Below are 112,871 nucleotides of genomic sequence, written 5' to 3'. Positions count from 1 at the left end.
GGTAGCTGGGCCCCCAGCTGGGGCCGCGCACTTGGTAGTGCAGGTGGATGTCGGCGGCGTTGGCGCTGGCCAAGGTCACGCGCACCATGGCCACTTGCTCAGATTGCACGCTGCCTTGCTCGGCCTGGATGCGCTCCAGCGCCTGTTGGCGCTCTTCTAAGGTGCGCTGGGCGCGGGCCAGTTGGGTGAGGGTATCGACCGCTGAGCGGCGCAGGGCTTGGGCTTGGGCCCCAATCTGGGGCGGCGGTGGCAGCCCTTGGGTGCCTGGGGCTGCGCCAGCTTGGGTGGTTAGCCAGGTGTGGGCCAGCTCCAGCCCTTGGACCTCGGCTTGGGCGCGGGCCACATCGTCCTGGGCGCTGCGTATGCGCTCGGCCACGGCACTGTCGCAGCCGGTGGCAATGCGCCGCTCCAGGGTTTGCACATTCACTTCGCCAATGCGCACGCTGCGGTCGCTGCGCACTTGCAAGCTGCGGGGATCGAGTTGGGCGGGCAGGCAGGCAAAGACGGCTTGCGTGCTGCCCGCAGGCAGGTGCAAGACGCGCTCGACCGAGGCCACGCCAGGGTAGAGCGTGACCGCGCGGATGGTTGAAGCCGGTGTGGCTGGAGTGCCTGCCGCCAAGGCGGTGGAAGTGATGGCCACCAAGGCGGCGGCCCCCCCAGCGTAACGAAAGCAAGACAGCAGCATGGTGAGCCTTTCTTGGAAAGCCGCCATGCTAATCAATTGCGCCGGTTTTGCCTTGGCTTATTACGCTTGGGAACGCGTGCGTTCAGCAGCCGCTGAAGTCGGGGCGGCGTTTCTGCATAAACGCCGAGAACGCTTCTTTGGCCGCTGGGCCGCGCAGCAGTTGGCCAAAGGTGTGGCCCTCTTGCTCGATGCGCTGCAGCGTGGCCGCTTGCTGGCCTTGCTTCATCAGGCGTTTGGTGGCCACCAGCGATGCCAAGGGTTTGGCGGCCAGTTTTTTGGCCTGGGCCTGGGCGTAGGCGTTGCATTCGGTGGGCGGCAGCACGCGATTGACCAAGCCCACCTCGAGTGCGGCCTCGGCCATGAAGGGCTCGCCCAGCAAGAGGGCCTCGGCCGCGCGGTGGTAGCCCAGCATTTGCGGCAGCAGCAGGCTGGAGGCGGCCTCGGGGCACAGGCCCAGGTTCACAAAGGGCAAAGAGAACGCCGCGTTGTCGCCCGCATAGACCAAATCGCAGTGCAGCAGCAGCGTGGTGCCAATGCCCACGGCCGGGCCGCAAACGGCGGCCAGCATGGGCTTGCTAAAGCCCACCAAGGCCCGCAGGAACTGGAAGACCGCTGCCTCTTCGTTCGCCGGTGGGTTGTTTAAAAAATCACCAATATCGTTGCCCGCGCTAAAGACGGTGACATCGCCCTGAAACACCAGCACGCGCGTGGCCGCGTCGGCATCGGCGGCGCTCAGCGCCTGGGTCAGCTGGGCGTACATGGCTTCGGTGAAAGAGTTTTTCTTCTCCACGCGGTTGAAGGTGATGGTGGTGACACCGGCTTCGGTGTGGATGAGCAGGTCTTGGTGCATGGCGCTTTATTCCTTGTAGTAAACGATTTGGTGGCTGGTGGCCAGCAGCTGGCCTTGGGTGTCCCAGAGTTGGGCCGTTTGGTCGAAAAATCCGTTGCGCAGCGCCTGCGCGTCGGCCTGGCCCAGCACGTGGGCACTGCCCTGGGCGGCCAGCTGGGCGCTGTCGGCATGAAAGTACACCGTGAACGACACCGTGCCTACGGGCACGATGCGGGCGCGGCGCAGCCAAACGCGCGGAAAGAAGACATCGCACAGCGCCGCCAGGCTGGCAAAGTCCAGCGGCCGGGGCGGTTCGTCGCGCACCCACAGCTGGCTTTGCGTGGGGTGCAGGCTGTCGTCCCACACGCTGGGCAGGTTGCCGCTGATGGCCCGCCAGTCGTAGCGCTGCAGCCAGGTCATGGCGCGGCGCACGTCCACGCTGGGGCAATCGGCAGCCGCCGGTACGGTGGGGGCCGCCACGGCATCGGCGCTGAAGGTGGCCCGGCGCACGGCGGTGACCACGGTGGCGGTGGTGGTGATTTCCTCTTGCCCGGTGGTGGTATTGGTTTGGCGCAGCTCTACCACCCAATGCTGGGTGGAACGGTTGGTGCGCACGGCGCGGGGCACCAGGTGCATGGCACCGTCTTGCACCGGGCCGGCAAAGTTCACGGTCAGCGACAGCGGCTGGCCCAGGCAATCGGGGTGTTGCAGCACGCTGTGCAGCAGCAAGGCGGCTGTGGCACCGCCGTAAGGGCCCACCATGTTGGCGTAGCCCCCATGGGTGTGGGCGATAAAGCTGCCGTCCGGCTGGGGCTGAAGCTGCAGCATGGCATCCAGGGGATGTGGCTGGGGCATGGCAATTCCTAGGGGTAAAAAACTTTAAACATAGCTGCTACCACTTAAATTTAAAGGGTTTCAGATACAAAAGTATCTTAAATCCAATGGATTCAAGCGGTACAAGCTCTGGTTAAAGCATTGCATCGTCTGTGTAAAAAAACCCGCCCGGGCAAGCCACAGGCGGGTAAAACGCAATGATCATTCAAAAAATACGCCAGATTTTTGGGGTTTACAGCGCTTCAAAAATCCCGGCAGCGCCTTGGCCAGTGCCGATGCACATGGTCACCATGCCGTACTTGCGCTTGTGGCGGCGCAGGGCGTGGATGGTGGTGGCTGCGCGGATGGCCCCGGTCGCGCCCAGCGGGTGGCCCAGAGCGATGGCACCGCCCATGGGGTTTACGTGGGCCGGGTTCAGGCCCAGGGTGTTCACCACCGCCAGCGACTGGGCGGCAAAGGCTTCGTTCAGTTCGTACCAGCCGATGTCGTCCGATTGCAGTCCGGCGTAGCGCAGCGCGGCAGGGATGGCCTCGATGGGGCCAATGCCCATGATCTCGGGCGGCACACCCCGCGCGGCGTAGCTGACAAAACGCGCCAGGGGCGTGAGGCCAAACTGCTTCACCGCCTTTTCGCTGGCCAAAATCAACGCGCCTGCGCCGTCGCTGGTTTGCGAGCTGTTGCCCGCCGTGACGCTGCCGCGTGCGGCAAACACCGGGCGCAGCTTGGCCAGGCCTTCGAGCGAGGTATCCGGGCGCGGGCCTTCGTCCAGGCTGACGGTGCGGCGCTTTTCGATCACTTCGCCGGTGGCCAGATTCGGGCTGCGGTCGATGACTTCAAACGGGGTGATCTCGTCGGCAAACTCACCGGCCTGCTGGGCTTTGATGGCCCGCAGGTGCGATTCCAGCGCGAAGGCATCTTGCGCCTCGCGGCTGACTTTCCATTGCTGGGCGACTTTTTCTGCCGTCAGGCCCATGCCGTAGGCAATGCCCACGTCTTCATCGCGGGCGAAGACGGAGGGGTTGAACGAGGGCTTGTTGCCGCCCATGGGCACCATGCTCATGGATTCGGCCCCCCCGGCGATCAGCACGTCGGCCTCGCCCACGCGGATGCGGTCGGCGGCCATCTGGATGGCGGTGATGCCCGAGGCGCAAAAGCGGTTTACCGTTACGCCGCCCACCGGGTGGGGAAAGGCCAGGCCCATGACGATGCGCGCCATGTTCATGCCCTGTTCGCCCTCGGGGAAGGAGCAGCCGATGATGCTGTCCTCAATCGCCCGGGGATCCAGCGTGGGCACCTGGGCCATGGCCCCGCGCACGGCGGCCAGCAGCAGATCGTCCGGACGGGTGTTTTTGAAATAACCGCGTCCCGAGCGCCCGATGGGGGTGCGCGTGGCGGCAACGATGTAGGCTTCTTGAACTTGTTTCATAGTGATTTCTCTCTTTGCCGCATTAGTTGCGCACCGGCTTGCCGGTGTTGAGCATGCCCAAAATGCGCTCGTGCGTTTTGGGTTGGCCGATCAGGTGGCAGAAGGCTTTGCGCTCCAGCGCCAGCAGGTACTCCTCGGTCACCAGGGTGCCGCCATCCACTTCGCCGCCGCAGACCACTTCGGCAATCATGCGGGCGATCTTGAAGTCGTAAGCGCTGATAAAGCCGCCGTCGCGCATGTTCACCAGCTGCGCCTGGATGGTGGCAATGCCGCTGCGCCCGGCCACGGGGAACAGGCGCTTGACCGGGGCCCGCCAGCCGCTGGCGGCCAGGGCCTTGGCCTCGTTGATGGCGGTAAACAGCACCTCGTCCTTGTGCGGCACGATGATGTCGCTATCGAGCAAATAGCCCAGCTTGCGCGATTCAATGGCGCTGGTGCCCACCTTGGCCATGGCGGCGGCGGTGAAGCCTTCGGTCAGGAAGGGCAGCAGGTCTTTGCTGGTGCTTTGCTGCATTTTTTCGGCGGCGCGGCGGGCGATGTAGGTGAGACCTCCCGCACCGGGGATCAGGCCCACGCCCACTTCCACCAGGCCGATGTAGCTTTCCATGTGCGCCACGCGGCGGGCGCTGTACACCGCCAGCTCGCAGCCACCGCCCAGGGCCATGCCGTGGATGGCGCTGACCACCGGCACCTGGGCGTAGCGCAGGCGCATCATCAGGTTTTGCAGCTCGCCCTCGATGCTGTCGATGGCATCCGCCCCGCCGACGACAAAGGCGGGCATGGTCGCTTCCAGATCAGCGCCAACCGAGAACGGCGCATCGCCCGACCAGATGACCATGCCTTGGTAGTCGTTTTCAGCCAGCTCGACGGCTTCCATCAGGCTTTCCATCACGGCGGGGCTGATGGCGTGCATTTTGTTTTTGATGCTGGCGATCACCACTTGATCGTCCAGCGTCCAGGCACGCAGGGCTTTGTTTTCAAACAGCGTGGTACCGGCGGTTTTCCAGTCGGGCAGGCTGTCTTCGCCCAGCAGTTTTTCAGGGAAAAGCTGCTTTTCATAGACGGGCAGTACGCGGCGTGCTACAAATTTTTTCTCGGCCGCGTTCCACGAACCTTGGGCTGTGTGCACGCCACCGGCCTCGGCCACCGGGCCTTCAAACACCCAGGCGGGCAGGGGCGCGTTGCACAGGGCTTTGCCTGCGTCGATGTCTTCTTGCACCATCTTGGCCACTTGCAGCCAGCCGGCTTCTTGCCACAGCTCAAACGGGCCTTGCTTCATGCCAAAGCCCCAGCGCATGGCCTGGTCCACATCGCGGGCGGATTCGGCAATGTGCTCCAGGTGCAGCGCGGCGTAGTGAAAGCTGTTGCGCAAAATGGCCCACAGGAACTGGCCGGGGGCCCCCTCGGCATTGCGCAGCAGTTGCAGGCGCTCGGCGGCGGGCTTTTTCAGCATGCGGGCGTACACGTCGTCGGCCTTTTGGCCAGCGGGCACGTAGTCTTCGCTCTCCAGCTCAAAGCGCAGGATGTCGCGGCCCACTTTTTTGAAGAAGCCTTTTTTGGTCTTCTGGCCCAGGTGGCCCAGCTCGATCAGCTTGGCCAGCACGGCGGGCGTTTCAAAGCTGCCGTAGAAGGGGTCGGTTTCAAGACTCAGGTTGTCTTGCAGCGTTTTGATGACGTGGGCCATGGTGTCCAGGCCCACCACGTCGGCGGTGCGGAAGGTGCCGCTGCTGGCGCGGCCCAGCTTTTTGCCGGTGAGGTCATCGACCACGTCGTAGGTCAGGCCAAAGTTTTCCACCTCTTTCATGGTGGAGAGCATCCCGGCAATGCCGATGCGGTTGGCGATGAAGTTGGGCGTGTCTTTGGCCCGCACCACGCCTTTGCCCAGGCCGCTGGTGACAAAGGCTTCGAGCTGGTCGAGCACCACGGGCTCTGTGGTGGGCGTGGCAATCAGTTCCACCAGCGGCATGTAGCGCGGCGGGTTGAAGAAGTGGATGCCGCAGAAACGGGGCTTGATCGCCTCGGGCAGCACTTCACTCAGCTTGGTGATCGACAGGCCCGAGGTGTTGCTGGCCACGATGGCGTGCTTGGCGACAAACGGGGCGATCTTGGTGTAGAGGTCCAGCTTCCAGTCCATGCGCTCGGCAATGGCCTCGATCACCAGGTCGCACTCTTTGAGCAGTTTCAGGTGTTCTTCGTAGTTGGCCGCTTGAATCAAATCGGCATCTTCGGCCACGCCAATGGGCGAGGGCTTGAGCTTTTTCAGGTTGGCAATGGCTTTGGTGACGATGCCGTTTTTGTCGCCTTCTTTGGCGGGCAGGTCAAACAGGATGACGGGCACTTTCACGTTCACCAGATGGGCGGCGATCTGCGCCCCCATCACGCCCGCGCCGAGGACGGCGACTTTTTTCACGTTGAATCGGGACATAAAACTTCTTTGCTAAAAATTACTGCACACGCACCCAGGTCTGGGTGCGGCCAAAGGGGCCAATCGAGCCGCGCACTTCCAGCTTCTGGCCGCCGTCGATGGGGGTTAGGCGCAGGGTGTAGAACTTGCCGTTTTCGGGGTCGAGAATCTTGCCGCCCTCCCACACGTCTTTGTCAGCCGCTTTCTTTGCGCCCTGGATGATGGGCAGGCCCACCATGGGCTGGTCTTTGAGCGCATCTTTGCACTCCACGCACAGGGCTTTGGGGTCGGCACCGGGGCGCAGCAATTGCTGCACGCGCCCTTGCAGCACGCCGCCCTGGTCTTCGATGACGATTTCTGACTTGGGCTGGCCGGTTTTCTCGTCCACGCTTTTCCAGGTGCCCACGGGGGTCAGCTGGGCCAGAGCGGGCAGGGCCAGGGCAGATAAAGCAATAGCTGTTAGCGCTTGGTATGTCTTCATTTCAAATAACTTTCTATTTAAAAATAAGGCGTAGCAAGCGCTACGCGCTATTTGTTATGGATTAGGCCAGGGCCGCATCCGTATCCATCAGCACCTTGCTGCCAGCGCGGGCGGTGCGCATCAAGAGCACGGTCTCGGGGAACAGCTTGGCAAAGTAGAAGCGCGCGGTTTGCAGCTTGGCGGTGTAGAACGGGTCGGTGCTGCCGTTGGCAATGGCACGCAGCGACACCTGCGCCATGCGGGCGAACAGGTAGCCAAACACCAGGTGGCCAGCCACGCGCAGGTAATCGACGGCGGCCGCGCCCACTTCGTCGGGGTTTTGCATGCCTTTGAAGCCGATTTCGGTGGTGAATTTGGTCATTTGCTCGCCCAGGATGGCGATGGGGTTGATGAACTCGGCCATCTTCTCGTTCACGCCTTCTTCCTGCACCAGGGCACCGATCAGCTTGCCCAGCTTTTTCAGCGTGGCACCCTGGTTGCCCAGCACCTTGCGGCCCAGCAAATCCAGCGATTGGATGGTGTTGGTGCCTTCGTAGATCATGTTGATGCGGTTGTCGCGCACAAACTGCTCCATGCCCCACTCTTTGATGAAGCCGTGGCCGCCAAACACTTGCATGCAGGCATTGGTGGCGATGTGGCCGTTGTCGGTGACAAAGGCTTTGACGATGGGGGTCAGCAGGGCGACCAGCTCATCGCTGTCGGCACGCACTTTTTCATCGGGGTGGCTGTGCGCCTTGTCCAGCAGCAAGGTGCAAAACACTTGCAGGGCGCGCGCGCCTTCGGCGTAGGCCTTGGCGGTGAGCAGCATCTTGCGCACGTCGGGGTGGACGATGATGGGATCGGCATCCTTGTCCTTGGCCTTGGTGCCGCTCAAGGAGCGCATTTGGATGCGGTCTTTGGCGTAGGCCAGGGCGTTTTGGAAAGCCACTTCGGTCAGGCCCAGCGATTGGTTGCCCACGCCCAGGCGGGCGGCGTTCATCATCACGAACATGGCGGCCAGGCCCTTGTGCGGCTGGCCCACCAGGGTGCCAATCGCGCCGTCGATGCTGATTTGCGCGGTGGAGTTGCCGTGGATGCCCATTTTGTGCTCCAGGCCGGTGCAGAAAATGGGGTTGCGGCTGCCCAGCGAGCCATCGGCATTCACATTGAATTTGGGCACCACAAACAGGCTGATGCCTTTGCTGCCCTTGGGCGCATCGGGCAGGCGGGCCAGCACCAGGTGGACGATGTTTTCCGCCACGTCGTGCTCACCGGCGCTGATGAAGATTTTGTTGCCGGTGATTTTGTAGCTGCCGTCGCCCAGGGGCTCGGCCTTGGTGCGCAGCAGCCCTAAGTCGGTGCCGCAGTGCGGTTCGGTCAGGCACATGGTGCCCGTCCACTGGCCGCTGACCAATTTGGGCAGGTAGGTTTTCTTTTGCTCGTCGGTGCCGTGGGCCAGCAAGGCTTCATAGGCACCGTGCGACAGGCCGGGGTACATCGTCCAGGCCTGGTTGGCGCTGTTGAGCATTTCGTACAGGCACTGGTTGACGGTGTGCGGCAGGCCCTGGCCACCAAACTCTGGCGCGCACGACAGGGCGGGCCAGCCGCCTTCCACGTAGGTGGCGTAGGCTTCTTTGAAGCCCTTGGGCGTGGTCACGCTGTAGTCTTGCTTGTTGTGCGTGCAGCCCTCGGCATCGCCGCTGATGTTCAGCGGAAAAGCCACTTCGGCGGCGAACTTACCGGCTTCTTCCAGCACGGCGTTGATAGTGTCGGCATCGGTATCGGCGTGCGCGGGCATGGCCTTGAATTCGGCTTCGACGTTGAACACTTCATGCAGCACAAATTGCATGTCGCGCAGGGGCGGGTTGTAAGTAGGCATAGGAACTCCTTGGCGAAAAAGGATGAGAGATGAGGGGGAGGGAAGGGAACCGAAAACAGAAGCCAGCAGACGGCGGCGATGGGGTCAGTCCACCTTGGCACCGTTGCGGCGCAAGATGTTTTCAAACCCGGCCAGGGCGCGCGGCACAGAATCCTTGCGCACTAAAAAGCGCACGTCGTAGTGCAGCACCAAAATCAAACCGTGAATTTCAAACAGCAGCTGGTAAGGGTCGGCATCGGCGTGCAAATGGCCGGCGGTCTGTGCTTGCTCAATCGCCCGGCGCAGGGCGGCGTGCCAGGTGTTGAACGAGGCCACCAGGGCATCGCGCACCGCGCCTTCGCGCTCGCTAAATTCGACAGCGCCGCTGATGTAGATGCAGCCCGAGTCCAATTCGATGGTGGTGCGCTGCATCCAGTTGCCGAACATGGCGCGCAGGCGCGGCAGGCCTTTTTCGGCCTGCAAAGCGGGGTAGAACACCTCTTGCTCAAAGCGGTGGTGGTACTCGCGCACCACGGAGATTTGCAGCTCTTCGCGCGAGCCGAAGTGGGCAAACACGCCCGACTTGCTCATGCTGGTGGCTTCGGCCAGGCCGCCGATCGACAGGCTCTCCAGCCCATGGTGGGTGGCAATGTGCAGCGCCGTGTCGATGATGTTGGTTTTTGTCTGCTGCCCCTTGGCCATGGGGCGGGAGCGGCTTGCGCTGGAGGCGCGGGCTAAAGACGGGAGGGTAGGTGTACGTGACATAAGCGATAAACAAAAACGAACGTTCGTTCTATTTATCTTAAGTCACTCCCGCCATTGAAAAGCTAGGGAAAACCCGAAATTGCTTTGTTTTTCTGCGCGCTAAACCAAGATGGCCACGCAGGCATCCCAATGCTCGGTGGGCAAACGCTTAAACCCGGTGCGCACAAAGCGCAGCCAGCGCCCCTGCACAAAGCTCATCAATAAATTGGCCGCCACCTGGGCATCGTGCATGCGGGCCGCTGCATCGGCGGCATCGGCCGCCCCAGCTGCTGGGCGCAGGCATTGGCGCAGGGTGGATTCGACCTTGTCGAGCAACTGGTTCATGCGCGCTTGCAGGCGTTCGTTTTCGCCTTGCAGGGCATCGCCCACCATCATGCGCACCATGCCGGGGTTTTTTTCGGCAAACTGCAACAAAACAGAAGCTATACGCGCAGCACGGGCGCGGCCTTCTTCGAGGGTTAATGTGCCTAATACAGCCTCTTCGCCCGCAATCTGCTGCACTAAACTGAGCACGGTTTGCTCGATAAAGTCCAGCAGCCCCTCAAACATCTGCGCCTTGCTGGCAAAGTGGCGGTACAGCGCGGCCTCGCTGACCTGCAGCCGTTTGGCCAGGGCGGCCGTGGTGATGCGCTCGTTGCCCGGCTCTTGCAGCATGGCGGCCAGGGTTTGCAGAATTTGCGCTCTGCGCTCACCGGGTTTGAGGCGTTTGCGGGTGGGGGTATCTGAAGAGGGCGCGGTCGTCATAAGAGGCGGGTTGTGTTATTGATTGCAGATCATCGTGCCATAGGCTTGATCGGTCAAAATTTCCAACAGCATGGCGTGCGGCACCCGGCCATCGACGATGTGTACCGCGTGCACGCCGGCCTTGGCCGCGTCAATCGCCCCGGCAATTTTGGGCAGCATGCCGCCGGAGATCGTGCCATCGGCCACCAGCTCGTCAATTTGCCGGGCGGTCAAGGTGGGCAGCAACTGCCCGGCCTTGTTTAAAACGCCCGGAATATTGGTCAGCAGCAGCAGTTTTTCGGCGTGCAAGGTGGTGGCCAAACGGCTGGCCACCACGTCGGCATTGATGTTGTAGCTCTCGTTTTCTTCGCCAAAGCCAATGGGGCTGACCACCGGGATGAAGGCATCGTCCTGCAGCGCTTTGACCACGCTGGGGTCAATGGCCACGATGTCGCCCACCTGCCCGACATCGTGCTCCAGGCTGGGGTTTTGCTGGTCCAGCATCTTCAGCTTTTTGGCGCGGATCATGGCGCCATCGCGCCCGGTCAGGCCCACAGCCTTGCCGCCCGCTTGGTTGATCAGGCCGACAATGTCTTGCTGCACTTCACCGGCCAGCACCCATTCGACCACTTCCATGGTCTCGGCATCGGTCACGCGCATGCCTTGGATGAAGTGGCCTTCCTTGCCCAGGCGCTTGAGCGCGGTTTCAATCTGCGGCCCGCCACCGTGTACGACCACGGGGTTGATGCCCACCAGTTTCAGCAGCACCACATCCTCGGCAAACGCGCGTTGCAGCGCCGGATCGGTCATGGCGTTGCCGCCGTATTTGATGACCATGGTTTTGCCATGGAATTTGCGGATGTAGGGCAGGGCCTGGGCCAGGATGTCGGCCTTGGCATGGGGGGGGATGGCAGGGAGCGTCATGGTGGAAAACAACAAGGTTGGCTGAAAACAAACAGATGCGATTGTGGCTCAGGATGCGCCCACAAAAAATGCCGGCGCTGGCCGCCGCGGGCGCAGTTTTTGGGCCATGGGCCACGCCCAATGGGCTGCGTTAAGCGTGCGGGGTCTCCAGGCCCAGCCGCTCGCGCCGGTAGCTGCCATCTTGCACCTGGCGGCACCAGTCCAGGTTGTCCAGGTACCACGCCACGGTTTTGCGCAGGCCGGTATCAAAAGTCTCTTGCGGTACCCAGCCCAATTCGTGCTGGATTTTTTGGGCATCAATCGCATAGCGCAGGTCGTGGCCGGGGCGGTCGGTGACGAAGGTGATTTGGCTGGCGTAGCTTTGGCCGTCGGCGCGCGGCTGCAGCTCGTCGAGCAGGGCGCACAGGCTGCGCACCACGTCGATGTTGCGCTTTTCGTTGTGGCCGCCGATGTTGTAGGTGGCACCGATGTGGCCCTGGGTAATGACGGTGTAGAGCGCCCGGGCGTGGTCTTCGACGTAGAGCCAATCGCGGATTTGCTCGCCTTGGCCGTACACCGGCAGGGGCTTGCCCTCCAGCGCATTGAGGATGACCAGGGGGATGAGTTTTTCTGGAAAGTGGTAGGGCCCGTAGTTGTTCGAGCAGTTGGTCACCAGCGTGGGCAGGCCATAGGTGCGCTGCCAGGCGCGCACCAGGTGGTCGGAGCTGGCTTTGCTGGCGCTGTACGGGCTGCTGGGCGCGTAGGGGGTGGTTTCGGTGAACAGGTCATCGGTGCCATGCAGGTCGCCATACACCTCGTCGGTGCTGATGTGGTGAAAGCGAAAGGCCGATTTTTTGGCGCTGTCCAAGCCCCCCCAGTAGCTGCGGGCCGCTTCCAGCAGGGTGTAGGTGCCGACGATGTTGGTTTCGATGAAGGCCGCTGGCCCGTCGATGGAGCGATCGACGTGGCTTTCGGCGGCCAGGTGCATGACGGCATCGGGCTGGTGCTGGGCAAAGACACGGTCCAGTTCGGCGCGGTGGCAAATATCGACCTGCTCAAATGCGTAGCGCGGGCTGGCGCTGCACTCGGCCAGCGAGGCCAGGTTGCCCGCGTAAGTCAGCTTATCGACATTGACGACGCTGTCGGTCGTGCTGCGAATGATGTGGCGCACCAGGGCGGAGCCAATAAAGCCGGCACCGCCGGTAACGAGAAGTTTCATTGTTTTAATCAAATTAATAGCTGCTAACTTTCTGGGTCAGCGTTAGCAGCCTTTTTTTCTATCAATTTATCAGTGAAGTGTGTAGGGATTGTAAATGCACGGCTGGCCTCAATAGGGCGGTGGATAAAAGCATGTTCGTGCCAATAGTGCGCCTGCCCTTGGCTACACTTGCATGTCGCCCCGCAGGGGCCTTCTTGTTTTAAATCTTCATGTCTATGCACTCTGCTGTTCTCACTGGCACCGGGCTGTACCAGCCGCCGTTCACGATCACCAATGCCGAGTTGGTCCAAGCTTTTAACCGCTATGTGGATTTGCACAATGCCCGCCATGCCGATGCCATTGCGCGGGGCGAGCAGCAGGCCTTGCAGCATTCGAGCGTGGAGTTCATTGAAAAAGCCTCGGGCATTCAGCAGCGCTTTGTGCTGGAGAAAAGCGGCATTCTCGACCCCGAGCGCATGTACCCCCATTACCCGCAGCGTGGCGATGATGAACTGTCGCTGATGGCCGAAATCGCCGTGGCCGCCGCCCAGCAGGCGCTGGCGCAGGCCGGGCGCACCGGGGCCGATGTGGACATGGTGCTGTGCGCCGCCTCGAACATGCAGCGGGCCTACCCGGCGATGGCGGTGGAAATCCAGCAGGCGCTGGGGGCCGGGGGCTATGGTTTTGACATGAACGTGGCGTGTTCCTCGGCCACGTTTGCGCTGGAGCAGGCGGTGAACGCCGTGCGCTCAGGCAGCAGCCGCTGTGTGCTGGTGGTGAACCCGGAGATCACCTCGGCCCACCAGGAATGGCGCGACCGCGACTGCCACTTTATCTTTGGCGATGTGTGTACCGCCATCCTGATCGAACGGGCCGATACGGCGGTGGCTGCCGAGCGCTGGGAGGTGCTGGGCACCCGGCTGGCCACGCAGTTTTCCAACAACATCCGCAACAACTTCGGTTTTATGAACCGCTGCGAGGATGCCGACCCGCAGGCCCGCGATAAAACCTTCCGCCAAGAAGGGCGCAAGGTATTCAAAGAAGTGGTGCCGATTGCCGCCGCCCACATTGAGGGCCACCTGGCCCAGCTGGCCTTGCAGCCCGACCAGGTGCGCCGGTTTTGGCTGCACCAGGCCAACGAGGGCATGAACCAGCTGGTCATCAAAAAGCTGGTCGGCACGGCCACGGCCGACCGCGCCCCGCTGATTTTGGACACCTTTGCCAACACCGCATCGGCCGGCTCCATCATCGCCTTTCACCAGCACCGCAGCGATTTGCAAGCGGGCGATGTGGGGGTGATTTGCTCGTTTGGCGCGGGTTATTCGGTGGGCAGCGTGGCGGTGCGCAAGCTTTAGAACGTGTTCATGATCTCGAATGAAGCCGCGCCCGCACACCCATGAGGAGATCGTGAACACGTTCTTAGGCGGTGGTCACCACCTCGCCGCGCAGGGTGTAGGTCATGGCCTCGGTGATGCGCACGTCGATCAACTGGCCGATCAGGCGCGGGTTACCGGGGAAGTTCACCACGCGGTTGCACTCGGTGCGGCCCATCAGCTCGCCGTTGTCGCGCTTGGAGTAGCCCTCCACCAGCAGGCGCTGGGTGGTGCCCACGCGCTCCAGGCTGATGTCTTTGATGTTTTGGTTGATCACCGCTTGCAGCTCGTGCAAGCGGCGCAGTTTGACCTCGTGCGGGGTGTCGTCGTGCAGATTGGCCGCCGGGGTGCCGGGGCGCGGGCTGAAGATGAAGCTAAAGCTGTTGTCAAAGCGCACGTCATGGATCAGCTTCATCATTTTCTGGAAGTCGTCCTCGGTCTCACCGGGAAAGCCGACGATGAAATCTGAGCTCATGGCCATGTCGGGGCGGATGGCCCGCAGCTTGCGCACCGTGCTCTTGTATTCCATAGCGGTGTAGCCGCGCTTCATGGCCATCAAAATTTTGTCGCTGCCGTGCTGCACGGGCAGGTGCAGGTGGCTGACCAGTTGGGGAATCTTGGCGTAGGCCTCGATCAGGCGTGGCGTGAACTCATTGGGGTGGCTGGTGGTAAAGCGCAGGCGCTCGATGCCGGGAATCTCGGCCACGTATTCCAGCAGCAGGGCAAAGTCGGCCACCTCGGCGCTATCGCCCATGGGGCCACGGTAGGCGTTCACGTTCTGGCCCAGCAGGGTGATTTCTTTCACGCCCTGGTCGGCCAGGCCGGCAATTTCCACCAGCACATCATCGAGCGGGCGGCTCACTTCCTCGCCGCGCGTGTAGGGCACCACGCAGTAGCTACAGTATTTGGAGCAGCCTTCCATTATGGAGACAAAGGCGCTGGCCCCTTCCACCCGCGCCGGGGGCAGGTGGTCGAATTTTTCGATCTCGGGAAAGCTGATGTCCACCTGCGGCTTGCGGGCGCTTTTGCGGGCATTGAGCAGCTCGGGCAGGCGGTGCAGGGTTTGCGGGCCGAACACCACATCGACGAAGGGCGCGCGCTTGATGATCTCTTCCCCCTCTTGGCTGGCCACGCAGCCGCCCACGCCAATGAGCACGCCTTTTTCTTTAAGGTGGCGCACGCGGCCCAGGTCGGAAAAGACTTTTTCTTGCGCCTTTTCGCGCACCGAGCAGGTGTTGAACAGGATCAGGTCGGCTTGCTCGGGGTCGTCGGTGGGTTCGTAGCCTTGGGCCGCGCCCAGCACGTCGGCCATCTTGTCCGAGTCGTACTCGTTCATTTGGCAGCCAAAGGTTTTGATAAAGACTTTTTTAGACATAAATTTTAGATAAAAAGTGGCCTTAACGCTTATTGGGTAAGCGCTGGCAGCTATTAAAAATTACAGCAATTGGATTGTTTCGCCCACAGCGGGCGCACGCCAGAGCAGGCCAAGGTGGTGGTGACAGCGGGCATGGTGTGTATCCAGGGGCTGAAAACGAGGGGGTAAGAGAGAGAAGGCCGCGATTTTAGAACGTGTTGATGGTTTCAGCGCGAAGGGGTGTTGGATGCGGATCGGGATGGGCGATGAGATCGTCAATACGTTTTTAAGCGCTGGCCTGGGGCTGGCCGGGCTGTGCGGGTATGCCGCCAGGGGCAAACAAGGTGGCGCTGGGGCCACGGCACAGGCCCCATAGGCGCAGCTGGGTCAGCTCGGCCATGCGCACCCCCATGGCCGTGGGGGCGGACAAGGTGGCCAGCGCGGCAATGCCCACGCGGGCGCATTTGCGCACCAGCTCGTGGCTGCCCCGGCTGGACAGCAGCACAAAACCCGGGGCGGCCTGCGGCTCGCGTGGGTTCAGCTGGCCTGTTTGGGCCAGGTGGCCAATGAGTTTGTCCAGGGCGTTGTGGCGGCCCACGTCTTCCATCACGTGCAGCACCTGCCCGCTGGCATCGGCCCAGGCGGCAGCGTGCACGGATTGGCTGGCGTGGTGCAAGGGCTGCTGGTGGTACAGGGCCTGCATGGCGGCCAGCACCGTGGGCGCATCCACTTGGGCCAGCCAAGGGGCGGCGGGCACCGGGGGGCAATCGAGGTCCAGGCCGACAAAGCTTTCCACCCCGCAGACACCGCAGCCGGTGCGCCCGCTCATGCTGCGGCGCTTGCCCTGCAGCCGCGCCATGCAGCGGGCGGCAATTTGCAGATCGACCTGCACCGCGTCTATCCCCTCGGGCAGGCCGACGCATTGGGCGCTCAGGGGTTCGATTTGCAGGTCGTAGCAATCGCTGGCCTGGTCAATGATGCCTTCGGTGAGTAAAAAACCCAGCGCCAGCGCGCCCAGGTCGGCGGGGGTGGCCATCAGCACCGCATGGGCAATGCCGTTGATGACCAGGGCCACGGGCACTTCGGTGGCCAGCACCAGGGTGTGCGGGGCCGCTCCTTGGCTGGCATGGAACCGGGTGGTGGCCGCCGTGGTGGTACTGGGCAGCGGCGGCAAGGGGGCTAATGGGGGCAAGGGGGCATCCATCATGGGGCAGATGATAGGGGCAAGCGCTGGGGCCTAGGCTGGGGCGGCCTAGCGCACCAAGGCCACGCCTTTGATGTGGGCGAACACGGCTTGCCCTGGGGCCAGTGCCAGTTGCCGGGCCGAGCGCTGGCTGATGTGGGCGAGCAATTGGCTCTCGCCCACGGCCAAGGCGGCCAGCACCTGGCCTGGGCCATCCTCGCGCAGGCCGGTGATGGTGGCGGGCAGGCTGTTGAGCAGGCTGGTGTGGGCCAGTGGTTGCAGGCTCAGGCTCACATCGCGGGCAGCAATGGTCAGGCGCACGGCGCTGCCCAGGGGGCGGCTGGCCAGGGCGGGCGTGGTTGGCAGCAGCAGCTGGCCCCCGGCAAAGCCCAGTGCGCTCAGGTGGTCTTGCGCATGGTGGGCCAGCAGCTGCCCTTGCAGCACGGCGGTGGCGTTGCCAGCGGCAAAGCCCTGGTCCAGCTGGTTAAAAAGGGTGGCCGCATCGCCTTGGCGCACGACCTGGCCGTGCGCCAACTGCACGATGTGCTGGGCCAGGCGCAGCACTTCTTCTTGGGCGTGGCTGACGTAGAGGATGGGGATGGCCAGCTCGCGCGGCAGGGCCTCCAGGTAGGGCAGCACCTCGGCCTTGCGGGCGGCATCCAGGGCGGACAGGGGCTCGTCCATCAGCAAGAGCTGCGGGCTGGTGGCCAGCGCCCGGGCAATGGCCACGCGCTGGCGCTCGCCGCCGGACAGGGTGGCGCAGGGGCGTTGCAGCAAATGGCCAATGCCCAGCAAATCGACCACCTTGTCCAAGGCCACCTTGCGCCGCGCCACCGGGGTGCGCTGCAGGCCAAAGTGCAAATTGCCCTGCACATTCAAATGGGCAAACAAGCTGGCCTCTTGAAACACATAGCCCAGGGCACGGCGGTGGGTGGGCAGCCATTGGCCCGTGGCATCGTCTTGCCAGACCTGCTCGCCCAGGCGCACCTGGCCTTGGCCGCGCTCCAGCCCGGCAATGCAGCGCAGCAAACTGGTTTTGCCGCAGCCCGAGGGGCCAATCAGGGCGCTGACCCCGCTGGCCGGCAGCTGCAGGGCGACATCCAGCGCAAAGCTGGGGCGCTGGTGCCGGATGCGCAGGTGCAGGGTCATAGCCCCGCTCCTGTCGTCTGCGCCGATTTGGGCTGCAGCCAGTGCAGGGCCAGCAGCACGACAAACGCAAACACCACCATGCCCAACGCCAGCGCGTGGGCTTGGCCGTACTCCATGGCCTCGACGTGGTCGTAAATCTGCACCGACACCACCCGGGTGTGGCCAGGGATGTTGCCGCCCAACATCAGCACCACGCCAAACTCGCCCACGGTGTGGGCAAAGCACAGCACGGCGGCCGTCATAAAGCCTGGGCGGGCCAGGGGCAGGACGACGTTAAAAAAACAATCCCAGCGCCCCGCGCCCAGGGTGGCGGCCACCTCCAGCGGGCGGCGGCCCAGGGCCTCAAAGGCCCGTTGCAGCGGTTGCACGGCAAAGGGCAGCGAATAGACCAGCGAGCCAATCACCAGCCCCGTAAACGTAAACGGCAGGCGCGGCCAGCCAAAAACATCCATGAACTGCCCCAGCGGCCCGTGCGGCCCCATGAACACCAGCAGGTAAAAGCCGATGACGGTGGGTGGCAGCACCAGCGGCAGCGCCACCACCGCCCCCACCGGGGCCCGCCAGCGCGAAGGCGTGTGCGCCAGCCACCAGGCCAGCGGGGTACACAGCACCAGCAGCAGCACGGTGGTGACGCTGGCCAGCTTCAGGGTCAGGGCAATGGCTTGCCAGTCTTGCGCAGAAAACAGCATGGGCAGTGGGGCTTAGAACGTGTTCATGATCTCGAATGAAGGTGTGGGGGATGCGGTTCGGGATGGGTTGCGAGGCGCAAACCACAGCAATAGCTTGGCTATTGCGAGGATTTGCAACGACGCAGACCGCCCGAAGCCGCGCCCGCACACCCATGAGGAGATCGTGAACACGTTCTTACAGCGCAGCGTGCGTGGCGGGGCCGCACACCTTGCACTCCGGGTTTTTGGCGGTGTGCATGCGGCTGTATTCCATGGTGCGGGCATCCAGCAGCAACAGCCGCCCGGCCAGGGATTGGCCGATGCCGGTGATGAGTTTCAGTGCCTCGGCCGCTTGCATGCTGCCGATGATGCCCACCAGCGGTGAGAGCACGCCCAGGGTGGCGCATTGCACCTCTTGAAACTGCGCGTCGGGGTCGAACAGGCAGGCGTAGCAGGGCGCTTCGCTGTGGCGCGGGTCAAACACGGTGATTTGCGCATCGAACTTGATGGCCGCGCCGCTGACCAGCGGGATGCCGTGGCGCACGCAGGCGGCGTTCAGCAGGTGGCGGGTGCGGTAGTTGTCGCAGCAGTCCAGCACCACGGTCATGCCGGGCAGCAGGGCATCGAGCAAGGCGGCATCGGCGCGTTGGGCGATGGGCTGCAGCTGCACTTGGGGGTTGAGATCGGTCACGGCCTGGGCCAGCGAGGCCACTTTGGGCTGGCCCACGCGGGCGGTGGTGTGGGCAATTTGGCGCTGCAGGTTGGTCAGATCGACGGCATCGTCATCCACCACCGTGATCTGGCCCACGCCGCTGGCGGCCAGGTACAGGGCGGCGGGGGCTCCCAGCCCACCGGCCCCCAAAATCAGCACCCGGGCAGCGCAGATGCGCTCTTGCCCTTCAATGCCGATCTCATCGAGCAAAATGTGGCGCGAATAGCGCAGAAGTTGGTCGTCATTCATAAAAGCATAGTTGTTGGCGTTGATAAACAAAGGGTTTCAGATAGAAAACCATCTGAAACCCTTTATTTTTAAGCGGTAAAAGCTATCAACCTAGTGTGTGCAACGGGCTTATTCCTCGCCGTTGCTGGCCTCGTCGTCTTTCTTCTCGGGCGCGCGCTCGGTCAGGGTTTTGCTCACCAGCACCGGCTTGCCTTTGAGCTGGTTGAGCGCTTGCTGCAGCTGGAAGTCTTTCTCCGAGCCAAACTCAGGCAGACGGCGCTCCTCGGGCGGCTTTTTGCTGTCTTCTTCCAGGCGCTTGCGCGCTTCTTCACGGGCTTTTTCGCGGGCACTCAAAGCCACCGATTCGTCGGCCTTATCGACCGACAGGTGCTTGTCCAAATCGGCCTCGCGCATGCGCAGTGCGGCATACACATCGCCTTCGGCGGTTTCATCCACCATCACGTCGGGCACGATGCCCTTGGCCTGGATGGATTTGCCGCTGGGCGTGTAGTACAGCGCTGTGGTCAGCTTCATGCCGGTATCGGGCCCCAGCGGGCGCACGGTTTGCACCGAGCCCTTGCCAAAGGTCTGGCTGCCCATGATGGTGGCGCGCTTGTGGTCTTGCAGGGCCCCGGCGACGATCTCGCTGGCCGAGGCCGAGCCTTCATTGACCAGCACCACCAGCGGCACTTTTTTCAGCGCAGCGGGCAGATCGGCCAGCGGATCACCGCTGCGCCGGGCGTAGAACTGGGGCTCGGCCTTGAAGACGGCCTTGCTTTCTTCGAGCTGGCCATCGGTGCTCACCACCGTCACCCCTTGGGGTAAAAAGGCCGCCGAGATGGCCACGGCCGCATCCAGCAAGCCGCCGGGGTCGTTGCGCAAATCCAGCACCAAGCCTTTGAGTTTGGGGTCTTGCGCGTACAGCTCGGTGACTTTGCGCACAAAGTCCTCCACCGTGCGCTCTTGGAACTGGCTCAGGCGCACCCAGCCATAGCCCGGTTCGATCATTTTGGCTTTGACCGACTGGGTTTTGATTTCTTCGCGCGTGATGGTGACCGGGAAATTGCGCGCCTCGTCACGGCGCAGGATGGTTAGCGTCACCTTGGTGTTGGGCTCGCCGCGCATGCGCTTGACGGCTTCGTTCAGGCTCAGGCTTTTGACGGCGGTGTCGTCAATCTTGGTGATCAGGTCGTTGGTTTTCAGCCCGGCGCGGTCGGCGGGCGAGCCTTCGATGGGCGAGACAATTTTGATCAGCCCATCTTCTTGGGTGATTTCAATGCCCACGCCCACGAATTTGCCGCTGGTGCCTTCGCGAAATTCTTTGAACGACTTTTTGTCGAAATACTGCGAGTGCGGATCCAGGCTGGAGACCATGCCCGAGATGGCATCGGTGATCAGCTTTTTATCGTTCACCGGCTCGACATAGTCGGTCTTGATGATGCCAAACACAGCCGACAGCTGTTGAATCTCTTCCAGTGGCAGCGGGGCGATGCCGCCGCGTGCCACGGTTTGCAGTGATACGGTGGTCAGCGCCCCAGCGAGCACGCCCAGCGAAACCCAGCCGGCGATTTTGAGTTTTTGCCCCATGCGTCTTCCTTTGAACGTTGAGCTTTGAAGGGGGAGATACCAGTGTGGCAGCTTAGGCTTTGCCTTGGGCGGCCACGGCGGCAGCCGCTTTGGCGGCGGCTTCGGCATCGCCCAGGTAGTGGCTGCGGATGGGCTGCAGCTGGGCATCGAGCTCATACACCAGCGGGATGCCGTTGGGGATGTTTACGCCCACGATGGCATCGTCGGCAATGTTGTCCAGGTACTTGACCAAGGCACGAATCGAGTTGCCGTGGGCGGCAATCACAATGCGCTCGCCGCTTTGGATGCGCGGGGCCAGCACCTCTTGCCAAAACGGCACCACGCGGGCCACGGTGTCTTTGAGGCACTCGGTCAGCGGAATCTGCGCCGGCTCCAGCTTGGCATAGCGGCGGTCGCCGCGCTCGCTGCGTGGGTCGCCCGCCTCCAGCGCCGGGGGCGGGGTGTCGTAGCTGCGCCGCCACACCAGCACTTGCTCAGCGCCGTATTGCTGGGCGGTTTCGGCTTTGTTCAGGCCTTGCAGGCCGCCGTAGTGGCGCTCGTTCAAGCGCCAGTCTTTGACCACGGGCAGCCAGGTGCTGTCCATTGCGTCCAGGGCGTACTGCAGGGTGTGGATGGCGCGTTTCAAAACGCTGGTGTAGGCCACATCAAACTCAAAGCCTTCGGCCTTGAGCAGCTGGCCCGCCGAGATGGCTTGCGACACGCCGGTGGGCGTGAGGTCCACATCGGTCCAGCCGGTAAAGCGGTTTTCAAGGTTCCAAGTCGATTCGCCGTGGCGAATAAGCACGAGTTTGTACATGGCAGGGCAAATTTAAAAAAAGAGAGCAGCAGGCAGGCCCGATAGAAGACGATCCGCACGCGCAAATCGGCGCAAAAGTCGCCTATCCGGCAGTAAACAGCACATTCTAGGGCGTTGGCTGGTTGGCTGCGGCTATCGGCACCGGGCAAGCGCCTAAAATCGCTCCTTTTGCTGCAATCGTTTGCACTTTTTTCCGTTTTTCTCTTCCCCCTTTTTTATTTACTTGATTGGCAAGGACTGCTGTGAGCTTTTTGATTGAAAACTGGTATTTGTTGGTGCTGGCCTTGGTCTCTGGCATTGGTTTGGCGCTGCCCGTGCTGCGTGGCGGTGCGGGCCTGGGCTTGCAGCCGCAAGCGGCGGTGCAACGCATTAACCGCGACAAGGCGGTGGTGGTGGATGTGCGCGAGGCCGAGGAATATGCGGCGGGCCACATCACCAACGCAAAACACATCCCCCTGGCACAGATTGAAGAGCGCCTGCCCCAGGTGGTGAAGAACAAAAAACTGCCCGTGATTTTTGTCTGCGCCACCAGTCCACGCTCCACCCGTGCCCAAATGGTGGCAAAAAAACTGGGCTACGAGCAGCCCGAAGTGCTGGCCGGCGGCATGCGTGCCTGGGCAGCGGCCAGCTTGCCGGTTGTAAAAAGCTAAGCGGCCCCCAGCTGAAATACTTCCTCCAGACTTTCCTACCGACTCTGCAGAAAGGCCCCAGCATGCAAGCTGTAAAAATGTTCACCACCGCGGTGTGCCCCTATTGCACCCGCGCCAAGCAGTTGCTCAAAGCCCGGGGGGTGGAGCAGATTGAAGAAATCCGCATCGACCAAGACCCCAGCGCCCGCACCCACATGATGGAAAGCACCGGCCGGCGCACCGTGCCACAAATTTTTATCGGTAGCACCCATGTGGGCGGCTACGATGATTTGGCGGCGCTGGATGCCCAAGGCGGGCTTGTGCCTTTGCTCAATAGTTAAACCACATGGGCTGCTGCCAAGCCCCTGGCGCGGTTTTTCCTGGCGGCATAATGGCCGCTTCTTCTACCCCTCATAGTTAAATTTCTCATGTCCGACGAACAAGCCGTAACCCCCGTCTTTCAAATCCAACGCGTCTATTTGAAAGACTTGTCGCTGGAGCAACCCAACTCCCCCGCCATCTTGCTGGAGCAAGAGCAGCCCAGTCTGGACATCCAATTGGCCGTGGAAGCCACCCCGGTGGCCGATGGCATCTACGAAGTGGCCGTGCAATCGACCGTGCAAACCAAGATTGAAGACAAAACCGTTTTCCTGGTCGAAGCCAAGCAAGCCGGTATCTTTGAAATCCGTGGCATCCCCGAAGAGCAGCTGAACAACGTGATTGGCATCTCCTGCCCGCAAATTCTCTACCCCTACCTGCGCGGCAACGTGGCCGACATCATCAACCGCGCGGGCTTCCCGCCCGTGCACATGGCCGAAATCAACTTCCAGGCCCTGTACGAGCAGCAGCAAGCCGCCGCCCAGGCCCAAGAAGCAGGCCAGCTGCAGTAAACACGCTGCCGCCTTGCCGCCAAGCCCCTTGAATGGGGCTTTTTCGTTTATGCATAAAACAAGCTGTTTGGGTAATGTAGATAAGCGCTAACAGCTATCAACTTTAAGCAATCAAGACCATCAAGGCAAAGGGGACGCAATGCACATCGTCGTTATTGGTGCCGGGGCCTGGGGCACGGCCATGGCTTGCGCGGCCGCCCACCCGGCTGGGGGGCACCGCGTGACCCTCTGGGCCCGCGCGCCCGAGCAGGCGCAGGCCATGCAGAGCACGCGCACCAATCCGCGCTACCTGCCCGATGTGGTGCTGCCCGCTGGGGTCAGCGTGGTCAGTGGCCCCCTGGCGGCAGCGCTGCCTGGGGCCGATTTGCTCATCATTGGCACGCCCATGGCTGGGCTGCGTTCCACACTGCACACCCTGGCCCAGGCCAAGGTCACGGCCCCGGTGGCGTGGCTGTGCAAAGGCTTTGAAGCACCCACCACCGCCGATGCGCTGGGGCTGATGGCGCACGAAGTGGCCGCCCAAGTGGCCCCTGGTCTGCAATGCGGCGCTTTGAGCGGCCCCAGTTTTGCCCTGGAAGTGGCCCGTGCCCAGCCCACCTGCCTGGTGGCGGCCAGTGCGCATGCCGCCGTGCGTGCCGCGTTGCAAGCGGCTTTTCACAGCCCGGCGCTGCGCGTGTATGCCAATGCCGACATCGTGGGCGTGGAAGTGGGCGGTGCGGTGAAAAACGTCATGGCCATTGCCGCTGGCCTGTGCGATGGCCTGGCCCTGGGCCTGAACGCCCGCGCGGCCTTGCTCACCCGGGGGTTGGCCGAAATGACCCGCCTGGGCGTGGCACTGGGGGCCAAGGTCGAAACCTTTATGGGCTTGTCCGGCATGGGCGATTTGCTGCTGACGGCCACCGGCGATTTGTCGCGCAACCGCAAGGTGGGCCTGCTGCTGGCCCAGGGCCTGAGCCAAGAGGCCGCCGTGCAATCGCTGGGCCATGTGGCCGAAGGGGTGTACAGCGCGCGCACGGTGGTGCAACGGGCCCAGGCGCTGGGGGTGGAGATGCCCATTGCCATGGCAGTGGTGCAGTTGCTGGATGGCACGGCCAGCCCCCAGCAGGTGCTGCACGCCCTCATGGGGCGCGACCCGAAGGGGGAGTATGCGTAAAGAAAGAGCAGCTTCCGCTTTTAAATAAACGGATTTTTATAAAAAATCATAAAAATCCTTTGTTAATAAAGCGGTAAAAGCTATTCAATTGATAGCTCTAGCGCCAAGAGCTCTTCCACCGTTTGCCGCCGCCGGATGAGTTGCACGTGTTCGCCATCGACCAGCACCTCGGCGGCCAAGGGGCGGCTGTTGTAGTTGCTGGACATGCTGGCCCCGTAGGCCCCGGTGTTGTGAATCACCAGCAAATCGCCCACCCGGGCGTTGCCCAGGGGGCGTGGCAGGACGATGCCGCCATCGCCCTGGGTAAATACATCGCCCGATTCGCACAGCGGCCCGGCCACCACGCTATCGCGCACGCTGGGCAGGATGCCGTCGCCCGGGCGCTGAATGTGCATGCCGTGCCAGCTGCCGTACATGGAGGGGCGCATGAGCTCGTTAAACCCGGTATCAACCAGCACAAAGTGGTTGTGCCCGGCCTCTTTTACCGCCCGCACCTGGCCCAGCAGCACGCCCGATTCGGCGACTAAAAAGCGCCCCGGCTCCAGCTCCAGGCCCAGGGCGTGGCCGACGATGGTTTGGGCGTGTTGGCGGGCAGCGTCCCACAGGCCAAAGTAGTGGGTGGGGTTGATGCGCTCTTCGCCTTCGCGGTAGGGGATGGATAGGCCGCCGCCCGCGGAAATGGCGTGCAGATCGTGCCCAGCGGCGTGAACGGTGCGCACCAAATCGACCATGGCGCCGCACACCTGCTCGAGGTGGCCGTAATCCACGCCCGAGCCAATGTGCATGTGCAAGCCCACCAGTTGCAGCTTGTTGGCAGTGATCGCTTGCAGCGCGGCGGGCAGTGCGGTGTGCCAGATGCCGTGTTTGCTGTGCTCGCCGCCGGTGTTGGTTTTGTTGCTGTGGCCATGGCCAAAACCGGGGTTGATGCGCAGCCACACCGGATGGCCGGGGCTGCACATGCCCAGTTGGTCAAGCATGTCGATGGAGCCGGCATTGACGGGAATGTGGTGCTCCACCACGGTGGCCAAGGTGCTGGGGTCGAGTACATCGGCAGTAAAAACGATGTCCGAGGGGTGGCCGCCACCGCCTTGGTAGCCCGCGGCCAGCGCCCGCAAAATTTCGCCGCGCGAGACGGCATCCACCTTCACGCCTTGCGCGCGCATCAGGCGCAGGATGTGGATGTTCGAGCAGGCTTTTTGTGCAAAGCGCACGGTGTCAAAAATTTGCAGCTGGGCAATGCGCTCGCGGATGGTGGCCGCGTCGTACACCCACAGTGGGGTGCCATAGTGCGCGGCCAAGTGGTCGAGTTGTTCGGGGGTGAAGGGGATGGTCATAGCGTGAAATAAAAAAACAGCGCCGACAAAAGAAGATTTTGCGGGCGCTGCAGTCTAAAGCTTCGTGCGCATGCGCAGAGCGCATGCACGGGGCAGGGGGTTATTTTTCTAGCACGTATTCGCCCGGTGCGTCCATCAGCACGGGGTAGTCTTTGCTGCCCAGGGTGGGGGGAGTGACGGCCGGGCCGCTGCTGCGCTCTTTGAGCCAGTTGCTCCAAGTGGGCCACCACGAGCCTTCTTCGCGCGGGGCCTGCTGCAGCCAGTCTTCGTGCGACAGGTACTGGCCGCCCACTTCGCGCTTGAGGATTTGGTAGTAGCGGTTTTTGCGCCCGGGTTCGCTGACGATGCCGGCGTTGTGCCCGCCCTTGGTGAGCACAAAGGTCAGCTCGGCGGGGGTCATGTAGTGCAGCTTGTACACCGAGCGCCAGGGCGCCACGTGGTCGGTGTAGGTGGCCACGCAGAAGATGGGGGTGCGCACATCGGCCATCACCACCGGTTTGCCGCGCACCGGGTAGCGGCCGCCGGCCAGGTCGTTGTTCAGGAACAGGCGGCGCAGGTACTGGGCATGCATCAGCGCGGGCATGCGCGTGGCATCGGCATTCCAGGCCATCAGGTCGATCATCTTGCCGCGCTCGCCCAGCAGGTATTCGCTGACCATGCGCGACCACAGCATGTCGTAGGAGTTGAGCAGCTGGAAGGCCCCCACCATCTGCCCGGCCTGCAGGTAGCCGGTTTCGCGCATTTGGGCTTCGAGCATGGCCAGTTGGCTGTCGTCGATGAACAGCGCCAGCTGGCCCGGCTCGGTAAAGTCAGTTTGTGCGGTAAATAGCGTCATCGAGGCCAGGCGGTCTTGCCCATCGCGGGCCATGGCGGCGTTGGCGATCGACAGCAGCGTACCGCCCAGGCAGTAACCGGCAGCGTGGACTTTTTGCTTGGGCACGATGGCGTTGATGGCATCCAGCGCGGCCTCTACGCCCAGGGCCAAGTAGTCGTCCATGCACAGGATGGCCTCGTCCACACCGGGGTTTTTCCACGAGATGCAAAACACCGTGTGGCCCTGGCTGACCATGTATTTGATGAGCGAGTTGTGCTGCGACAAATCCAGGATGTAGTACTTCATGATCCACGCGGGCACGATCAGCACCGGCTCAGGCTGCACCTTGTCGGTGGTGGGGCTGTACTGGATCAGCTCGATCAGGCGGTTGCGGTACACCACTTTGCCGGGGGTGGCGGCAAGGTTTTTGCCCACAACATAATCCTCGGTGCCCGCCGGCGGCAGTCCTTGGCTGGTGCGGCCCAGGTCGTCCAGAAAGTTGAGCATGCCCTGTTGCAAATTGGCACCGCCGGTTTCCATGGTTTTTTGTAGCACCACGGGGTTGGTCAGTGGGTAGTTGCCTGGCGAGAGCATGTCCACCCCTTGCCGGGCCATGAAGGACACCACATCTTCGTGGTGCTTAGAGACACCGGGCAGGTTCTGAGTGGCCGATTTCCACCACGTTTCGGTATTCAAGAAGGCTTGGCTGGTCACGTTGAATGGCCACTGCTGCCAGGCTGGATCGGCAAAACGGCGATCGGGCTTGGCGGCCGGCGCTTGCTGTGCATCGGTGGGCCGGGGCAGGGCGTTTTGCCACAGTTGCTGCATTTGCTCTAGGCCCAGGCTGAACAGCTCCAGGCGCTTGCCAGGGGCAAAAGCCAAGTGGCCGACCCAGTCGATGCCCGCCAGGGACAGCGACATGGGCGACAGGGAGTGGGTCATCTTGGCCAAACCGGCCAGCATCTTGATATCCAGCGGCGTTTTGCGTACCGCAGGATTGGGTGTTTCTGTGGCCGGATCGTTGGCGCAGCTGGTTGTGATCGGGAGTGCTTTGGCGGTGGGGGTTTTTTGAGTTTTCTCAGGCTTGGTGGACACGAAGGCTTCTCCTAGGAATGGTGTCTGCGAGGATGAGGGTCGGGGTAATCGCCCCAGTGTAGCGGCTCCCCAAGAAGAACAACAATAGATTTGCTGCATTGCAGCAAAATGACGGCCAGTGGATGCCAGGGTTTTGCTTGACTGGGCTACCATTTCGGGCTTTTTTGCTGATAAAGATACCCATGGAACCCGTGATGCCGCCTCTGGATGAGGCCGAAATTTTTGCACCCTCTGCGTCGGCCGATATGCCCCACGACCTGGATTTGGCCCAGCTGCGCCTGCCGCAGTTTTCGATGGAATCGGAATCGAGTGTGTTGGGTGGCCTGCTGCTGGACAACAACGCCTGGGACCGCGTGGGCGACCTGCTCACGGAGGGCGATTTTTACCGCCACGAGCACCGCTTGATCTTCATGGCGGTGAGCAAGCTGGTCAATGACAGCAAACCGGCCGATGTGATCACGGTGTTTGAACACCTGCAAGCCCAGGGCAAGGCGCAGGAGGTGGGCGGCATTGTGTACCTCAACCAACTGGCCCAGTACGTACCCAGCGCGACAAACATTCGCCGCTATGCAGAAATCGTGCGCGAGAAGGCGATTTTGCGCAAATTACTCACGGCCAGCGACGAAATCGCCACCCAGGCACAAAACCCCCAGGGCAAGCCGGTAGAGCGCATCCTGGACGAAGCGGAGCAAAAAATCTTTGCCATTGGCGAAGAAGGTTCGCGCATGAAGCAGGGCTTTCAGTCGCTCGATACCTTGGTGGTCGATTTGCTCGATCGGGTGCAGGAAATGGCCGACAACCCCATGGATGTCACCGGCGTGCCCACGGGGTTTGCCGATCTGGATCGCATGACCAGCGGCCTGCAAGCGGGCGACCTGGTGGTGCTGGCCGCGCGGCCGTCGATGGGCAAGACCTCGTTTGCCGTGAACATTGCGGAACACGTGGCACTGCATGAGCAATTGCCCGTGGCCATCTTCTCGATGGAAATGGGCGCGGCGCAGCTGGCGGTGCGTATCGTCGGCTCGATTGGCCGCATCAACCAGGGCAATCTGCGCACCGGCAAATTGACCGATGAGGAATGGTCGCGCCTGTCCGAGGCCATCGAATCATTGCGCCAGGTATCGCTGCACATTGACGAAACCCCGGGCCTGACCCCTTCAGAACTGCGGGCCAACGCCCGCCGCCTGGCGCGCAGCTGCGGCAAGCTGGGGCTGATCGTGGTGGACTACTTGCAGCTCATGAGCGGCTCAGGCAGCGGCACCAGTGGCGACAACCGGGCCACCGAGTTGGGCGAAATCTCGCGCGGCTTGAAGATGCTGGCCAAAGAGCTGCAGTGCCCGGTGATTGCGCTGTCGCAGCTCAACCGCTCGGTCGAGCAGCGCACCGACAAGCGCCCGATGATGAGCGACCTGCGTGAATCCGGCGCCATCGAGCAGGATGCAGACATCATCATGTTCATTTACCGCGATGATTACTACAATAAAGATAGCAAAGAGCCCAACGTGGCCGAAGTCATCATCGGCAAACAGCGCAATGGCCCAACTGGTACCGTCAAGCTGTACTTTCAGAAAAATCAAACACGGTTCGAAAATTTGGCTTTGGGTGCTAGTAATGATGTGTAACTTGATTTACAGTCACGCCTCTATTTAAATCACAATTCCTACAATTTATAAGCGTGGAGTAAGCATGTTTGGCTTTTTTAAAGCTAAGAGTAAGCCTGAGGCGGCCTCTGGAGGGGATGCCGTCGATACCCTTCCTCCTGTAATAGAAGAAGAACCGTCGCTGATTTCAGCGGCTGCGCAAGCAACACCTGGTGGCATTCCTTATTACCCAAATCTTATTGAAGAGCTGGTGCATGACCACCAAATGATGGCGGCACTGAAAAAGAGTATTCGCCGTGCATTTTTACGCAAAGATCTGAAAAAAACAGAAAAGCGATTAGAAGAATTTGCTTCTGTTTTTCGCAGTCATATTCTGAAAGAAAACGTTCGGATGTATGCTTATTTACAGCAGCAATTTACGGACGAAAAAATCAATATAGAGATTGTTAAATATTTTCGTAAAGAAATGAATGGCATTGCGCGGACAGTACTTTCTTTTCTAGAAAAATATGAATCGCTGCAGCAACTTTCAGAAGAGCAATTAAACAACTTTTTAATTGATTTAGAAAATATCAGTAAAGTCATTCACGAGCGCATGCAGCGCGAAGAAGAAAAACTTTACCCTTTGTATTTGCAAATCGCAGCGCCCAACTAGGGATGCTCTGCACACATCGAGCGGAAAGCCTGCGCTGCGGATCGGGATGGGCTGCAAGGCGCAAACCGCAGCGATAGCCGTAGCTATCGCGAGGATTTGCAACGCCGCAGACCGCCCGAGGCCGCAGATGCAGGCGGCGCGGCGATTTGTGCAGAGCATCCCTAGCTGCGGGCACCAAAAATACCGCTGCCTACGCGCACCATGGTGCTGCCGGCCGCGATGGCGCTGGCCAGGTCGGCGGTCATGCCCAGGCTGATGGTGTCCAGCGCGGCCAGGCCCGGCAATTGCTGTAATTGGTGAAACACAGCCACCACCTGCTGGTGCACCGCCAGCATCGCGGCGGCATCGGGTTGCGGGTCGGGGATGCTCATCACGCCGCGCAGTTGTAAACGTGGCAGCTGGGCGATGGCCTGGGCCAATGCTGGGGCCTCGGCGGGGGTGCAGCCCGATTTGGTATCGCCGCCATCTGCATTCACCTGAATGCACACCTGCAGCGCGGGCAAGTGTGCCGGGCGCTGCTCGGACAGGCGCTGGGCGATTTTCAGGCGGTCGATGGTGTGTACCCAATCAAAGTGCTCGGCCACCAAGCGGGTTTTATTGCTTTGAATGGGGCCGATGCAGTGCCAAGTCAAGCACGGCAGATCGGCCATGGCCGACAGAGCGGCGATTTTTTCCACGCCTTCTTGGATGTAGTTTTCGCCAAAGTGGCGCTGCCCGGCCAAAGCCGCCTCACGCACTGCGCTGGCGGGGAAGGTTTTGGAAACCGCCAGCAGCAGCACGCTCTCGGGGCTGCGCCCAGCCTGGGTAGCGGCGCTGGCAATTTGCGCAGTGACTGCGCGAAGTTGGGTGGCAATCGTGGTCATAATCTGCGCGAGCGTACCAAACCTAACCAGGAGAAATCACGTGGACATTACGAGTTTGCTGGCCTTCGGAGTCAAAAACAAAGCTTCGGACTTGCATTTATCCGCTGGCCTGCCCCCCATGATCCGCGTGCATGGCGATGTGCGGCGCATCAATGTCGAGCCACTGGACCACAAAATGGTGCACAGCATGGTGTACGACATCATGAATGACGGTCAGCGCAAGGCCTACGAGGAAGACCTGGAGGTGGACTTCTCCTTCGAGATCGCCGGGTTGGCCCGTTTTCGTGTGAATGCCTTCAACCAGTACCGGGGCGCGGGGGCAGTATTTCGAACCATTCCCAGCAAAATTCTGACCCTGGAAGACTTGAACGCCCCCAAGATTTTTGCCGATCTGGCCCTCAAGCCGCGCGGTATGGTGCTGGTCACCGGCCCGACCGGCTCGGGCAAGTCGACCACGCTGGCGGCCATGGTGGACTACCTCAACAGCAATGAGCAGGGCCACATCCTGACGGTGGAAGACCCCATTGAATTTGTCCACCAGTCGAAAAAATGCCTGGTGAACCAGCGCGAAGTGGGGGCGATGACCAAGTCCTTTTCCGCCGCTTTGCGTTCGGCTCTGCGCGAAGACCCGGACTGCATTCTGGTGGGGGAAATGCGTGACTTGGAAACCATTCGCCTGGCCATGACGGCGGCGGAAACCGGCCACTTGGTATTCGGCACGCTGCACACCTCCAGCGCGGCCAAGACCATTGACCGGGTGATTGATGTCTTTCCGGCCGAAGAAAAAGAAATGGTGCGGGCCATGCTCTCGGAATCGTTGCAGGCGGTAATTTCGCAAACCTTGTGCAAGACCAAGGATGGCAACGGCCGGGTAGCGGCGCACGAAATCATGATTGGCACCAGCGCCATTCGCAACCTGATTCGCGAGGCCAAGGTGGCGCAAATGTATTCGGCCATCCAAACCGGCTCCAACGTGGGCATGCAAACGCTGGATCAAAACCTCACCGATCTGGTGCGCCGCAACATCATCAGCGCCGCCGAAGCCCGCGCCAAGGCCAAAAACCCGGAAAACTTCCCCGGCTAAGCAAAGCGGCCAGACCAACATTTTGTTTTTAAAACGCAAAGGACGCTTCACGTATGGAACGCGATCAGGCCAGTAAATTTATCAACGACCTGCTGCAGCTAATGGTCAATCGCAAGGGCAGTGACTTGTTCTTAACGGCTGAATTTCCGCCCGCGATCAAGGTCGATGGTGCGGTGGCGCGGGTGTCGCCGCAGCCACTGTCGCCCAATCACACCATGGCGCTGGCCCGTTCCATCATGAGCGACCGCCAAATGGCCGAGTTCGAGCGCACCAAGGAATGCAACTTTGCCATCTCCCCGGCCGGGATTGGGCGCTTTCGGGTGAATGCCTTCATTCAGCAAGGGCGCGTGGGCATGGTGCTGCGGACGATTCCGGCCGACATCCCCACCATCGACCAGCTGGGCCTGCCCCAGGTGCTCAAAGACGTGGCCATGACCAAGCGTGGCCTGTGCATTTTTGTGGGCGCGACGGGCTCGGGTAAATCCACCTCGCTGGCGGCCATGGTCGATTGGCGCAACCAGAATTCGTTCGGCCACATCATCACCGTGGAAGACCCGATCGAATTTGTCCATCCGCACAAAAACTGCATCATCACCCAGCGCGAAGTGGGCTTGGATACCGACAGCTGGGAAGCAGCCCTGAAAAACACCCTGCGCCAGGCCCCCGACGTGATTTTGATGGGCGAGATTCGCGACCGCGAAACCATGGAGCACGCCATCGTCTTCTCCGAAACCGGCCACCTGTGCATGGCCACCTTGCACGCCAACAGTGCCAACCAGGCCTTGGACCGCATCGTGAACTTCTTCCCCGAAGAGCGGCGTGAGCAATTGCTGCTGGATTTGTCGCTGAACCTGCGCGGCATGATCTCGCAGCGTTTGATGCCGCGCCAGGGCACCAAGGGCCGCATTGCCGCGCTGGAGGTGCTGCTCAACACCCCGCTGGTTTCCGACCTGATCGCCAAGGGCGACGTGGTGGAGATCAAAGAAATCATGCAAAAAAGCCGTGAGCTGGGCATGCAAACCTTTGACCAGGCGCTGTTTGACCTGTTCGAGGCGGGCTCCATCACCTACGAAGATGCGCTGCGCAACGCCGACTCGGTGAACAACCTGCGTCTGCAAATCAAGCTGCACAGCCAGCGGGCCAAGTCTGACCTGATGGCCGGCACAGAAAATTTCAAAGTGATGTAAATCCCATCCCGAATGCACAGCAAAAACAAGGAGAGAACCCCATGACCGTTGCACAACAAACCAACCCCCGCAGCTACCCGGATGCCACGCCGCGCAAAGTGGCCTTTTTAGGATTGGGCGTAATGGGCTGGCCCATGGCGGGGCATTTGGCGCTGGCCGGGCACACGGTTACGGTGTTCAACCGCACGGCTGCCAAAGCACAAGCCTGGGTGCAAGCCTTTGCGGCCACCGGCCGTGCGCACCATGCCAGCACGCCGCGCGAAGCAGCCCAAGGGGCCGATATCGTCCTCATGTGCGTCGGCAACGATGACGACGTGCGCAGCGTGGTGCTGGGGCCTGAGGGTGCTTTGGCGGGCATGCAATCGGGCAGTATTTTGATTGACCACACCACCGCCTCGGCCCAGCTGGCGCGGGAGCTGTACGCCAGCGCCCAGCAGCAGGGCGTAGCGTTTGTGGATGCCCCGGTCTCTGGCGGGCAAGCCGGGGCGCAAAACGGGCAACTCACCATCATGTGCGGTGGCGACGAGGCCGCCTTTGCCACGGCCGAGCCGGTGATGGCCTGCTTTGGCCGCGCCGTCACCCTGATGGGGCCCAGCGGCAGCGGGCAGCTGACCAAAATGGTCAATCAAATTTGCATTGCCGGGCTGGTGCAAGGCCTGTCCGAGGCGGTGGCCTTTGGCCAAAAAGCCGGTCTGGACATGGACAAAGCCCTGCAAGTGATTGGCAAAGGCGCGGCGCAAAGCTGGCAGCTCGATAACCGGGGCAGCACCATGGTGCGCGATGAATTCAACTTCGGCTTTGCCGTCGATTGGATGCGCAAAGACCTGGGGCTGGTGCTGCAAGAAGCCCAGCGCAACGGTGCCCGCCTGCCCGTAACAGCCCTGGTCGATCAGTTTTACGCCGATGTGCAGGCCCAAGGCGGCGGGCGCTGGGATACCTCCAGCCTGATTGCCCGCCTGCGCTAGCCCGGTAATTTCCCCTTCCTTAGGTCGGCTGCGTGGCCTTGGGCGCTTTCTGGGCGGCTGGGGCCGGGGCGCTGCTGGCCGGGTTGTGCGTTTTGCCGGCGGGCACCTCGCTACCGGCCCGCCAGCGGCGCAGCACGCGCTGAAAGATCAAGGCGTTGGGGATTTGCACCTGTGCCCCGACATTGGCCTCTGATATGTCCTCCAAGGTGGTGTAGAGCAGGTTGATGTCCACCACCTTGCCCAGGGCACCGGGCTTTTCGGCGTTGTCCAGCAGCTCAATCGTGTCGCCCACCACAAACGGGCGGCCGGTAAAGATCAGGAAAGCGCAAAACAGGTTGGACAGCACACTCCAGGCCGCAAAAAACGCCACCGCGCCCACGGTGGCAAAGCCGGTAAATGCCGACCACAGCACCGTGGCCGAAACCCCCAGGCGCTCCAGCGCCAGCAGCACCGCACCGCTGACGATAAGCCAGCGCACCACCACATTGATGGGCATGAGCAGCTCGTGCGGCAGCTGGTAATGCGTGCTGGCACGGCTCAGCACACGGCGCACCAGCCGGTGCAGCAGCCAGGCACAAAAAACAATCAGCACAATTTGCAGCAGCGGCACCATCACGTCCAGCCACTCCTGCAGCCAATCGGGCAAATGGGTATGCCAGTTTTGCCAGCGTTGTAAAGGTTTCATAGCAAAAAAATAAAAAGGGCACTGTGCCAGTGCCCTGAAATGGTCAATGCAGTGGCGTGGGCCGCTGTAAGAACGTGTTCACGTTCTAAGCCGATTTTTACGGCTGTTCGCGGCGCAGGGCGGGGAACAAGATCACATCGCGGATGCTGGCGCTGTCGGTCAGCAGCATCATCAGGCGGTCAATGCCAATGCCGCAGCCGCCGGTGGGCGGCAGGCCGTACTCCAGCGCGCGCACAAAGTCGTGGTCAAAGTACATGGCTTCGTCGTCGCCGCTGTCCTTGGCCTCGACCTGGGCGTTGAAGCGGGCCACCTGGTCTTCGGCATCGTTCAGCTCCGAGAAACCATTGCCAAACTCGCGCCCGGTGATGTACAGCTCAAAACGCTCGGTCACTTCCGGGCGCTCATCGTTGGCGCGCGCCAGTGGGCTGATTTCGGTGGGGTGCTCCATGATGAAGGTGGGGTTCCACAGCTTCTCTTCCACCACCTCTTCAAAGTACAGCACCTGCAGGCTCGCCAGGCTGCGCGTGGACAGCTTGTCTTTGTCCTCGTTCATGCCCAGCTTGCGCAAGGCGTTGGTCAGCCAGTCGCGGTTGGTCACGTTCTCGCCGGCATCGGTGTATTTCACGATGGCCTGCGGAATGCTCAGGCGCTCAAACGGCGCGGCCAAGTCCACCGGCTTGCCGGCATAGGTGCAGTCCAGGGTGCCCACGGCCTTCATGGCCGCATCGCGGATGAGTTGCTCGGTAAAGTCCATCAAATCGCGGTAATTCCACCACGCCGCGTAGAACTCCATCATCGTGAACTCGGGGTTGTGGCGCACGCTGATGCCTTCGTTGCGGAAGTTGCGGTTGATCTCGAATACCCGCTCAAAACCGCCCACCACCAGGCGCTTCAAGTACAGCTCTGGGGCAATGCGCAAATACATCTCTTGGTCCAGCGCATTGTGGTGCGTGACAAACGGCTTGGCATTGGCCCCACCGGGAATGGGGTGCAGCATGGGCGTTTCGACCTCTAAAAAACCGTGCTGCACCATAAAGTCGCGGATGCCGGCCACCGCCTTGCTGCGGGCCACGAAGCGGGCGCGGGTATCCTCGTTCATCATCAGATCGACGTAGCGCTGGCGCACCTTTTGCTCCAGGTCGGCCATGCCGTGGAACTTGTCGGGCATGGGGCGCAGGCTCTTGGTCAGCAGGCGAATCTTGGTGGCCTTGATCGACAGCTCGCCCGTCTTGGTCTTCATCAGCGTGCCCTCGGCACCGATGATGTCGCCCAAATCCCACTTTTTAAAGTCGTCGTACACCGCCTCGCCCACGGTATCGCGGGCGATGTACAGCTGGATGCGCCCGGTGGCATCTTGCACCGTGGCAAAGCTGGCCTTGCCCATCACGCGCTTGAGCATCATGCGCCCGCCCACGCTAACGGTGACGGGGCTGGCCTGCAGCGCTTCGGTGTCCAGCGCGTTGTACTGCGCGGCCAGGGCGGCGGCGCGGTGCTGGGGTTTGAAGTCGTTGGGGAAGGCGGCAACGCCCTGGGCCTGGGCCTGCTCACGGATGGTTTTCAGTTTCTCACGGCGCTCGGCAATGAGTTTGTTTTCATCTTGGGGGGCGGCAGCCGCATCGGCCAGCGGCAAATCAGTGGTGTCAGACATGGGAGCAAAAGGGCCGCGCGGGGCCAAGGGTGAACAGGAAAAAAACGAGCCAAAGCGGGCGATTCTAATTTTTTTGCGCCCGCTGTTGGCTTGCATGGCTTAATCTTGCGTCCAAGCTGGATTTGCCAGGGCTTATCGCCATGGACGCACTGCTGTGTTGGCAGTCCAGCACAGGGTTACTATTTTTACAATAGCTTGTACCGCTGATTGTTAAACGATTTTAAGTAATAAAAACCTTGAATTTGTTTAAATTAAAGCGGCAATAGCTATCGTCTCATTGAGGTTGGTAATGCTCTTGCAAATTGTTGAATTTTTACTGGAGGTGGCCAGCGGCCTGGTCGCCGGCGCGTGCCTGCTGCGCCTGTACATGCAGCTGCTGCGCGTGCCCTTTGGCAACCCCGTGGGGCAACTGGTGTTTGCCTTGTCGGATTGGCTGGTGCTGCCGCTGCGCCGGGTGATTCGCCCCAGTGGCAAGGTCGATCTGTCCTGCCTGCTGGGCGCGGTGCTGGTGCAGCTGCTGCACTATTTGGTTTTGTGGGCGGTTTTGGGGGGCGCAGCCAGCCCGGTACTGATCCCGTTGCTGGCGCTGTTTGGCCTGCTGCGCATGGTCTTGACCGGGTTGATCGGCATTTTGCTCATCCACGCCATATTGTCCTGGGTGCAACCGCACGCCCCCGTGGCCCCCATTTTGGCGCGGCTGTCCGAGCCGGTACTGCGCCCACTGCGGCGCATCATTCCGCTGGTGGGCAATGTTGATTTATCGCCCTTGGTGGCATTGATCGCGCTGCAGGTGCTGCTGATGGTGCTGGCCAATGTGCAGTTCAATTTGCTGCGGATGTAAACAGGCACGCTGAGAATCCCCCGCCGTTTTCAGCTTCTGGGCTCGGCCAGCACCTCTAGGCAAGGGAGGATGATTTCCCAGCGCTCGCACGGCACACCCCGTTCAGCGTCTTCTGGGCTGCGGCGGCGCACCTGGATGGCCGCCACGGTCACTGCCTGCACATGGGGTGGTGGGCTAAAGGCCTTGGCCATGGTGCTGACGGTGATCCCTTGGGCGTTGCGCAGTGTCCAGTGTCTGCTGCCCTGAGGGGGACACAGCGTGAGCGGGTCGCCTACCTGCAAGGCGGCAATGTGGCGGTGAACAGCATGGTGGGCTGGGAATTTGCCAGGCCAAGAGATGTACACCGCTGCGGTTGGTAGCGTTTCATAACGCACGATGGTGTCGTGGGTCAGCACCGGTGGCGCGGGCTGGGTAGCCAGGGCCAAGTCTTGCAAATCCGGGATAAAAGCGTGGCCCAGTGCAGGGCTGTGGCACAGCGTCAGCGTTTGGCGCGCACGCGTCATGGCCACGTAGAACAGGCGGCGCTCGGCATCATCGTTTTGCTGCCAGTTGCCGTTGTCCAAAATCAGAACGTGGTCAAACTCCATGCCCTTAGCGCTGTGGGCGGTCAAGAGCAGCAAGGGTGCATTGGGGCGTGGGGTGCTGCTGGGCAGGGTGTCCAGCTTGAACTCGTACAGCTGCTCAATCACATCACGGACAACGATGCGGTTGTCCCTATCGCCGACTTCCACTTGGGCAATAAATTGCGCCAAAGCTACTTGGTGTAAATGGCCTTGCCCTTCTTGCACCGCAGGTCCATAGGTACGGCGCAGCCAGCGCCGCAAGGTGGCGGCGCGCAGCACCAACCGTGGGGCAAGTTGCTGGCAGCGTTTTTCGCCGCGCAGCAGAGCCAACAGGCCCGCCCCTTCGCGGGCGGTGTGCAGGGTAATGTTGGGGTCGTCTTTATTTTTCGCAATGCGCCGCACGGCAAGGCCACGTTGGCGGGCCAGGTGGTAAATCGCGTCCAGGTCTTTATGCTCGCGCCCCAGCACCGCAAAGTGCCCCCAGCGGCCACCCTCGCGCGTATCTTCGCGCAGGGCGTACAGGCGCTGCAGCTCATTGAGCGCCAGGGCTGCGGCCTGCAGGGGGTGGTTGGGCACCTCCAAGATATGCACGCGGCCCGCCAGTACGGGGTCTTGGCTTTCCCAGGCACCACCTGCCGGAGCATCGTGGCGGGCGTGGTTGATGCGCAGGGTTTGCTCAGCTTTCATGCGCTCCTGGGCTGGGGCAATGACCTGGTTGGCGCAGGCGATGATGTGGCCGCTGGAGCGGTAGTTTTCCAGCAGGTGAAAGCGCCGTGCCTGGTAGTCGGCTTCAAATTGACGGATGTAGCGCACGTTGGTGCCGTCGAATTCGTAGATGTTCTGGTCATCATCGCCCACGGCCATCAGGGCCAGACGATCGTCGCCCGAGGCCAGGGTGCGTCCAGCCAGGGCACTGATCAGGGCGTAGCGGTCGCGGTTGATGTCCTGGTATTCATCCACCAAGATAAAGCGCAGGCCTGCCAGCAACCGGGCACGGGCCAGGCTGCTGGCGCTGTCATCCGTATCCGTATCTGCATCGGTGTTGGTATCTGTGGTCCCCAGGGTGGGCGGCGCAACCGCTTGCAGCAAGTCGGTGGCTTGGCGGATGACGGCGCTGAAATCAATCGCCTCGGAGTGCTCCAAGGCCACGGTGTAGCTGGTGCCGGTTAGGCGCATGGCCAGGCTGTGCAGGGTTTGCACGGCCACGCCAGCCGCGTCGCTGCCAATGAGCTGCCACAGGCGCTGGCGCACTTCATGGGCGGCGCTGCGGTTGTAGGTCAGCACCATGATTTCTTCGGGCTGCACCATCTGCTGGCGCAGCAACCAGGCCACCCGGTGGACGATGACCCGGGTTTTGCCCGAACCGGGGCCAGCCAGCACCAAGAGGCTGTCGTGCGGCGGGGCGGAGACGATCTCCTGCTGTGCGGGATTGGCCAAATCCAGGTAAATGCGCCGGTGTGCGTCTTCGGACGTGGCCAGCTGCAGCACCGCTTCGCGGCCGCTGAAATAACGTTTGGCAAACGCTTGCCACTGCAGGCTGAAGTAGTCCTGCACAAAGCGCAGGGCGGCCTTCATGTTCTCCAGCGCCAGCTTGGCGTATTCGGCCATAACGTGGATTTGCACCGCCTTGTCCCGGTAGTGCAGGCGCAGCAAGGCGTAGTCCATGAAGGCAAACTTGCGCCGACTGGCATGGGCGTGCAGGTGGATGCGCATGGCTGAGCGGAATACGGCTTTGCCCCGCGCCAGGTAGAGCACTTCATTGGCATCCAGGTAGAGCAGGGCTGCACCCAGGGCCACATCCCAGTCTTTAAAGGTGTGCTGGGCCAAAGTGGCATCGGCCTGCAGCAGCGCTGTGAGCGTGCCTTGCTTGCAAGTGACCAGCAGGTTGTTGTGCTTGCGCAAGCTGTGTAAGTGGGTGAGCAGCACCTTGGCCAGTTGCATGCGCCGTTGGCAGGCATCGGCAATGCTGTCCCAGGAGTGCTGGACGTACAGGTAGCGCTGGTCTTGCCCCATGGGGACGATACGAAAAAAACCGCGCGTCTGTTTGCCGCCTTCTTCCGACAAGGGCGCAGCCAGTGCCGTGAGCAGGCGCGAGAGGCGCTGCGGGTCGATGGCCAGCCCGGTGCGTCGGCGCAGCGTGTCGCACAGCACGCGCATGTGCAAATGCTGGGGGCTGTGCGGATGGGCATCGGCATCTGGGGCAGCCTCGCGCATCAGGGTCAGCAGGGCCGTTTCCAGTCGTTCCAGCGCTTGCAAGCGTTCGGCGGTGGGCGGCTGATTGACAAGGAGTACGCCCAGCTCGGTATCGTCAGACAGCAGCTGCCATTGACACAGCTCGCGCAGCATGGCCCGCACGGTGCGAGCATCTTTGCCGGTCAGGCCCATGAGCTCGTCGGTGGACAGACTGTCGTCATCGGCACAGTTCATCAAGGCGGTGACGATGCTCAGATAGTCCGGCAGCAGGGCCGCATCCTTCAGTTTGTGTAGCAAGCGCGTGCGTGCTTCTTCCACGGTGGCCACCAGCAGGCTGGCGGGCAAGACCTGGGTGTGGTTTTCGTGGCGCTCCAGGATTTGCGCCTCTTCCAGCCAGGCAATGGCGGTGCGCACTTTGGTGTCAGCATCGTGGGCCTCGGGGTCGATGCGCTGCTGGTCCGGGAATTGGCGCAAGATTTCCCCGGTTGTGGCGATGATTTCTTCACCAGCACGGTCACGGGTTTTAATGGCCCGCAGGGCCTTGAGGATGGATTGGATGTCGCTCAGTGTCAGGCGGGAGTTTCTTAGCAGCCGAAACTGTACGTCCAGGTCAGCCGGGTCATACAGCAAGACACAACGTGCCGCTTGTTGGTCGCGTCCGGCGCGGCCAGCTTCTTGCAAATAATTTTCCAAGGAGCCGGGCGTGTCCAGGTGAATCACCAAACGTACGTCCGGCTTGTCCACCCCCATACCAAAGGCGTTGGTGGCAACCATTACATCCAGGTGGCCGGCAATGAAGTCTTCCTGCATGCGCCGCTTGTCTTCGGCCAGCATCCCGCCGTGAAAGTGGCCACAGCGTAGCCCCGCTTGCTGCAAAAAATGGGCTACTTCTTCGGTGGTTTTTTGCCGAGAGCAAAACACAATCGCCCCGCCCCTATCGCGTAGCCCCTCTTGCAGCAAGCGCAGTGCAGTCGGTTGCTTGCTGGCCTGGGGGACGGCCAGGACTTCGTAGTCCAGGTTCTCGCGGGCAACGCCGCCTTCCAGGCGGGCCAGCTGTATGCCCAGCAACTGTTGGAAATGGCGGCAAATGTCCTTCACCACATCGGGCTTGGCCGTGGCAGTAAAGCAGAACACGGGGGAAGGCCGCTCTTTTTGTATTTGCCGGATAAAGCGCGAGACGTACAGGTAATCCGGGCGAAAGTCACGCCCCCATTTGGATAGGCAATGCGCCTCGTCAAACACCCAGGCCCGCACTTCGCGGTGCGCCAGTGCTTTGGTAAAGGCCGGGCTGCGAAACTGCTCTGGGGCAACAAAAATCAGCCCTAGATCGCCCAGGCGCAGCTTGTCTAGCATGGCACGGCGCTCCAGCGGGGTGAGCTGGCCGTTGAGGTAGCCCGCGCAGGTCACGCCCTGCTTGTTGTGCAGGTTGTCCACCTGGTCTTTCATGAGCGACTGCAGCGGCGAGACAACGACCGTCAGCACCCCGGTGCGGAAAAAATGCGCCAGCGCTGGTAATTGGTAGCACAGCGACTTGCCCCCGCCGGTGGGCAAAATCGCCAGGGTGGAGGTGCCTGCCATGCCGTTTTCCACTATCGCCTGCTGCAGGCTGCGGCCATCGGGGGTGGCTGGGGTGGGGCGAAACGTAGTGATGCCGGGGAAAAAGCGCGGCAGCAGCACCTGCAGTTGGTGCTGCTCCTGGCACCAGGTGCAGCAGGGTTTGCTGCACGGCACATTGCGCAGCGCATGGATGGCCTGGCGCGTGCGCGGATGGGTCAGCCCCACCCAAGGGGGGAGCACCGAATTGCCCCCGGCCACGCGCAGCCAGGCCAGCACATAGGCCAGGCTGGGATGCCAATCAGAATCGGGTAGCCATTGGTGGGTGGTGCGGGCCAAGGCGGTATGGCAGACCTTGCCCTGGGTGGCGCAGATCCAGGCTTTTTGCGCCTGCAGCAGGCTGGGGCGAGGTGCCTGGCGCCATTGCTGAAAAAGCGCCCCCAGGCCGCTGTCGGGTTGTTCGGCGCGGGTGAGTAAAAAGTGCAGGCATTGCGCCTCGTCCGGGTGCTGGGCAATGCGCTCTTGCAGTGCTTGGCTTTGCTCTTGGAACAATGTCCAGGCCAGCTGGGCATCGCGCACCGGGTCGTTGCGGCTGGTGGTACACAGCTTGTAATCCTTGACCAGGCGGTGGTAGGGGTTTTGTGGGTAGGCGATGGGCGAGAGCGCCAGCGTGTCGATCTGAGGGAGTTGGTGCAGCGCTAGCTCGGGGTGCAAGGCAGCCAGGGCCGGTTGGTCAAAGGCGGTGATGTTGTGCCCCAACAGGGCCTGCGCCCCGGCGGTCAGGGCGTTGAGTTGGGTGGCCCATTTTGGGGCATCGCCCTTCAGGTGTAACTGCGCCCCGGTGTCGCTGCGCCAAGCACCCACCTCGTGCAAGCGCAGGCGGTCGTGCTTGGACGTTTCAATGTCCAGACACAGGCAGGCCGGTGCGGTGGGGTCGGGCGGGAGAGGGCAAGGCGCAGCAGCAGTCACAAGACAATCAACAAGGCACAAAGTGATTAATTAATCAAAGGGCTGAATGTAACCGCCGGTGCATGCTGTTAGACAAAGAGCCGCCAAACCGTGTGCTGGGGCGCTAGGGGCGGGAGCCGCCCCTGCTTTAGACGTTTAGAAAGTTTCCCAATCGTCATCGGCCTTGTGACCGGTGGGTGCCGCAATGCGTGCTGCTGGGGCGGGTGCTGACCGGGGGGCCGCTGCGGGTGGCTTGGCGGCTGTGGCAGCAGGCTTAGCGGCAGGTTTGGCAGCGGCGGTGCTACTGCGTTGGCCCAATTGCGGTGCGGTGGTGGTGGCGTGGGTGACGTTGGCCACAGGGCTTGGGCTGGGCGCGGGGCTGGACACAGGCCGCACTGGCGCTTGCGCGGTGGTGCTGGGGCGGCGCATGGCATTTTCATGGCGGCCCAGTTGGAACACGGCCACGGCCTCTACCAATTGCTGGGCTTGCTGGTTCAGGCTGGAGGCAGCGGCGGCAGACTCTTCCACCAGCGCCGCGTTTTGCTGCGTCATCTGGTCGAGTTGGGCCACGGCCTCGCCCACCTGGCCAATGCCCACGGTTTGCTCGCTGGTGGAAGCGCTGATCTCGCGGATCAGGTCGGTCACGCGCTGCACTTCTTGCACGATGTGCTGCATGGTGCTGCCGGCGGTATCCACCAAACGGCTGCCCGCGTCCACGGTTTCCACGCTGTTGCCAATCAGGGTTTTGATTTCTTTGGCTGCCTCGGCACTGCGTCCGGCCAGGCTGCGCACCTCGGCGGCCACCACGGCAAAGCCCCGGCCTTGCTCGCCGGCACGTGCTGCCTCCACGGCAGCGTTCAGCGCCAAGATATTGGTCTGAAACGCAATGCCATCAATCACGCCGATGATGTCGGAAATCTTGCGCGAAGCGGCGTTGATCTGCTCCATGGTCTGCACCACCTGCTGCATCACCTCGCCACCTTGCGTGGCCGCTTGGCTGGCGCTGGTGGCCAGCTGCGTGGCCTGGCGTGCCGTGTCGGCGCTGGTTTGCACGGTGCTGGAGATCTCTTCCATCGAGGCGGCGGTTTCCTCCAGATTGCTCGCTTGGGTTTCGGTGCGCTGCGACAGGTCGCTGTTGCCCGTAGCGATTTGCTGCGCACCCACCATCTCGCGCTCGTACATCAGGTTGGCCAGGCCGCTGAGTTCGCTGGTTTTGAGTATGCCCAGCACGCCGATGATGGCGCCAATCACGGCGACGGCCAAAAACCCGGCAATGAGCTTGGTGCCCACTTTCATACCGCTTAAATTTCTCCTGTGGTGGTTATTTATGGATGGTGGTTATGGTGTGGATGGCGCTGGGGCGCAGGCCTTGGGGGGCAGCGCGAAGCTAAGTGCTTCACCCGCAGCACCATAGCAGGAGACGGTGAGGCGATAAAAAAAGCGCCGCTCCAGTGACGGAGAACGGCGCTTTTAGCGTAAAAGATGGCGCAATTACAGCGCCGCCACTACGGCATCGCCCATTTGGGCGGTGCTTACTTTGGTGGTGCCTTCGCTGTAGATGTCGGCGGTGCGCAGGCCTTGTGCTAGCACTTTTTGCACGGCCGCTTCGATGCGTTGGGCAGCGGCTTCGTGGCCCAGGCTAAAGCGCAGCATCATCGCGGCCGACAAGATGGTGGCCAGCGGGTTGGCGATGCCTTGGCCGGCGATGTCGGGGGCGCTGCCGTGGCTGGGCTCGTACAGGCCTTGTTTTTTGTCGTTCAGGCTGGCGCTGGGCAGCATGCCAATCGAGCCGGTGAGCATGGAGGCTTCGTCCGAGAGGATGTCGCCAAACATGTTGCCGGTGACCACCACGTCAAAGCGCTTGGGCGCGCGCACCAGTTGCATGGCAGCGTTGTCCACGTACATGTGGTCCAGCTGCACGTCGGGGTACTGCTGGCCCACCTCAGTCATCACGTCCTTCCACAGCTGGAAGGTTTCCAGCACGTTGGCCTTATCGACGCTGGTGACGCGCTTGCTGCGTTTTTGGGCGGCTTGGAAGGCGACGTGGGCGATGCGCTCGATCTCGGGGCGGCTGTAGCGCATGGTGTCAAAGGCTTCCTCGCTGCCGGGGAAGTGGCCGTCTTCGGCAGTGCGCCGACCCCGTGGCTGGCCGAAGTAGATGTCGCCCGTCAGCTCGCGGATGATGAGGATGTCCAGGCCCGAGACCAGTTCGGGCTTCAGGCTGGAGGCATTGACCAGCTGCTCGTAGCAGATGGCGGGGCGAAAGTTGGCAAACAGGCCCAAGGCTTTGCGCAGGCCCAGGATGGCTTGCTCGGGGCGCAGCGCGCGCTCCAGGGTGTCGTATTTCCAGTCGCCCACGGCACCGAACAGGATGGCGTCGGATTCTTGCGCCAGTTTCAGTGTGGCGGGGGGCAGGGGGTGGCCAGCGGCTTCGTAGCCTGCGCCGCCGACGGGGGCGGTTTCCAGCTGCAAATCCAGATTCAAGGCGTGCAAGACTTTGACGGCTTCGGCAATGATTTCCGGGCCGATGCCGTCGCCGGGCAGGATGGCGATTTTCTGGGTCATGGTGTTTCCTTTTATTGCAATAGTGATAGCTGTTTCCGCTTGATTCATAAGGTATTTACAACAATAGCCATTAAAAAATGGCTATTGGTCAGCGGGTATAGCTTTGATTTTTAATTACTTGGCACCCACCAAGCTGTGTGCCAGCCAGGGTTTGCTGGCCAGGCGCTGGGCTTCAAAGGCGGCAATTTTGTCTTTGTGGCGCAGGGTCAGGCCGATGTCGTCCAGCCCGCCGAGCAGGCAGTCGCGGCGGAAGGCATTGACTTCAAAGGGGATTTCCTCGCCCTGGGGGCGCACGATGACCTGGCGCTGCAGGTCGATGGTGAGCTGGTAGCCGGGGAAGGCAAACACTTCGTTAAAGAGCAGATCGACCGTGGCCTCGGGCAGCACGATGGGCAGCATGCCGTTTTTAAAGCAGTTGTTGAAAAAGATGTCGGCAAAGCTGGGCGCGATCACGCAGCGAAAGCCGTACTGCTCCAGCGCCCAGGGGGCGTGTTCGCGGCTGGAGCCGCAGCCAAAGTTTTTGCGCGCCAGCAGCACCGATGCGCCTTGGTAGCGCGGCTGGTTGAGCACGAAGTCGGGGTTGGGCTTGCGCTCGGACTCGGGCACGCCGGGCTGGCCGGGTTGATCGAGGTAGCGCCATTCGTCGAACAGGTTGGGGCCAAAGCCGGTTTTCTTGATCGACTTGAGAAATTGCTTGGGGATGATCGCGTCGGTATCGACGTTTTCGCGGTCCATGGGCGCGACCAGGCCCTGGTGGATGGTGAATTTCTGCATGGTGTTATTTGGCGATTTCTTGAATTTTTTCTCCGGCTTTTTCAATGCCTTGGCCCGTGGCCTGGCCGGCGCGTTTGGTGTCTTCTTTCACGCCGTACCAGGTGTTGCCGCAGCCGCTCAGGGCCAAGACCAAGGCTGCCAGTGCGATGGGGGTAAAGAATTTCTGCATGACCGTGCTCCTAGAAAAAGAGAGAGAAAAAACAGGGTTTAAGCAAATTGGCGAATGTCCACAAAGTGGCCGGTGATGGCCGCGGCCGCCGCCATGGCGGGGCTGACCAGGTGGGTGCGGCCACCAGCGCCTTGGCGGCCTTCAAAGTTGCGGTTGGAGGTGGAGGCGCAGCGCTCGCCCGGCTCCAACCGGTCGGCATTCATCGCCAGGCACATGCTGCAGCCCGGCTCGCGCCATTCAAAACCAGCGGTTTTGAAGATGGTGTGCAGGCCTTCGCTTTCGGCCTGGGCTTTGACCAGGCCCGAGCCGGGCACCACCATGGCCAGTTTGACGTTGTCGGCCACTTTTTGGCCCATTTTTTGCACCACGGCGGCCGCGGCGCGCAGGTCTTCGATGCGGCTGTTGGTGCAGCTGCCGATAAAGACTTTGTCGATGCAGATATCGGTAATTGGCTTGCCTGGCTCCAAGCCCATATAGGTCAGCGCCCGCTCCATGGCGGCGCGTTTGTTGGCATCTTTTTCTTTTTCTGGATCGGGCACGCGGGTGTCGGCCCCGGCGACCATCTCCGGGCTGGTGCCCCAGGTCACTTGCGGCACGATGTCGGCCGCTTGCAGGGTGACGATGGCATCCCATTGCGCATCGTCGTCGGAGTGCAGGGTGCGCCAGTAGGCCACGGCCTGTTCCCATTCCACCCCGGTGGGGGCCAGGGGGCGGCCTTTGACGTATTGGATGGTTTTGTCGTCCACGGCCACCAGGCCGGCGCGGGCACCGGCTTCGATGGCCATGTTGCACACGGTCATGCGCCCTTCGATGGACAGGTCGCGGATGGCCTGCCCGGCAAATTCAATGGTGTAGCCGGTGCCGCCTGCGGTGCCGATCTTGCCGATGATGGCCAGCACGATGTCTTTGGCGGTGATGCCGGGGGCGACGCTGCCCTCCACTTTGACCAGCATGTTCTTGGCTTTTTTGGCCAGCAGCGTTTGCGTGGCCATGACGTGCTCGACCTCGCTGGTGCCAATGCCGTGCGCCAAAGCGCCAAATGCGCCGTGGGTGCTGGTGTGGCTGTCACCGCAGACCACGGTCATGCCCGGCAGGGTGGCCCCTTGCTCGGGGCCCATGACGTGGACGATGCCCTGGCCCTTGTCCATAAAGGGGAAGAAGGCGGCGGCACCAAATTCGGCAATGTTGCTGTTGAGCGTGGTGATTTGCTCTTTGCTGATGGGGTCGGCAATGCCGTCGTAGCCCTGCTCCCAGCCAGTGGTGGGGGTGTTGTGGTCGGCGGTGGCCACCACCGAGCTTTGGCGCCAGAGTTTGCGCTTGGCCAGACGCAGCCCTTCAAACGCCTGGGGGCTGGTTACCTCGTGTACCAGGTGGCGATCGATGTAGAGAATAGAGGTGCCGTCTTCCTCGGTGTGGATGACGTGCTCATCAAAAATCTTGTCGTACAGGGTGCGTCCCATGTTGGCTAACTCTCTGGGTTGGGATGAAAAAAGCCTGCCAGCCGTCAAGCTGGCAGGCTGTGGGGGGATTCTAGGGAGCGTTGCTGGCGTTGGAAGAGGCTGGCTCCCAGCCTTTGCCGAGGTGTTCCACCAGCAAACGCGATGTCACCGGCAGCGCGTCAAAGTCGCGGGCGACCAGGCTCAAGGTGCGCTGCGCCCAGGCATCGGTCAGCGGTACGCTGCGCAGGCGGCCCACGCCTTGCATCAGCTCAAAGGCGCGGTGCGGGATCAGGCCCACGCCCAGGCCGTTGTCGATCATGCGGCACATGGCATCCAGGCTGGTGACCTGAATGCGCTGGCGCAGGGCCGTGCCGCTGCGGGTGGCCGCGCCGCGCATGGCCAGGCTGATGGAGCTGCCGCCGTGCAGGCCGACCACGTCCCAGTCCAGCACTTCTTCGAAAGCGATGGCGCTGCGCTCGGTCAGCGGGTGGTCTTCGGGGGCCACCAGCACCAGGTGGTCGGTGCGGTAGGGGCGGGTTTGCAGGCCGTTGGGGTTGGCCTGGCCCATGTTGCAGATGCCGATGTCGGCGGTGCCTTCATGCACGGCTTGCAGCACGTCGGCCGATAGGTGCTCTTGCAGGTCAATCTTGATCTGGCTGTGCTCCCGGGCAAAGCTGCCCAGGTCTTCCGGCAAAAACTGCACGATGGAGGAAATGGTGGCGTGCATGCGCACGTGGCCGCGCACGCCGTCGGAGTATTCGGACAGCTCGCCTTGCATGCGCTCCAGCCCATAGAGCACGTTGCGGGCGTGGTGCAGCAGGCTCTCGCCCGCGGGGGTCAGCGTCACGCCCCGGCTGTGGCGGTAGAGCAGGGCGGTATCGACGGCGGCTTCTAAATCGGACAGGCGCTTGCTTACCGCCGAGGCGGCGATGTATTCGCGCTCGGCGGCGCGGCCAATGCTGCCCAGCTCGCACACCGCAACAAACAGTTGCAGTGAGGTCAAATCAATGCGGCGAGCGAAGCTGCGTTCGGAATTTTTCATGGCAAGTCCTCTTGAATGGCGAAGTATGAAGGAAAAAATTCAATAAAAAACGCCTTGACATCGCAAAATGTGATTTCAAGCAGCGTTTTTTGGCAATGGAGATATCGCCGATCATGCACACAAAATACCCTGCACTGAAAGAATTTTTCCCTCTGCCTACACTTGCCGCCCTATGAACAGTGCCTCTCCCCCCGCCACCACGGCCACCATCTTTCACAACCCTGCCTGCAGCAACTCGCGCGGTGCTTTGCAATTGCTGCGCGAGCGCGGCATTGAGCCCCTCGTGATTGATTACCTGGCCACGCCGCTGACCGCCCCCGAGCTGGCCGAGCTGGTGGCGCACATTGGCCAACCCGTGCGCGAGCTGCTGCGCAGCAAAGAGGCGCAGTACCAAACCCTGGGCATCGACAACCCGGCCATGAATGATGCGCAAATTTTTGCCCTGGTGGCCCAGCACCCGCGCCTGCTCAACCGCCCCATCGTGGTCACGCCCAAGGGCGCGGCCCTGTGCCGCCCGCCAGAGAAGGTGCTGGAGTTGCTTTAATTTTTGGAAGTTTTAAATCCTAGCCTCCGCGCACCATCGACATGATCTTGGCCATATTCAGCTCACGGGCCGTGGCCTGGATTTGTGGCATGTAGCGCTCTTGCTGCTGGCGGCCATCCTGCATGACGTGCTGGTAGGCGTTCTTCAGCATCTCGGTGGACAGCGTGCGTCCGCCAGCGTAGTACTGGTTGGCCACGTGGCCCAGGGCGTAGGTGCTGGCAAAGCTCATGCCGCTGCTGACGGCCTGGCGGCCCAGCCCGCCCAGAAGCCCCTTGCCCTTTTTGCCCAGCAGGCCGCTAAGTAGCTTGCGCCCGGCCTCTTCCAGGTACTGCGAGGTCATGCCCACGCCCAAGGCGGCCAGCAAATCCTTGATATGTCCGCGGTCCAGCTCATAGCCGTAGCTTTGGCCGATTTGGTACACCAACCGCATCTGCAGCGGAATGATGGCCAGTGTGGACAGGTTCTCTGGCAGCAACTCAATGGCACCGTTCATGATGGATGCTTTGAGGATTTTGCTGTCCATCGCCTCGCGCGACAACGTGCCTGGGCGGCGTTGCTGGTTGGGACTGCCCAGGCCATCGACGGCCGTGGGGTGGGGCACGGCTGCATCCTGCGGCAAGCTGGCCTCGGGTACGGCGGCCTGCAACGGCATGTCGGCCACCACCTGGGCCTGCTGCTCAAATTCGGTATAGCTGCCGCCGCTGGCCGTGCCCAGCGCACCACCAGCCCCCCCCATGCCCCAGGCTTGGCGCACCTGCGCCAAAAATGCCTCTTCCTTGGGGCTGGTGTGGCCGTCGGCATCGCACACGCACACCACCATCTCATAAGCCAGCTGGCGTGCCGTGGGGCTGCTCAGGGTGGCCAGCACTTGCGGCAAGCTCACGCGGCGCAGCAGCACATCTTGGTAGAGACCGGGCAGGTGAATCGCCTGGTCGCGGGCCAGGCCCTCGGCCACTTGGCGAATCTGCTCGCGCTCGCGGTCATGCTTTTCGCCATCGGCAAAGGCGGCCAGCAGGCACAGCGTTACGGTGGCGCGGATTTCTTCTTGGGTCATCAAAACTCCTTAAATAGCTATGGGTTCAGGGCCGCACTATAGGTACAGATGGGCAGCCATTGGTGTCGTTTGGCGTTGCTGTAATGCAGTGCAGCCACGCTTTGATTGGATCGCTGTTATTGCGTTGCGGACCATGGAAAATTTTTTTAACCTTGGTGCTGGGCGTGGTGGTGGTGGCGCTGGAAAACAAGATTGGCGACCTGGGCGCTTGGCTGGCCCGAACGACGGGGGTTGAGTGGTTCTCCACCCTGGGCGAATCGGTCACCATCGTTACCGGGCTGATCTTTATTGTGTGCGTGCTGGCGTTTCGCCGCGGCATCATGGGCGAGTTGATCGCCTGGCTGCAAGGGCGCGGCAAGTCGTAGAATCAAAACTGTTGTAATTCTTAAAAAGAGAGCGCTTTGCGCTTGGTTATCAAGGTGTTTCATGTTGAATACGCATGAAATGCCGAAAACCAAGCGGTAAGCGCTCCTTTTTTGTTTCTAATGTTCGATTCTCTTGCCAGTGCGGCCTGGCTGTGGGTGCCTTGCACCTTGTTTGCCGCAGCGGCGCAAACCGTGCGCAATGCCGCGCAGCGCACGCTGACCGATGAAGTCGGTGCCCTGTCCGCCACCTTGGTGCGCTTTCTGTTTGGTCTGCCCCTGACGGTGGCTTGGGTGGCATTTTTGTATTGGGGGCCGGGCAGCACGGCCCGGCTGCCAGATTTCAACCTGCCCTACCTGGGCTGGATCGGCATGGGGGCGTTCTTTCAGATCTTTGCCACGGCGGCGCTGCTGCGGGCCATGCAAGAGCGCAACTTTGCCGTGGCCGTCACCCTCTCGAAAACCGAGGTGCTGCAAGTTGGCCTGTTCAGCGTGGTGCTGCTGCACGAGTTGCCCACCGGCATGGCCGTGCTGGCCATGGTGGTGGCCACCCTGGGCGTGCTGCTGCTGGGGTTGCCGCGCCAGGGGCAGCTGCTGTCGTGGCGGGCCTGGTGCAGCAAATCGGCCATGTATGGGCTGCTGGCCGGTGCGGGATTTGCCATTTCCACCATCGGGTTTCGGGGGGGCTCTTTGGCGCTGGGCGACGCGGTACCCCCCTGGGTGGCCGGTGCCTGGGGTGTGCTGATTGCGCAGACCCTGCAATCCATCGGCCTGGGCGGCTGGGTGGCTTGGCGCACGGGCCTGGGGCCGATCTTTCGCGCCTGGCGCACCTCCTTGCTGGCAGGCAACATGGGCGCGGCCGCTTCGCTGGCCTGGTTCACCGCCTACGCCATGCACAACGTGGCCGATGTGCGCACCTTGGGCATGATTGAAGTGGTGTTCAGCTACCTGGTCTCGCGCCGGATTCTCAAGGAGAGCCTCTCGCGCCCGGAGCAGATCGGCATTGCCTTGATGCTGGTGGGGCTGGTGCTGATTTGCCTGCCGCTGGGCGCTTGAATTGCGGGCTGGCGACAATCAGCGTCTGTGACAACGACTGGCCCTTCCTCCCCTTTGCCGCGCCGCGTGGCCCATTTGGACATGGATGCGTTTTTCGCCTCCGTGGAGTTGCTGCGCTATCCCCAGCTCAAGGATTTGCCGGTGGTGATCGGCGGCAGCCGCTTTACCCCGCAGCAAGAGGCGGCGTTGGTGCAGCGCTGGGGCAGCCTGGCGCAGATGCCGCTGGCGGCGTTTGAGCGCCTGGGCGGCTATGTGGGCCGGGGGGTGATTACCACCGCCACCTACGCGGCGCGGCAGTTTGGTGTGGGCTCGGCCATGGGGTTGATGAAGGCGGCGCGGCTGTGCCCGCAGGCGGTTTTGTTGCCCATCGACTTTGCCCGCTACCGGGCCTATTCGCAGCGGTTTAAAGAGGTGATTGTGGCGCTGGCCCCGGTGCTGGAAGACCGGGGCGTGGACGAGGTGTACATCGACTTCACCCATGCCGAAGGTGGGCAGGAAGCAGGCGGGCAGGCGCTGGCACAGCGGCTGCAGGCAGCGATTTTTGCCGCCACGGGGCTGACTTGCTCGATCGGCGTGGCCCCGAACAAGCTGCTGGCCAAGATGGCCAGCGAATTTAACAAGCCGCGCGGCATTGCCATCGTCTGGCCGCACGACCTGCAAGAAAAAATCTGGCCCCTGCCCTGCCGCAAGATCAACGGCATCGGCCCCAAAGCCAACGCCAAGCTTGAGCAGCTGGGCATCACCACCATCGGGCAACTGGCTGCCTACCCGGCGCACAAGCTGGTGCAGCACTTTGGCAAGGCCACGGGGGCCTGGCTGCACCGTGCGGCCCACGGCCTGGATGAGCGGCCCGTACAAACGCACAGCGCGCCGGTGAGCATGAGCCGCGAAACCACCTTTGACCGCGACCTGCACGCTGTGCACGACAAGGCCGAGCTGGGCGCAATCTTTACCTGGCTGTGCGAGCGCGTGGCCGAGGACTTGCAGCGCGCGGGCTACAGCGGGCGCACCGTGGGCATCAAGCTGCGTTTTAGCGACTTTAAAAGCCTCACGCGGGAGATGACGGTGGACACCCTGGTGCAGGATGCCGCCACCATTCGCCGCCTGGCTGGGCTGTGTCTGCGCCGGGCACCGCTGGCCCAGCGCCTTCGCCTGCTGGGGGTGCGGGTGGGCAGCCTGCAAGAGGGCGCACCGCCGCCGCTGGCCAAAGAGGATGGGGCCACAGCCAGGGCTGCAGCCGGGCCTGCGCCAGCGGCGCTGCGGGGGTTTACGCCAGACTTGTTTGGTGGCTGAGAGAGGGCTGGTTCAACAGCTTTTGGCCCAGATGGCGGGCGCTGCTGCCAACGTCAAAAACGCTGATGACTTGCTCCAGCCGAGACCCGCCTGCTCGCGCAACGAGGCTGCGGCGGCGGCCGACTCTTCCACCAGTGCGGCGTTTTGCTGGGTCATCTGGTCAAGCTGCGCGACGGCGACGTTCACCTGGGTGATGCCATCGCGCTGCTCGTTGGCGGCGGTGGTGATGTCGCTGATGAGGGCGCTGACGCGGCGTGCGCCTTCCACGATTTCGCTCATCGTCTGGCCCGCTTCGGCCACCTGGGCCGAGCCGGTTTGCACCGTATCGACCGAGGAGCCGATCAGCGCCTTGATCTCTTTGGCCGCGTCGGCCGAGCGGCCAGCCAGCGCCCGCACTTCTGAGGCCACCACGGCAAAGCCGCGCCCTTGTTCGCCTGCGCGGGCGGCCTCGACGGCGGCGTTCAGCGCCAGGATGTTGGTCTGGAGCCGCCAAGGGCTGCAGCAAGGTCTTCATGCCCAGCGGGATTTGATCTGCGTCAAGTTCATAAAATAGGCCGCAAACCATATCCATTAAAGGTCAAGACAACATGCGGCTGAATCTGCCCGTTACCCAGCACAACTACGACTATCCGGCCGATGAGCTGCTGGTTTCCACCACCAACCTCAAGGGCGAGATCACCCACTGCAACGGCGCTTTTCAGCGCGTCAGCGGTTTTGATATGGCTGAGCTGCTGGGCCAGCCGCACAGCCTGATTCGCCACCCCGATGTGCCGGCCGCCGCGTTCAAGGATTTGTGGCGCACCATTGGCCGGGGCCAGCCGTGGACAGGCCTGGTAAAAAACCGCCGCAAAAATGGCGATCACTACTGGGTGCGGGCCAACGTCACGCCCATCATGCAAGACGGCAAACCACGCGAATACCTGTCGGTGCGCACCAAACCCACGGCCCAAGAAATTGACCAGGCCGAAGCCCTGTACGCCGCCATGCGCCAGGCCGCCGCGCAAGGGCGCAGCCATGTCGATATCGTGCAAGGGCGCGTTTATGCCACCGGCTGGCGTGGCAAGCTGCAGCGTGCATTGGAGTGGGGAATGCAAGCGCAGCTGCTGGCTTGGCTGCTGGCGCTGCTGGCCAGTGCCGTGCTGCCCGAGGCACTGGGCTGGCAAGGATCTGCCGCACTGGGCTTGCGAATTGGTTTATTTGTAGCTGTTAGCGCTTTATTCTTAATGCATTTCAGGTCTTTTTGCTTGAAACCCATTGAAAATGCTGCGCAAGAAGCTCTTAAAATTGCAGGATGCAATCTGCAAGCCCCCATTGCCAACGGCTTGACCGGGCCGCTGGGGCAGTTGATGCAGGGCATGCAGCAAATTCAAATCAACCTGCAAGCCGTGGTGGGCGATGTGCGCACTGAAATCAACCAATTCGTGGCCACGGCCGCCACCATTGCCCAGGGCAGCGATGCCCTGGCTGATCGTGCCCAGGCCCAGGTGCAAGCGCTGGGCGAAACCACCGCCGCCATGGAGCACATTGCCAGCACGGTGCAAGAGGTGGGCAATGTCACGCAGCGCATGGCCCTGCACAGCCGCGAGAACGAGGTGGTCAGCCAGCAAGGCCAGCAAGTGGTCGCGCAAGTGGGGCAGGCGATGCAGACCATTCGCGCCAGCTCGGCCCGCATGGGCGAGATCACGGCCACGATTGAAAGCATTGCGTTTCAAACCAATTTGCTGGCGCTGAACGCCGCCGTGGAAGCGGCCCGGGCTGGCGAGCAAGGCCGGGGTTTTGCGGTGGTGGCCGCAGAAGTGCGGGCGTTGGCCCAGCGCAGTGCCGAGGCGGCCAAGGAGATCAACGCCCTGATTGGCCAAGCGGCGGTGAGCCAGCAAACCGGCATTGCCCAGGTCAACACGGCCGTGCAGCAGATGGACCAAGCGGTGTATCAAAACGCCGATCTGGCCCAGCAGTCCAGCGCAGCCGCCCAGGCGCTGCGCGGCAGTGCGCGAGGGCTGAAGCAATCGGTGGGGGTGTTTACGCTGTAAGAGCGTGCGGCCCCGCCATGGCCGGACTGGGACGGTAAATAACTTTCTGTATTAAAAATTAACTATCAATAAATTAAATTAATTATATTGGTGTTTGGGCGGCATTTCTCCTAAGCTGGAGCCCAGTTCAGTGCCTGTTGTGCTGGCTTTGCAAAAAAGGAGAAATCGTATGAAACCGACCAAACTCACCACCGCCGCCGGTTGCCCGGTGGTCGATAACCAAAACGTCATGACCGCCGGCCCGCGTGGTCCGCAACTGCTGCAAGACGTGTGGTTTTTAGAAAAGCTGGCCCACTTTGACCGCGAAGTGATTCCTGAGCGGCGCATGCACGCCAAAGGCTCGGGCGCGTACGGCACTTTTACCGTCACGCACGACATCACCCGCTTTACCCGCGCCAAGCTGTTCTCGGAAATCGGCAAAAAAACCGAGATGTTTGTGCGCTTTTCCACCGTGGCCGGTGAGCGCGGCGCGGCCGATGCCGAGCGCGACATCCGTGGTTTTGCCATGAAGTTTTATACCGAAGAGGGCAACTGGGACTTGGCCGGCAACAACACCCCGGTGTTCTTCCTGCGCGACCCGCTGAAATTTCCCGACCTGAACCACGCCGTCAAGCGCGACCCGCGCACCAACCTGCGCAGCGCCCGCAATAACTGGGATTTCTGGACGCTGCTGCCCGAGGCGCTGCACCAGGTCACGGTGGTCATGTCCGACCGGGGCATCCCGGCCAGCTACCGCCACATGCACGGTTTTGGCTCGCACACCTTCAGCTTCATCAATGCGCAAAATGAGCGTTTCTGGGTCAAATTCCACTTCAAAACCCAGCAGGGCATCAAAAACTGGACGGACGAAGAAGCTGCCGCCGCCGTTGCCCATGACCGCGAAACCCACCAGCGCGATTTGTACGATGCCATCGAGCGCGGCGACTTCCCCAAGTGGACGATGTACGTGCAAATCATGCCCGAGCTGGAGGCCGAGAAGGTGCCCTACCACCCCTTCGACCTGACCAAAGTCTGGCCCAAGGCCGACTACCCGCTGATCGAAGTGGGCGAGTTCGAGCTCAACCGCAACCCCGCCAACTACTTTGCCGAGGTGGAGCAGGCCGCCTTCAACCCCGCCAACGTGGTGCCGGGCATCAGCTTCTCGCCGGACAAAATGTTGCAAGGGCGCTTGTTCTCGTACGGTGATGCGCAGCGCTACCGGCTGGGCGTGAACCACGGCCAAATCCCCGTGAATGCCCCGCGCTGCCCGGTACACAGCTACCACCGCGATGGCGCAATGCGCATGGACGGCAACTACGGCAGCACCCTGGGCTATGAGCCCAACGGCTATGGCCAGTGGCAGGAGCAGCCCGACTTTCGCGAGCCGCCCCTGAAAATCAACGGCGCAGCCGACCATTGGGATTTCCGCCAGGACGATGCCGACTACTACAGCCAGCCGCGCGCCCTGTTTCGCCTGATGACCCCGGCGCAGCAGCAGGCGCTGTTTGACAACACCGCCCGCGCCATGGGCGATGCGCCGGACGAAATCAAGCGCCGCCACATTGCCAACTGCACGCAGTGCGATCCGGCCTATGGTGCAGGCGTGGCCAAGGCGCTGGGCTTGTAAGTACCGAAGTACGCCCCAGATGCATCCTTCACCGGGCAAGCTGCCGGTGAAGGATTTTTTTTGCGGCCACCGCCGTTGTCGCCATCCTCCCCTGGGATGGCATCGCCTGAGGACACCCCATGACCCCGCCTATTCTCTCTATGCTTGATTTGGTTGCCGTGCGCGAAGGCGGCACCGTGGCCGAGGCCTTACAGGTCGCCGTGCGCACCGCCCAGTGCGCTGAAGATTTGGGCTTTGCCCGCTACTGGCTGGCCGAGCACCACAACATGCCGGGCATTGCCAGCTCGGCCACGGCGGTGCTGGTGGGGCACATTGCCGGGGCTACGCAAACCATCCGCGTTGGCTCGGGCGGCATCATGCTGCCTAACCACGCCCCGCTGGTGGTGGCCGAGGCGTTTGGCACGCTGGCCGAGCTGTATCCGGGCCGCATCGACCTGGGCCTGGGCCGTGCCCCCGGCACCGACGGGCCGACCATGCGGGCCCTGCGCCGCAACCGGGTGGAGACGGAGGAGGACTTTCCCCGCGACGTGCAAGAGCTGCAGCGCCTGCTGGCCCCGGCGCAGGCAGGCCAGCCCATTGTGGCGGTGCCGGGGGCGGGCACGAATGTGCCGATCTGGCTGCTGGGCTCCAGCCTGTTTTCAGCGCAACTGGCCGCCCACCTGGGATTGCCGTATGCCTTTGCCTCGCACTTTGCGCCGCGCATGCTGCACCAGGCATTGGCGATTTACCGCCAGACGTTTAAGCCCAGCGCCGCGCTGGCCAAGCCCTACGCCATCGTTGGTGTGCCGGTGATTGCGGCCCCCACGGATGCCGAGGCGCAATTTCTGGCCAGCAGCACCTACCAGCGCGTGCTGGGCATCCTGACGGGCAACCGCACGCGCTTGCAGCCGCCGGTGGAAGGTTTCATGGAGCAGGTGAGTGAGCGCGAACGCGCCGCAATTGCCGATTTTTTGGCCGTGGGCATCATCGGTGGGCCGCAAACGGTGCGTGCTGGCTTGCAGGCGCTGGCCCAGGCCACGCAGGCCGACGAGTTCATGCTGGTGAGCGATGTGTTTGATGCCGATTTGCGCCTGCGCTCGCTACAGCTGACGGCGCAGGCCATGGTTTAGATCGTGAACACGTTCTTAAGCGCGGGCCAAGTTACGGCTTAGGCCCAATGGGAAAGGGCCAGATGGCCTGGGGTGCCAGGGTGGTGCTGGCCACGGGTTTTGCTTTTGATTTAGTAGCTTTTTCCGCTTGTTTTACGGCGATTTCAGCGTCAATTGGCTCTGATTTTGTTTTTTTACTTTCGGGAACAGCTACTTTTTTTGTTGTTTTGCTGGCGCTGGCACTGGTTTTGCTTTTTGCGGGTGCTGTGGCGGCGGCGGCTTTGGGGGCAGATTGCTTGGTGGTAGAGGAGGTGGTGGCCATGGTTGGGCTTTCTTGGGCTAGGGCGTGAATGCGCGCGCAGCATAGCGGCCTTGCCGGGTTTAATCAAATGCCATGGCTGCGATCGATGACGGCCATGGCTCTGCCATCGCTACCACTATGTGCCTGCAGGCCGTTGCAGCCGTGCGCGCAGCGGCGCTGGCAACAGGGCCAGCAGCTGCGCCCAGGAAAAACCGGGGCCTGGGTCGTGCTTGCGGCCTGGGGCAATGTGTTCGTGGCCCGCCAGGTGGGTCAGCGGGTACTGGGCGGCCAGTTGTTCTAGCAGCCCCGCCAGGGCGCGGTATTGCGGGGGGGCAAAGGTTGCGCCCTCCAGCCCTTCGAGCTCGATGCCGATCGAGTCGTCATTGCAGTTGCTGCGCCCGCGCCAGGCCGAAGCGCCGGCATGCCAGGCGCGGTCATCGGCGCTGACAAACTGCCACACCATGCCTTGGCGGGTGATGAAAAAATGGGCCGACACTTCCAGGCCGCGAATGCTTTCAAAGTACGGGTGGGCTGCCCAGTCAAGCTGGTTGGTAAACAGTTGCTGTACGCAACCGGTGCCGTATTGGCCTGGCGGCAGGCTGATGGAGTGCAGCACGGCCAGGTCAATGCAGGCCCCAGCGGGCCGGGGGCCAAAGTTGGGGGAGGGCAGGTGCTGCACGTGGGGGGCGCAGAGCCAACCTTGGTGCCAGTGGGCGGTGGGGGCGGTGGGGGCGGGCATGGGCTAGTGGGCCGCTGGATGGGGAAGGTGCAGCCGCTGCAAACGGTACTGAATTTGCGTGGGCTCCAACCCCAGTTGGGCGGCGGCAGCGGTGATATCGCCCCCTTGGGTTTGCAGGGCCTGGGCGAGCAGTTGGCGCTCTTGGGCATCCAGCCAGGCCGCGAAGGCATGCCTTTTGGGCGGGGGATTTTCTGGCGTGGGGGCCGCGGCGGCGTGGGTGGGCGCACCTGGTGAGACAGCGGGGGGGGCAACAGAGGCTGCACCGGGGGAGGCCATGGGCGCGGCGAACGCGGCCAGCGGTGCCGTGGCTGTTTGGCCCAGGCCCTCGTCGCCCAGGGCGACGTAGCGGTGCAAGAGGTTTTCCAGCTCGCGCACATTGCCCGGCAGGGGCAGGCTTTGCACATGCTGCAGCAGAGCCGGGCTGGGCGGCGGCACGGGCAGGCCGTTTTCTTGCGCCATATTGGCCAGCAGGCGCTCGCACAGCAGGGGCAGGTCTTCGCGGCGCTCGCGCAGGGCGGGCAATTGCACGTCAATGACATTCAGGCGGTAGAACAGGTCTTGGCGAAAGCGCCCCGTTTGCACATCGTTGGCCAGGTTGCGGTGGGTGGCGCTGATGATGCGCACGTCCACGCCTTCTTCTTGGGTGGCCCCCAGGGCGCGCACGCTGCGCTCTTGGATGGCGCGCAGCAGCTTGGCCTGCATGGCCAGGGGCAGCTCGCCCAATTCGTCCAAAAACAAGGTGCCGCCGTTGGCCGCCTGAAAAAAGCCCTGGCGGTCGGCGTTGGCCCCGGTAAAGGCCCCTTTGCGGGCACCGAAAAATTCGGCCTCCAGCAAATGCTCGGGGATGGCCCCGCAGTTCACCGCCACCCACGGGCCGTGGCTGCGGTGGCTGCAGGCGTGCAGGGCGCGTGCGACCAGCTCTTTGCCCGTGCCCGATTCGCCCGTGATGAGCACCGGTGCCATGCTGGGGGCGACTTTTTGGATGCGCTGGCGCAGCAATTGCATGGCGGGGGATTGGCCGGCCAAGCGCTCTAGTGCGGCACAGGCGGCAGGATGGATGCTGCTATCGCAAGGGGGGAGGGCGCTGCAGGCGGGGGTTGCCAAGGCCGGTGCGGCCGGGGTGTTGGGCGCGGGCAGGCCTTCGGTGGCCGAGGCCACGACGCGGCGAAATTGCTTGAGATCGACCGGCTTGGTCAGGTAATCAAACGCGCCATAGCGCAGTGCCTCAACGGCGTTTTCGGCGCTGCCATAGGCGGTAATCACAATGCTGCGCTCTTGGCGCTGCTGCTGGTGCAACTCGTGCAGCAGCGCCATGCCCAGGCCATCGGGCAGGCGCATATCGGTGATGAGCACGTCAAAGCGCTGGCTGGCCAGCAAGGCGCTGGCTTGGGCCAGGTTGGCGGCGGTGCTGACGTGGTGGCCATCGCGCAGCAAGGTCAGTTCGTACAGGGTGCGCAGATCGGGCTCATCGTCCACGACCAAAATGCGGGCAGGGGCAGTGGGCATAGGTCAATCCGAAGCAGTAAACAAAGCGCCAGTCTGCCCCCGGGCGGCGGGGCTGCTGTGGGCAAAGCGCAGGGTAAAGGCATTGCCGGCCGGGCCTTCAGGCTGACCAGGGCAAGCTTGGCGGTGGTAGCGCAGGCTGGCACCGTGGCGCTGGCACAGCTCGCGGCAAATGAACAGGCCCAGGCCGCTGGAGCGGCTGTGCGAGGAAAAAAACGGCTCAAACAAATGGTTTTGCATGCTGGCTTCAATTTCTGGCCCGCTGCTCCAGACCTGCACCCAGGCCCGGCCATTGCGCTGGCGGCCTGTGCCCAGCCACAGCTGTTTGTGCCCGCTTGCATCGGGCTGGGCGTAGCGCTGGGCGTTGTCCAGCAGATTGACGATGATGCGGCGCAGGTGCTCGCTGTCAAAGGCCACGCTGCCGGGGCAGTCCAGGTGGCAGCGGCCTTGGCGCTGGGCACTGTCTTGGGCTTGCCACTCGCGCCAGATGGTGCTGACGACCTCGTCCAGCGCCAGGCCAATCGAGGGGCTGTGCTGAATTTGCTGCTGCACCCGGGCAATGTCCAGCACGTCTTCAATCGTGTGGGCAATGCGTTGGGCGTTGGCGGCCACCATGTGGACCAAGCGCTGCTGGGCCGGGTCGGTAATGTCTTCGGCCAACAAGGCATTGGCTTGACTGATGGCCGCCAGCGGGTTGCGGATTTCATGCGCTACGGCGGCAGACATGCGGCCCATGGCGGCCATTTTTTCGGTGCGCAGGCGGGCCTCCAGCTGGCGCAAGTCTTCCAGAAAAACCAGAAATTGCGTGGCCGGTGCGGTGTACTGGCTGTCTTCGGACAGAAAGGGGTGCTCGCTGCCTTGCAGGCCATCGTCGGTGCTGTGGTCGCTGGGCCAGACGCGCACGTACAGCCCCACCGGGGGCAGGTTGGCCTCCACCAGCTGCAAGCGCGCATCTTGGGACTGGCCGGTGCTTAAGGCTTGCAACACCAATTCGCCCAGCGGCTGCCAAGCGGGGCGCTGGTTCAGGGCCATGGGCGGCTTGCAATCGCCCCCTAGCAGTTGGCAGGCCGCCGGGTTGGCTTGCTGAATCTGCAAGCTGCTATCGACCACCAGCACCCCTTCGGTCAGCCGGTCAATGATCAGGGTGTTGATCTCTTCTTGCGATCGGGCCAGGCGGTGGTGGCGGCGAGCCAAGCGCTCTTGCCAGCCCAGGCGCTGGGCCAGGTGGTGGGTGAGAAAGGCGACCGCAAAATACCCGGCGCACACCGTGGCCACCTGCACGGTCAGCTCCCACCCATTGGGCAGGCCATCCAAGGCGGCCAAGGCATAGCCGCCGAGCAAAAGCAAGGTCACGCTGGCCGTGGTGGCCAAAGCCATGCGCAGGTTTCCCAGGCAAGCGGCCGCCAAAATGGGCAGGGCCAGCAAGGGCGAAAAGTGCAGCGTGCCGCCCGGTTGCCACAGCTGCAGCAGTTGCACCAGGCTGATGATGCCCACCTCCAGCGCCAGCGTGGCCACCCAGGCCAAACCCCATTGCTGCCCGGGCGGATGGTTGCGCAGCAGCAACCACGCGGCGCAGGTCAGGATCAGGTAGAGCCCGCCCAGAAACCAAGAAAAATTGGTCAGCACCGAATCCAAGTGGCTGGTTTGCGGCACCAGCATGCCCAGCAGCATCAGGGCCGAAAACACCCGCCCCAGGCTAAAGGCCCGCCATAAACGCCGGGCCATGGCCAGGGGCAAGGTGGTGGTGCTTTGCGGATGGGTGGCCTGGGCCATCATGGCTGACGGGCACCGCGCTGCTGGTGGGCAGGGCTGCAAAAAAACTGCCCATTGGCGGCACTGGCCTCGGCCTGGGGCAGGTGCAGCCCGCAGTGGGCACAGCAGACCATGGTTTGCACCGGCAGGTGGTTGCGCGGGGCCGCGCCTGGGCGCGGTTTGGGCGCAACGGCTTTACGGTGCTTGTGCCGCCACAGCGCAACGGCCACCAACAGCACCAACGTGACCAGCAAGTATTTACTCATGCACCGTGCCCCAGCAGCACTTCCAGCACAAAGCGCGAACCGGCATAGCCCAAGAGCAGCATCACCGCCCCGGCATACACCATGCGCGTAGCGTGCAGGCCGCGCCAGCCAAAGCGGGCACGGCCCACCAGCAGCACGGCAAACACCACCCAGGCCAGCAGGGAGAACACGGTTTTATGGTCAAAGCGCCAGGGGTGGCCGTACAGCGCTTCGCCAAACAGCCAGCCCACCAGCAAGGTGGCCGTCAGCAGCACAAAACCGGCATTCACGCAGTGGAACATGATGCGCTCCAGCGTCAGCAAGGGCACGCCGGCGCCATCTTCACTGGCGCGGCGGATGCGCCGTTCGGCCCGGGTCATCAGCCCTGCGTGTACCACGGCAGCGGCAAACAAACCGTACGAGGCCACCCCCAAGGTCAAATGCAATGGCAACCAGACCGATGGCCCATTGGCCAGTGAGGTGCCGGGGAAAAAGACCGCCAACAGCACCGCCACAGCCCCCATCACCGCCAACAGACTGGCTGCCCGCATGCGGGGGTACAGCTGCTGCTCAACCAAATACATGGTCAGCATCAGCCAGGCGGTAATGGACAGCGCTGGGGCAAAACCAAAATGGGCGGGTGTGTTGAACACGCCCGCCACCAGCGACAGCAAGTGCAAGCCCCAAGCGGTGTACAAGCTGGTGCGGGCCTGGCCCGCGCGCTGGGTAGAAAATGCCGCCAGCAAATAAGCGAGCGTGGCCATGCCCGCAGGGGCCAGGGTCCAAACAGAGGTGGGAGCAGAAAAATGGGGGTGCAGCGCCATGGTCGCCATCATATCGCTGGCGCTACCTGCCGCGCAGCGCAGCCGCAGGCCTTGGGGCCGCTGCCGACCCCCTAGCAGGTAGAATTGCCCGCTTTTGCTGGCTTCTTTTCAGGGTTTTTGATTTATGGCATCCGCACTTACCGACAAACTCTCGCGCCTGGTCAAGGAAATGCGCGGCCAGGCTCGCATTACCGAGTCCAACGTGCAGGACATGCTGCGCGAAGTGCGCATGGCCCTGCTGGAAGCCGACGTGGCCTTGCCCGTGGTGCGTGACTTTATTGCCCGCGTCAAAGAAAAAGCCCTGGGCCAAGAAGTGCTGGGCAGCTTAAAGCCCGGCCAGGCGCTGGTGGGCATCGTCAATGCCGAACTGGCCGCCACCATGGGCGAAGGGGTGGCCGACATCAACCTGGCCGCCCAGCCCCCGGCCGTCATCCTGATGGCCGGTTTGCAAGGCGCGGGTAAAACCACCACCACGGCAAAATTGGCCAAGCACCTGATCGAAAAGCGCAAAAAGAAAGTGCTCACCGTCTCGGGCGACGTGTACCGCCCGGCGGCCATCGAGCAGCTGAAAACCGTCACCGCCCAGGCCGGGGCCGAATGGTTTGCCAGCACCCCCGACCAAAAACCCCAGGACATCGCCCGCGCCGCGCTCGATTACGCCAAAAAACATTACTTTGACGTGCTGCTGGTCGATACCGCCGGCCGCCTGGCCATTGACGAGTTGCTGATGCAGGAAATCAAAGACTTGCATGCCCTGCTCAAACCGGTCGAAACCCTGTTTGTCGTCGATGCCATGCAGGGCCAGGACGCGGTGAACACCGCCAAAGCCTTTAAAGAAGCGCTGCCGCTGACCGGCATCGTACTGACCAAGCTGGACGGCGACTCGCGTGGCGGCGCGGCGCTGTCGGTGCGCGCCATCACCGGCGCTCCGATCAAGTTTGCCGGTGTCAGCGAAAAAATCGACGGTCTGGAAGTGTTCGATGCCGACCGCCACGCCCAGCGCGTGCTGGGCATGGGCGACATCGTGGCCCTGGTCGAGCAGGTGACGCAAAACGTGGACCTGGAAGCTGCGCAAAAGCTGGCCGAAAAAGTCAAAAGCGGCGATGGCTTTGACCTGAACGACTTCCTCGCCCAGCTGCAGCAGATGAAACAGATGGGCGGCCTGTCCAGCCTGATGGACAAACTGCCCAGCGAAATCGCCAGCAAGGCCGGCAGCATGGACATGGACAAAGCCGAAAAAGAAGTGCGCCGCAAGGAAGGCATCATCTGCTCGATGACGCAAAAAGAGCGCAAAAACCCCGCCATCATCAAAGCCACGCGCAAAAAACGCATCGCTGCCGGGGCCGGCGTGCCGGTGTACGAGGTCAATCGCCTGCTCAAGGAGTTTGAGCAAATGCAGTCCATGATGAAAAAAATGAAGGGCAGCGGAATGATGAAAATGCTCAAAAAACTCGGCGGTGCCAAAGGCATGAAGGGCCTGATGGGCGGCGGCATGCCCAAGCTGCCGTTTTGAACGCAGGCGGCAATACGGTGTAAAACATAGCTGTTTACGCTGATGAATAAACGATTTAATAGTGTTTAGCTTCTAAATCTGTTTATCTATCAGCGTAAGCAGCTATTTTATTTTTCTTGAATGCCGCCATGGCCATAATTGTCCCCATGCAGCCACTGGATCCACTCACCTCCCCCGCACGCCGCCAGGCAGGCCGTGACCTGGGCCGTTTGACCGCTGCGGCCTTGCTGTTGCTGGCCGGATGTTCCAGCGCCCCGCCCAAGCGCGGCCCTGCGCGGCCCACAGCGTCTGCTGCGCCGCCTGCCGGTGCCCAAGGTTTGCGCCTGCCCGCCGCGCAGCGCGAGCCGCTCTTGGCCCGCACCCTGCTGGTCATCAACACGCCCTACACCTATGGCGGTAATACGCCCGAGGGCGGCTTTGATTGCAGCGGACTGATTCAGTACGCCGTGCGCGGCATTACCAGCAAGCCGCTGCCGCGCACCACGGCGCAGTGGGCGCAGGCCAGCAGCCCGGTGCGGGGCCGGGGGCTGGCGCGGGGTGATTTCGTGTTTTTCAACACCCTGGGCGGGCGCTATTCGCACATGGGGATTTTTGTCGGCAATGGGCAGTTTGTGCATGCCCCGTCCAGCGGCGGCACAGTGCAGCGCGTGCGCATGGACAACCCCTACTTTGCCAAGCGCTTTACCGAGGCCCGCAGCATTTTTGCCTGAGTGCGCCTTGGCCCAGGCCAGGCGTTACGCCGAAGCGGCCTGCAGCGCCTGGGCGCAGACATAGGCGCTGGCCCAGGCCCACTGGAAGTTATAGCCCCCCAGCCAGCCGGTGATGTCCACCACCTCGCCAATAAAGAACAGGCCGGGCTGCTGCTTGGCCTGCATGCTTTGTTGCGCAAGCGCTTGCGTGTCCACGCCGCCCAAGGTGACTTCGGCCTTGGCATAGCCTTCGGTGCCGCTGGGGGTGATTTGCCAGTGGCTTAAGGAGTGCGCCAACTGCGCCAGGGCTTTGTCGCTGCATTGGTTCACGGGCCCTTGCCAGGCCGGGGTGTGCTGGCACCAAGCTTCGGCCAAACGCGTCGGCAGCCATTGGGCCAACAGGTTGGGCAGTTGTTTTTTGCTGCTGGCTTTGGCTTCTTGCAAGGCCGCGGCAATGTCCAGGTGCGGTAGCAGGTCGATGGTCAGCGGCTGGCCCGGTTGCCAGTAGCTGGAAATTTGCAAGATGGCTGGGCCAGACAGCCCCCGGTGGGTGAACAGCAAATCCTCATCGAAGGCGATGGCGGGCTTTTTCTCGCCGGTGCTGATGCGCACCGGCAGGGCAACACCGGCCAAGTCGGCGTAGGGTGCCCAATCCTCCCCCGCAAAGCGCAAGGGCACCAAACCCGGACGCTGGGCAACGATAGGCAGACCAAATTGCTTGGCAATGCGGTAGCCAAAGTCGGTGGCACCAATTTTGGGAATGGACAGGCCGCCCGTGGCCACGACCAGGTTGTGTGCCTGCACCAGGCCTTGGCTGGTGTGCAGGCGGTAGCGGCTGGGGCCTGAACGGGGGGCGGAGGCCGCTTCAGCCTCTATGGTTTCGATGGTGCAGGGCTGCCAGCGCTGCACTCCGGCCAGTGCGCAGGCATCGAGCAGCATGCGCACGATGTCCTGGGCGCTGCGGTCGGCAAACAGCTGGCCTTTGTGTTTTTCGTGAAAGGCGATGCCGTTTTTTTCTACCAAGTCGATAAAGTGCTGCGGCGTAAAGCGCGACAGGGCCGAGCGGGCAAATTGCGGGTTCTGTCCCAGGTAGTGCTGGTGGCCGGTGCGCGGGTCGAGGTGGCGGTTGGTGAAGTTGCAGCGCCCACCGCCGGAGATGCGGATTTTTTCGGCCACGCGCTCGGCGTGGTCGATGAGCAGCACGCGCAAGCCGCGTTGGCCCGCTTGTGCGGCGCAAAACAGGCCTGCCGCCCCTGCGCCCACAATGACAACGTCAAAATAAGGCATAAGAAAAAAGCCAGTGTTTGCAAAGAAACACTGGCTTGAGATGGTGGTCGTAGAGGGACTCGAACCTTCGACATCAGCATTATGAATGCTGCGCTCTAACCGACTGAGCTATACGACCGAATGCAATAAAGGCAAATAATTTGGTGGTCGTGGAGGGACTTGAACCTTCGACATCAGCATTATGAATGCTGCGCTCTAACCAACTGAGCTACACGACCGAAGCCGCGCATTATAGACAATTTTTGCGGCTGTGTTGAGTTGTTTGATAACCCGGTTTATTGGTGGGTAAATTGCGCGGGGCGCTTGTTCAGGAAAGCGTCCATGCCTTCCTTTTGATCTTGCGTGGCAAACAGGCCGTGGAACAGGCGGCGCTCGAACATCACGCCGTCGGCCAGCGTGCCTTCAAAGGCGCGGTTCACGGATTCCTTGGCCGCCATCACGGTGATTTGCGAGAAGCCGCTGATGGTGATGGCCGCAGCCAGGGTTTCTTCCATCAGCTTGTCCAGCGGCACCACGCGGCTGACCAGGCCGCTGCGCTCGGCCTCGGTGGCATCCATCATGCGGGCGGTCAGGCACATGTCCATGGCTTTGGACTTGCCCACGGCACGCGGCAGGCGCTGGGTGCCGCCGGCGCCGGGGATAACGCCCAGCTTGATTTCGGGCTGGCCAAACTTGGCGTTGTCGGCCGCGATGATGAAGTCGCACATCATGGCCAGCTCACAGCCGCCACCCAGGGCAAAGCCGCTGACGGCGGCAATGACGGGCTTGCGGATGCTGCGGATGGTTTCCCAGTTGCGCGTGATGAAGTCGCCCTTGTAGGCATCGGCAAAGCTGTACTTGGCCATGACCGAGATATCAGCGCCAGCGGCAAAGGCTTTTTCGCTGCCGGTGATGATCATGCAGCCGATGTTGTCGTCGGCATCAAAGGCTTTGAGCGCTGCGCCCAGTTCGTTCATCAACTGGTCGTTCAAGGCGTTGAGCTGCTTGGGGCGGTTCAGGGTGATGACCCCGACTTTGTCGGCTTCAATGCGTACTTCAATGGTTTCGTAGGCCAAGGGATGCTCCTTTTCAATGGATATATGGGCAAACTTTAACTATACCGAAGCTATACCGGCGAGACGTTGGGCAGCCACTGGGCCAGCTGGGTGTTATCACTGGTACGTAGTTGCACGTTGCTCAAGGGCTGGTTGGCCGCTGGCGGCAGCTGCAAGGGCAGGCGCAGCAGTTGCTTGTCGCGGGCGATGAGGGCTGTCAGGGCGCTGCCCGGGGGGGTGTACAGCGCCAGTTCATCCAGCGTGCCGATGCGCCAGCCTTGCGGGCCATGGCCTGCATTGATTTCGATGCCGTACCACTCGTCCCCAGCCATCATGCCCGCCTGTTCCGCCGGGCTGCCGCGCAGCACTTGGCGAATGGTGATGCTGCTGCCCTCTTGCGCGCGCAGGCCCAGCGCTTGGGCCGTGGCGGCGGGCTGGCTTTCCAGGGTGACACCAAAGGCGGCCAGCAGGTCGGCCAGTGGTAAATCGTCGGTGCCATGCACCCAGGCGCTGAGCTCTGGCTGCCAACTGCGCCCGGTGAGGGCGTGCAGGCTGGCCAGGATGCGCTCTTCAGTGACTTGCCGATCCGGGCAGTGTTGCCACAGGTGGCGCATCAAAGCGTCCAGATTGCTGCCCTCGCGGCGCAATTGCAGGTCCAGGCACAGGCCGACCAGCGCCCCCTTGGTGTAGTAGCTGACGGTGGCGTTGGCGGTGTTTTCGTCCGGGCGGTAGTACTTCACCCAGGCATCGAAGCTGGCCTGGGCCACGCTTTGCACCTTGCGCCCCGGGGTTTGCAGCACTTGGTTGATGGTTTTGGCCAGCAGCTTGAAGTAGGCCGGGGTGTCGATCAGGCCGGTGCGGTGCAGCACCAGGTCGTCGTAATAGCTGGTCAGCCCTTCAAAGAACCACAGCAGCTCGGTGTAATTTTCTTGGTTGTAGTTGTAGGGGGCGAAGGCCGCCGGGCGCAGGCGCTTGACGTTCCAAGTGTGAAAGTATTCGTGGCTGATCAGGCCGAGCAAGGTGGTGTAACCCTCGGTCTGCTGCGCCACGCCTTGGCGGGGCAGGTCGGCGCGGTTGCAGATGAGGGCGGTGCTGTGCCGGTGCTCCAGGCCGCCGTAGCCGTCGTGGGTGGCGTTGAGCATGAAGACGTAGTTGCGCTGCTCTGGTGGGCTGCCGTCGGGGTGCCAGAGCTGGATTTGCGCGGCGCAGATTTTTTGCGTATCGGCCAGCAGGCGTTCCCCGTCAAACGTGGCGGGGGCACCGGCCACGACAAAGTGGTGCTCCACGCCGCCTGCGCTAAAGCGGCCATGCCAGAAAGTGCCCATTTCCACGGGGCTATCGACCAGCTCATCGTAGTTCTGGGCGCGGTAGTGGCCAAAGCCGTTATCTTCTGTTTTGATAGCTGGTAGCGCTGTTATTAATTGCCAATTCAGGTAGTTTTGATGCTGAATGACTTCTAAATCATGCGCAACGTGCTCTTGATTATGAATACGCAAGAGCAAGCTGGTGCCATTGAAAAAACCCCGGCGTTGGTCCAGCCAGGCCATGCGCACCGAGTTGTCGTAGGCACTGACCAGGTAAGTGAGCACCAGTGGCGTACCGTGCGTGCAGGAGATGCGCCAGCGGTGCTTGTCGCACTGGGTGACGGTGCAGGCTTGGCCGCCTTGCTGGGCGGTGAGTTGGTGCAGGTTTTTGGCAAATTCGCGCACCAGGTAGCTGCCGGGAATCCACACAGGCAGGCTCACCTCTTGCTGCTGGGCGGGCTGGGCGATGGTGAGCGTGATGCGAAAAAGGTGGGCCTGCACATCGTGCAATGCCACTTGGTAGTGGATGGGCGCAAGCGGCGGGTGAGACAGGGGGGTGGTGGCAGCAGTGTGGGCAGTCATGGCAAGGTGGCATCAACCCTGCCACCACGGGCGTTAAATGATGATGATGATGAAGTTATTTAGCCGAGCTTAAGCGCTTTTCAACATCTTTGGCTGAGATTGCACCTGGTACGCGGGTGTTGTCAGTAAAAACAATGGTCGGTGTGCCAGTGATTTTGTACTTGTGGGCAAACGCCAGGTTGCGCTCCAGTGCTTTGGTGTCGCAGGTGGCAGACGTGGATTTTTCCCCTTTGAGCATGTAATCCTGCCACGCCTTGGCCTGGTCCTTGGCGCACCAGATGTTGCGCGATTTTTCTACCGAATCGGGGCTGAGGATGGGGATTAAAAAGACGTGCATGGTCACGTTGTCCACGCTTTGCATATCGCGTTCAAAGCGTTTGCAATAACCGCAATTGGGGTCTGCAAAGACAGCGATTTGCCGCTCGCCTTTGCCCTGTACCACTTTGATGGCATCGTTTAATGGAAGATCGCTGAATTTGACAGCAGTTAGTGCTTTGATCCGGTCTTCAGTCAGGTTGCGCCGGGCCTGGGTGTCAATCAACTCGCCCTGGATCAGGTAGTTGCCCTGGGCATCGGTATAAAACACATCGGTGCCCACGCGCACTTCATACAGTCCTTGCATGGGGGTGGTGCGCACTTCGTCAATCTTGGTCAGTTGGGGGATGCGCTCGTTCAGGGTTTGGCGAATCGTGTCTTCCGGGCTGGCCGCAAAAGCCTGGCCCAGGGTCAGGACGGCAAACATAGCTGTGGCGGCAGTGGCAAGCAACTTCATGTGGGGATTCCAGTGTGCAAAGGTCAATACGGTAAAGCGCCGTTAGGGGCCGGGGGGTGGCAAAGGTTCCAGGGGGCAAAAGCGCCTTAGCGCAGGCCCATGGCTTGCTGGGTGATCCAGTGCTTGAGAGGGGTGCAGCGCTCAAACTGGTTCATGCCCCAGTTGCGCAGCACTTGCAGGCTGGGCTCGGTGCGGCCAAACAGCTGCTGGATGCCATCCATCGCCAGGCTGATGGGCAGCATGGCGGCCTGGCGCGTGCGGGCGTAGCGGCGCAGCAGGCGCAAGTCGCCCGTGCTTTGCCAGTCCTTGCGCTGCTGCAGCAATTGGCCCAGGGTTTGCACATCGGCCAGGCCCAGGTTCAAGCCCTGGCCGGCCAAGGGGTGGACGTTGTGCGCCGCATCGCCCACCAGCACCCAGCTTCCAGGCAGCGGGCTATGGGCCGGAAAGCTGCCACACCAGCGCTGGGCCATGGCGTGCTGCAGGGGCCAGGCCATGCGTGGCCCTTGCAGGTGCAGTTCGCCCAAGACCCCTTGGCTGATGCTGCCAAGCATCTCGCAAAAGGCTGCAGGCTCGGCCTCCAGCCATTGCGGCACGATGTCTTTGGGGGCTGACCACACCACCGCCACGCTGCTGCCCTGCGGCCCGCCGAGCGGTAAAAACGCCAAAATGCCCAGGGGGCTGAACCATTGGCGGGCCACCTGGTGGTGGGGCTGGGCGCAGTCCAGGCGGGTGGCAATGGCCGTTTGTGGGTAGGGGGTGATGTCAAATTCCACACCCAATTCGGCCCGGGTGCTGCTGGCACGGCCTTCGCAAATGGCCGTCAGGGGTGCAGCGACGGGGGCATCGACCACTTCAATCAGCGGCTGGTAGCGCACAGCATCGGCCAGGCGTTGTTCCAGCGCCGGCACATCGACAATCCACGTCAGGGCTTCAGCGCCTTGCGCTTGGGCATCGAACTGCACTTGGCTGTTGCCATCGCCCACCACGTGCATGCGCTGGATGGGCGTGGCGTGCTGCGTGTCGGGCCAGGCGCGCAGGCTGTCCAGGAGTTGTTTCGATGCGCCATTGAGTGCGTAGGCGCGCACATCCTGGGTTTTAGATGCAGTTTGTGGCGCAGCGACCAACGCCACGCGCAAACGCTCTCGGGCGAGAAGCAAGGCTAAAGCGCGGCCAACAATGCCAGCGCCACGAATGCAAATATCAAAATGTTGGGCCATGGCGCGATTGTAGGAGCGCAACAGGAGGCAAAAGCCTGCAGCGCGGCGCTGTTTTTGCGCAGGGCAGCGCCTTTATTACAATCAAGGCTAATTTTGAGGGCAGCAACAAGCTGCCCTCGTTTTTTCTAAGGAAGTTGTATGAGTCTCAAGTGCGGCATCGTCGGTTTGCCCAATGTGGGTAAATCCACCCTGTTTAATGCTTTGACCAAGGCAGGTATTGCGGCAGAGAACTACCCTTTTTGCACCATTGAGCCGAACACTGGCGTGGTGGAAGTGCCCGATCCTCGGCTGCAGCAGTTGGCGCAAATTATTCACCCTGAGCGCATCGTTCCGGCGATTGTGGAATTTGTCGATATTGCCGGTCTTGTGGCTGGTGCGAGCAAGGGTGAGGGGTTGGGCAACCAGTTTTTGGCCCATATCCGTGAAACGGATGCCATCGTGAACGTGGTGCGCTGCTTTGAAGACCCCAATGTGATTCACGTGGCCGGCAAGGTGGATCCGATTTCTGATATCGAAGTGATTCAAACCGAGTTGTGCTTGGCCGATTTGGCCACGGTGGACAAAGCGCTGAACCGCTACTCGAAAGCCGCCCGCTCGGGCAACGACAAGGATGCGGCCAAGTTGGTGGCTTTGCTGGAGCCGATTCAGGCGGCACTGAACGAAGGCAAGCCCGCACGCGTGGTTCCTATCTCCAAGGAAGATGCCCCTTTGCTCAAGCCTTTTTGCCTGATTACGGCCAAACCGGCCATGTTTGTCGGCAACGTCGCGGAAGATGGCTTTACTAACAATCCTTTGCTCGATCGCCTGACAGACTATGCCAATGCACAAGGTGCGCCCGTAGTGGCAATTTGCGCGAAGATCGAAGCCGAAATGGCTGAGATGGAAGACGAAGACCGCGATATGTTCCTGCAAGAGCTGGGCCTGGAAGAGCCCGGCCTCAATCGCCTGATTCGTGCAGGCTTTAAGTTGCTGGGCTTGCAAACCTATTTCACCGCCGGTGTAAAAGAGGTGCGTGCCTGGACCGTGCGTGTGGGTGCCACAGCCCCCCAGGCAGCCGGTGTCATTCACGGTGATTTTGAGCGTGGCTTTATCCGTGCCCAAACCATTGCGTTTGATGACTTCATTGCCTACAAGGGCGAACAAGGTGCGAAAGATGCCGGCAAGATGCGGGCAGAAGGCAAGGAGTACATCGTTAAAGATGGCGATGTACTCAATTTTTTATTCAACGTCTAAGGCTACGCAGCCCCTCCTGGCACAGCCACAGTGCCGGGAGCAGGGCTGGTTTTTAAGTGTGGCTTGCTGCTGGAGCCCACGGCAATTTCGCCACTGAGCTGGCCACCTTCTTCGATCACCAGCTTGCCGTAGCGGATTTTTCCGCTGACGCGGCCTGTGCCGAAGATCATGAGCTTGTCGCGCACGGTCAGGTCACCGTCAAAACGGCCATAAATTTCGGCAATATCAATTTCCGCTGCCCCTCGAAATGCGCCTTCTTCCGCGATATGGATGACGCGTGAGTCCATGGTCGCCTCGACGGTGCCTTCAACCACCAGGGTGTCGCAGTCGGTAATTTCTACACCTTTGAGCTTGATGTTTGGGCCAACCGTAAGTTGGCTTCCACCTGCGCTGCCGCTGGTGGGCGTAGGCGCGTTGGCTGGGGTGTATGCCACCCCGGCTGGGCGGGCGATGGGCAGGGCAGGGGGGCTGCTGGCCTGGTTGGTGGAGGGGGTGCGTGATGGCAGGGGCTCAGGTTCGCGCTTGCTGAAAAACGAGGGGGATACGGCCATGGGGGAAACGCCTTCTTGTAGAAGCCATGGATGCTAGGTGCCAAGCCTTGCCCTAACTGCTACGGTCTTGCAAGAGGAGTAACCAAAGCGCTCATTGCTTGCACACGCTTGCAGCCTTTGCGCTTGCATACAGGGTAAGCGCAAGCCAAGCGTTTCATCCGCCGCCCCCAGCCATCACAGGGCCAGGTCCTTCATGTCAGCGCCGTTGGCGATCAATCACCCCGTGCTGCGCAGGGGGCGATGATCCCATCAGAAGGATTCCCAATCGTCGTTGTTGCCCTGTGCTTTGCTGGTCTTGGCAACTGCTGTGGGGGCAGCCGCAGGCGCACTCAATGCAGCGACCTTGGCCGCAGAAGGAGCAGATTTTTTGGATGCGGCTGGCTTGTTTGCTGTGGCTGGCAGCTTGGCTCGTGTTGCGATGGGCTTGTGGGCCACGTGGGCGGGTGCTTTGGGGGCTAGCGAAACGTGCTGTGCTGCACGGGTAACACCGTGGCCTTGCGCCAGTTGGAACACTGCGACTGCCTGCACCAAATCTTGTGCCTGGGTGTTGAGGCTGCTGGCAGCGGCGGCCATTTCTTCGACCAGGGCAGCGTTCTGCTGCGTGGCTTGGTCCATCTGCATCACGGCTTCCCCCACTTGGGAGACACCAGCGCTTTGCTCGCTGCTGGCCGCGCTGATCTCGCCCATGATGTCGGTCACGCGCCGGATGCTGGAGACCACCTCGCTCATGGTTTGGCCGGCCTTGTCCACCAGCGTCGTGCCTTGCTCTACCCGGTTCACGCTGTCGGTGATCAGGGTCTTGATTTCTTTGGCAGCTTCTGCGCTGCGGCCGGCCAGGGTGCGCACTTCTCCTGCCACCACGGCAAAGCCGCGGCCTTGCTCGCCTGCGCGGGCCGCTTCCACTGCAGCGTTCAGGGCCAGGATGTTGGTTTGGAAGGCAATACCATCAATCACGTTGATGATGTCGGCGATCTTGCTGCTGCTGTCGCTGATGCCGCGCATGGTATCGACCACCTGGCTGACCACTTCACCACCTTGCACCGCCACGGTCGAGGCGCTTTGTGCCAACTGGTTGGCCTGGCGTGCGTTATCGGCATTCTGTTTGACGGTAGAGGAAAGCTCTTCCATGCTGGCAGCCGTCTCTTCCAGGGCGCTGGCTTGGCTCTCGGTGCGTGCACTCAGGTCTTGGTTGCCCTGGGCAATTTGGCTGCTGGCAGCGGCGACCGATTCGGAGCCCGAGCGCACCGTGGCTACCACTTTGGCCAGGCTGTCGCGCATGGTGCGCAGATTGGCCAGCAGGCTGTCTGGGTTGCCATCCGCAACCTGCACCTCCACGGCCAGGTTGCCGTGCGAGATTTCACTGGCAATGCTGGAGGCATAGTTGGGTTCGCCGCCCAGGGCACGTGTGATGGAGCGTGTGATGATCCACGCCAGCAGAACACCCACCAGAGTCGCTGCTCCGGCAACAATCAGCATCAGCAAGCCGGTGGTGCCAGCAGTATCCCGCGCACCATTGGCCGTGGCATGCATGATATTTTTTTGAAAAGCAATCACATCTTCCAGTGCCTTGAAATACGCTTCCTGGAGGGTTCGGTTTTCTGTTCTTAGGAGTTCGCGTGCTTCATCGGCTTGATTGGCCAAGCCCAAGCTGACGGCCTTGTCGGTTGCGGTGTAGTAGGGGACGCTTGCGGCAATGACTTTTTGAAGCAGGTCTCGGCCTTCCGGGATGTGGATGGATTTTTCCAGCTGCGCATAAATTTCTGCAGTTCGGGCGCGGGCTTCATCGATGCGTTTTTTTTCTTCTTCCATCTCCTGGTGATCGCTGGTCAGCGCGATGTTGCGCACTGAATGGGCAATCAGGTTGATGTTGTTGATTGCTTCCGTTATCTGTTCGACTTTGACCATGCGGTCATCTACGAGATGCTGCACCTCATCTGCGAGGCGCTCTAGTTGGATACGACCAAATACAGCCACCACGATACCGATCACGATAAGGGTACTAAAGCCCAGCGCCAGGCGCGAGCCGACTTTCATGCTTGAAAAATTCACGATGCTTTTCCTAGGAGTTTGGTGAAATGGTGTGCTGAAGCAGCTAAGTGCAGGCCACGTTGGCCGATCATGTGTTGGCTTGGTGCCTTCATTTTTGACGCGTTAGCGCATTTCAGATTGCCTGTCCTGCCACGTTCTGTTACTTCGATGTATTAGGCTCAATACCGTATTGTCGCAAAGGATACATTGTTTTGTAACTATTATTTTACAACCCTGAAAAACCCGCGATCAGGCGCTTTGTGCTCACCACAAGTGTTGGACTGGATTACTGAGAGCGTGCCCCTGGGGCGCGGTCCGTTTCCCCCCTCGCTTAAAATCGGCCGCTTTTGCAATTTGCGCCCCCTCGCACCTCCCCATCCCATGAACGCTCCGATTGCTCAGACTGCTGTTTTGGCAGCTGCCGCACAGCCTGCCCGCCTGCGCGAAATTCCGTACAACTACACCTCGTTTTCCGATAAAGAGATCGTCATCCGCCTGCTGGGGCACCGCGCCTGGGAGGTGCTGCAGCTGCTGCGCTCGGAGCGGCGCACTGGCCGCTCGGCCCGCATGTTGTATGAGGTGCTGGGCGACATCTGGGTGGTGCAGCGCAACCCCTATTTGCAAGACGACCTGCTGCACAGCAGCCAGCGGCGCGGCCAGCTGGTGCAGGCCATGCGCCACCGCATGGCCGAGGTGCAAAAGCGCCGCCGCCCCGAAGAAGATGCCGAGCGCGATGCCCTGGTGGCCGAGCTGGCCGCAGCCGCCGAGCGCGCCGTGCAGGAGTTCGAGCGCATGTTCGCCCAGGCCGCTCAGCTGCGCGAGCAGGTGCGCAAAACGCTGGGCAAGCTCACGCACAAGGACAACATCAAGTTCGACGGCATGTCCCGCGTCAGCCACGTCACCGATGCCACGGACTGGCGTGTGGAATACCCCTTTGTCGTGCTCACCCCGGACACCGAGGCCGAAATGGCTGCCCTGGTGCAGGGCTGCATCGAGCTGGAGCTGACCATCATCCCCCGAGGGGGCGGAACCGGTTACACCGGCGGGGCCATTCCGCTGTCCTGGCGCAGCGTGGTCATCAACACTGAAAAACTCGATGCCATCACCCCGGTGGAGATGGTGCAACTGCCCGGTCTGAGTCAGCCCGTGCCCACGGTGTGGACCGAAGCCGGTGTGGTCACCCAGCGCGTGGCCGAGGCGGCCGAGGCGGCGGGCTTTGTCTTTGCCGTCGATCCCACGTCGATCGAAGCCTCGTGCATCGGCGGCAACATCGCCATGAACGCCGGCGGCAAAAAGGCCGTGCTGTGGGGTACGGCGCTGGACAATCTGGCCAGCTGGCGCATGGTCACGCCTGACGGGCAGTGGCTGGAAGTGACGCGCGTGAACCACAACCTGGGCAAGATCCACGATGCCGAGATGGCCAGCTTTGAACTGCAGTATTTCGAGGCTGACGGCAAAACGCCCATCCGTACCGAGCGCTTGGACATCCCCGGCCACAAATTCCGCAAGGAAGGCCTGGGCAAGGACGTGACCGACAAATTCCTCTCGGGCCTGCCCGGTGTGCAGAAAGAGGGCACGGATGGGCTGATTACCAGCGCCCGCTGGATCGTGCACCGCATGCCTGCGCACACGCGCACCGTGTGTCTGGAGTTTTTCGGCAGCGCCAAGCTGGCCGTGCCCAGCATCGTCGAGATCAAGGACTACATGTTCGAGGAGCAAAAGCGCAGCGGCGTGCTGCTGGCGGGCCTGGAACACCTGGACGACCGCTACCTGAAAGCCGTGGGCTACGCCACCAAGAGCAAGAAGGGCAACGGCCAGTTGCCCAAGATGGTGCTGGTGGGCGACATCGTGGGTGACGATGCCGACGAGGTGGCCCGTGTCACCAGCGAAGTGGTGCGCATCGCCAACACGCGCAGCGGCGAGGGCTTTGTCGCCGTCAGCAGCGAGGCGCGGAAAAAATTCTGGCTCGACCGTAAGCGCACCGCCGCCATTTCCAAGCACACCAACGCCTTCAAGATCAACGAGGACGTGGTCATCCCCCTGCCGCGCATGGCCGAATACACCGACGGCATCGAGCGCATCAACATTGAGCTGTCGCTGCGCAACAAGCTGGCCCTGTGCGATGCCCTGCTGGAGTTTTTCGCCCAGGGCGAACTGCCGCTGGGGCAGAGCGAAGACCGCATCTCTGCCGCCGAGCTGCTCGAAGACCGCGTACACCAGGCCCAGGCGCTGGTGCAGCAAGTGCGCGCCCAGTGGGCCGACTGGCTGGCCAATGTGGCCACGCTGTTCCCTGAATTGCAGGAGCACCGCCTGCGCGCCAGCTGGAAAACCCAGCTCAAGGCCCCGATGGCGCACATCTTCAGCGGCCAGGCCTTCCAGCCGGTGCTGGCCGAACTCAACAAAATCCACCAGCGCGTGCTCAAGGGCCGTGTCTGGGTGGCGCTGCACATGCACGCGGGCGATGGCAACGTCCACACCAACATCCCCGTGAACAGCGACGACTACGCCATGCTGCAAACCGCGCACGAGGCGGTGGCGCGCATCATGCAGCTGGCCCGCAGCCTGGACGGCGTGATCTCGGGCGAGCACGGCATCGGCATCACCAAGCTGGAGTTTTTAACGGACGAAGAACTCGCGCCCTTTGCCGATTACAAAAAGCGCATCGACCCGCACGGGCGCTTTAACCGCGGCAAGCTCATTCGCGAGAAAAACGGGCTGGTGCCGGCCGAATCCCCGCGCGAGGCGCTGATGTTTGCCGACCTGACCAACGCCTACACGCCCAGCTTTGGGTTGATGGGCTACGAGTCGATCATCATGCAGCAGTCCGACATTGGTGCCATTGCCGAATCGGTCAAGGACTGCCTGCGCTGCGGCAAGTGCAAGCCGGTGTGCAACACGCACATTCCGGGCGCGAACCTGCTGTATTCACCGCGCAACAAGATTTTGGCCACCTCGCTGCTGGTGGAAGCCTTTTTGTACGAGGAGCAAACGCGCCGGGGCATCTCCAGCCACCACTGGCAAGAGTTTGAAGACGTGGCCGAGCACTGCACCCTGTGCCACAAGTGCTTTACGCCCTGCCCGGTGAAGATCGACTTTGGCGACGTGTCCATGAACATGCGCAACCTGCTGCGCAAGATGGACAAAAAAAGCTTCAACCCCGGCAGCAAGCTGGCCATGGCGCTTTTGAACACCACCGAGCCGCAAACCATCAAGTTGCTGCGCAGCGGCGTGGTCGGCGTGGGCTACAAGGCCCAGCGGCTGGCGGTGGACGTGCTCAAAACCGTGGCCAAGCCGCAAATGCAACGCCCCCCGGCCACCGTGGGCAAGGCCAGCATCAAAGAGCAGGTGATCCACTTCGTGAACAAAAAGCTGCCCGGCGGCCTGCCCACGAAAACCGCCCGCGCGCTGCTGGACATTGAGGACAAGGACTACATCCCCATCATCCGCAACCCGCAGACCACCACGTCTGAGACGGAATCGGTGTTTTATTTCCCCGGCTGCGGCTCGGAGCGGTTGTTCAGCCAGGTCGGCCTGGCCACCCAGGCCATGCTGTGGCACGCGGGTGTGCAGACGGTGATGCCACCGGGCTACATGTGTTGCGGCTACCCGCAGCGCGGCAGCGGCCAGTACGAGCAGGCGGACAAGATGATCACCGACAACCGGGTGCAATTTCACCGCCTGTCCACCACGCTCAATTACCTGGACATCAAGACCGTGGTGGTCAGCTGCGGCACCTGCTACGACCAGCTGGCCGGCTACCAGTTCGACCAGATTTTCCCCGGCTGCCGCATTGTGGACATCCACGAATACCTGCTAGAAAAAGGCATCACCTTGCCGGCGGGCCAGGGCGGTTACCTGTACCACGAGCCTTGCCACAACCCCATGAAGCAGGGCGATTCGATGCAGACCGTGCGCGCCTTGGTGGGTGACAAGGTGCTCAAAAGCGAACGCTGCTGCGGCGAATCGGGCACGCTGGGCGTGACCCGGCCCGATATTTCCACGCAAATCCGCTACCGCAAGGAGCAGGAAATCCGCAAGGGCGAAGCCCAGCTGCGCGACAGCGGGGCCGTTGGTGCCACCGACAACATCAAAATCCTGACCAGCTGCCCCAGCTGCCTGCAAGGCGTTTCGCGCTACGCCAACGACTTGCAGACCGGCCTGCTGGAAGCGGACTACATCGTTATCGAAATGTGCAACCAAATCCTCGGCAAAAACTGGCTGCCCGAATTCGTACAACGCGCCAACAACGGCGGGATCGAGAAGGTGCTGCTATGAACGACTGTGTGCTATGCCAGGAACCGGGCGGCCAGCCCATCTGGCAAGGCGAAAAACTGCGCCTCATCCGTGCTGACGAGGCGGGCTTTCCTGCCTTCTACCGCATCGTCTGGAACACGCACGTGGCCGAGTTCTCCGACCTTAGCGCCGCCCAGCGCCAGCACTGCATGGAGGCCGTGGCGCTGGTCGAGCAGGTGCTGCGCCAGCAGCTGCAGCCCACCAAGATCAACCTGGCCACGCTGGGCAACGTTGTGCCGCACCTGCACTGGCACATCATTGCCCGCTACGACTGGGACAGCCACTTTCCCGCCCCCGTTTGGGCCAGCGCCCAGCGCCCGCGCGATAGCGCGCGTGAAGCCGCCGTGGTGGCGCAGCTGCCCATGGTGGACGCTGCGTTGCAGCAGGCTTTTGCGGCATATTATGAAAAATAATAGCTTTTTCCGCTGATAAACAAATGATTTCAGATACTTTTGTATTTAAAAACAAGTTCTAATCAGCGGCAGAAGCTTCCCTTTTTGGTAAAGACATGACCACACCCATCCCCCAATCGATTGATGTTCTGCTTGAATCCCGTGTGCTGGAGCTGGGCTACGCCGATGGCACCGTGCTGGCGCTGCCCTTTGAGTTCTTGCGCGTGTACTCGCCCTCGGCCGAAGTCATGGGCCACGGCCCGGGGCAAGAGACGCTACAAACCGGCAAGCGCGGGGTGGAAATCGTGGATTTGCAAACCGTGGGCCACTACGCCATTCAGCCCACTTTTAGCGACGGCCACCAAAGCGGCATCTTCACCTGGGACTACCTGTACCGCCTGGGCACGCAAAAAGATGCGCTGTGGCAGGAATACCTGGACCGCTTGGCCGCTGCCGGCAAAGACCGTGACCAGCCCATGCCGGGCCAGCAAAGCGGCCACAGTTGTGGCAGCGGCGGCTGTGGTGGCCATTAAGATTTGAAGACTTCGACGAATGAAAGCGAGTACCCCATGAGCAGCACCCATTTTGGTTTTGAAACCGTCGATGAAAACGACAAGGCCCGCCGTGTACGTGGCGTGTTCGACTCGGTGGCCAGCAAGTACGACATCATGAACGACCTGATGTCCGGCGGCCTGCACCGCGCCTGGAAGGCGTACACCGTCATGGTCGCCAATTTGAAGGAAGGCGATCAGGTGCTGGATATTGCCGGCGGTACAGGTGATTTATCTTTGGCCTTCGCCAAAAAAGTGGGCACCACGGGCCGCGTCGTACACACCGACATCAACGAAGCCATGCTGCGCGTGGGCCGTGACCGTCTGACCGACAAAGGCATTCTTTTGCCCACGGTGGTGTGCGATGCCGAAAAACTACCGTTCCCTGACCAGCACTTCAACCTGGTCAGCGTCGCCTTTGGCCTGCGCAACATGACGCACAAAGACGCGGCACTGAAAGAAATGTGCCGGGTGCTCAAGCCGGGTGGGAAACTTCTGGTGCTGGAGTTCTCTAAAGTGGCTAAGCCTTTGGAAAAAGCCTATGACTGGTACTCCTTCAACATCTTGCCGCGCATCGGCTCGCTGGTGGCGGGCGATGCCGACAGCTACCGTTATTTGGCCGAATCCATTCGGATGCACCCCGGTCAGCAGGAATTGAAGGCACTGATGCAACAAGCCGGTTTTGGCCACGTCGATTACCACAACATGACCGCCGGGGTGGTGGCGCTGCACGTCGGCATCAAATGCTGAAACACGGTTTAAAGCCCATGCGAATTCGTCGTCAAAAAACAACAACGCGGGCAATAACGCATAGATCTGTCATCCGATTTGCATAAATTACGTTAATTAACGAATTGATTATTTTTATTTTTGGAGCAACACAATGAAACAACTCTGGGTACTGACTTTAACTGTGGCGATGCTAGTGGCAGCACCACTGGCTGAAGCCAAGCGCATGGGTGGTGGCAGTTCGTTGGGTCGCCAATCCAGCAACGTCACCCAGCGTCAGGCCACCCCGCCTGCCGCTCCTGCTCGCCAGCAAACTGCCCAACAGCAACCAGGGCAAACCAATGCCGCCCCGGCCAAAAAACCTTCGGGGGTCGGTGCCATGCTGGGCGGCTTGGCCGCTGGTTTGGGCTTGGCCTGGTTGGCCAGCAGCTTGGGCTTGGGCGAAGGGTTTGCCAATATTTTGATGATTGGTCTGCTGGTCATGGCGGGCTTGGCAATTTTCCGCATGATTAAACGCCGCAGCCAGGCGGCCAGTGCGTCTGGCGCTGGGGCAGCACCCTTTGCCTTTCAGGGCAATGCCCCCGTCCCGGCTGCAGCGGGCGATGTGTTCAATCCTCCTCAGTACAAGCCCGAGAAAGTTGGCAACGATGCCTCCGCCCGTCCTTGGGAGCAATTTGGCCAAGCCGCACCGGTGGCTGGCGCGGCCGCTGGTGGCAGCATGATCGGCGCTGCCTTGTCGGGTGCGCAAACCTGGGGCATTCCAGCCGATTTTGATACCGAGGGCTTTATCACCGCGGCCAAGCGCAACTACCTGAGTTTGCAAGCGGCCTGGGATGCCGGCGATTTGGCGACTCTGCGCTCCATGATGACCGATGAGATGCTAAGCGAAGTGCGCCAACAGCTGGCCGAGCGCGAGGCTGAGGCCGAAGGCGCTGCCAACATCAATGAAATCGAGGGATTGGAAGCCCAACTGCTGGGCATTGAAGACCAAGGCGATGTGTACCTGGCCAGTGTCGAGTTCTCGGGCATGAGCCGCGAAGAACAGGGCGCAGGCCTGAGCCCTTTCCGCGAAGTGTGGAACATGGCCAAGCCCAAATCGGGCAACGGCGGCTGGCTGGTGGCCGGTTTGCAAGCCCTGACCTAAATTGCCGCAGGCGGCCCAGTGCCGCAATTGCTTGACCGATAATCGGGGGACTATGGCAACACAGTCCCCCTTTTCTTTGCTTGGCAATTTGGCCGAGCGCGTCGCCCAAGCCGTACAACCACCGGCCTGGTTTGTTTCTGAGACCCAGCAACGCGTGGTGCTGTTCTTGAACCACATCGTGATGCAAGAGCCCCAGGCCATGGAGCGTTTGGTGCGCCAAACGGGCCGCATTGCCTTGGTGCAATGGCGGCAATTCTCGATGGCCCTGGTTGTCACCCCTGCGGGTCTGTTCAATCTGGCGGCCGAAGGGGCCCAGCCTGATTTGCGCCTGCAGGTGACCGACACCAACCCCTTGGCCATGGCCCAGGCTGCTTTGCGCGGTGACAAGCCGGCCATTCGCATTGAAGGGGATGTGCAGCTGGCCGCTGATATCAACTGGCTGGTCGAGAACCTGAGCTGGGATGTCGAAGAAGACCTGGCCCGTGTGATTGGCGACGTGCCGGCGCACACCCTGGCCAATCTGGCCCTGGCGGCGGCCAATGCCATACGCCAATTTGTTGGCAAGGCTGCGGGCCAGTCCAGCCAAGCGGCTGGCAACGGCCAGCGTTTAGCGTAAAGCAGTCGCCATCATGGGACGCTTTTTTCGTGCGTGGGCCATTGTCTGGGTGGTACTGCGCTATGGTTTGGATGAGCTGGTGCTCTCCAGCTTTCAACACCCGTGGCTCAGTCGGCTGCGGCGCATTGTCACTTTTGGGCGCAAACTCGATGCGCCGCGCGGCCAGCGGCTGCGCCAGGCACTGGAGGAGCTGGGGCCCATTTTTGTCAAATTTGGCCAGGTGCTCTCGACGCGCAGGGATTTGCTGCCGCCGGATGTGGCCGAAGAGCTGGCCAAGCTGCAAGACCGGGTGCCGCCGTTTGATTCGCAAATTGCCGTCGATACGATTGAAAAATCCTTCCGCAAGCCCCTTGATCAGATTTTTTTAAGCTTTGAACGCCAGCCGGTGGCCAGCGCCTCGATCGCGCAGGTGCACTTTGCCACCATCCGTGGCCGCGACGGTGGCGAGCGTGAGGTGGCCGTCAAGGTCGTGCGCCCAGGCATGAAGCGCGTCATCGACAAAGACTTGGCGCTGATGCACATGATGGCTGGCTGGGTGGAAAAGCTCTCGGCCGACGGCAAGCGCCTGAAACCGCGCGAAGTGGTGGCCGAGTTCGATACCTACCTCAACGACGAACTGGACTTGGTGCGCGAAGCCTCCAATGCCGCGCAGTTGCGCCGCAACATGGCAGGGCTGGATTTGTTGCTGGTGCCGGAAATTTTCTGGGATTTTTGCCACACCGACGTGATGGTGATGGAGCGCATGCATGGCGTGCCCATCAGCCAGGTTGAAAAGCTGCGCGAGGCTGGGGTGGACATTCCCAAGCTGGCCCGCGATGGGGTGACGATTTTTTTCACCCAGGTGTTTCGCGATGGCTTTTTCCACGCTGACATGCACCCGGGCAACATCATGGTCAGCTTGGCCCCCGAGACGTTTGGGCGCTATATCTCGCTGGACTTTGGCATCGTCGGGGCGCTGACCGAGTTCGATAAGGAATACCTGGCGCAGAACTTCACGGCTTTTTTCCGCCGCGATTACAAGCGCGTGGCCGAGCTGCACATTGAAAGCGGTTGGGTGCCTGCCAACACCCGTGTGGAGGCGCTGGAGGCGGCCATTCGCAGCGTGTGCGAACCCTACTTTGATCGCCCGCTGGCCGAAATTTCGCTGGGCATGGTGCTGATGCGCTTGTTCCAGACCTCGCGGCGCTTTCAGGTGGAGATCCAGCCCCAGCTGGTGCTGCTGCAAAAGACGCTGCTCAACATCGAGGGGCTGGGCCGCCAGCTCGACCCCAACCTGGATTTGTGGAGCACGGCCAAGCCGTTTTTGGAAAAGTGGATGCTCGACCAGATGGGGCCACAGCGCTTGTGGAGCGAGCTCAAAGCGCAAGCGCCGCGCTACGCCAAGATCCTGCCCGATTTGCCCCGGTTGCTCAGCGACTACCTGCAGCACAAGGATGCGGGGCAAGCACAGCTGACCCAGGCGCTGCTGCAAGAGCAGCGCCGCACCAACCGCTTGCTGCAAAGTGTGTTGTACGCAGGGCTGGGCTTTGTGCTGGGCTTGATCGTGGCCCAGGCCATCGTGCGCTTTCAATTATTTTAAAAAGAAGAGCGCTTTGCGCTTTATTTATAAGGGTTCAAAGAGTTTTTGCTTTGAATTTTCTAATAAACAAGCGCGAAGTGCTCTTCTTTTTTATTCTGCATCCCCTTGCAGTGTGGCAATAAGCTGACAAAAGAAGTTTTCTTGCAACAAACCGCCGTGAACTGTTGATAATCGCCCGTCCCGTAATTTGGCGTAACCCTTTTTTACTTGTGAAGTTGCCCTGCCATGCTGATTGCTTTTATCGCGGCCTACCTGCTGGGGTCGATTGCTATTGGTTTGTTTGCTGCCCGCCGTGTCCACAGCACCGCCGACTACGCGGTTGCGGGGCGCTCGCTGCCGCTGTACATGGTCGTGGCGACCACGTTTGCCACTTGGTTTGGTTCTGAGCTGGTGCTGGGGGTTTCGGCCCAGTTCGTGCAAGAGGGCTTGGGCGGTGTGGTGGAAGACCCCTTCGGTGCTGGCATGTGCCTGGTGCTGGTCGGGCTGTTCTTTGCTTATAAGCTCTATAAAAAGAACTTGATCACTATTGGCGACTATTACCGCCTGCGCTTTGGCCGCACGGTCGAAATTTTGTGCTCCATCATCATCATCTTTAGCTACCTGGGCTGGGTGGCGGCGCAGGTGGCAGCGTTGGGGCTGGTGTTCAACCTGCTCACGCAAGGGGCCATGTCCATTACGGCCGGGATGGTGCTGGGCACGCTGATTGTGCTGATTTACACGCTGTACGGCGGCATGTGGTCGGTGGCGGTGACCGATTTGGTGCAGATGGTGGTGATCTGCATTGGCCTGCTGGCGATGGCCTGGTTTGCCGCCGATCTGGCCGGGGGCACGGCCCATGTCGTCGATTACGCCACGACGCAGGGCAAGCTGCGCTTGCTGCCGGAAAACGCCGACGGCAAGACCTGGCTGTTCTTTATTGCTGCTGGCATCACCATGATGCTCGGCTCCATCCCGCAGCAAGACGTGTTCCAGCGCGTCATGTCGTCCAAAGATGCCACTGTGGCGCAACTGGGGCCGGTCATCGGCGGCTCGCTGTACATCGTGTTTGCCTTTGTGCCCATGTTTATCGTCACCGCCGCTGTGCTGATCATGCCGGAAGGCGTGCAGGCACTGATGGCCGAAGACCCGCAGAAAATCCTGCCCGCCTTGGTGATGAACCACATGCCGCTGGCGCTGCAGATTGCCTTTTTTGGGGCCTTGCTGTCGGCCATCATGTCCACCGCCTCGGCCACCATGCTGGCCCCGTCCACCGCGTTTGTGGAAAACGTGCTGCGCAACATCAAGCCGGGCCTGAGCGATGCGCAGACGCTCAAAGCCATGCGCCTCTCGGTGCTGGTGTTCACCATCTGCGTGTTGATTTACGCCATCACCATGCAGGACAGCTCGATTTACGAAATGGTCTCGGGCGCGTACCAGGTGCCGCTGGTGGGGGCCTTTACCCCGCTGGTGTTTGGCTTGTACTGGAAGCGTGCCACTACCCAGGGTGCGGTGGCTGCCGTGGTGCTGGGGATCGGGGTGTGGCTGTTGTTCATTGTCGTGCCGGGCTGGGCGGAGGCCTTCCCGCAGCAATTGGCCGGATTGTTGGCGGCGGTCAGTGGCATGCTGGCCGGTTCCTTGCTGCCCCAATGGCTGCACAACCGCCAAGATGCCGTGGTGCATTACGAAACCGATCCGCAGGCTTGCCCCGCTTAGAACGTGAACACGCGCTGAAGCTGCAGGTAGAAACCCGAAGAGGTTTGCACTCCCTATAATCGAGGGTTTTGGAAAATTTCCTCAGCTTTCTTCTTTTTTATGCCTACTTATGCCCACCGGTGCAGCGCCAGCCGCTGCACCGCAGACTCTTTGCTACCCGCTGCTGCCCTTGCGGCCTCCGAGGTCTAAGCCCATGAACGCTGTGCGCAAGTGGTTGCTCACCGGTCTGCTGGTCATCGTGCCCGGCGTAATTACCGTGTGGGTGCTGCACTGGATTGTCAGCACCCTGGACCAAACCCTGGCCATCCTGCCTGAGGCTTGGCACCCCGATCGCCTGCTGGGCATGCATATTCCGGGCTTTGGCGTGCTACTGACGCTGGCCATTTTGTTGTCGGTGGGCGCGGTGGCGAGTAATTTTGTCGGGCGCAAGCTGGTCTCCTGGGGCGATGCCGTGATCAGCCGCATCCCGGTGGTGCGCTCGATTTATTCCAGCGTCAAACAGGTGTCAGACACGGTTTTTTCCGACAGCGGCAACGCCTTTCGCACTGCTGTGCTGGTGCAGTGGCCGCGCGAAGGGGTCTGGACGGTGGCTTTTATCACCGGCAGTCCCGCCATCGAAGTGGCCTGCTATTTGCGGGATGATTACGTCAGCGTCTTTGTCCCCACCACCCCCAACCCAACTGGGGGTTATTTCGTGCTCATGCGCAAAAGCGATTGCGTGGAGCTGGAGATGAGCGTGGATGTCGCGCTCAAATACATCGTGTCCATGGGGGTGGTGGTACCGCCTGCACCCGTCCTGGACGATCAGAAACGTTAATTTTTTGCAACCGCATCCCCGAGATGCAGGAAGAAACACCATGGCCATGCGCACCGAATACTGCGGTCTTGTCACCGAAGCCCTGATGGGCCAAACCGTCACCCTTTGCGGCTGGGTGAACCGTCGCCGCGACCATGGTGGCGTGATTTTTATTGACCTGCGCGACCGCGAAGGCTACGTGCAGGTGGTCTGCGACCCCGACCGCCCCGAGATGTTCAAAGTGGCCGAGGACATCCGCAACGAGTTTTGCATTCAGATCAAGGGCTTGGTGCGTGCCCGCCCTGAGGGTACGACCAACGACAAGCTCAAAAGCGGTCAGATCGAAGTGCTGTGCCATGAGCTGACGGTGCTCAACGCCTCAGTCACGCCCCCGTTCCAGTTGGACGATGACAACCTGTCGGAAAACGTGCGCCTGACCCACCGCGTGATTGACCTGCGCCGCCCCGCCATGCAGCGCAACATGATGTTGCGCTACAAAACGGCCATCCAAGTGCGCAACTTCCTGGATAAAGAAGGCTTTATCGACATCGAAACGCCCATGCTGGGCAAATCCACCCCCGAAGGCGCACGGGATTATCTGGTGCCCAGCCGCGTGCATGACGGCCAATTTTTTGCCTTGCCGCAATCGCCCCAGCTGTACAAACAGATGCTGATGGTGGCCGGCTATGACCGCTACTACCAAATTACCAAGTGCTTCCGCGACGAAGACTTGCGCGCCGACCGCCAGCCCGAGTTCACGCAGATCGACTGCGAGACCTCGTTCCTGAATGAGGAAGAAATCCGCGCCATCTTCCAGCGCATGATCAAAGCGGTGTTCCAGCAGCAGCTGAATGTGGACCTGGGCGAGTTCCCCGTGATGCCCTACGCCGAGGCGATGGCCCGCTTTGGCTCGGACAAGCCCGACCTGCGCGTGAAGCTTGAATTTACCGAGCTGACCGATGTCATGGCCGATGTGGATTTCAAGGTGTTCAGCGCCCCCGCCACCACCAAAGGCGGCCGCGTGGTGGCCCTGCGTGTGCCGGGCGGTGCGCAGATTTCGCGTGGCGAGATTGATGGCTACACCGAGTTTGTGAAAATTTACGGTGCCAAGGGCCTGGCCTGGATCAAGGTCAATGAAGTGGCCAAGGGCCGCGACGGCTTGCAATCGCCCATCGTGAAAAACCTGCACGATGCCGCCATTGCCGCCATTTTGGAACGCACCGCTGCGCAGGATGGCGATATTTTGTTCTTCGGTGCCGACAAGGCCAAGGTGGTGAACGATGCCATTGGCGCTTTGCGCCTGAAGGTGGGCCACAGCGACTTTGCCAAGCAAACCGGCCTGTTTGAAGACCGCTGGGCACCGCTGTGGGTGGTGGACTTCCCCATGTTCGAGCACGATGAGGAAGACAACCGCTGGGTGGCCGTACACCACCCCTTTACCAGCCCGAAGGATGGCCACGAAGATTTGATGGACACCGACCCCGGTGCCTGCATCGCCAAAGCCTACGACATGGTGTTGAATGGCTGGGAGCTGGGCGGCGGCTCGGTGCGTATCCACCGCGCCGACGTGCAGGCCAAGGTGTTTGCCGCGCTCAATATCAGCCCTGAAGACCAGCGTGCCAAATTCGGCTACCTGCTCGATGCGCTGCAATACGGTGCGCCTCCGCACGGTGGCTTGGCCTTTGGTCTGGACCGCTTGATCACGCTGATGACCGGTTCCGAGTCCATCCGCGACGTGATTGCCTTCCCGAAAACCCAACGTGCCCAGGACCTGCTCACGCAAGCACCTTCGCCCGTGGATGAAAAACAATTGCGCGAGCTGCACATCCGTCTGCGCAATGCAAATACCGCTGCGGCCCAGTAAACCGCGATTTGCTCTTTAAAAAAGAGCTGTTAGCGCACAATCCGTATTGGTTTCAGGGTTTAAAGAATCTGAAACCAAGCGGATTAAGCCGCTAACAGCTCTTTTTTTTGTTTTTGTTCTTCGCCCAGCCGCTGCCGAAATGCGCTGGGGCTGTCCCAGTACTGCAATTGCCCGCCGGACAGGCTGCCAATGTGGTCGGCAATCGCCAGGGCTTCGGCCTGGTTGTGCGTGACCAAGATCGCCGTGTGGCCTGTGGCCTGCAGAATGTGGCGCACCTCTTGCGCCAGGTGCTCGCGGGTGTTGGTGTCCAGGTTGGAGAAGGGTTCGTCCAGCAGTAGCAGCTCGGGCGCGGGGGCCAAGGCGCGGGCCAGGGCCACGCGCTGTTGCTGGCCGCCCGAGAGCTCGTGCGGATAACTGTCCTGGGCGTGGGACAAGCCAACCAGCTCCAGCAACTCGCCCACGCGGGCCGCGCGCTCTTGGGGGCTGGCGCGGCGCAGGCCAAAGCCCACATTGCCGGCCACCGTCATGTGCGGAAACAGGGCGTAGTCCTGAAACATCATGCCCACGCGGCGCAGCTCTGGCGCGACCTGTTGCTGCGGCGAGGACAGCACCCGCCCCTCCAGCACAATGCGCCCGCCACGCACGGGTTCGAACCCGGCAATGGCCCGCAGCACGGTCGATTTGCCGCAGCCTGAAGCGCCCAGCAGGCAGCCGATTTGTCCGCGTTCGAGTTGCAAATTTAAATCTGGGATGACGGTGTGCAGGCCCCGTGCGGTGTCGTAGGCCAGGTGCAGGTGTTCAAGCGCAAGCAAAGTGGGCATGGCAATAGGGTAAATAGAGTCAAGCTAGTGGTGGCCCTGGGAGGCCTGGGTGCGGGCCAGCAGGATGACGGGCAGCAAGCCGGTCAGCACAATGGCCAGCGCCGCCACCGCACCTTCTTCGTAGGTGCCCCGGGCGGCTTCGGCATACAACCAGGTGGCCAGGGTTTCAAAGTTGAGCGGGCGCAGCAGCAAGGTGGCGGGCAGCTCTTTCATGGTGTCCACAAACACCAGCAAGGCGCTGGCGGCCAGGGCGGGTTTGAGCAGCGGCAGGTGTACGCGCCACAGTGTGCGCCCTGAGCTTTCGCCCAGCAGGCGCGAGGCCTGCTCCAGCGAGGGCGGGATGCGCAACAGCCCGGCCTCAATGCCGCCAGCCGGAATTGCCAGAAAGCGGATGGCATACGCCAGCACCAGTGCGGCGCTGCTGCCCATGAGCAGCAGGCCGGAATACTGCAGCACTTGGCCCAGCACCCGATCGGCCCACAGCAGCGGGGGCAGCAGGCCGATGGCCAGCACCGTCCCTGGCACGGCATAGCCCAGGCTGGCCATGCGCACACAGGCGCGCGGCAGCAGTCGGCGCGTGCTCTCGCGCAGCGAGCGCCCGGCCCAGGCCAGCATCAGGCCGCAGGCCACGGTCAGCACCGTGGCACTGACGGCCACCAGCACGGTATTGCCCAGTGCCTGGAGCAAGGCCGATGAGATGCTGCCCACCAAATTCAGGCGTTTGACCGATTCATTGACCAGATAGGCCGTTGGCAACACAAAGCCCAGCACCACCGGCAAGCCGCCCAGCACCAGCGCCCCGGCCGCTGGCAGACCATGCAGGCGGTGGGGCTGCATGGGGCGCATGCGCTGGGTATTGGCAAAGCGCTGGCGGCGGCGGCCATGGCGCTCCAGCAGGATCAGCGCCAGTACCAGGGCCAGCATGCTCAGTGCAATTTGCGCTGCCGCGCCCAGGTCGGAACGGGTGGTCCAGGTGGTGTAGATGGACACGGTGAGCGTTTGCACGCCCAGGAATTCAGAGGCTCCGATGTCGTTGAGCGTCTCCAGCAGGGCCAGACTCATGCCCACGGCAATGGCCGGGCGGGCCAGGGGCAGGGCGACTTCGCGAAACACCTGCAAGCGGCTGGCCCCCAAGGTGCGTGCCGCTTCCAGCAGGCTGGCCGATTGGGTTAAAAACATCGCCCGGGTGGTGAGGTACACATAGGGGTAGAGCACAAAGCCCAGCACGAAGATGGCCCCTTGCAGCGAGCGCAGGTCCGGCAGGCGAAATTGGCGCGGGCTGTCATAGCCCAGCAAGGTGCGCAAGGCCGTTTGAATGGGGCCGATGGGGTGCAGCAAATCCAGGTAGGCAAAAGCGACGATGTACGTGGGCACGGCCAGCGGCAGCAGCAGCGCCCAGGCCAGCACGCCGCGCCCAGGAAAGTCATAGGCCGAGACCAGCCAGGCGCTGCCGGTGCCCAGCACGGCGCACACCAGCCCCACGCCCAGCAGCAGCAGCACGGTATTGCGCAGCGCTTGCGGCAGCACAAATTGGGCCAAGTGTGCCCAGTGCCCCACGTCGGCCATCCAAGCATGTGCGGCCAGCACGGCCACGGGCAACACGACCAGCGCCGCAATGATGATCGCCCCTGCCAGCGCGAAGCGGCCACGGCCAGCGTCCATCATGCGCAGCAGCATACGGTTGAATGGGCTGTGCGATGCTTACTGGTCAAAGCCAACTTTGTCCACCAACTGGCTGGCTTGCTTGCGGTGTTTGGCAATCTCGGCAATGGGCAGAGGATCGACCTGCAGCGGCCCCAGCGCCTGCATCACCGGGTCTTGCGCGACATTGGCCCGCACCGGGTATTCGTAGTTGGCACGGGCGTACAGTGCCTGGGCGGGTTCGGATACCAGGTATTCAAGCAATTTGACCGCATTGTCTTTATGGGGTGCGTGCTTGGCCACGGCGGCCCCCGAGATGTTTACGTGTGTGCCGCCAGTCTGGGCAAACGTGGGGCGAATGGCTTTGATGCCATCGCCCCATTTGCGGGCATCGGTACCGACGGCGGCATTTTTCATGTGGCCAACATAGTAGGCATTGGCCAGTCCGATGTCGCAAATGCCGCCCAGAATATCGCGCGCCACATCGCGGTCACCACCTGCGGCTTTGCGGGCCAGGTTGGCTTTCACGCCACGCAGCCATTGCTCGGCCTGCGCCTCGCCACGGTGGGCAATCATGGCGGCCACCAACGCGGTGTTGTACGGGTGTTGGCCCGAGCGCAGGCAGACTTTGCCTTTCCACTTCGGGTCGGCCAGATCGTCGTAGGTAAATTGGGTCAGCGGCAAGTCTTTTTCCACGTACAGCACCCGGTCGCGCAGGGACAGGGCAAACCATTGCCCTTGCGCATCGCGCAGGTGCGCAGGAATAACCGCTTCCAGGGCGGCCGACTGCACCGGCTGGGTTACGCCGCCATCGACCAGGTCGATCAGATTGCCGATGTCCACCGTCATCAGCACATCGGCAGGGGAGCGGGCCCCCTCGGCTTTGACGCGCTCGAGCAGGCCGTCTTTGATAAACACCGTATTGACTTGGATGCTGCCTTGGTGCGCTTGCGTGAACGCATCGAGCAGCGGCTGGATCAGCGCCGGTTCGCGCGTGGTGTACAGATTGATTTCTTCCGCGGCGCTGGCAGCGGTAGTTGCCAAAGCGGAAAAAGCGGCAAAGGCAGTGCACACCGCCAAGCGGGAAAATGAACGAAGGGACACGGGATTCATAGACAAAGCATCCAGCAAACAAAGGGGAGCAAAAAGATGGCACGCGGGTCGCAGCACCAAGACTGGCGCAGGCGCTTGATTATGAAGCAAGATGCATTCGCATTCCTTGGCTTGTTTCTTTTTTTCAAGGGCTTGGCAGGCCGGCACTGGAAAAGCCTTTTTCCGCACCCGTCGGCCTTGAATCTACCGACCGATGCGACATATGCTATTGATAGAAAGCCGTGCTATTGGGCCAAGCCCCTTGTGCCGGCTGTGGCCCATGCAGACCACCAGGACTTTTCCCACCATGACCGTTCCCACCAATCCCCACCGAGAGCCGCCTGCACCGCAACTGCTGCGCGTTGCCACCTACAACATCCACAAAGGGGTGCAAGGACTGGGGCCGACGCGCCGCCTGGAAATTCACAACCTGGGGTTGGCCGTGGAGCAAATGGACGCTGATATTGTCTGCCTGCAAGAGGTGCGCAAGATGAATCGGCGCGAAGCCGAGTACTTTCGTCGCTGGCCTGATGTGCCGCAGGCCGATTTTCTGGCCCCTGAGGGCTACCGTGCGGTGTACCAAACCAATGCTTTTACCCGCCACGGCGAGCATGGCAATGCGCTGCTGACGCGCTGGCCAGTGATTACCCACCAGCATGAGGACATGTCCGACCACCGCTTTGAGCAGCGCGGCCTGCTGCATGTGGAGGTGATGTTTCAAGGCCGCCCGGTGCATGCCATCGTTGTGCATTTGGGGTTGATTCCAGGTAGCCGGGTGCGCCAAATACAGCAGCTGCAGCGCTTTATTGAGCGGGAAATACCCCCCGGAGCGCCCTTGGTCGTGGCCGGGGACTTCAACGATTGGGGCAGCCAACTCAAACGCATGCTGGCCAGCTATGGGCTGTACGAGTTTGAGAGCCAAGATGCCAGCACCCTGACTTACCCCGCCCGGTTGCCCCTGGCCCAGCTGGACCATGTGTATGTGCGCGGGCTGACTCCGCTGGGCTTGCACGTCCCCCAGGGCAGGGTGTGGTGGCGCATGTCCGACCATTTGCCTTTGATTGCCGAATTTCGGTTTTAAGCCTTGATAACTATTTTTAATATAGCTATTAGCGATTTATCTATAAGCGTAAAACGCGAATTTCCTTTTAAATTTTCACCGACTTAATCGCTGCTACTATTGCCCCATGTTTACCGATTTGGCCTCTTCATCCGCCTCGGTGCCCGCTGCTACGGCAGAGGGTACGCCCATTTCCACCATCATTCGCCAGCGCTTGCAAGACGCTGGCCAGCGCTTTCATGCCAATGACAATATTGCCGCTTTTCTGAACCCCCACGAACTCGAGCAGCTGCTGGATGAAGTGGCAGAAAAAATGCAGGGCGTGCTCGACAGTTTGGTGATTGACACAGTCAATGACCACAACACCCAGGACACCGCCCGGCGCGTGGCCAAGATGTATGTCAAAGAGGTCTTTAAAGGCCGCTACACCCATGCGCCCGCCCTCACCGAATTTCCCAATGCCGAGTATTTGAATGAGCTGATGATTGTGGGCCCCATCACGGTGCGCAGCGCTTGCAGCCATCACCTGTGCCCGGTGATTGGCAAGCTGTGGGTGGGGGTGCTGCCGAACAAGCAATCGAATGTGATTGGCCTGTCCAAGTACGCCCGCTTGGTCGATTGGATCATGGGCCGCCCGCAAATCCAGGAAGAGGCCATCGTCCAACTGGCCGATACCATCATGGAAAAAACCCGACCAGATGGTTTGGCTGTGGTCATGGAATGCTCTCACTTTTGCATGTCCTGGCGCGGCGTACGCGAGATGGACAGCAAGATGCTCAACTCCGTCATGCGCGGTGCTTTTCTGCGCGATGCCAACTTGCGGCGCGAGTTCTTGGCCCTCATTCCAGGCCGCAATGTTTAACGGACCGGAGAGTGCCCAGTGCGCATATCGCTTGTATGGGTGGGCACCCTTTTAATCTTTTTAACCCTTTCCCTGCAGCCCCGCGCCAGCCAAGCCGCCCCAGCGCCGTGGTACTGGTGGCACAGCCGACTCGATAGCGATGTGCGCGTTTGTGCCCAATTCATGCCCAGCCAAGGCTGGCAGCGGCGCGGCCCTCCTTTTAACAACCCCCGCTGCAGCGCCCGTGCCCCGTTGGCACCCCAGCGCTAAGCGTTCACTGCGGATTGACCATGCCCAGCTTGCAAGTGCTCATGGCATTTTTTGGACTCTGTGTGGTGCTGGCACTCAGCCCTGGGCCAGACAACCTTTTTGTGCTTGTGCAATCGGCCCAGCGCGGCTGGCGTGTGGGCCTGGCTGTGGTGGTGGGCTTGTGCATTGGCATTTTGGGCCACACCATCGCAGTGGCTTTGGGACTGGCGGCCTTGGTGGCGGCATCGCCTGCGGCGTTTACGGCCTTAAAACTGCTGGGGGCGGCCTACTTGTTCTACCTGGCCTGGGGGGCGCTGCGGGCCCCGGTGCAGGTTAGCAACACGGTGCAGACAGGGCGGCATCCACCGCTGGCGGGGCCCGAAGCGCTCAAAATGGTTGGGCGTGGTGTCGTCATGAATGCCACCAATCCCAAAGTGCTGATTTTCTTTTTGGCGCTGCTGCCCCAGTTTGCCGATGCCCGCCTGGGCCCTGTGGGGGGACAAATTGTGGTGCTGGGCGGGGTGTTCATGCTGGCCACCTTTTTGGTCTTTGCGGCGATTGCCTTGTTCAGCGGCTGGTTTGGCAGTTTGCTGCAAGGCTCGGCCCGGGCGCAGCGCTGGTTGAACCGTGCCACTGGCTTGGTGCTGATTGGTTTGGCCGTGCGTTTGGTGAGCTTGCAGCGCGGGCCATAGGGTGGTTTTTTAAAACAGATAAAAATTTTGGCTATAATCGCTGGCTTCACTCAAGAAGAAAAGCTCTGTACGATTTTTTCTTCTTTCTAGGTTTTGACCCTATCGTCTAGAGGCCTAGGACATCACCCTTTCACGGTGAGTACCGGGGTTCGAATCCCCGTAGGGTCGCCAAAGGAGCGGTAGTTCAGTTGGTTAGAATACCGGCCTGTCACGCCGGGGGTCGCGGGTTCGAGTCCCGTCCGCTCCGCCAAAAACAGTCAAAAGCCCCAAGTAAAAAATCACTTGGGGCTTTTTTTTGCTATTTTTTAATAAGCATCAGCCGCTGATAAATAATCAATTTTTGAGCTTATTCATCTAAAAAATGATGTTTTATAAGCGGTGCAAGCTATAAAAAAAGAGGATGGCTTCCAGTGCAGCCATCCTCTTGCTTGCCTTGTTCAGGCCGTGCTTAGTGGCGAATCAGGTGCTCAAAGGCCGACAGGCCTGCGACCGCGCCGGCACCGGCCGCCACAATGATTTGTTTGTACGGCACGTTGGTGCAGTCGCCAGCGGCAAACACGCCGGGCACGCTGGTCTGGCCTTTGGCATCAATGACGATTTCGCCCATTTTGTTCAGCTCCAGCGTGCCTTTGAGCCAATCGGTGTTGGGCAGCAGGCCAATTTGCACAAAAATGCCTTCCAAATCGACGTGCTTGGTTTCGCCGCTGATGCGATCTTTGTAGCTCAGGCCCGTGACTTTGCTGCCGTCGCCCAGCACCTCGGTGGTTTGGGCATTTTTGATGATGGTGACGTTGGGCAGGCTGGTCAGCTTTTTCTGCAGCACCGCATCGGCCTTGAGCTCGGGCATGAACTCGAACACGGTGACGTGCTCGACCACACCGGCCAGGTCAATCGCCGCTTCCACGCCCGAGTTGCCCCCGCCAATGACTGCCACGCGCTTGCCCTTGAACAGGGGGCCATCGCAGCTGGGGCAGTAGGCCACGCCCTTGGTGCGGTACTGGTCTTCGCCGGGTACGTTCATATTGCGCCAGCGCGCGCCGGTGGAGAGCACCACGCTTTTGGCTTTGAGCGTGCCGCCGTTTTCCAGCTCGACGGTGATCAGGCCGCCTTTTTCGGTGGCGGGAATCAGCTTGGCAGCGCGTTGCAGGCGCATCACGTCGATGTCGTAGTCGCCGATGTGCGATTCCAGTGCGGCGGAAAATTTCGGGCCTTCGGTTTTATTGACCGAGATGTAGTTCTCGATGTCCAGCGTGTCGTTCACCTGGCCGCCGATGCGCTCGGCCGCAATGCCGGTGCGAATGCCTTTGCGCGCGGTGTAGATGGCTGCGGCCGCACCTGCGGGGCCGCCGCCGATGATGAGCACCTCAAATGCCTCTTTGGCCGACAGCTTGGCCGCTTCGCGTTTGGCCGCGCCGGTGTCCAGCTTGGCGACGATTTCGCCCAGCTGCATGCGGCCCGCGCCAAACACCTCGCCATTGAGGTACACCATGGGCACGGCCATGATTTCGCGGGCTTCCACCTCTTGGCGGAAGGCACCGCCTTCGATGACGGTGGTTTTGATGCGGGGGTTCAGGATGGCCATGAGCGACAGCGCCTGCACCACGTCCGGGCAGTTGTGGCAGCCCAGGCTCATGTAAACCTCGAAGTTAAAGTCGCCTTCGATGGCTTTGATTTGGTCGAGCAGGTCTTGCTCTTCTTTGGGTGGGTGGCCACCCGTCCACAGCAGGGCCAGCACCAGCGAGGTGAATTCATGGCCCAAAGGCAAGCCAGCAAAGCGCAGACTGCTATCACTTCCTTGGCGCTGCAGGGTGAACGAGGGTTTGCGTGCGTCGTTGCCATCTTCGCGCAGGGTGATTTTGTCGCTGCGCAGGCTTTGGATGGTGGTGAGCAGCTCGCGCATTTGCGCCGAAGTCTCGCTCTCGTCCAGGGAGGCCACCAGCTCGAAAGGTTGGGTCACGCGCTCCAGGTAGGCGGCCAGTTGGGTTTTGAGTTGTGCATCGAGCATGGAAGTCCTCCGAAAAACAGATTTTTTGAAATTTTGGGCGATAAAAAACCGGACGGTACGGTGTTGGCACCCGTCCGGTTTTGGCTTAGATCAGCAAATTAAATTTTGCCAACCAGGTCCAGCGAAGGGGTCAGGGTGGCAGCGCCTTCTTTCCACTTGGCGGGGCACACTTGGTCAGGGTGGGCAGCGGTGAACTGGGCCGCTTTGAGCTTGCGCAGGGTTTCCGCCACGTCGCGGGCGATTTCGTTGGAGTGCACTTCCATGGTCTTGATCACGCCATCGGGGTTGATCACGAAGGTGCCGCGCAGGGCCAGGCCTTCTTCAGGGATGTGCACGCCAAAGGCGTTGGTCAGTTGGTGGGTGGGATCGCCCACCAGCGGGAATTTGGCCTTGCCCACGGCGTCGGAAGTCTCGTGCCACACCTTGTGCGAGAAATGCGTGTCGGTGGTAACGATGTACACCTCGGCACCGGCTTTTTGGAATTCAGCGTAGTGCTCGGCCGCGTCTTCGATTTCGGTGGGGCAGTTGAAGGTGAAGGCTGCGGGCATGAAAATCAGCACCGACCACTTGCCTTTGAGGCTTTGCTCGGTCACTTCGATAAATTCGCCCTTGCCATTGCGGTTCACAAAAGCTTGGGTTTTAAACGGTTGCACTTGGGTGTTGATCAAAGTCATTGCAGTTTCCTTTCGGTTTAAAGTCGGTGTCGATTGAACACAGGACTGAAGTGTAGTGAAGTTAAGAAATAAAACCAATCAATTGATTTGATCGATTTGATTGATTTAGACTAAATAAGTTCCCGGTCTGCGTGCAATGCCTGCGCGAAGGCCACAATCGTGGCATACCAGCCCCCTCTGTTGCATTCTCAAGGAGTATTCACTATGCAAGGCGACCCTCAAGTTATTGCGGCACTGCAGGCGCAATTGAAAAACGAACTCACCGCCATCAACCAGTACTACATGCACTACCGCATGTTCAAGCACTGGGGCTTTGAGGACTTGGCCAAGGTGGAATACAAAGAATCCATCGGCGAGATGAAGCATGCCGATTTGCTCATGGACCGCATCTTGCTGCTCGATGGCCTGCCCAATTTGCAAGACTTGGGCAAGTTGCAGATTGGAGAAGATGTGCCCGAGGCCCTGGCCTGCGATTTGCGCCTGGAGCAAGCGGCCCAGCAGTGCATCAAAGACGGCATTCGCATGGCCGAGGCGGCGCACGATTTTGTCTCGCGCGAGCTGCTGCTGAAAATTTTGGACGATACCGAGGAGCACATCGACTTTCTGGAAACCCAGTTGGCGCTGATCGAGAGCATCGGTTTGCAAAATTATTTGCAGTCAAAAATGGGTGAAAGCTAATAGTATTAAGCGCTAACAGCTATTACTTTTGTTTTATTTGATGGCAGGCCCGGGGTGTTTACTCCGGGCCTGTTGTGTTTGTCGCCAGTGCGGTGGGGGTGGGATGTGGCAGTGTTTGCCAATAGCGCGGTTGGCGCTGGCGCTGGCACTGGGCTTGGTCGGGGCGGGAGGATTGCCAATCTATCGCACCACACTCGGCGGTGTTGAAAATGCGGGCTTGGGCCGCCGTCAGGCGCTGCACCACCGCGGCTGCAGGGTGGCCAAAGCGGTTGCGCCAGCCGCTTTGAATCAGGGCTACCTGGGGCTGCACCGCGGCCAGCCACGGGGCGGAGGTGGAGGTTTGGCTTCCGTGGTGGGCCACGACCAGGGCGTGGGCCTGCAAATCGCGGGTCTGGCCCGCGTGCAGGGCCAGTAAAGCGTGCTCTTGTGCGCGTTCTAAATCGCCCGCCAGCAAGGCTGTTGCGCCGTGGGCCGAGCGCACCAAGAGCACGCAGCTTTGGGCATTGGTGTTTTTGTGGTTGGCGGCTTTGACGGTGGCGGATGTCGGCCACAGCACGCTGAAATGCACGCCATCCCAAGCCCATTGCTGCCCCCGTGCGCAGGGCTGCCAGGGGCGCTGGGCCTGGTCGGCCAGGGCGGCAATGCCGCTGCCCAGCAAGTCCGCTTGCGGCTGCGCGGCCAGCACCGACAAAGCGCCGCCCGTGTGGTCGCTGTCGGCGTGGGTGAGCAGCACGCGGTTCAAGCGCACGCCCAGCGCCTGGAGCAGGGGAACAATGCTTTGGCTGCCCGCATCGCCGCTGGCCCAGCGTGGCCCGGCATCGACCAACAAGGCGTGCTGGGCGGTTTGCAGCAAGAGGCTGCTGCCCTGGCCAATGTCCAGGGCGAGCAGGGAAAACTCCCCAGGCTTTGGGCGCGGGGGCTGCCACAGCAGCAAGGGCAGCACCAAACTTAGCCCCAGCCAGCGCACGCCCCCAGGCCAACGCACTAACAGCCAGGCGCAGCCCAGCATGCCCAACAACCCCAAGCCCAGCGGGGGCTGCGCAAAGGTGGCCACGGCCCCCGGCCATTGCGCCATCCAGCCCAGGCCGGTGAGCAGGGCTTGGGCGCAGGCAGTGGCCGCAGTCCAGATGGGGGGCCACAGCACGCCCAGCATGGCCAGCGGGGTGAGCACAATGGTCACCCAGGGAATGGCCCACAGATTGGCGACAAAGCCCACGATGGAAATGTGCCCAAACAGCAGCACCGTCAAGGGGGCCAGGGCCAGGCCAATCAGCACTTGCTCGCGCAGCAGCCGCCACAGGGGCTGCCACCACCGACCAGGCGCTTGCGCAGCACGCGGCCCCGGATCGGTCATGAACAAAATGCCCACGGCGACAAAACTGAGCCAAAACCCCGCTTGCAGCAAGGCCCAGGGGTCCCAGGCCACCACCACGGCCAGCACCAGCAACCAGGTGCGCGGCCAGGGCCAGGCCATGCCCAGGCTGCGCAGCACCGTTACCGTGAGCAGCATCAGCAAGGTGCGCTGTGCGGGGATGCCCCAGCCGCTAAACAGGGCATAGGCCAGGGCCAGCGCCAAGCCAGCCCAGGCCGCAGTCAAGGCAGCCGGCCAGTGCAGACACAGCCGGGCGCTGCGCCGCCACATCCACCCGACCACGGCCACGGCCAGCCAGGCGAACATGGTGATATGCAAACCGCTGATGCTGACCAGGTGCGCCACCCCGGTGGTGCGAAACACCTGCCAATCGGCTTTGGCGATGGCGGCTTGATCGCCCGTGATTAACGCCGTCACCACCCCTGTTGCGCGCGATGGCCCGGCGTGGGCCAGCAGCCGCTGGCGCACATGGTCGCGGGCTTGCTCCAGCCAAGCGTGTGAGGTCAGGCCCAGGCGCTGGGGCGCCGGGTGGGCGCGAACATAGCCGGTGGCTTGCACCCCCTGCTGCCACCACCACAGCTCGGCATCAAAGCCGTGGGGGTTGCGGCTGCCGTGCGGGCGCTGCAAGCGCACCGTCCAGCGCCAGCGCTCGCCGGGGCGCACGGTCAGGGAAGGGGGGAGCTTGGTGGCGCTGGCCTCGGTGGGGCGGGATTGGTAGTGCTGCAGGGCTATCAGCGGGGGCAATTGAATGGCGGGGGCGTGGGTGGTATCCGCGCCATCCCAGGCCTGCGTGGGGGTGAAGAGCCAGCGCTGACCCCGATCGGTGGTTTGCGGCAGGCTGGTGACGATGCCTTCGACCAGCACATCACGCCCCTCCAGGGCTGGGGCCAAGCCCTGTGCTTGAAACAGCATGGCCCGCATGCCGGTGCTGCCCCAGGCAAGCAAGGCCACGCTCAGAAAAATCCCCAGGCCCGCGCGCTGCCTTGCCCCTGGCGGCCCACGCCGCACGGCCATGGCCAGCCCAAGGGCCAACAACCCGGCCCCGGCATACGTCCACCAGGGCCCCAATTGCCCCTGCTGCAGCTGCACGGCGCAGCCCAGCACCCAACCCAGCAGCGGCCAGCTGGTGTACCAGGGGGCAAGATCGGAGGCGGGTGGCCCCGCAGGGCTTTGTGCTCTTGGCATACTTGCGGGCCATGCTAGTGGGGGTGGATGAATTTGGGCATGCGCTCAAACCCCACACTGGCCTCTGTGAAAGAAAGCATTTTTTTATGAGCGTTTACGATCAACTGCAAGCCTTGAACATCACTTTGCCCGTCCTGGGTGCCCCTGCCGGAGCCTATCTGCCCTTTGTGCAAACAGGCAATTTGGTCTTTTTAAGTGGCCACCTGGCGCGCAAAGATGGCCAGGTCTGGCAAGGTCAGCTCGGCGGTGCCATCAGCACCGAAGAAGGCCAGCAAGCGGCCCGCGCGATTGCCATTGAGCTGATGGGCACCCTGCAGGCAGCTTGCGGCGGCGATTTGAACCGCGTCAAGCGCATCGTCAAGGTCATGAGCTTGGTCAATTCCACACCCACGTTTACCGAACAGCACCTGGTGACCAATGGCTGCTCGGAGCTGCTGGGCCAAGTCTTTGGTGACAAAGGCAAGCACGCCCGCAGCGCTTTTGGTGTGGCGCAAATCCCGCTGGGCGCTTGCGTAGAAATCGAGTTGATTGCTGAAATCGAATAAGGCCCGCCCCGCCGTGGAACTGCTCGCTGTCTTTACCACCGTGCCCGATGGGGCTTGCGCTGAAAAAATCGCCCAGGCGGCGGTCGCGCAGGGCCTGGCGGCCTGCGTGCAACAAGACAGCGTGCACAGCACCTATGCGTGGCAGGGCCAGATCCACTCAGAGCCCGAGGTGCGCCTGCTGCTGAAAACCACGGCCGCCGCCTGGCCGGCGCTGCAGCAGCTCATTGCCCGCCTGCACCCCTATGAACTGCCGGCCATGTATGCGCTGCCGCTGGCCCATGCCAGCCCGGCGTATGCCCAATGGGTGCTGGAAAATACGATAAAAAAATAGCTTTATCCGCTGGATGGATAAGCGTTTTAACCATTTTTATTCATGAATTTACCGTTTTTGGATTTGCTCACCGCCTTTGGGCAAAGCCTGTTGTTTGCCTTTATTGGTGTGCTGCCGATTTTGAATCCGCTGGCCACGGCCCCCTTGTTTGTGGACCAGGCGCGCGGCTTGAGCGACCAGGGGCGGGTCATGCTGGCCCACCGCATTGGGAAAAACGTGGCCATTTTGCTGGCCGTCACCATGCTGACCGGGTCGTACGTGTTGCGGTTTTTTGGTGTTTCTTTGCCTGCGGTGCGCATTGCCGGGGGGGTGATCGTGGCCTCGATTGCCTGGCGCATGCTCAATACCCAGCAGGCCACCACCGACGATGCCACACAAATGGCCCAGGCCCTGACCGAGGACAAGGCCCGCGTCAAAGCCTTCTACCCCCTCACGTTTCCGCTCACTTGCGGGCCGGGCACCATTTCGGTGGCCATTGCCGTGGGGGCCAGCTTGCATTCGCGCACCAGCATCCCGATGTCTTTGGTGAATTTGTCCGGTGGTCTGGTGGCCTCTTTGCTGCTGGGCCTGCTGGTGGCGGTAACGTTTCGCTATTCGTCCACCTTGCTGCGCCGCTTGGGGGACACGGGGCAAGTGGTGTTCATGCGGCTGATGGCGTTCATCTTGCTGTGTGTGGGGGTCGAGATTGTGTGGGCCGGAGTGCGGGCCTTGCTGGCGGGCCTGGGCGTGGTGGATGCCCAGTAAAGGCGCTATTGCAGTGCAGCATGTCTAAGCCCCTAAAATGCCCGGTTTGCCTTTGACCGTGAACACCTGCCATGCCCGCCAAGCGCTCTGCTGAAAAACCCCCTGTTGATGAACCTGCCAGCTACGAAGCGGCGCAAGCCGAGCTGCAAGCCTTGGCCCAGGCCATGGAATCGGGGCAACTGCCGCTCAGTGACATGCTCGACGGCTACCGCCGCGCCTCGGTATTGCTGCGCTACTGCCACGCGCAGCTGGATGCGGTGGAGCAGCAAATTCAGCAGCTCGACGGCGGCGATTTGAAACCATGGACGGGGCAGCAGTAATGCACGATTTGCACGATTTTGATTTTTCCGCCTGGGCTGCAGCCCAGGGTGCGCTGGTAGAGCAAGCGCTCACCGCCTGGGTCGGGCAGGGTGCCCCGGCGGGTTTGGGTGAAGCCATGCGCTATGCCGTTTTGGATGGGGGCAAGCGCCTGCGCCCCTTGCTGGTGCTGGCAGCGGCGCAAGCCGTGCAGGGCCACGCTCCGGCCGCCCTGCGGGCCGCGTGTGCCGTTGAACTGATCCACGCCTATTCTTTGGTACACGACGATATGCCGTGCATGGACAACGATGTGCTGCGCCGGGGCAAACCCACCGTTCACATTGCCTTTGGACAGGCGCAAGCCCTGCTGGCGGGCGATGCCCTGCAAGCCCAGGCGTTTGAGCTGCTGACCCCCGCCGGCGACGAAGTGCCCGCTGCCATGCAGGCCCATTGCTGCCGCATCTTGGCCCACGCCGCCGGTGCCCAAGGCATGGCGGGCGGGCAGGCGATTGATTTGGCCAGTGTCGGCCAGCCCCTGAATGAAGAGCAGCTGCGCCAGATGCACCGCTTGAAAACCGGGGCCTTGTTGCAAGCCAGTGTGCTGCTGGGTGCGGCTTGCGGCACCACCAGCGCCCCGGCCCTGGCGGCCCTGAGCACCTATGGCGAAGTGCTGGGGCTGGCCTTTCAGGTGGTGGACGACGTGCTCGATGTGGTGGCCGATGCCGCCACGCTGGGCAAAACCCCAGGCAAAGATGCCGCCAACGACAAGCCCACCTATGTGGCCCTGCTGGGCTTGCCCGCAGCCCAGGCGCTGGCCCAGGACTTGCTGGTGCAAGCCTGTGCGGCCTTGGACCAATCGGGCCTGCCCCAGGACGATGTGCAGGCCCTGCGCGCCTTGGCCCACCAGGTGGTGGGGCGCTCGCATTGAGCCTGGAAATCTCAATAAAAAATAGCTGGTGCCGCATGCACCTTGGGCTTTTTAGCCCAGAAAGAGTGGAATCATGAATGCCAACGCACGCCCCTTGCTAGAAAAAATCAACGATCCTGCCGACTTGCGGATGCTGCCCCGCGCTCAGTTGCCGATGTTGGCCGACGAGCTGCGGGCCTACGTGCTCGACAGCGTCTCGAAAACTGGGGGGCATTTGAGCTCCAACCTGGGCACGGTGGAGCTGACGGTGGCGCTGCACTACGTCTTTAACACCCCCTACGACCGCATCGTGTGGGACGTGGGCCACCAGACCTACCCGCACAAAATCCTCACCGGTCGGCGCGAGCGCATGGCCACGCTGCGCCAGCTGGGCGGCATCTCGGGCTTTCCGGTGCGCAGCGAAAGCCCGTACGACACCTTTGGCACCGCGCACTCTTCGACCAGCATCTCGGCCGCCCTGGGCATGGCCATGGCCGCCAAGCGCAAGGGCGAAAAGCGCCGCGCCATTGCTGTGATTGGCGACGGGGCCATGACGGCCGGCATGGCCTTTGAGGCCATGAACAACGCCGGGGTGCTCGATGGCAATCTGCTGGTCATCTTGAACGACAACGACATGAGCATCAGCCCACCGGTGGGGGCGCTGAACCGCTATTTGGCGCAGCTGATGAGTGGCCAGTTTTACGCCGCCGCCCGTGGCGTGGGCAAAAGCGTGCTGAAAAATGTCCCCCCGCTGCTGGAGCTGGCGAAAAAGCTGGAGCAGCATGCCAAAGGCATGGTGGTGCCGGCCACGCTGTTTGAGAATTTCGGCTTCAACTACATCGGCCCCATCGACGGGCACGACCTCGACTCCCTCATCCCCACGCTGGAGAACATCCGCCAGCTGGACGGCCCGCAGTTTTTGCACGTGGTCACCAAAAAAGGCCAGGGCTATAAGCTGGCCGAAATGGACCCCGTCACCTACCACGGCCCAGGCAAGTTCGACCCGCAGGTGGGCATCGTCCCGTCCGCCACCCCCGCCAAGCCCACCTTTACCCAGGTGTTTGGCCAGTGGCTGTGCGACATGGCCGCGCAGGACAAGCGCCTGGTGGGCATCACCCCGGCGATGCGCGAAGGCTCGGGCATGGTGGAGTTTCATCGGCGCTTCCCGGACCGCTATTACGACGTGGGCATTGCCGAGCAGCATGCCGTCACCTTTGCCGCCGGGCTGGCCTGCGAGGGCGTAAAACCCGTGGTGGCCATTTATTCCACCTTTTTGCAACGCGCTTACGACCAGCTCATCCACGACGTGGCCCTGCAAAAACTGCCCATGGTGCTGGCCTTGGACCGGGCCGGTTTGGTCGGTGCCGATGGCGCAACCCACGCCGGGGCCTATGACATTGCCTTTGTGCGCTGCATTCCCAACATGAGCCTGGCCTGCCCCGCCGATGAGCGTGAATGCCGCCAACTGCTCAGCACCGCCTACGAACAAGACCACCCCGTGTGCGTGCGCTACCCGCGCGGCGCGGGGGTGGGCGTGGCACCGTTGGCCGATCTAAGTAGCCTGCCCTTTGGCCAAGGTGAAATTCGCCGAGAAGGCCGGCGCGAGGGGCAAAAAATCGCCATCCTGGCCTTTGGCACCTTGCTCTATCCGGCCTTGCAAGCGGCAGAAAATATCGATGCCACCGTGGCCAATATGCGCTGGGCCAAACCGCTGGATACCGCGCTGCTGCTGGATGTGGCGGCCCGCCACGATGCCTTGGTGACTGTCGAAGAAGGCTGCCTCCAAGGCGGAGCGGGCAGCGCTGTGCTGGAGGCCTTGGCCCAAGTCGGCGTGGTCAAGCCGGTTTTGCAATTGGGTTTGCCCGATCAATTTATTGAGCATGGCGATCCGGCCAAATTATTGGCTTTGCAAGGTTTGGATGCCCCAGGCATCGAGGCCCGCATTCGCCAGCGGTTTATGGCGCAGTAATGCCACTGTTTTATTGCAGTGGGGCGCGAATATCCTAGGGATTTCCCGAATTGCTATGGGGGACATAGCATTTTGTGTGGTCTTCTGGGTGCAATTGGTACCAGCTTTGATTTGAAAGCCGTGTTGGCTGTGGAATACTGCACAACGCCTTAGCGCTGCGTACCGCGCTGGCGCGTTGATTCCAATCAAATACCAAGGAGATACTATGGATCGTCGTTCCCTGATTAAGCAAGCAGGTATCGCTGGCATTTTGGCCGCTGGTGTGGCCCCCGCAGTGCAAGCGCAAACTGCGGTGCGCTGGCGTTTGGCCGCCAGCTTTCCTAAATCGCTGGATACCATTTTTGGCAGTGGCGAAAAATTTGCCCAGACGCTGAAAGATATGTCCGGCGGCAAATTTGAAGTTTCTTTGCACGCCGCTGGTGAGTTGATGCCCGCTTTTGAAGTGGTCAATGGTGTGCAAAATGGCATCGTCGATATGGCCTTGACCGCCCCGTATTACTTCACCGGCAAAGACTACGTTTTCGCTTTTGGCTGCGCTGTGCCCTTTGGCCTGACCGCCCGCCAAATGGATGCCTGGATGGAGCACGGCGGTGGCCGCAAGCTCATGGATGAGTTCTACGCCAACTACAACATCAAGAGCATGAGCGCCGGTAACACAGGCACCCAAATGGGGGGCTGGTACCGCAAAGAAATCAAATCCATCAAAGACATCAGTGGTTTGAAAATGCGCCTGGGTGGCGGCTTGTTTGGCGATGCCATGCACAAACTGGGTGTGGTTTCGCAAAACATGCCGGTGGGCGAGGTTTACCAGGCCCTGGAAAAAGGCACCCTGGATGCGGTCGAATTTGTTGGCCCGCACGACGACCAAAAAATGGGTTTCAACAAAGTGGCCCCGTATTACTACTACCCCGGCTGGTGGGAAGGTGGCGCGGAGCTGGAGTTCTTTATCAGCACCAAGTCGTACGCCGCTTTGCCCAAGGAATACCAGGCCATGGTCGATGCCGCTTGCCAGGTCGCCGCCCGCGATATGACGGCCAAATACGACACGCTCAACCCCATTGCCCTGAAAAAACTGGTGGCCGACGGCACCAAGGTGCTGCCCTTCCCCAAAGACTTTATGGATGCCGGCTACAAAGCCTCGATGGAAGTATTTGCTGAGAACGAAGCCAAGTCGCCCATGTTCAAGAAAATTCACGCCCATATGCGCGCCTTCCAGCGTGACCAGATTTTGTGGGACCGTTACTCTGAGCAACGCTTTAGCCTGTATATGAGTTCCGTGAAGTTGTAAAGCGGATTAACTGCTAAAAAACCCAGATCACTAATATCTAAAAAAACTACGAGGACTTGCCGAACCGTGTCAATACGGGAAAGCAAGTCCTCTGTTTTTTACTGCAACCTTTTTTGAAAAAGATTCAATACTTTTAATGAGAGATTGGGGAAAAAGCCTTCAGAATGCAATCGGTTCGATTTTTACAAGGAGACAGAGACCATGGATCGTCGCTCAGTTCTGAAAAACGCCGGCATCGCCGGCATCCTGGCTGCCGGTGCAGCGCCCGCCGTACACGCCCAAGCGGCATTGCGCTGGCGCATTGCCTCGAGCTTTCCCAAATCGCTGGACACCATTTATGGGTCGGCCGATGTCTTTGCCAGCGCCGTCAAGCGCATGACCGGTGGCAAGTTTGATATTTCGGTACACCAAGCCGGTGAGTTGATGCCCGCCTTCAACGTGGTCGATGGCGTGCAAAGCGGCACGGTGGAGATGTGCCACACCGCCCCCTATTACTTCTTTGGCAAGAACGAGGTGTTTGCCATCGGTGGTGCGATCCCCTTCGGCATGAACTCGCGCCAGCTGACGGCCTGGATGCTCGAAGGCAATGGCGAAAAGCTGCTGAACGAGTTCTACGCCAAGTACAACTTCGTCGTCATGCCCGGTGGTAACACCGGCACCCAGATGGGCGGCTGGTTCCGCAAGGAAATCAAGAGCCTGGACGACCTTAAAGGCCTGAAATTCCGCGCTGGTGGCTTTGCTGGCAAGGTGCTGGAGCGCCTGGGCGTGGTGCCGCAGAACATTCCTGCCGGTGAAATTTACCAGTCGCTGGAAAAAGGCACGATTGATGCGGCCGAGTGGATTGGCCCTTACGACGATCTGAAGCTGGGCCTGAACAAAGTGGCCCCCTTCTATTACTACCCCGGCTGGTGGGAAGGCTCCTTGCACTTGTCGTTCTACATCAACGACAAAGCATTCAACAGCCTGTCCAACGAAAACAAAGCCGTCGTGCGTGCTGCAGCCCTGGAGGCCCATGTCACCACCCAGGCCAAGTACGACACCTTCAACCCCGGTGCTTTGAAGCAACTGGTGGCCGCCAAGGCCAAAGTGCTGCCCTTCCCGCAGCAGGTGATGGATGCCTCGTTCAAAGCGGCGATGGAGCTGTACCGCGAGCTCGAAGGCAGCAACCCCGACTGGAAAAAAATCTACGCCGACTACCGCAACTTCCAGCGCGACCAAGTGCTGTGGTTCCGCTTTGCTGAATCGCGCTTTGACAACTTCATGATGGGCCAGAAGCTGTAAGCGCTTTCTTTCCCTTCAAGCAAAAAGGCAACCTGCGGGTTGCCTTTTTTAATGCGGGCAGCGGCCAGGGCGTGCGTGGAGGCTATGGCCCCGCCGCCATTGCAATGCGCCCCAGACTGGTCTTACGCGGGCAGCGGGCGCTGGGCGTTTTTGGGGCGAAAGGCGGCGCAAACGGCCTCGTGCGTATAGATGTACGGCCCCCCAATCAAGTCGATGCAGTAGGGCACGGCGGCGAAGATGCCGGGCACCAGGCTGTGGCCCTGTGCGTCTTTCAGCCCTTCCAGCGTTTCGGCAATCGCCTTGGGCTGGCCGGGCAGGTTGATGATCAGACTGCTTGCCCGCACCACCGCCACCTGGCGCGAGAGGATGGCGGTGGGCACAAAGCGCAGGCTGATTTGGCGCATTTGCTCGCCAAAACCGGGCAGCTCCTTGTCGGCCACGGCCAAGGTGGCCTCGGGGGTGACATCGCGCAGCGCCGGGCCGGTGCCGCCGGTGGTCAGCACCAGATGGCACCCGGCATCGACCAGTTCGCGCAGGGTTTGGCTGATCAGCGCCTGTTCATCGGCAATCAGGCGCGGCACGAAGGTGAGGGGGTTGCGGATGGCGCGGGTGAGCCACTCTTGCAGGGCGGGCAGGCCTTTGTCCTCATACACCCCGCTGCTGGCGCGGTCGCTGATGGAGACGATGCCGATTTGGATGCCGTCAAAGCCAGTGGGTGCGGGTGCGGTGGGTTGCTCAAGCATCGTTGGCCTCTTCCTCGTTGGCCGTGGGCGTGCGCAGGCTGTTGCGCAGCAGCTGGAACAGGTCGCGGTAGGCGCGGCTTTTTTTCGCAGGTGCTTCGTTTTCAGGAGCTGTTTGCGCTTCATCCTTGCGGGCTTGGCGAATCAAACTGCGCAAAGCTTGAATATCTGTGCTCGGAAAGTGCTCTAGCCAAGTGGTCAGTGCGGCCTCGTCGGCAATCAGGCGGTCGCGCCACTGCTCGGCCAGCAGGGTTTGGGTTTGTTCGGTGCCGGTGCCGCTGCGTTGCTCTTCGAGGGCGGCGCGAATGGCGGCGACATCTTCGTCCTCAATCTTGCGCATCAGTTTGCCGATGAATTGCATTTGGCGGCGGCGGGCCTCAAAACTGGTCAGGCGCTTGTATTCCGCCAGGGCATCGGTGAGCTTTTCCGGCAGGTTCAGGCGCTGCAGCGTTTTGGCGTGCAGCTCCAGCAGGGCTTCGCCCAGGGCTTGCAGGGCATCGCTTTCTTTTTTCTGATCGGAGCGGGTGGTGTCGTCGGCATCGCGCAGGCCTTTGAGTTCGGCTTTGAGTTCCAAATCGCGGGGACTGCCTTCGGCAACGAATTCGCCTTTGACGTAATAGCCTTTTTTTGGTTTGCGGGGCATGAGTAAAACACAGGGCAATTGCAAGGGCAGCCCGGTGGGGGCTGCGCGGCTGGGTATCATAGCCGCCGCTATGAAAAATCTGCGCCAATGTGATGGAAGAACTGCCGCCGGGCAGGCCGATTCGGGCTTTAGTTACAGCCCGGTTTTTTTTGAAAATTTAGTCGATTTGGCGCTGGCCCACGCGAAAAAGCTGGGGGCCACCGATGCCGGGGCCGATGCCAGCGAAGGCTGTGGCCTGAGCGTGAGCGTGCGCAAGGGCGAGCTGGAGACGGTGGAGCGCAACCGCGACAAATCGCTGGGGGTGACGGTGTACGTCGGCCAGCGCCGGGGCAATGCCAGCACGTCCGATTTCTCGGAAGCGGCGGTGCAGCAAACCGTGCAAGCCGCGTTTGACATTGCCCGCTTTACCGCCGAAGACCCCGCTGCCGGGCTGCCGGATGAAAAAGACATTGCCCCGCAAGCAACGCACCGTGATTTGGATTTATTCCACCCCTGGCTGGTCGATGGCCAGCTGCTCAGCAGCGAGCAGGCCGCCGCGTTGGCGCTGCGCTGCGAGGAGGCGGCGCTGAGCATGCACAAGCGCATCACCAATAGCGAGGGGGCCAGCGTTTCGGCCCAGCAAAGCCACTTTTTCAGCGCCCATACGCGCGGTTTTCGCGGTGGTTATGCCAGCTCGCGCCACAGCCTGTCGGTGGCACCGATTGCGTCGTTGCCGGGGAAAAATGGCGAGATGCAGCGCGATTTTTGGTACAGCTCTGAGCGCAACGCCGCCGATCTGGCCAGCCCCGAGGCGGTGGGCCGCTACGCCGCCGAGCGGGCGCTGTCGCGCCTGGGCAGCCGCAAGATTGCCACCACCGAATGCCCGGTGCTGTTTGAATCCACCTTGGCTGCTGGCTTGCTGGGCAGTTTTGTGCAAGCCGTCAGCGGCGGGGCGCTGTACCGGCGCAGCACGTTTTTGCTCGATAGCCTGGGCAAGCCAATTTTCCCCAAGCATGTGCAGATTGAGGAGGACCCCTTCATCCTCGGCGGCAAAGGTAGCTCGCCCTTTGATGATGAGGGCGTGCAAGTACACCAGCGCCAGCTGGTCGAAGATGGGCGGGTGCAGGGCTATTTTCTGTCCAGCTACTCCGCCCGCAAGCTGGGCATGCGCACCACGGGCAATGCCGGGGGGTCGCACAATTTGGTGATGACTTCCAAGCGCACGAAGCAAGGCGATGACCTGGCCGCCATGCTTAAAAAGCTGGGCACCGGCCTGTTTGTCGTGGAGCTGATGGGCCAGGGGGTGAATTACGTCACGGGTGACTATTCACGCGGCGCGTCGGGCTTTTGGGTGGAAAACGGCGAAATCGCCTTCCCCGTGCAGGAGATCACCATCGCCGGTAATTTGAAAGACATGTACCAAGGCATCACTGCCATTGGTGCCGATGCCTACACCATGGGGGCCAAAACAGTGGGTTCGATGCTGATCAATCGGATGAAAGTCGCAGGCGGCGGATGATGCGCCGCTCCGATTGGGGCTGGGCGCTGCTGGTGATCGTGATTTGGGGCGTGAACTTTGTCCCCATGAAGCTGGGGCTGCAAGAGCTCTCGCCCCTGCTGCTGTCGGCCATGCGCTTTTGCTTGGCATCGCTGCCGTTTTTGCTGTTTATTCGCAAGCCCGCCAGCCTTACTTGGCGGCTGCTGGCCTTGTACGGCCTGGTGCAGGGGGTGGGGCAGTTTGGCCTGCTGTTTGCCGGGCTGGCGCTGGGCATGCCGGCGGGCATGGCCTCGGTGGTGCTGCAGGCGCAGGCGTTTATCTCGATGCTGCTGGGGGCGCTGTTTTTACGCGAGCAGCCCAAGCCGTGGCAATGGATGGGCCTGATCGTGGCCAGCGCCGGCCTGGGCGTGATTGCCATGGCCCGGGGCGAGGGCAGCGGCAGCATGAGCTTGATTGGCTTTGTGCTGACGCTGGGCTCGGCCGCGCTGTGGTCGGTGGCCAATTTGATTACCCGCCACGCCGCCAAGAGCGGGCCGTATGAGCCGCTGCCGTTTCTGGTGTGGTCCAGCATTTTTCCGATCATTCCCCTGCTGATCTTGTCCCAATGGTTGGAAAGCCCGCACTTTGGCAGCATTGCCACGCAGCTGCAGGCCGCCGGATGGGTGGCGGTTGGCTCGGTGGCGTATCTGGCGCTGGCCTCCACCTTGCTCGGGTACGGTTTGTGGACCAAGCTGCTGCAGCGCTACAGCGTGGGCACGGTGGCCCCTTTGTCGCTGTTGGTGCCGGTGATTGGCATCGTCTCGGGGATGCTGGCGTTTGGCGAGCGCCCGGTGCTGCAGCACTGGCTGGGCACCCTGGGCGTGTTGGTGGGCATGGCCATCAACCAATGGGGTGGGCGCTGGGCCAAAAAAGATTAAAGAAGCAAAAGATTAAAGAAGCTACTACCGCAGGCTATTCTCCATTTTTAGGTGAAAAACCATTAAAAATGGCTAATAGTCAAGCGCAAGCAGCTTCTTTAATCAGAGCACTGGGGGCGTTGAAGGCGTTGAAAGCGGTTAAGGATTCAGCGCAGCTTTGACGGCCGCCGATGCTTGGCCCATGTCCGCTTTACCGGCCAATTGGGCTTTTACGGCACCCATGACCTTGCCCATATCGCCTGGGCCGCTGGCCCCCAGTTCCGCCACGATGGCGGCCACGGCGGCGGTAACTTCCTCGGCGCTCATGCGTTGGGGCAGGTACACCTGCAGCACGGCCATTTCGGTTTTTTCAATATCGGCCAAATCCTGGCGGCCTGCGCTTTCAAAGGCGCTGATGCTGTCTTTGCGCTGCTTGATGAGTTTGTCGATGATGGCGACGATGGCTGCATCGTCCAGCTCGATGCGCTCATCGACCTCTTTTTGCTTCATCGCCGCTTGCAGCAGGCGGATGGTGGACAGGCGGGCGCTGTCTTTGGCCCGCATGGCGGTTTTCATGTCTTCGGTAATCTGGGCTTTGAGGCTCATCACAATCGTCCTGGGTAAAGCGGCAATTGTGCCCATTCTTTGTGCTTTGCTCTCGCAAAAATCCGTGCGACTAGCTGCCCGGGGCGGGCTGCAAAGCCGTTTTTGCGGCCTGGCACAGCGCCGTGCTGAGGTGTTGCAAGGTGTCCGAGCGCACGGCAGCGTGCTGCCAGTGCAGGGGCACGTCCAGCCAGCGTTCAGGATCAATGCAGACCACGCGGCCCGCCTGCAAGGCGGGCTGCACCAGCGCTTGCGGGGCCAGGCACCAGCCCAGGCCCAGCGCTGCGGCATCGATAAAACCGGTGGCCGTGGGCAGGTAATGCATGGGCGGTGCCAGCCGGGCACGGGTGATGCGGCGCACAAAGCGCCACTGCAAGGCATCTTTGCGGTTGAAAACAATGATGGGTGCCCGCGCCAGCGTGGCCGCATTCACCCCGGCATGAAAGTGGCGCGCGGCAAACCCCGGCGCGGCAATGGCTTGGTAGCGCATGGCACCCAGCGCCTGCACCGTGCAGCCCTGCACCGGCACGCCGTTGGCGGTGACCACGCCCAGCACCGAGCCGTCGCGCAGCAAATCCAGGGTGTGGTCCTGGTCGTCCACCCGCACATCGAACAGGTAGCCATGCTGCTGGTGCAGTTGCGCCAGCGCACCCAGCACCCAGGTGTCCAGCGAATCGCTATTTGTCGCATCCCGGACGATTGCATAGATAAAAATCGCTATCCGCTGTTTATGGCGCGATCCGTGCTGCGG

General features: G+C 61.6%; 99 protein-coding genes, 4 tRNA genes and 3 pseudogenes (1 of these 106 running past the window's edge). 50 read left to right on the top strand and 56 right to left on the bottom strand.

Going from position 1 to position 112,871, the window contains the following annotated elements:
• The 11 genes from ACFO24_RS10305 to rfbB form a co-directional block, all read right to left on the bottom strand.
• Positions 1–685, bottom strand: the 5' portion of a protein-coding gene (locus ACFO24_RS10305) for a DUF4139 domain-containing protein (protein WP_377738268.1). Its footprint begins 941 nt before the window's first position; only the first 685 of its 1,626 coding nucleotides appear in the window; the start codon lies at positions 683–685; its stop codon lies beyond the left edge, outside the window.
• Positions 686–767: 82 nt separating this feature from the next.
• Complete coding sequence (locus tag ACFO24_RS10300; protein WP_377738267.1) at positions 768–1,535, bottom strand: enoyl-CoA hydratase; 768 nt, start codon at positions 1,533–1,535, stop codon at positions 768–770.
• A gap of 6 nt (positions 1,536–1,541) precedes the next feature.
• Positions 1,542–2,369, bottom strand: coding sequence for a thioesterase family protein (locus ACFO24_RS10295; RefSeq protein ID WP_377738266.1), 828 nt, complete (start codon positions 2,367–2,369; stop codon positions 1,542–1,544).
• Between the two features lie 211 nt (positions 2,370–2,580).
• On the bottom strand, positions 2,581–3,774 hold the full coding sequence (locus ACFO24_RS10290) for an acetyl-CoA C-acyltransferase (protein WP_377738265.1): 1,194 nt from the start codon (positions 3,772–3,774) through the stop codon (positions 2,581–2,583).
• Between the two features lie 22 nt (positions 3,775–3,796).
• Entirely contained in the window at positions 3,797–6,199 is a 2,403-nt protein-coding gene (locus ACFO24_RS10285; RefSeq protein ID WP_377738264.1) for a 3-hydroxyacyl-CoA dehydrogenase/enoyl-CoA hydratase family protein, read from the bottom strand.
• 19 nt (positions 6,200–6,218) lie between these two features.
• Positions 6,219–6,659 (bottom strand): DUF2147 domain-containing protein, encoded by a 441-nt coding sequence (locus tag ACFO24_RS10280; protein ID WP_377738263.1) that lies wholly within the window; start codon positions 6,657–6,659, stop codon positions 6,219–6,221.
• 61 nt (positions 6,660–6,720) lie between these two features.
• Entirely contained in the window at positions 6,721–8,517 is a 1,797-nt protein-coding gene (locus ACFO24_RS10275) for an acyl-CoA dehydrogenase C-terminal domain-containing protein (protein WP_377738261.1), read from the bottom strand.
• 84 nt (positions 8,518–8,601) lie between these two features.
• On the bottom strand, positions 8,602–9,261 hold the full coding sequence (locus ACFO24_RS10270; protein ID WP_377738260.1) for a TetR/AcrR family transcriptional regulator: 660 nt from the start codon (positions 9,259–9,261) through the stop codon (positions 8,602–8,604).
• A 99-nt stretch (positions 9,262–9,360) separates the two neighbouring features.
• Positions 9,361–10,005, bottom strand: coding sequence for a nucleoid occlusion factor SlmA (slmA, locus tag ACFO24_RS10265; protein ID WP_377738258.1), 645 nt, complete (start codon positions 10,003–10,005; stop codon positions 9,361–9,363).
• A gap of 15 nt (positions 10,006–10,020) precedes the next feature.
• Complete coding sequence (gene argB, locus ACFO24_RS10260; RefSeq protein ID WP_377738257.1) at positions 10,021–10,908, bottom strand: acetylglutamate kinase; 888 nt, start codon at positions 10,906–10,908, stop codon at positions 10,021–10,023.
• 130 nt (positions 10,909–11,038) lie between these two features.
• On the bottom strand, positions 11,039–12,106 hold the full coding sequence (rfbB, locus tag ACFO24_RS10255; protein ID WP_377738256.1) for a dTDP-glucose 4,6-dehydratase: 1,068 nt from the start codon (positions 12,104–12,106) through the stop codon (positions 11,039–11,041).
• 215 nt (positions 12,107–12,321) lie between these two features.
• Here rfbB and ACFO24_RS10250 point away from each other — a divergent pair, with 215 nt between their 5' ends.
• On the top strand, positions 12,322–13,440 hold the full coding sequence (locus ACFO24_RS10250) for a beta-ketoacyl-ACP synthase III (protein ID WP_377738255.1): 1,119 nt from the start codon (positions 12,322–12,324) through the stop codon (positions 13,438–13,440).
• A gap of 64 nt (positions 13,441–13,504) precedes the next feature.
• Here ACFO24_RS10250 and miaB read toward each other — a convergent pair whose 3' ends face one another.
• From miaB to gpmA, 7 genes are all read right to left on the bottom strand, one after another.
• Positions 13,505–14,833 carry a tRNA (N6-isopentenyl adenosine(37)-C2)-methylthiotransferase MiaB gene (miaB, locus tag ACFO24_RS10245; RefSeq protein WP_377738254.1) on the bottom strand — a complete coding sequence of 443 codons (1,329 nt, stop codon included), beginning with the start codon at positions 14,831–14,833 and terminating at the stop codon, positions 13,505–13,507.
• Positions 14,834–15,098: 265 nt separating this feature from the next.
• On the bottom strand, positions 15,099–16,016 hold the full coding sequence (fdhD, locus tag ACFO24_RS10240) for a formate dehydrogenase accessory sulfurtransferase FdhD (RefSeq protein ID WP_377738382.1): 918 nt from the start codon (positions 16,014–16,016) through the stop codon (positions 15,099–15,101).
• 48 nt (positions 16,017–16,064) lie between these two features.
• Positions 16,065–17,144: a molybdenum ABC transporter ATP-binding protein gene (gene modC, locus ACFO24_RS10235; protein WP_377738253.1), complete on the bottom strand. Its 1,080-nt coding sequence runs from the start codon at positions 17,142–17,144 to the stop codon at positions 16,065–16,067.
• A complete protein-coding gene (gene modB / locus ACFO24_RS10230; RefSeq protein ID WP_377738251.1) occupies positions 17,141–17,833 on the bottom strand; it encodes a molybdate ABC transporter permease subunit in 693 nt (230 codons plus the stop codon). The genes modC and modB overlap by 4 nt, the downstream gene beginning before the upstream one ends.
• Positions 17,834–18,008: 175 nt before the next feature.
• Entirely contained in the window at positions 18,009–18,773 is a 765-nt protein-coding gene (locus ACFO24_RS10225) for a HesA/MoeB/ThiF family protein (RefSeq protein ID WP_207575804.1), read from the bottom strand.
• A gap of 108 nt (positions 18,774–18,881) precedes the next feature.
• Positions 18,882–20,339: a S41 family peptidase gene (locus ACFO24_RS10220; protein ID WP_207575803.1), complete on the bottom strand. Its 1,458-nt coding sequence runs from the start codon at positions 20,337–20,339 to the stop codon at positions 18,882–18,884.
• Positions 20,340–20,391: 52 nt separating this feature from the next.
• A complete protein-coding gene (gpmA, locus tag ACFO24_RS10215) occupies positions 20,392–21,135 on the bottom strand; it encodes a 2,3-diphosphoglycerate-dependent phosphoglycerate mutase (protein ID WP_377738250.1) in 744 nt (247 codons plus the stop codon).
• Between the two features lie 242 nt (positions 21,136–21,377).
• On the opposite strand from gpmA, the gene ACFO24_RS10210 reads away from it, so the two are divergent.
• The 4 genes from ACFO24_RS10210 (at position 21,378) to ACFO24_RS10195 (ending at position 23,807) form a co-directional block, all read left to right on the top strand.
• Positions 21,378–21,785 carry a rhodanese-like domain-containing protein gene (locus ACFO24_RS10210; RefSeq protein WP_377738249.1) on the top strand — a complete coding sequence of 136 codons (408 nt, stop codon included), beginning with the start codon at positions 21,378–21,380 and terminating at the stop codon, positions 21,783–21,785.
• 62 nt (positions 21,786–21,847) lie between these two features.
• Positions 21,848–22,105, top strand: a complete 258-nt coding sequence (grxC, locus tag ACFO24_RS10205) for a glutaredoxin 3 (protein WP_207575800.1) — start codon at positions 21,848–21,850, stop codon at positions 22,103–22,105.
• 87 nt (positions 22,106–22,192) lie between these two features.
• A complete protein-coding gene (gene secB / locus ACFO24_RS10200) occupies positions 22,193–22,654 on the top strand; it encodes a protein-export chaperone SecB (RefSeq protein WP_207575799.1) in 462 nt (153 codons plus the stop codon).
• Between the two features lie 139 nt (positions 22,655–22,793).
• Entirely contained in the window at positions 22,794–23,807 is a 1,014-nt protein-coding gene (locus ACFO24_RS10195) for an NAD(P)H-dependent glycerol-3-phosphate dehydrogenase (protein ID WP_377738248.1), read from the top strand.
• A gap of 80 nt (positions 23,808–23,887) precedes the next feature.
• Here ACFO24_RS10195 and lysA read toward each other — a convergent pair whose 3' ends face one another.
• Both lysA and ACFO24_RS10185 read right to left on the bottom strand, forming a co-directional pair.
• Complete coding sequence (gene lysA, locus ACFO24_RS10190; protein ID WP_377738247.1) at positions 23,888–25,141, bottom strand: diaminopimelate decarboxylase; 1,254 nt, start codon at positions 25,139–25,141, stop codon at positions 23,888–23,890.
• Positions 25,142–25,241: 100 nt separating this feature from the next.
• Complete coding sequence (locus tag ACFO24_RS10185; protein WP_465251392.1) at positions 25,242–26,930, bottom strand: PHA/PHB synthase family protein; 1,689 nt, start codon at positions 26,928–26,930, stop codon at positions 25,242–25,244.
• 302 nt (positions 26,931–27,232) lie between these two features.
• Here ACFO24_RS10185 and dnaB point away from each other — a divergent pair, with 302 nt between their 5' ends.
• Positions 27,233–28,672, top strand: a complete 1,440-nt coding sequence (gene dnaB / locus ACFO24_RS10180) for a replicative DNA helicase (RefSeq protein ID WP_377738246.1) — start codon at positions 27,233–27,235, stop codon at positions 28,670–28,672.
• Positions 28,673–28,736: 64 nt separating this feature from the next.
• On the top strand, positions 28,737–29,306 hold the full coding sequence (locus tag ACFO24_RS10175; RefSeq protein WP_377738245.1) for a hemerythrin domain-containing protein: 570 nt from the start codon (positions 28,737–28,739) through the stop codon (positions 29,304–29,306).
• Between the two features lie 161 nt (positions 29,307–29,467).
• Here ACFO24_RS10175 and ACFO24_RS10170 read toward each other — a convergent pair whose 3' ends face one another.
• The gene (locus ACFO24_RS10170) at positions 29,468–30,169 is read right to left on the bottom strand and encodes a YggS family pyridoxal phosphate-dependent enzyme (RefSeq protein ID WP_377738244.1); all 702 of its coding nucleotides are present in this window, start codon (positions 30,167–30,169) and stop codon (positions 29,468–29,470) included.
• Positions 30,170–30,209: 40 nt separating this feature from the next.
• Between ACFO24_RS10170 and ACFO24_RS10165 the strand changes: the two genes are divergently transcribed.
• Genes ACFO24_RS10165 through ACFO24_RS10155 form a run of 3 tightly spaced genes read left to right on the top strand, consistent with a single transcriptional unit; the run spans position 30,210 to position 33,405 of the window.
• Positions 30,210–31,253, top strand: a complete 1,044-nt coding sequence (locus tag ACFO24_RS10165) for a type IV pilus twitching motility protein PilT (protein WP_377738243.1) — start codon at positions 30,210–30,212, stop codon at positions 31,251–31,253.
• Positions 31,254–31,306: 53 nt separating this feature from the next.
• Positions 31,307–32,440, top strand: coding sequence for a PilT/PilU family type 4a pilus ATPase (locus ACFO24_RS10160; RefSeq protein ID WP_377738242.1), 1,134 nt, complete (start codon positions 31,307–31,309; stop codon positions 32,438–32,440).
• 41 nt (positions 32,441–32,481) lie between these two features.
• Complete coding sequence (locus ACFO24_RS10155; protein WP_377738241.1) at positions 32,482–33,405, top strand: NAD(P)-dependent oxidoreductase; 924 nt, start codon at positions 32,482–32,484, stop codon at positions 33,403–33,405.
• A gap of 19 nt (positions 33,406–33,424) precedes the next feature.
• On the opposite strand, the gene ACFO24_RS10150 is transcribed toward ACFO24_RS10155, so the two are convergent.
• Positions 33,425–34,090 carry a mechanosensitive ion channel family protein gene (locus ACFO24_RS10150; RefSeq protein ID WP_377738240.1) on the bottom strand — a complete coding sequence of 222 codons (666 nt, stop codon included), beginning with the start codon at positions 34,088–34,090 and terminating at the stop codon, positions 33,425–33,427.
• Positions 34,091–34,187: 97 nt separating this feature from the next.
• A complete protein-coding gene (gene lysS, locus ACFO24_RS10145; RefSeq protein WP_377738238.1) occupies positions 34,188–35,738 on the bottom strand; it encodes a lysine--tRNA ligase in 1,551 nt (516 codons plus the stop codon).
• A gap of 289 nt (positions 35,739–36,027) precedes the next feature.
• Here lysS and ACFO24_RS10140 point away from each other — a divergent pair, with 289 nt between their 5' ends.
• A complete protein-coding gene (locus ACFO24_RS10140) occupies positions 36,028–36,579 on the top strand; it encodes a YggT family protein (RefSeq protein WP_377738237.1) in 552 nt (183 codons plus the stop codon).
• A 29-nt stretch (positions 36,580–36,608) separates the two neighbouring features.
• Here the strand turns inward: ACFO24_RS10140 and ACFO24_RS10135 are convergent, their stop codons facing one another.
• The 7 genes and pseudogenes from ACFO24_RS10135 to ACFO24_RS10105 all read right to left on the bottom strand — a co-directional run bounded on the left by ACFO24_RS10135 (position 36,609) and on the right by ACFO24_RS10105 (position 47,826).
• On the bottom strand, positions 36,609–41,858 hold the full coding sequence (locus ACFO24_RS10135; protein ID WP_377738236.1) for a RecQ family ATP-dependent DNA helicase: 5,250 nt from the start codon (positions 41,856–41,858) through the stop codon (positions 36,609–36,611).
• Positions 41,859–41,993: 135 nt separating this feature from the next.
• Positions 41,994–43,082 (bottom strand): annotated as a pseudogene (locus ACFO24_RS10130) (methyl-accepting chemotaxis protein); the annotation flags it as partial.
• A 246-nt stretch (positions 43,083–43,328) separates the two neighbouring features.
• Positions 43,329–44,402 (bottom strand): 3-isopropylmalate dehydrogenase, encoded by a 1,074-nt coding sequence (gene leuB / locus ACFO24_RS10125; protein WP_377738235.1) that lies wholly within the window; start codon positions 44,400–44,402, stop codon positions 43,329–43,331.
• Between the two features lie 114 nt (positions 44,403–44,516).
• A complete protein-coding gene (gene leuD, locus ACFO24_RS10120; protein ID WP_377738234.1) occupies positions 44,517–45,176 on the bottom strand; it encodes a 3-isopropylmalate dehydratase small subunit in 660 nt (219 codons plus the stop codon).
• A gap of 4 nt (positions 45,177–45,180) precedes the next feature.
• Entirely contained in the window at positions 45,181–45,345 is a 165-nt protein-coding gene (locus ACFO24_RS10115; protein ID WP_207575784.1) for an entericidin domain-containing protein, read from the bottom strand.
• Between the two features lie 38 nt (positions 45,346–45,383).
• Entirely contained in the window at positions 45,384–46,805 is a 1,422-nt protein-coding gene (leuC, locus tag ACFO24_RS10110) for a 3-isopropylmalate dehydratase large subunit (protein ID WP_377738233.1), read from the bottom strand.
• A 70-nt stretch (positions 46,806–46,875) separates the two neighbouring features.
• Entirely contained in the window at positions 46,876–47,826 is a 951-nt protein-coding gene (locus ACFO24_RS10105) for a LysR family transcriptional regulator (RefSeq protein WP_207575782.1), read from the bottom strand.
• Positions 47,827–47,998: 172 nt separating this feature from the next.
• On the opposite strand from ACFO24_RS10105, the gene arsC reads away from it, so the two are divergent.
• The gene (gene arsC, locus ACFO24_RS10100; RefSeq protein WP_377738232.1) at positions 47,999–48,370 is read left to right on the top strand and encodes an arsenate reductase (glutaredoxin); all 372 of its coding nucleotides are present in this window, start codon (positions 47,999–48,001) and stop codon (positions 48,368–48,370) included.
• 19 nt (positions 48,371–48,389) lie between these two features.
• Here the strand turns inward: arsC and ACFO24_RS10095 are convergent, their stop codons facing one another.
• On the bottom strand, positions 48,390–49,424 hold the full coding sequence (locus ACFO24_RS10095) for a YcjF family protein (RefSeq protein ID WP_377738231.1): 1,035 nt from the start codon (positions 49,422–49,424) through the stop codon (positions 48,390–48,392).
• Between the two features lie 152 nt (positions 49,425–49,576).
• On the opposite strand from ACFO24_RS10095, the pseudogene ACFO24_RS10090 reads away from it, so the two are divergent.
• The 3 genes and pseudogenes from ACFO24_RS10090 to dinB all read left to right on the top strand — a co-directional run.
• Positions 49,577–49,789: pseudogene (locus ACFO24_RS10090) on the top strand (branched-chain amino acid ABC transporter permease); the annotation flags it as partial.
• Between the two features lie 120 nt (positions 49,790–49,909).
• On the top strand, positions 49,910–50,842 hold the full coding sequence (locus ACFO24_RS10085) for an EamA family transporter (RefSeq protein WP_377738230.1): 933 nt from the start codon (positions 49,910–49,912) through the stop codon (positions 50,840–50,842).
• Between the two features lie 81 nt (positions 50,843–50,923).
• Positions 50,924–52,135, top strand: a complete 1,212-nt coding sequence (gene dinB / locus ACFO24_RS10080) for a DNA polymerase IV (RefSeq protein ID WP_377738380.1) — start codon at positions 50,924–50,926, stop codon at positions 52,133–52,135.
• A 12-nt stretch (positions 52,136–52,147) separates the two neighbouring features.
• Here dinB and ACFO24_RS10075 read toward each other — a convergent pair.
• Positions 52,148–52,618 (bottom strand): annotated as a pseudogene (locus ACFO24_RS10075) (methyl-accepting chemotaxis protein); the annotation flags it as partial.
• Between the two features lie 104 nt (positions 52,619–52,722).
• Between ACFO24_RS10075 and ACFO24_RS10070 the strand changes: the two are divergent.
• The 4 genes from ACFO24_RS10070 (at position 52,723) to ACFO24_RS10055 (ending at position 57,209) form a co-directional block, all read left to right on the top strand.
• A complete protein-coding gene (locus tag ACFO24_RS10070) occupies positions 52,723–54,165 on the top strand; it encodes a methyl-accepting chemotaxis protein (protein ID WP_377738229.1) in 1,443 nt (480 codons plus the stop codon).
• A 169-nt stretch (positions 54,166–54,334) separates the two neighbouring features.
• Positions 54,335–55,771, top strand: coding sequence for a catalase (locus ACFO24_RS10065; RefSeq protein ID WP_377738228.1), 1,437 nt, complete (start codon positions 54,335–54,337; stop codon positions 55,769–55,771).
• 119 nt (positions 55,772–55,890) lie between these two features.
• Positions 55,891–56,880, top strand: coding sequence for an LLM class flavin-dependent oxidoreductase (locus tag ACFO24_RS10060; RefSeq protein WP_377738227.1), 990 nt, complete (start codon positions 55,891–55,893; stop codon positions 56,878–56,880).
• Between the two features lie 62 nt (positions 56,881–56,942).
• Entirely contained in the window at positions 56,943–57,209 is a 267-nt protein-coding gene (locus ACFO24_RS10055) for a hypothetical protein (RefSeq protein WP_377738226.1), read from the top strand.
• An 87-nt stretch (positions 57,210–57,296) separates the two neighbouring features.
• On the opposite strand, the gene ampD is transcribed toward ACFO24_RS10055, so the two are convergent.
• From ampD to ACFO24_RS10030, 5 genes are read right to left on the bottom strand one after another with little or no spacing between them, the layout of a single operon-like run.
• Positions 57,297–57,899 carry a 1,6-anhydro-N-acetylmuramyl-L-alanine amidase AmpD gene (gene ampD, locus ACFO24_RS10050; protein WP_377738225.1) on the bottom strand — a complete coding sequence of 201 codons (603 nt, stop codon included), beginning with the start codon at positions 57,897–57,899 and terminating at the stop codon, positions 57,297–57,299.
• 3 nt (positions 57,900–57,902) lie between these two features.
• Positions 57,903–59,405, bottom strand: coding sequence for a sigma-54-dependent transcriptional regulator (locus ACFO24_RS10045; RefSeq protein WP_377738224.1), 1,503 nt, complete (start codon positions 59,403–59,405; stop codon positions 57,903–57,905).
• A 3-nt stretch (positions 59,406–59,408) separates the two neighbouring features.
• On the bottom strand, positions 59,409–61,178 hold the full coding sequence (locus ACFO24_RS10040; protein ID WP_377738223.1) for a two-component system sensor histidine kinase NtrB: 1,770 nt from the start codon (positions 61,176–61,178) through the stop codon (positions 59,409–59,411).
• Entirely contained in the window at positions 61,175–61,420 is a 246-nt protein-coding gene (locus ACFO24_RS10035; RefSeq protein ID WP_377738221.1) for a PP0621 family protein, read from the bottom strand. The genes ACFO24_RS10040 and ACFO24_RS10035 overlap by 4 nt, the downstream gene beginning before the upstream one ends.
• Positions 61,417–62,223: a cytochrome C assembly family protein gene (locus tag ACFO24_RS10030; RefSeq protein ID WP_377738220.1), complete on the bottom strand. Its 807-nt coding sequence runs from the start codon at positions 62,221–62,223 to the stop codon at positions 61,417–61,419. The genes ACFO24_RS10035 and ACFO24_RS10030 overlap by 4 nt, the downstream gene beginning before the upstream one ends.
• 124 nt (positions 62,224–62,347) lie before the next feature.
• Between ACFO24_RS10030 and ffh the strand changes: the two genes are divergently transcribed.
• A complete protein-coding gene (gene ffh, locus ACFO24_RS10025) occupies positions 62,348–63,736 on the top strand; it encodes a signal recognition particle protein (protein ID WP_377738219.1) in 1,389 nt (462 codons plus the stop codon).
• A gap of 128 nt (positions 63,737–63,864) precedes the next feature.
• The gene (locus ACFO24_RS10020; RefSeq protein WP_377738218.1) at positions 63,865–64,446 is read left to right on the top strand and encodes a C40 family peptidase; all 582 of its coding nucleotides are present in this window, start codon (positions 63,865–63,867) and stop codon (positions 64,444–64,446) included.
• Between the two features lie 24 nt (positions 64,447–64,470).
• Here the strand turns inward: ACFO24_RS10020 and ACFO24_RS10015 are convergent, their stop codons facing one another.
• The 7 genes from ACFO24_RS10015 to ACFO24_RS09985 form a co-directional block, all read right to left on the bottom strand.
• Positions 64,471–65,712 (bottom strand): BaiN/RdsA family NAD(P)/FAD-dependent oxidoreductase, encoded by a 1,242-nt coding sequence (locus ACFO24_RS10015; RefSeq protein WP_377738216.1) that lies wholly within the window; start codon positions 65,710–65,712, stop codon positions 64,471–64,473.
• Between the two features lie 41 nt (positions 65,713–65,753).
• Positions 65,754–65,830, bottom strand: a tRNA-Met gene (locus ACFO24_RS10010).
• Between the two features lie 23 nt (positions 65,831–65,853).
• Positions 65,854–65,930: transfer RNA gene (locus ACFO24_RS10005), tRNA-Met, on the bottom strand.
• 57 nt (positions 65,931–65,987) lie between these two features.
• Positions 65,988–66,767 carry an enoyl-CoA hydratase gene (locus ACFO24_RS10000; RefSeq protein ID WP_377738215.1) on the bottom strand — a complete coding sequence of 260 codons (780 nt, stop codon included), beginning with the start codon at positions 66,765–66,767 and terminating at the stop codon, positions 65,988–65,990.
• A gap of 50 nt (positions 66,768–66,817) precedes the next feature.
• Entirely contained in the window at positions 66,818–68,632 is a 1,815-nt protein-coding gene (locus ACFO24_RS09995) for a M61 family metallopeptidase (RefSeq protein ID WP_377738214.1), read from the bottom strand.
• Between the two features lie 55 nt (positions 68,633–68,687).
• On the bottom strand, positions 68,688–69,404 hold the full coding sequence (locus ACFO24_RS09990) for a DsbC family protein (RefSeq protein WP_377738213.1): 717 nt from the start codon (positions 69,402–69,404) through the stop codon (positions 68,688–68,690).
• Between the two features lie 86 nt (positions 69,405–69,490).
• Positions 69,491–70,621, bottom strand: a complete 1,131-nt coding sequence (locus tag ACFO24_RS09985; RefSeq protein ID WP_377738212.1) for an FAD-dependent monooxygenase — start codon at positions 70,619–70,621, stop codon at positions 69,491–69,493.
• A gap of 138 nt (positions 70,622–70,759) precedes the next feature.
• Here ACFO24_RS09985 and ychF point away from each other — a divergent pair, with 138 nt between their 5' ends.
• Positions 70,760–71,854 carry a redox-regulated ATPase YchF gene (gene ychF / locus ACFO24_RS09980; protein WP_207574805.1) on the top strand — a complete coding sequence of 365 codons (1,095 nt, stop codon included), beginning with the start codon at positions 70,760–70,762 and terminating at the stop codon, positions 71,852–71,854.
• Positions 71,855–71,856: 2 nt separating this feature from the next.
• Here the strand turns inward: ychF and ACFO24_RS09975 are convergent, their stop codons facing one another.
• Positions 71,857–72,405 carry a bactofilin family protein gene (locus ACFO24_RS09975; RefSeq protein WP_207574802.1) on the bottom strand — a complete coding sequence of 183 codons (549 nt, stop codon included), beginning with the start codon at positions 72,403–72,405 and terminating at the stop codon, positions 71,857–71,859.
• A gap of 249 nt (positions 72,406–72,654) precedes the next feature.
• Positions 72,655–74,454, bottom strand: a complete 1,800-nt coding sequence (locus tag ACFO24_RS09970) for a methyl-accepting chemotaxis protein (RefSeq protein WP_377738211.1) — start codon at positions 74,452–74,454, stop codon at positions 72,655–72,657.
• A gap of 360 nt (positions 74,455–74,814) precedes the next feature.
• On the opposite strand from ACFO24_RS09970, the gene ACFO24_RS09965 reads away from it, so the two are divergent.
• The 10 genes from ACFO24_RS09965 (at position 74,815) to aspS (ending at position 88,089) form a co-directional block, all read left to right on the top strand.
• Positions 74,815–78,708, top strand: a complete 3,894-nt coding sequence (locus ACFO24_RS09965) for a DUF3683 domain-containing protein (RefSeq protein ID WP_377738210.1) — start codon at positions 74,815–74,817, stop codon at positions 78,706–78,708.
• Positions 78,705–79,139 (top strand): HIT family protein, encoded by a 435-nt coding sequence (locus ACFO24_RS09960; protein ID WP_377738208.1) that lies wholly within the window; start codon positions 78,705–78,707, stop codon positions 79,137–79,139. The genes ACFO24_RS09965 and ACFO24_RS09960 overlap by 4 nt, the downstream gene beginning before the upstream one ends.
• Positions 79,140–79,234: 95 nt before the next feature.
• Positions 79,235–79,651: a gamma-butyrobetaine hydroxylase family protein gene (locus ACFO24_RS09955; RefSeq protein WP_377738207.1), complete on the top strand. Its 417-nt coding sequence runs from the start codon at positions 79,235–79,237 to the stop codon at positions 79,649–79,651.
• Positions 79,652–79,687: 36 nt separating this feature from the next.
• The gene (gene ubiE / locus ACFO24_RS09950; RefSeq protein WP_377738206.1) at positions 79,688–80,419 is read left to right on the top strand and encodes a bifunctional demethylmenaquinone methyltransferase/2-methoxy-6-polyprenyl-1,4-benzoquinol methylase UbiE; all 732 of its coding nucleotides are present in this window, start codon (positions 79,688–79,690) and stop codon (positions 80,417–80,419) included.
• 133 nt (positions 80,420–80,552) lie between these two features.
• Entirely contained in the window at positions 80,553–81,542 is a 990-nt protein-coding gene (locus ACFO24_RS09945) for a Tim44 domain-containing protein (protein ID WP_377738205.1), read from the top strand.
• A gap of 52 nt (positions 81,543–81,594) precedes the next feature.
• Positions 81,595–82,158 carry a hypothetical protein gene (locus ACFO24_RS09940; protein WP_377738204.1) on the top strand — a complete coding sequence of 188 codons (564 nt, stop codon included), beginning with the start codon at positions 81,595–81,597 and terminating at the stop codon, positions 82,156–82,158.
• A 13-nt stretch (positions 82,159–82,171) separates the two neighbouring features.
• Positions 82,172–83,737, top strand: coding sequence for a ubiquinone biosynthesis regulatory protein kinase UbiB (ubiB, locus tag ACFO24_RS09935; protein ID WP_377738203.1), 1,566 nt, complete (start codon positions 82,172–82,174; stop codon positions 83,735–83,737).
• 225 nt (positions 83,738–83,962) lie between these two features.
• A complete protein-coding gene (locus ACFO24_RS09930) occupies positions 83,963–85,429 on the top strand; it encodes a high affinity choline transporter 1 (RefSeq protein ID WP_377738201.1) in 1,467 nt (488 codons plus the stop codon).
• A 193-nt stretch (positions 85,430–85,622) separates the two neighbouring features.
• Positions 85,623–86,246 carry a DUF502 domain-containing protein gene (locus ACFO24_RS09925; protein WP_377738200.1) on the top strand — a complete coding sequence of 208 codons (624 nt, stop codon included), beginning with the start codon at positions 85,623–85,625 and terminating at the stop codon, positions 86,244–86,246.
• Positions 86,247–86,286: 40 nt separating this feature from the next.
• Positions 86,287–88,089 carry an aspartate--tRNA ligase gene (gene aspS / locus ACFO24_RS09920; RefSeq protein ID WP_207574792.1) on the top strand — a complete coding sequence of 601 codons (1,803 nt, stop codon included), beginning with the start codon at positions 86,287–86,289 and terminating at the stop codon, positions 88,087–88,089.
• Positions 88,090–88,172: 83 nt separating this feature from the next.
• Here aspS and ACFO24_RS09915 read toward each other — a convergent pair whose 3' ends face one another.
• From ACFO24_RS09915 to ACFO24_RS09905, 3 genes are read right to left on the bottom strand one after another with little or no spacing between them, the layout of a single operon-like run.
• On the bottom strand, positions 88,173–88,910 hold the full coding sequence (locus ACFO24_RS09915; protein ID WP_377738199.1) for an ABC transporter ATP-binding protein: 738 nt from the start codon (positions 88,908–88,910) through the stop codon (positions 88,173–88,175).
• Between the two features lie 24 nt (positions 88,911–88,934).
• Positions 88,935–90,587, bottom strand: a complete 1,653-nt coding sequence (locus ACFO24_RS09910; RefSeq protein ID WP_377738197.1) for an ABC transporter permease — start codon at positions 90,585–90,587, stop codon at positions 88,935–88,937.
• 24 nt (positions 90,588–90,611) lie between these two features.
• Positions 90,612–91,664, bottom strand: a complete 1,053-nt coding sequence (locus ACFO24_RS09905) for a Fe(3+) ABC transporter substrate-binding protein (RefSeq protein ID WP_377738196.1) — start codon at positions 91,662–91,664, stop codon at positions 90,612–90,614.
• 286 nt (positions 91,665–91,950) lie between these two features.
• Between ACFO24_RS09905 and ACFO24_RS09900 the strand changes: the two genes are divergently transcribed.
• From ACFO24_RS09900 to ACFO24_RS09875, 6 genes are all read left to right on the top strand, one after another.
• A complete protein-coding gene (locus ACFO24_RS09900) occupies positions 91,951–92,724 on the top strand; it encodes an endonuclease/exonuclease/phosphatase family protein (protein WP_207574788.1) in 774 nt (257 codons plus the stop codon).
• A 106-nt stretch (positions 92,725–92,830) separates the two neighbouring features.
• Positions 92,831–93,565: a GTP cyclohydrolase I gene (gene folE / locus ACFO24_RS09895; RefSeq protein ID WP_207574787.1), complete on the top strand. Its 735-nt coding sequence runs from the start codon at positions 92,831–92,833 to the stop codon at positions 93,563–93,565.
• Between the two features lie 18 nt (positions 93,566–93,583).
• Positions 93,584–93,814: a hypothetical protein gene (locus ACFO24_RS09890; protein ID WP_377738194.1), complete on the top strand. Its 231-nt coding sequence runs from the start codon at positions 93,584–93,586 to the stop codon at positions 93,812–93,814.
• Between the two features lie 20 nt (positions 93,815–93,834).
• The gene (locus ACFO24_RS09885; protein WP_377738193.1) at positions 93,835–94,485 is read left to right on the top strand and encodes a LysE family translocator; all 651 of its coding nucleotides are present in this window, start codon (positions 93,835–93,837) and stop codon (positions 94,483–94,485) included.
• Between the two features lie 95 nt (positions 94,486–94,580).
• Positions 94,581–94,656: transfer RNA gene (locus tag ACFO24_RS09880), tRNA-Glu, on the top strand.
• A 2-nt stretch (positions 94,657–94,658) separates the two neighbouring features.
• Positions 94,659–94,735: transfer RNA gene (locus ACFO24_RS09875), tRNA-Asp, on the top strand.
• Positions 94,736–94,933: 198 nt separating this feature from the next.
• Here ACFO24_RS09875 and ahpF read toward each other — a convergent pair.
• Positions 94,934–96,490, bottom strand: coding sequence for an alkyl hydroperoxide reductase subunit F (ahpF, locus tag ACFO24_RS09870; RefSeq protein WP_377738192.1), 1,557 nt, complete (start codon positions 96,488–96,490; stop codon positions 94,934–94,936).
• A 98-nt stretch (positions 96,491–96,588) separates the two neighbouring features.
• Positions 96,589–97,164, bottom strand: a complete 576-nt coding sequence (gene ahpC, locus ACFO24_RS09865; RefSeq protein ID WP_377738191.1) for an alkyl hydroperoxide reductase subunit C — start codon at positions 97,162–97,164, stop codon at positions 96,589–96,591.
• Between the two features lie 204 nt (positions 97,165–97,368).
• Here ahpC and bfr point away from each other — a divergent pair, with 204 nt between their 5' ends.
• Positions 97,369–97,842 carry a bacterioferritin gene (bfr, locus tag ACFO24_RS09860; RefSeq protein WP_377738190.1) on the top strand — a complete coding sequence of 158 codons (474 nt, stop codon included), beginning with the start codon at positions 97,369–97,371 and terminating at the stop codon, positions 97,840–97,842.
• Positions 97,843–97,900: 58 nt separating this feature from the next.
• Here the strand turns inward: bfr and ACFO24_RS09855 are convergent, their stop codons facing one another.
• Positions 97,901–100,399: a ComEC/Rec2 family competence protein gene (locus tag ACFO24_RS09855; RefSeq protein ID WP_377738189.1), complete on the bottom strand. Its 2,499-nt coding sequence runs from the start codon at positions 100,397–100,399 to the stop codon at positions 97,901–97,903.
• 86 nt (positions 100,400–100,485) lie between these two features.
• Here ACFO24_RS09855 and ACFO24_RS09850 point away from each other — a divergent pair, with 86 nt between their 5' ends.
• The 8 genes from ACFO24_RS09850 (at position 100,486) to ACFO24_RS09815 (ending at position 107,761) form a co-directional block, all read left to right on the top strand.
• Positions 100,486–100,944, top strand: a complete 459-nt coding sequence (locus ACFO24_RS09850) for a RidA family protein (protein ID WP_207574781.1) — start codon at positions 100,486–100,488, stop codon at positions 100,942–100,944.
• 13 nt (positions 100,945–100,957) lie between these two features.
• Positions 100,958–101,275, top strand: coding sequence for a divalent-cation tolerance protein CutA (gene cutA, locus ACFO24_RS09845; protein ID WP_341352936.1), 318 nt, complete (start codon positions 100,958–100,960; stop codon positions 101,273–101,275).
• Positions 101,276–101,317: 42 nt separating this feature from the next.
• Entirely contained in the window at positions 101,318–102,019 is a 702-nt protein-coding gene (locus ACFO24_RS09840) for a MarC family protein (RefSeq protein WP_377738188.1), read from the top strand.
• Between the two features lie 71 nt (positions 102,020–102,090).
• Positions 102,091–102,339: an exodeoxyribonuclease VII small subunit gene (xseB, locus tag ACFO24_RS09835; protein ID WP_377738187.1), complete on the top strand. Its 249-nt coding sequence runs from the start codon at positions 102,091–102,093 to the stop codon at positions 102,337–102,339.
• A complete protein-coding gene (locus tag ACFO24_RS09830) occupies positions 102,339–103,244 on the top strand; it encodes a polyprenyl synthetase family protein (protein ID WP_377738185.1) in 906 nt (301 codons plus the stop codon). Before xseB ends, ACFO24_RS09830 begins: the two co-directional genes overlap by 1 nt.
• 73 nt (positions 103,245–103,317) lie before the next feature.
• Positions 103,318–105,192, top strand: a complete 1,875-nt coding sequence (gene dxs / locus ACFO24_RS09825) for a 1-deoxy-D-xylulose-5-phosphate synthase (RefSeq protein ID WP_377738184.1) — start codon at positions 103,318–103,320, stop codon at positions 105,190–105,192.
• Between the two features lie 205 nt (positions 105,193–105,397).
• Positions 105,398–106,480 carry a TRAP transporter substrate-binding protein gene (locus ACFO24_RS09820; RefSeq protein WP_377738183.1) on the top strand — a complete coding sequence of 361 codons (1,083 nt, stop codon included), beginning with the start codon at positions 105,398–105,400 and terminating at the stop codon, positions 106,478–106,480.
• A gap of 201 nt (positions 106,481–106,681) precedes the next feature.
• Positions 106,682–107,761 (top strand): TRAP transporter substrate-binding protein, encoded by a 1,080-nt coding sequence (locus ACFO24_RS09815; protein WP_377738182.1) that lies wholly within the window; start codon positions 106,682–106,684, stop codon positions 107,759–107,761.
• Positions 107,762–107,883: 122 nt separating this feature from the next.
• On the opposite strand, the gene mog is transcribed toward ACFO24_RS09815, so the two are convergent.
• Complete coding sequence (mog, locus tag ACFO24_RS09810; protein WP_207574774.1) at positions 107,884–108,504, bottom strand: molybdopterin adenylyltransferase; 621 nt, start codon at positions 108,502–108,504, stop codon at positions 107,884–107,886.
• Positions 108,497–109,144, bottom strand: a complete 648-nt coding sequence (gene yjgA / locus ACFO24_RS09805; protein ID WP_377738181.1) for a ribosome biogenesis factor YjgA — start codon at positions 109,142–109,144, stop codon at positions 108,497–108,499. Before yjgA ends, mog begins: the two co-directional genes overlap by 8 nt.
• A gap of 70 nt (positions 109,145–109,214) precedes the next feature.
• Between yjgA and pmbA the strand changes: the two genes are divergently transcribed.
• The 3 genes from pmbA to ACFO24_RS09790 are packed head-to-tail and all read left to right on the top strand — an operon-like array spanning position 109,215 to position 111,699.
• Positions 109,215–110,642: a metalloprotease PmbA gene (pmbA, locus tag ACFO24_RS09800; protein ID WP_377738180.1), complete on the top strand. Its 1,428-nt coding sequence runs from the start codon at positions 109,215–109,217 to the stop codon at positions 110,640–110,642.
• On the top strand, positions 110,642–111,538 hold the full coding sequence (locus tag ACFO24_RS09795) for an EamA family transporter (protein WP_377738379.1): 897 nt from the start codon (positions 110,642–110,644) through the stop codon (positions 111,536–111,538). The genes pmbA and ACFO24_RS09795 overlap by 1 nt, the downstream gene beginning before the upstream one ends.
• A complete protein-coding gene (locus ACFO24_RS09790; protein WP_377738179.1) occupies positions 111,508–111,699 on the top strand; it encodes a hypothetical protein in 192 nt (63 codons plus the stop codon). Before ACFO24_RS09795 ends, ACFO24_RS09790 begins: the two co-directional genes overlap by 31 nt.
• Here the strand turns inward: ACFO24_RS09790 and ACFO24_RS09785 are convergent.
• Together ACFO24_RS09785 and ACFO24_RS09780 are read right to left on the bottom strand one after the other, a co-directional pair.
• Positions 111,677–112,123: a GatB/YqeY domain-containing protein gene (locus tag ACFO24_RS09785; RefSeq protein ID WP_377738178.1), complete on the bottom strand. Its 447-nt coding sequence runs from the start codon at positions 112,121–112,123 to the stop codon at positions 111,677–111,679. The two genes, ACFO24_RS09790 and ACFO24_RS09785, sit on opposite strands and share 23 nt — an antisense overlap.
• A gap of 70 nt (positions 112,124–112,193) precedes the next feature.
• The coding region (locus ACFO24_RS09780) for an ArgP/LysG family DNA-binding transcriptional regulator (RefSeq protein ID WP_377738177.1) at positions 112,194–112,871 on the bottom strand (678 nt) is incomplete at its 5' end.

Source organism: Comamonas denitrificans (genome assembly GCF_042654745.1).
In the GTDB taxonomy this organism is placed as follows: Bacteria; Pseudomonadota; Gammaproteobacteria; order Burkholderiales; family Burkholderiaceae_C; genus Comamonas; species Comamonas denitrificans.
The sequence above is the reverse complement of the archived record's forward strand: the minus strand, read 5'-3'. Positions and strand labels throughout refer to the sequence as shown.

Excerpts from the sequence above, each read along its gene's own strand:
- ACFO24_RS10300 (WP_377738267.1), bottom strand. The coding sequence starts at position 1,535 with ATGCACCAAGACCTGCTCATCCACACCGAAGCCGGTGTCACCACCATC.
- ACFO24_RS10295 (WP_377738266.1), bottom strand. The coding sequence starts at position 2,369 with ATGCCCCAGCCACATCCCCTGGATGCCATGCTGCAGCTTCAGCCCCAG.
- ACFO24_RS10290 (WP_377738265.1), bottom strand. The coding sequence starts at position 3,774 with ATGAAACAAGTTCAAGAAGCCTACATCGTTGCCGCCACGCGCACCCCC.
- ACFO24_RS10285 (WP_377738264.1), bottom strand. The coding sequence starts at position 6,199 with ATGTCCCGATTCAACGTGAAAAAAGTCGCCGTCCTCGGCGCGGGCGTG.
- ACFO24_RS10280 (WP_377738263.1), bottom strand. The coding sequence starts at position 6,659 with ATGAAGACATACCAAGCGCTAACAGCTATTGCTTTATCTGCCCTGGCC.
- ACFO24_RS10275 (WP_377738261.1), bottom strand. The coding sequence starts at position 8,517 with ATGCCTACTTACAACCCGCCCCTGCGCGACATGCAATTTGTGCTGCAT.
- ACFO24_RS10270 (WP_377738260.1), bottom strand. The coding sequence starts at position 9,261 with ATGTCACGTACACCTACCCTCCCGTCTTTAGCCCGCGCCTCCAGCGCA.
- slmA (WP_377738258.1), bottom strand. The coding sequence starts at position 10,005 with ATGACGACCGCGCCCTCTTCAGATACCCCCACCCGCAAACGCCTCAAA.
- argB (WP_377738257.1), bottom strand. The coding sequence starts at position 10,908 with ATGACGCTCCCTGCCATCCCCCCCCATGCCAAGGCCGACATCCTGGCC.
- rfbB (WP_377738256.1), bottom strand. The coding sequence starts at position 12,106 with ATGAAACTTCTCGTTACCGGCGGTGCCGGCTTTATTGGCTCCGCCCTG.
- ACFO24_RS10250 (WP_377738255.1), top strand. The coding sequence starts at position 12,322 with ATGCACTCTGCTGTTCTCACTGGCACCGGGCTGTACCAGCCGCCGTTC.
- miaB (WP_377738254.1), bottom strand. The coding sequence starts at position 14,833 with ATGTCTAAAAAAGTCTTTATCAAAACCTTTGGCTGCCAAATGAACGAG.
- fdhD (WP_377738382.1), bottom strand. The coding sequence starts at position 16,016 with ATGGATGCCCCCTTGCCCCCATTAGCCCCCTTGCCGCCGCTGCCCAGT.
- modC (WP_377738253.1), bottom strand. The coding sequence starts at position 17,144 with ATGACCCTGCACCTGCGCATCCGGCACCAGCGCCCCAGCTTTGCGCTG.
- modB (WP_377738251.1), bottom strand. The coding sequence starts at position 17,833 with ATGCTGTTTTCTGCGCAAGACTGGCAAGCCATTGCCCTGACCCTGAAG.
- ACFO24_RS10225 (WP_207575804.1), bottom strand. The coding sequence starts at position 18,773 with ATGAATGACGACCAACTTCTGCGCTATTCGCGCCACATTTTGCTCGAT.
- ACFO24_RS10220 (WP_207575803.1), bottom strand. The coding sequence starts at position 20,339 with ATGGGGCAAAAACTCAAAATCGCCGGCTGGGTTTCGCTGGGCGTGCTC.
- gpmA (WP_377738250.1), bottom strand. The coding sequence starts at position 21,135 with ATGTACAAACTCGTGCTTATTCGCCACGGCGAATCGACTTGGAACCTT.
- grxC (WP_207575800.1), top strand. The coding sequence starts at position 21,848 with ATGCAAGCTGTAAAAATGTTCACCACCGCGGTGTGCCCCTATTGCACC.
- secB (WP_207575799.1), top strand. The coding sequence starts at position 22,193 with ATGTCCGACGAACAAGCCGTAACCCCCGTCTTTCAAATCCAACGCGTC.
- ACFO24_RS10195 (WP_377738248.1), top strand. The coding sequence starts at position 22,794 with ATGCACATCGTCGTTATTGGTGCCGGGGCCTGGGGCACGGCCATGGCT.
- lysA (WP_377738247.1), bottom strand. The coding sequence starts at position 25,141 with ATGACCATCCCCTTCACCCCCGAACAACTCGACCACTTGGCCGCGCAC.
- dnaB (WP_377738246.1), top strand. The coding sequence starts at position 27,233 with ATGGAACCCGTGATGCCGCCTCTGGATGAGGCCGAAATTTTTGCACCC.
- ACFO24_RS10175 (WP_377738245.1), top strand. The coding sequence starts at position 28,737 with ATGTTTGGCTTTTTTAAAGCTAAGAGTAAGCCTGAGGCGGCCTCTGGA.
- ACFO24_RS10170 (WP_377738244.1), bottom strand. The coding sequence starts at position 30,169 with ATGACCACGATTGCCACCCAACTTCGCGCAGTCACTGCGCAAATTGCC.
- ACFO24_RS10160 (WP_377738242.1), top strand. The coding sequence starts at position 31,307 with ATGGAACGCGATCAGGCCAGTAAATTTATCAACGACCTGCTGCAGCTA.
- ACFO24_RS10155 (WP_377738241.1), top strand. The coding sequence starts at position 32,482 with ATGACCGTTGCACAACAAACCAACCCCCGCAGCTACCCGGATGCCACG.
- ACFO24_RS10150 (WP_377738240.1), bottom strand. The coding sequence starts at position 34,090 with ATGAAACCTTTACAACGCTGGCAAAACTGGCATACCCATTTGCCCGAT.
- lysS (WP_377738238.1), bottom strand. The coding sequence starts at position 35,738 with ATGTCTGACACCACTGATTTGCCGCTGGCCGATGCGGCTGCCGCCCCC.
- ACFO24_RS10140 (WP_377738237.1), top strand. The coding sequence starts at position 36,028 with ATGCTCTTGCAAATTGTTGAATTTTTACTGGAGGTGGCCAGCGGCCTG.
- leuB (WP_377738235.1), bottom strand. The coding sequence starts at position 44,402 with ATGACCCAGAAAATCGCCATCCTGCCCGGCGACGGCATCGGCCCGGAA.
- leuD (WP_377738234.1), bottom strand. The coding sequence starts at position 45,176 with ATGCAGAAATTCACCATCCACCAGGGCCTGGTCGCGCCCATGGACCGC.
- ACFO24_RS10115 (WP_207575784.1), bottom strand. The coding sequence starts at position 45,345 with ATGCAGAAATTCTTTACCCCCATCGCACTGGCAGCCTTGGTCTTGGCC.
- leuC (WP_377738233.1), bottom strand. The coding sequence starts at position 46,805 with ATGGGACGCACCCTGTACGACAAGATTTTTGATGAGCACGTCATCCAC.
- ACFO24_RS10105 (WP_207575782.1), bottom strand. The coding sequence starts at position 47,826 with ATGAAAAATTCCGAACGCAGCTTCGCTCGCCGCATTGATTTGACCTCA.
- arsC (WP_377738232.1), top strand. The coding sequence starts at position 47,999 with ATGAACAGTGCCTCTCCCCCCGCCACCACGGCCACCATCTTTCACAAC.
- ACFO24_RS10095 (WP_377738231.1), bottom strand. The coding sequence starts at position 49,424 with ATGACCCAAGAAGAAATCCGCGCCACCGTAACGCTGTGCCTGCTGGCC.
- ACFO24_RS10085 (WP_377738230.1), top strand. The coding sequence starts at position 49,910 with ATGTTCGATTCTCTTGCCAGTGCGGCCTGGCTGTGGGTGCCTTGCACC.
- dinB (WP_377738380.1), top strand. The coding sequence starts at position 50,924 with ATGGATGCGTTTTTCGCCTCCGTGGAGTTGCTGCGCTATCCCCAGCTC.
- ACFO24_RS10070 (WP_377738229.1), top strand. The coding sequence starts at position 52,723 with ATGCGGCTGAATCTGCCCGTTACCCAGCACAACTACGACTATCCGGCC.
- ACFO24_RS10065 (WP_377738228.1), top strand. The coding sequence starts at position 54,335 with ATGAAACCGACCAAACTCACCACCGCCGCCGGTTGCCCGGTGGTCGAT.
- ACFO24_RS10060 (WP_377738227.1), top strand. The coding sequence starts at position 55,891 with ATGACCCCGCCTATTCTCTCTATGCTTGATTTGGTTGCCGTGCGCGAA.
- ACFO24_RS10055 (WP_377738226.1), top strand. The coding sequence starts at position 56,943 with ATGGCCTGGGGTGCCAGGGTGGTGCTGGCCACGGGTTTTGCTTTTGAT.
- ampD (WP_377738225.1), bottom strand. The coding sequence starts at position 57,899 with ATGCCCGCCCCCACCGCCCCCACCGCCCACTGGCACCAAGGTTGGCTC.
- ACFO24_RS10045 (WP_377738224.1), bottom strand. The coding sequence starts at position 59,405 with ATGCCCACTGCCCCTGCCCGCATTTTGGTCGTGGACGATGAGCCCGAT.
- ACFO24_RS10040 (WP_377738223.1), bottom strand. The coding sequence starts at position 61,178 with ATGATGGCCCAGGCCACCCATCCGCAAAGCACCACCACCTTGCCCCTG.
- ACFO24_RS10035 (WP_377738221.1), bottom strand. The coding sequence starts at position 61,420 with ATGAGTAAATACTTGCTGGTCACGTTGGTGCTGTTGGTGGCCGTTGCG.
- ACFO24_RS10030 (WP_377738220.1), bottom strand. The coding sequence starts at position 62,223 with ATGGCGCTGCACCCCCATTTTTCTGCTCCCACCTCTGTTTGGACCCTG.
- ffh (WP_377738219.1), top strand. The coding sequence starts at position 62,348 with ATGGCATCCGCACTTACCGACAAACTCTCGCGCCTGGTCAAGGAAATG.
- ACFO24_RS10020 (WP_377738218.1), top strand. The coding sequence starts at position 63,865 with ATGGCCATAATTGTCCCCATGCAGCCACTGGATCCACTCACCTCCCCC.
- ACFO24_RS10015 (WP_377738216.1), bottom strand. The coding sequence starts at position 65,712 with ATGCCTTATTTTGACGTTGTCATTGTGGGCGCAGGGGCGGCAGGCCTG.
- ACFO24_RS09995 (WP_377738214.1), bottom strand. The coding sequence starts at position 68,632 with ATGACTGCCCACACTGCTGCCACCACCCCCCTGTCTCACCCGCCGCTT.
- ACFO24_RS09990 (WP_377738213.1), bottom strand. The coding sequence starts at position 69,404 with ATGAAGTTGCTTGCCACTGCCGCCACAGCTATGTTTGCCGTCCTGACC.
- ACFO24_RS09985 (WP_377738212.1), bottom strand. The coding sequence starts at position 70,621 with ATGGCCCAACATTTTGATATTTGCATTCGTGGCGCTGGCATTGTTGGC.
- ychF (WP_207574805.1), top strand. The coding sequence starts at position 70,760 with ATGAGTCTCAAGTGCGGCATCGTCGGTTTGCCCAATGTGGGTAAATCC.
- ACFO24_RS09975 (WP_207574802.1), bottom strand. The coding sequence starts at position 72,405 with ATGGCCGTATCCCCCTCGTTTTTCAGCAAGCGCGAACCTGAGCCCCTG.
- ACFO24_RS09965 (WP_377738210.1), top strand. The coding sequence starts at position 74,815 with ATGAACGCTCCGATTGCTCAGACTGCTGTTTTGGCAGCTGCCGCACAG.
- ACFO24_RS09960 (WP_377738208.1), top strand. The coding sequence starts at position 78,705 with ATGAACGACTGTGTGCTATGCCAGGAACCGGGCGGCCAGCCCATCTGG.
- ACFO24_RS09955 (WP_377738207.1), top strand. The coding sequence starts at position 79,235 with ATGACCACACCCATCCCCCAATCGATTGATGTTCTGCTTGAATCCCGT.
- ubiE (WP_377738206.1), top strand. The coding sequence starts at position 79,688 with ATGAGCAGCACCCATTTTGGTTTTGAAACCGTCGATGAAAACGACAAG.
- ACFO24_RS09945 (WP_377738205.1), top strand. The coding sequence starts at position 80,553 with ATGAAACAACTCTGGGTACTGACTTTAACTGTGGCGATGCTAGTGGCA.
- ACFO24_RS09940 (WP_377738204.1), top strand. The coding sequence starts at position 81,595 with ATGGCAACACAGTCCCCCTTTTCTTTGCTTGGCAATTTGGCCGAGCGC.
- ubiB (WP_377738203.1), top strand. The coding sequence starts at position 82,172 with ATGGGACGCTTTTTTCGTGCGTGGGCCATTGTCTGGGTGGTACTGCGC.
- ACFO24_RS09930 (WP_377738201.1), top strand. The coding sequence starts at position 83,963 with ATGCTGATTGCTTTTATCGCGGCCTACCTGCTGGGGTCGATTGCTATT.
- ACFO24_RS09925 (WP_377738200.1), top strand. The coding sequence starts at position 85,623 with ATGAACGCTGTGCGCAAGTGGTTGCTCACCGGTCTGCTGGTCATCGTG.
- aspS (WP_207574792.1), top strand. The coding sequence starts at position 86,287 with ATGGCCATGCGCACCGAATACTGCGGTCTTGTCACCGAAGCCCTGATG.
- ACFO24_RS09915 (WP_377738199.1), bottom strand. The coding sequence starts at position 88,910 with ATGCCCACTTTGCTTGCGCTTGAACACCTGCACCTGGCCTACGACACC.
- ACFO24_RS09910 (WP_377738197.1), bottom strand. The coding sequence starts at position 90,587 with ATGCTGCTGCGCATGATGGACGCTGGCCGTGGCCGCTTCGCGCTGGCA.
- ACFO24_RS09905 (WP_377738196.1), bottom strand. The coding sequence starts at position 91,664 with ATGAATCCCGTGTCCCTTCGTTCATTTTCCCGCTTGGCGGTGTGCACT.
- ACFO24_RS09900 (WP_207574788.1), top strand. The coding sequence starts at position 91,951 with ATGACCGTTCCCACCAATCCCCACCGAGAGCCGCCTGCACCGCAACTG.
- folE (WP_207574787.1), top strand. The coding sequence starts at position 92,831 with ATGTTTACCGATTTGGCCTCTTCATCCGCCTCGGTGCCCGCTGCTACG.
- ACFO24_RS09885 (WP_377738193.1), top strand. The coding sequence starts at position 93,835 with ATGCCCAGCTTGCAAGTGCTCATGGCATTTTTTGGACTCTGTGTGGTG.
- ahpF (WP_377738192.1), bottom strand. The coding sequence starts at position 96,490 with ATGCTCGATGCACAACTCAAAACCCAACTGGCCGCCTACCTGGAGCGC.
- ahpC (WP_377738191.1), bottom strand. The coding sequence starts at position 97,164 with ATGACTTTGATCAACACCCAAGTGCAACCGTTTAAAACCCAAGCTTTT.
- bfr (WP_377738190.1), top strand. The coding sequence starts at position 97,369 with ATGCAAGGCGACCCTCAAGTTATTGCGGCACTGCAGGCGCAATTGAAA.
- ACFO24_RS09855 (WP_377738189.1), bottom strand. The coding sequence starts at position 100,399 with ATGCCAAGAGCACAAAGCCCTGCGGGGCCACCCGCCTCCGATCTTGCC.
- ACFO24_RS09850 (WP_207574781.1), top strand. The coding sequence starts at position 100,486 with ATGAGCGTTTACGATCAACTGCAAGCCTTGAACATCACTTTGCCCGTC.
- ACFO24_RS09840 (WP_377738188.1), top strand. The coding sequence starts at position 101,318 with ATGAATTTACCGTTTTTGGATTTGCTCACCGCCTTTGGGCAAAGCCTG.
- xseB (WP_377738187.1), top strand. The coding sequence starts at position 102,091 with ATGCCCGCCAAGCGCTCTGCTGAAAAACCCCCTGTTGATGAACCTGCC.
- ACFO24_RS09830 (WP_377738185.1), top strand. The coding sequence starts at position 102,339 with ATGCACGATTTGCACGATTTTGATTTTTCCGCCTGGGCTGCAGCCCAG.
- dxs (WP_377738184.1), top strand. The coding sequence starts at position 103,318 with ATGAATGCCAACGCACGCCCCTTGCTAGAAAAAATCAACGATCCTGCC.
- ACFO24_RS09820 (WP_377738183.1), top strand. The coding sequence starts at position 105,398 with ATGGATCGTCGTTCCCTGATTAAGCAAGCAGGTATCGCTGGCATTTTG.
- ACFO24_RS09815 (WP_377738182.1), top strand. The coding sequence starts at position 106,682 with ATGGATCGTCGCTCAGTTCTGAAAAACGCCGGCATCGCCGGCATCCTG.
- mog (WP_207574774.1), bottom strand. The coding sequence starts at position 108,504 with ATGCTTGAGCAACCCACCGCACCCGCACCCACTGGCTTTGACGGCATC.
- yjgA (WP_377738181.1), bottom strand. The coding sequence starts at position 109,144 with ATGCCCCGCAAACCAAAAAAAGGCTATTACGTCAAAGGCGAATTCGTT.
- pmbA (WP_377738180.1), top strand. The coding sequence starts at position 109,215 with ATGAAAAATCTGCGCCAATGTGATGGAAGAACTGCCGCCGGGCAGGCC.
- ACFO24_RS09795 (WP_377738379.1), top strand. The coding sequence starts at position 110,642 with ATGCGCCGCTCCGATTGGGGCTGGGCGCTGCTGGTGATCGTGATTTGG.
- ACFO24_RS09790 (WP_377738179.1), top strand. The coding sequence starts at position 111,508 with ATGGGGTGGGCGCTGGGCCAAAAAAGATTAAAGAAGCAAAAGATTAAA.
- ACFO24_RS09785 (WP_377738178.1), bottom strand. The coding sequence starts at position 112,123 with ATGAGCCTCAAAGCCCAGATTACCGAAGACATGAAAACCGCCATGCGG.